Origin of the sequence: Streptomyces sp. H27-C3 (genome assembly GCF_030063415.1) — a bacterium.
Lineage (GTDB): Bacteria > Actinomycetota > Actinomycetes > Streptomycetales > Streptomycetaceae > Streptomyces.
Genome location: NZ_JASITA010000027.1, coordinates 1 through 111,933, shown reverse-complemented (window position 1 = coordinate 111,933; position 111,933 = coordinate 1). Strand labels below are relative to the sequence as shown.

113 protein-coding genes, 1 tRNA gene and 1 rRNA gene are annotated in these 111,933 nt (G+C 69.8%); 51 read left to right on the top strand and 64 right to left on the bottom strand.

The features are described from left to right. Positions 1-3: 3 nt before the first annotated feature. The 3 genes from rrf (at position 4) to QMK30_RS25175 (ending at position 1,083) form a co-directional block, all read left to right on the top strand. Positions 4-120 (top strand): 5S ribosomal RNA (rrf, locus tag QMK30_RS25185). A 98-nt stretch (positions 121-218) separates the two neighbouring features. Then, positions 219-899 (top strand): DegT/DnrJ/EryC1/StrS family aminotransferase, encoded by a 681-nt coding sequence (locus tag QMK30_RS25180; RefSeq protein WP_283520591.1) that lies wholly within the window; start codon positions 219-221, stop codon positions 897-899. 111 nt (positions 900-1,010) lie between these two features. Then, a tRNA-Thr gene (locus tag QMK30_RS25175) sits at positions 1,011-1,083 on the top strand. A gap of 62 nt (positions 1,084-1,145) precedes the next feature. Here QMK30_RS25175 and QMK30_RS25170 read toward each other — a convergent pair. Beyond that, on the bottom strand, positions 1,146-3,809 hold the full coding sequence (locus QMK30_RS25170) for a SpoIIE family protein phosphatase (RefSeq protein ID WP_283520590.1): 2,664 nt from the start codon (positions 3,807-3,809) through the stop codon (positions 1,146-1,148). A 276-nt stretch (positions 3,810-4,085) separates the two neighbouring features. Here QMK30_RS25170 and QMK30_RS25165 point away from each other — a divergent pair, with 276 nt between their 5' ends. The 10 genes from QMK30_RS25165 (at position 4,086) to QMK30_RS25120 (ending at position 18,918) form a co-directional block, all read left to right on the top strand. After that, a complete protein-coding gene (locus QMK30_RS25165) occupies positions 4,086-9,578 on the top strand; it encodes a HAMP domain-containing protein (protein ID WP_502963219.1) in 5,493 nt (1,830 codons plus the stop codon). 244 nt (positions 9,579-9,822) lie between these two features. Continuing rightward, positions 9,823-10,509: a response regulator gene (locus QMK30_RS25160; RefSeq protein WP_283520588.1), complete on the top strand. Its 687-nt coding sequence runs from the start codon at positions 9,823-9,825 to the stop codon at positions 10,507-10,509. Positions 10,510-10,746: 237 nt separating this feature from the next. Continuing rightward, on the top strand, positions 10,747-13,524 hold the full coding sequence (locus tag QMK30_RS25155; protein ID WP_283520587.1) for a DNA translocase FtsK: 2,778 nt from the start codon (positions 10,747-10,749) through the stop codon (positions 13,522-13,524). Between the two features lie 190 nt (positions 13,525-13,714). Beyond that, entirely contained in the window at positions 13,715-14,518 is an 804-nt protein-coding gene (locus tag QMK30_RS25150) for a helix-turn-helix domain-containing protein (RefSeq protein WP_283520586.1), read from the top strand. A 122-nt stretch (positions 14,519-14,640) separates the two neighbouring features. Then, positions 14,641-16,119 carry a 30S ribosomal protein S12 methylthiotransferase RimO gene (rimO, locus tag QMK30_RS25145; RefSeq protein ID WP_283520585.1) on the top strand — a complete coding sequence of 493 codons (1,479 nt, stop codon included), beginning with the start codon at positions 14,641-14,643 and terminating at the stop codon, positions 16,117-16,119. Next, positions 16,116-16,820 (top strand): CDP-diacylglycerol--glycerol-3-phosphate 3-phosphatidyltransferase, encoded by a 705-nt coding sequence (pgsA, locus tag QMK30_RS25140; protein ID WP_283520584.1) that lies wholly within the window; start codon positions 16,116-16,118, stop codon positions 16,818-16,820. Before rimO ends, pgsA begins: the two co-directional genes overlap by 4 nt. Continuing rightward, complete coding sequence (locus QMK30_RS25135) at positions 16,817-17,350, top strand: CinA family protein (protein WP_283520583.1); 534 nt, start codon at positions 16,817-16,819, stop codon at positions 17,348-17,350. The genes pgsA and QMK30_RS25135 overlap by 4 nt, the downstream gene beginning before the upstream one ends. Before the next feature lie 109 nt (positions 17,351-17,459). Beyond that, positions 17,460-17,837: a helix-turn-helix domain-containing protein gene (locus QMK30_RS25130; protein WP_283520582.1), complete on the top strand. Its 378-nt coding sequence runs from the start codon at positions 17,460-17,462 to the stop codon at positions 17,835-17,837. 207 nt (positions 17,838-18,044) lie between these two features. Further along, a complete protein-coding gene (locus tag QMK30_RS25125; protein ID WP_283520581.1) occupies positions 18,045-18,515 on the top strand; it encodes a Dps family protein in 471 nt (156 codons plus the stop codon). Positions 18,516-18,612: 97 nt separating this feature from the next. Next, positions 18,613-18,918: a hypothetical protein gene (locus tag QMK30_RS25120; protein WP_502963218.1), complete on the top strand. Its 306-nt coding sequence runs from the start codon at positions 18,613-18,615 to the stop codon at positions 18,916-18,918. Here the strand turns inward: QMK30_RS25120 and QMK30_RS25115 are convergent. From QMK30_RS25115 to QMK30_RS25105, 3 genes are all read right to left on the bottom strand, one after another. After that, positions 18,866-19,630, bottom strand: a complete 765-nt coding sequence (locus QMK30_RS25115; protein WP_283520580.1) for an SDR family NAD(P)-dependent oxidoreductase — start codon at positions 19,628-19,630, stop codon at positions 18,866-18,868. The genes QMK30_RS25120 and QMK30_RS25115 overlap by 53 nt on opposite strands. Positions 19,631-19,688: 58 nt before the next feature. Continuing rightward, on the bottom strand, positions 19,689-20,483 hold the full coding sequence (locus QMK30_RS25110) for an Fpg/Nei family DNA glycosylase (RefSeq protein ID WP_283520579.1): 795 nt from the start codon (positions 20,481-20,483) through the stop codon (positions 19,689-19,691). A 400-nt stretch (positions 20,484-20,883) separates the two neighbouring features. Next, entirely contained in the window at positions 20,884-25,518 is a 4,635-nt protein-coding gene (locus QMK30_RS25105) for an ATP-dependent helicase (protein WP_283520578.1), read from the bottom strand. Between the two features lie 88 nt (positions 25,519-25,606). On the opposite strand from QMK30_RS25105, the gene QMK30_RS25100 reads away from it, so the two are divergent. From QMK30_RS25100 to QMK30_RS25090, 3 genes are read left to right on the top strand one after another with little or no spacing between them, the layout of a single operon-like run. Beyond that, positions 25,607-26,458: an AraC family transcriptional regulator gene (locus QMK30_RS25100; RefSeq protein WP_283520577.1), complete on the top strand. Its 852-nt coding sequence runs from the start codon at positions 25,607-25,609 to the stop codon at positions 26,456-26,458. 24 nt (positions 26,459-26,482) lie between these two features. After that, positions 26,483-27,226, top strand: a complete 744-nt coding sequence (locus QMK30_RS25095; RefSeq protein ID WP_283520576.1) for an AzlC family ABC transporter permease — start codon at positions 26,483-26,485, stop codon at positions 27,224-27,226. Continuing rightward, complete coding sequence (locus tag QMK30_RS25090) at positions 27,223-27,531, top strand: AzlD domain-containing protein (RefSeq protein ID WP_283520575.1); 309 nt, start codon at positions 27,223-27,225, stop codon at positions 27,529-27,531. The genes QMK30_RS25095 and QMK30_RS25090 overlap by 4 nt, the downstream gene beginning before the upstream one ends. A gap of 51 nt (positions 27,532-27,582) precedes the next feature. Here QMK30_RS25090 and QMK30_RS25085 read toward each other — a convergent pair whose 3' ends face one another. Then, on the bottom strand, positions 27,583-28,536 hold the full coding sequence (locus tag QMK30_RS25085; protein WP_283520574.1) for a hypothetical protein: 954 nt from the start codon (positions 28,534-28,536) through the stop codon (positions 27,583-27,585). 79 nt (positions 28,537-28,615) lie between these two features. Here QMK30_RS25085 and QMK30_RS25080 point away from each other — a divergent pair, with 79 nt between their 5' ends. From QMK30_RS25080 to QMK30_RS25060, 5 genes are all read left to right on the top strand, one after another. Further along, positions 28,616-28,810, top strand: a complete 195-nt coding sequence (locus QMK30_RS25080; protein WP_283520573.1) for a DUF3046 domain-containing protein — start codon at positions 28,616-28,618, stop codon at positions 28,808-28,810. Between the two features lie 150 nt (positions 28,811-28,960). After that, positions 28,961-30,145 (top strand): AI-2E family transporter, encoded by a 1,185-nt coding sequence (locus QMK30_RS25075; RefSeq protein WP_283520599.1) that lies wholly within the window; start codon positions 28,961-28,963, stop codon positions 30,143-30,145. Between the two features lie 184 nt (positions 30,146-30,329). After that, positions 30,330-31,493 (top strand): recombinase RecA, encoded by a 1,164-nt coding sequence (recA, locus tag QMK30_RS25070; protein WP_349362112.1) that lies wholly within the window; start codon positions 30,330-30,332, stop codon positions 31,491-31,493. A gap of 3 nt (positions 31,494-31,496) precedes the next feature. After that, positions 31,497-32,090, top strand: coding sequence for a recombination regulator RecX (gene recX / locus QMK30_RS25065; protein ID WP_283520572.1), 594 nt, complete (start codon positions 31,497-31,499; stop codon positions 32,088-32,090). 315 nt (positions 32,091-32,405) lie between these two features. Then, complete coding sequence (locus QMK30_RS25060) at positions 32,406-33,677, top strand: ABC transporter permease (RefSeq protein ID WP_283520571.1); 1,272 nt, start codon at positions 32,406-32,408, stop codon at positions 33,675-33,677. A gap of 96 nt (positions 33,678-33,773) precedes the next feature. Here QMK30_RS25060 and QMK30_RS25055 read toward each other — a convergent pair whose 3' ends face one another. From QMK30_RS25055 to QMK30_RS25025, 8 genes are all read right to left on the bottom strand, one after another. Beyond that, entirely contained in the window at positions 33,774-34,181 is a 408-nt protein-coding gene (locus QMK30_RS25055) for a rhodanese-like domain-containing protein (RefSeq protein ID WP_283520570.1), read from the bottom strand. Next, entirely contained in the window at positions 34,172-34,753 is a 582-nt protein-coding gene (locus tag QMK30_RS25050; RefSeq protein ID WP_502963217.1) for a cupin domain-containing protein, read from the bottom strand. The genes QMK30_RS25055 and QMK30_RS25050 overlap by 10 nt, the downstream gene beginning before the upstream one ends. Positions 34,754-34,829: 76 nt before the next feature. After that, positions 34,830-34,901 (bottom strand): putative leader peptide, encoded by a 72-nt coding sequence (locus QMK30_RS38530; RefSeq protein WP_349362113.1) that lies wholly within the window; start codon positions 34,899-34,901, stop codon positions 34,830-34,832. A gap of 47 nt (positions 34,902-34,948) precedes the next feature. Further along, positions 34,949-36,577 (bottom strand): FAD-dependent monooxygenase, encoded by a 1,629-nt coding sequence (locus QMK30_RS25045; RefSeq protein ID WP_283520568.1) that lies wholly within the window; start codon positions 36,575-36,577, stop codon positions 34,949-34,951. A 143-nt stretch (positions 36,578-36,720) separates the two neighbouring features. Further along, positions 36,721-37,686: an amino acid ABC transporter permease gene (locus QMK30_RS25040; protein WP_283520567.1), complete on the bottom strand. Its 966-nt coding sequence runs from the start codon at positions 37,684-37,686 to the stop codon at positions 36,721-36,723. After that, a complete protein-coding gene (locus QMK30_RS25035) occupies positions 37,683-38,330 on the bottom strand; it encodes an amino acid ABC transporter permease (protein WP_283520566.1) in 648 nt (215 codons plus the stop codon). Before QMK30_RS25035 ends, QMK30_RS25040 begins: the two co-directional genes overlap by 4 nt. 104 nt (positions 38,331-38,434) lie before the next feature. After that, positions 38,435-39,349, bottom strand: a complete 915-nt coding sequence (locus QMK30_RS25030) for a glutamate ABC transporter substrate-binding protein (RefSeq protein ID WP_283520565.1) — start codon at positions 39,347-39,349, stop codon at positions 38,435-38,437. A gap of 32 nt (positions 39,350-39,381) precedes the next feature. Next, entirely contained in the window at positions 39,382-40,167 is a 786-nt protein-coding gene (locus QMK30_RS25025) for an amino acid ABC transporter ATP-binding protein (protein ID WP_283520564.1), read from the bottom strand. A 241-nt stretch (positions 40,168-40,408) separates the two neighbouring features. Here QMK30_RS25025 and QMK30_RS25020 point away from each other — a divergent pair, with 241 nt between their 5' ends. Further along, positions 40,409-41,113, top strand: coding sequence for a response regulator transcription factor (locus QMK30_RS25020; RefSeq protein WP_283520563.1), 705 nt, complete (start codon positions 40,409-40,411; stop codon positions 41,111-41,113). 6 nt (positions 41,114-41,119) lie between these two features. Then, positions 41,120-42,553 carry a sensor histidine kinase gene (locus QMK30_RS25015; RefSeq protein WP_283520562.1) on the top strand — a complete coding sequence of 478 codons (1,434 nt, stop codon included), beginning with the start codon at positions 41,120-41,122 and terminating at the stop codon, positions 42,551-42,553. Positions 42,554-42,560: 7 nt separating this feature from the next. On the opposite strand, the gene QMK30_RS25010 is transcribed toward QMK30_RS25015, so the two are convergent. Further along, on the bottom strand, positions 42,561-43,556 hold the full coding sequence (locus tag QMK30_RS25010; RefSeq protein ID WP_283520561.1) for a TAXI family TRAP transporter solute-binding subunit: 996 nt from the start codon (positions 43,554-43,556) through the stop codon (positions 42,561-42,563). A gap of 70 nt (positions 43,557-43,626) precedes the next feature. On the opposite strand from QMK30_RS25010, the gene miaB reads away from it, so the two are divergent. The 3 genes from miaB (at position 43,627) to QMK30_RS24995 (ending at position 46,265) form a co-directional block, all read left to right on the top strand. After that, positions 43,627-45,117: a tRNA (N6-isopentenyl adenosine(37)-C2)-methylthiotransferase MiaB gene (miaB, locus tag QMK30_RS25005; protein ID WP_283520560.1), complete on the top strand. Its 1,491-nt coding sequence runs from the start codon at positions 43,627-43,629 to the stop codon at positions 45,115-45,117. 59 nt (positions 45,118-45,176) lie between these two features. Then, complete coding sequence (locus tag QMK30_RS25000; protein ID WP_283520559.1) at positions 45,177-45,479, top strand: hypothetical protein; 303 nt, start codon at positions 45,177-45,179, stop codon at positions 45,477-45,479. A gap of 69 nt (positions 45,480-45,548) precedes the next feature. After that, positions 45,549-46,265: a class III extradiol dioxygenase subunit B-like domain-containing protein gene (locus QMK30_RS24995; RefSeq protein ID WP_283520558.1), complete on the top strand. Its 717-nt coding sequence runs from the start codon at positions 45,549-45,551 to the stop codon at positions 46,263-46,265. A 145-nt stretch (positions 46,266-46,410) separates the two neighbouring features. Here the strand turns inward: QMK30_RS24995 and QMK30_RS24990 are convergent, their stop codons facing one another. Next, positions 46,411-46,671 (bottom strand): antitoxin, encoded by a 261-nt coding sequence (locus QMK30_RS24990; protein ID WP_283520557.1) that lies wholly within the window; start codon positions 46,669-46,671, stop codon positions 46,411-46,413. Positions 46,672-46,695: 24 nt separating this feature from the next. Then, positions 46,696-46,953: a hypothetical protein gene (locus QMK30_RS24985; protein ID WP_283520556.1), complete on the bottom strand. Its 258-nt coding sequence runs from the start codon at positions 46,951-46,953 to the stop codon at positions 46,696-46,698. 182 nt (positions 46,954-47,135) lie between these two features. Here QMK30_RS24985 and miaA point away from each other — a divergent pair, with 182 nt between their 5' ends. The 4 genes from miaA (at position 47,136) to QMK30_RS24965 (ending at position 52,095) form a co-directional block, all read left to right on the top strand. Next, a complete protein-coding gene (miaA, locus tag QMK30_RS24980; protein WP_283520555.1) occupies positions 47,136-48,074 on the top strand; it encodes a tRNA (adenosine(37)-N6)-dimethylallyltransferase MiaA in 939 nt (312 codons plus the stop codon). A gap of 337 nt (positions 48,075-48,411) precedes the next feature. Continuing rightward, positions 48,412-49,287: a DUF5655 domain-containing protein gene (locus QMK30_RS24975; RefSeq protein WP_283520554.1), complete on the top strand. Its 876-nt coding sequence runs from the start codon at positions 48,412-48,414 to the stop codon at positions 49,285-49,287. A gap of 394 nt (positions 49,288-49,681) precedes the next feature. Beyond that, positions 49,682-51,142, top strand: a complete 1,461-nt coding sequence (locus tag QMK30_RS24970) for an HsdM family class I SAM-dependent methyltransferase (RefSeq protein ID WP_283520553.1) — start codon at positions 49,682-49,684, stop codon at positions 51,140-51,142. After that, a complete protein-coding gene (locus QMK30_RS24965; protein WP_283520552.1) occupies positions 51,139-52,095 on the top strand; it encodes a BsuBI/PstI family type II restriction endonuclease in 957 nt (318 codons plus the stop codon). The genes QMK30_RS24970 and QMK30_RS24965 overlap by 4 nt, the downstream gene beginning before the upstream one ends. Positions 52,096-52,204: 109 nt before the next feature. On the opposite strand, the gene QMK30_RS24960 is transcribed toward QMK30_RS24965, so the two are convergent. The 39 genes from QMK30_RS24960 to QMK30_RS24770 form a co-directional block, all read right to left on the bottom strand. Then, positions 52,205-53,575 (bottom strand): SPDY domain-containing protein, encoded by a 1,371-nt coding sequence (locus tag QMK30_RS24960; protein ID WP_283520551.1) that lies wholly within the window; start codon positions 53,573-53,575, stop codon positions 52,205-52,207. A 63-nt stretch (positions 53,576-53,638) separates the two neighbouring features. Next, on the bottom strand, positions 53,639-54,766 hold the full coding sequence (locus tag QMK30_RS24955) for a DnaB-like helicase N-terminal domain-containing protein (protein WP_283520550.1): 1,128 nt from the start codon (positions 54,764-54,766) through the stop codon (positions 53,639-53,641). Next, positions 54,766-56,037, bottom strand: coding sequence for a DNA cytosine methyltransferase (locus QMK30_RS24950; RefSeq protein ID WP_283520549.1), 1,272 nt, complete (start codon positions 56,035-56,037; stop codon positions 54,766-54,768). The genes QMK30_RS24955 and QMK30_RS24950 overlap by 1 nt, the downstream gene beginning before the upstream one ends. Beyond that, positions 56,034-56,897 carry an adenine nucleotide alpha hydrolase family protein gene (locus QMK30_RS24945; RefSeq protein WP_283520598.1) on the bottom strand — a complete coding sequence of 288 codons (864 nt, stop codon included), beginning with the start codon at positions 56,895-56,897 and terminating at the stop codon, positions 56,034-56,036. Before QMK30_RS24945 ends, QMK30_RS24950 begins: the two co-directional genes overlap by 4 nt. A gap of 348 nt (positions 56,898-57,245) precedes the next feature. Then, the gene (locus QMK30_RS24940; RefSeq protein ID WP_283520548.1) at positions 57,246-57,839 is read right to left on the bottom strand and encodes a hypothetical protein; all 594 of its coding nucleotides are present in this window, start codon (positions 57,837-57,839) and stop codon (positions 57,246-57,248) included. Positions 57,840-57,875: 36 nt separating this feature from the next. Next, complete coding sequence (locus QMK30_RS24935) at positions 57,876-59,663, bottom strand: type IV secretory system conjugative DNA transfer family protein (protein ID WP_283520547.1); 1,788 nt, start codon at positions 59,661-59,663, stop codon at positions 57,876-57,878. A 33-nt stretch (positions 59,664-59,696) separates the two neighbouring features. Beyond that, positions 59,697-60,467 carry an SPDY domain-containing protein gene (locus tag QMK30_RS24930; RefSeq protein ID WP_283520546.1) on the bottom strand — a complete coding sequence of 257 codons (771 nt, stop codon included), beginning with the start codon at positions 60,465-60,467 and terminating at the stop codon, positions 59,697-59,699. 2 nt (positions 60,468-60,469) lie between these two features. Next, a complete protein-coding gene (locus tag QMK30_RS24925) occupies positions 60,470-61,090 on the bottom strand; it encodes a hypothetical protein (RefSeq protein WP_283520545.1) in 621 nt (206 codons plus the stop codon). Next, entirely contained in the window at positions 61,062-61,886 is an 825-nt protein-coding gene (locus QMK30_RS24920; protein WP_283520544.1) for an SPDY domain-containing protein, read from the bottom strand. Before QMK30_RS24920 ends, QMK30_RS24925 begins: the two co-directional genes overlap by 29 nt. Further along, on the bottom strand, positions 61,877-62,233 hold the full coding sequence (locus tag QMK30_RS24915; RefSeq protein ID WP_283520543.1) for a hypothetical protein: 357 nt from the start codon (positions 62,231-62,233) through the stop codon (positions 61,877-61,879). The genes QMK30_RS24920 and QMK30_RS24915 overlap by 10 nt, the downstream gene beginning before the upstream one ends. Before the next feature lie 29 nt (positions 62,234-62,262). Beyond that, positions 62,263-63,066 (bottom strand): SPDY domain-containing protein, encoded by an 804-nt coding sequence (locus tag QMK30_RS24910; protein WP_283520542.1) that lies wholly within the window; start codon positions 63,064-63,066, stop codon positions 62,263-62,265. Further along, positions 63,063-63,452 (bottom strand): hypothetical protein, encoded by a 390-nt coding sequence (locus QMK30_RS24905; RefSeq protein ID WP_283520541.1) that lies wholly within the window; start codon positions 63,450-63,452, stop codon positions 63,063-63,065. The genes QMK30_RS24910 and QMK30_RS24905 overlap by 4 nt, the downstream gene beginning before the upstream one ends. 33 nt (positions 63,453-63,485) lie before the next feature. Then, a complete protein-coding gene (locus QMK30_RS24900) occupies positions 63,486-63,647 on the bottom strand; it encodes a hypothetical protein (protein WP_283520540.1) in 162 nt (53 codons plus the stop codon). 113 nt (positions 63,648-63,760) lie between these two features. Beyond that, complete coding sequence (locus QMK30_RS24895; RefSeq protein WP_283520539.1) at positions 63,761-64,168, bottom strand: hypothetical protein; 408 nt, start codon at positions 64,166-64,168, stop codon at positions 63,761-63,763. Positions 64,169-64,226: 58 nt separating this feature from the next. Next, entirely contained in the window at positions 64,227-64,985 is a 759-nt protein-coding gene (locus QMK30_RS24890) for a hypothetical protein (protein WP_283520538.1), read from the bottom strand. A gap of 23 nt (positions 64,986-65,008) precedes the next feature. Beyond that, complete coding sequence (locus QMK30_RS24885; protein ID WP_283520537.1) at positions 65,009-65,689, bottom strand: hypothetical protein; 681 nt, start codon at positions 65,687-65,689, stop codon at positions 65,009-65,011. Positions 65,690-65,702: 13 nt separating this feature from the next. After that, entirely contained in the window at positions 65,703-66,557 is an 855-nt protein-coding gene (locus QMK30_RS24880; RefSeq protein ID WP_283520536.1) for a relaxase/mobilization nuclease, read from the bottom strand. Further along, complete coding sequence (locus QMK30_RS24875; RefSeq protein WP_283520535.1) at positions 66,554-66,979, bottom strand: hypothetical protein; 426 nt, start codon at positions 66,977-66,979, stop codon at positions 66,554-66,556. Before QMK30_RS24875 ends, QMK30_RS24880 begins: the two co-directional genes overlap by 4 nt. Positions 66,980-67,079: 100 nt before the next feature. Continuing rightward, positions 67,080-67,577 carry a hypothetical protein gene (locus QMK30_RS24870; RefSeq protein WP_283520534.1) on the bottom strand — a complete coding sequence of 166 codons (498 nt, stop codon included), beginning with the start codon at positions 67,575-67,577 and terminating at the stop codon, positions 67,080-67,082. Positions 67,578-67,626: 49 nt separating this feature from the next. After that, the gene (locus QMK30_RS24865) at positions 67,627-68,898 is read right to left on the bottom strand and encodes an MFS transporter (protein ID WP_283520533.1); all 1,272 of its coding nucleotides are present in this window, start codon (positions 68,896-68,898) and stop codon (positions 67,627-67,629) included. Positions 68,899-68,925: 27 nt separating this feature from the next. Then, positions 68,926-70,023, bottom strand: coding sequence for a hypothetical protein (locus tag QMK30_RS24860; RefSeq protein WP_283520532.1), 1,098 nt, complete (start codon positions 70,021-70,023; stop codon positions 68,926-68,928). An 83-nt stretch (positions 70,024-70,106) separates the two neighbouring features. Then, positions 70,107-70,559 carry a hypothetical protein gene (locus QMK30_RS24855; protein WP_283520597.1) on the bottom strand — a complete coding sequence of 151 codons (453 nt, stop codon included), beginning with the start codon at positions 70,557-70,559 and terminating at the stop codon, positions 70,107-70,109. 24 nt (positions 70,560-70,583) lie between these two features. Then, on the bottom strand, positions 70,584-71,774 hold the full coding sequence (locus tag QMK30_RS24850) for a hypothetical protein (protein ID WP_283520531.1): 1,191 nt from the start codon (positions 71,772-71,774) through the stop codon (positions 70,584-70,586). A 16-nt stretch (positions 71,775-71,790) separates the two neighbouring features. Further along, complete coding sequence (locus tag QMK30_RS24845) at positions 71,791-72,585, bottom strand: glycosyltransferase (protein ID WP_283520596.1); 795 nt, start codon at positions 72,583-72,585, stop codon at positions 71,791-71,793. 47 nt (positions 72,586-72,632) lie between these two features. Then, on the bottom strand, positions 72,633-73,241 hold the full coding sequence (locus tag QMK30_RS24840) for a hypothetical protein (protein ID WP_502963221.1): 609 nt from the start codon (positions 73,239-73,241) through the stop codon (positions 72,633-72,635). Positions 73,242-73,259: 18 nt separating this feature from the next. Next, positions 73,260-74,006 (bottom strand): hypothetical protein, encoded by a 747-nt coding sequence (locus QMK30_RS24835; RefSeq protein WP_283520530.1) that lies wholly within the window; start codon positions 74,004-74,006, stop codon positions 73,260-73,262. A gap of 102 nt (positions 74,007-74,108) precedes the next feature. Continuing rightward, positions 74,109-75,107 (bottom strand): DUF8094 domain-containing protein, encoded by a 999-nt coding sequence (locus QMK30_RS24830; protein WP_502963220.1) that lies wholly within the window; start codon positions 75,105-75,107, stop codon positions 74,109-74,111. An 89-nt stretch (positions 75,108-75,196) separates the two neighbouring features. Then, a complete protein-coding gene (locus QMK30_RS24825) occupies positions 75,197-75,739 on the bottom strand; it encodes a hypothetical protein (RefSeq protein WP_283520528.1) in 543 nt (180 codons plus the stop codon). 51 nt (positions 75,740-75,790) lie between these two features. After that, positions 75,791-76,558: a hypothetical protein gene (locus tag QMK30_RS24820; RefSeq protein ID WP_283520527.1), complete on the bottom strand. Its 768-nt coding sequence runs from the start codon at positions 76,556-76,558 to the stop codon at positions 75,791-75,793. A 35-nt stretch (positions 76,559-76,593) separates the two neighbouring features. Continuing rightward, on the bottom strand, positions 76,594-77,547 hold the full coding sequence (locus QMK30_RS24815) for a hypothetical protein (RefSeq protein WP_502963216.1): 954 nt from the start codon (positions 77,545-77,547) through the stop codon (positions 76,594-76,596). Further along, complete coding sequence (locus QMK30_RS24810) at positions 77,537-77,713, bottom strand: hypothetical protein (protein ID WP_283520526.1); 177 nt, start codon at positions 77,711-77,713, stop codon at positions 77,537-77,539. Before QMK30_RS24810 ends, QMK30_RS24815 begins: the two co-directional genes overlap by 11 nt. Before the next feature lie 231 nt (positions 77,714-77,944). Continuing rightward, a complete protein-coding gene (locus QMK30_RS24805; protein ID WP_283520525.1) occupies positions 77,945-78,391 on the bottom strand; it encodes a hypothetical protein in 447 nt (148 codons plus the stop codon). 15 nt (positions 78,392-78,406) lie between these two features. Continuing rightward, positions 78,407-79,921, bottom strand: a complete 1,515-nt coding sequence (locus tag QMK30_RS24800) for a VirB4 family type IV secretion system protein (RefSeq protein ID WP_283520524.1) — start codon at positions 79,919-79,921, stop codon at positions 78,407-78,409. A gap of 28 nt (positions 79,922-79,949) precedes the next feature. Continuing rightward, positions 79,950-80,414 (bottom strand): DUF6238 family protein, encoded by a 465-nt coding sequence (locus QMK30_RS24795; protein ID WP_283520523.1) that lies wholly within the window; start codon positions 80,412-80,414, stop codon positions 79,950-79,952. 130 nt (positions 80,415-80,544) lie between these two features. Beyond that, positions 80,545-82,017 carry an SCO6880 family protein gene (locus QMK30_RS24790; RefSeq protein ID WP_283520522.1) on the bottom strand — a complete coding sequence of 491 codons (1,473 nt, stop codon included), beginning with the start codon at positions 82,015-82,017 and terminating at the stop codon, positions 80,545-80,547. An 81-nt stretch (positions 82,018-82,098) separates the two neighbouring features. Beyond that, on the bottom strand, positions 82,099-83,466 hold the full coding sequence (locus QMK30_RS24785; RefSeq protein WP_283520521.1) for an SCO6881 family protein: 1,368 nt from the start codon (positions 83,464-83,466) through the stop codon (positions 82,099-82,101). A gap of 32 nt (positions 83,467-83,498) precedes the next feature. Next, positions 83,499-84,185, bottom strand: a complete 687-nt coding sequence (locus QMK30_RS24780) for a hypothetical protein (protein WP_283520520.1) — start codon at positions 84,183-84,185, stop codon at positions 83,499-83,501. Next, positions 84,185-84,499: a DUF6112 family protein gene (locus QMK30_RS24775; RefSeq protein WP_283520519.1), complete on the bottom strand. Its 315-nt coding sequence runs from the start codon at positions 84,497-84,499 to the stop codon at positions 84,185-84,187. Before QMK30_RS24775 ends, QMK30_RS24780 begins: the two co-directional genes overlap by 1 nt. Positions 84,500-84,659: 160 nt before the next feature. After that, positions 84,660-85,793 carry a C40 family peptidase gene (locus QMK30_RS24770; RefSeq protein WP_283520518.1) on the bottom strand — a complete coding sequence of 378 codons (1,134 nt, stop codon included), beginning with the start codon at positions 85,791-85,793 and terminating at the stop codon, positions 84,660-84,662. Positions 85,794-86,304: 511 nt separating this feature from the next. Between QMK30_RS24770 and QMK30_RS24765 the strand changes: the two genes are divergently transcribed. The 13 genes from QMK30_RS24765 (at position 86,305) to QMK30_RS24705 (ending at position 94,747) form a co-directional block, all read left to right on the top strand. Further along, complete coding sequence (locus QMK30_RS24765) at positions 86,305-87,060, top strand: DNA-methyltransferase (protein ID WP_185298085.1); 756 nt, start codon at positions 86,305-86,307, stop codon at positions 87,058-87,060. 152 nt (positions 87,061-87,212) lie between these two features. Then, a complete protein-coding gene (locus QMK30_RS24760) occupies positions 87,213-87,872 on the top strand; it encodes a DUF4913 domain-containing protein (protein ID WP_502963215.1) in 660 nt (219 codons plus the stop codon). Continuing rightward, on the top strand, positions 87,869-88,354 hold the full coding sequence (locus tag QMK30_RS24755) for a hypothetical protein (RefSeq protein WP_283520517.1): 486 nt from the start codon (positions 87,869-87,871) through the stop codon (positions 88,352-88,354). The genes QMK30_RS24760 and QMK30_RS24755 overlap by 4 nt, the downstream gene beginning before the upstream one ends. Positions 88,355-88,373: 19 nt before the next feature. Next, positions 88,374-89,075: a hypothetical protein gene (locus QMK30_RS24750; RefSeq protein ID WP_283520516.1), complete on the top strand. Its 702-nt coding sequence runs from the start codon at positions 88,374-88,376 to the stop codon at positions 89,073-89,075. A gap of 24 nt (positions 89,076-89,099) precedes the next feature. Next, entirely contained in the window at positions 89,100-89,819 is a 720-nt protein-coding gene (locus QMK30_RS24745; protein WP_283520515.1) for a hypothetical protein, read from the top strand. A 147-nt stretch (positions 89,820-89,966) separates the two neighbouring features. Next, the gene (locus QMK30_RS24740) at positions 89,967-90,311 is read left to right on the top strand and encodes an SH3 domain-containing protein (RefSeq protein WP_502963214.1); all 345 of its coding nucleotides are present in this window, start codon (positions 89,967-89,969) and stop codon (positions 90,309-90,311) included. Between the two features lie 105 nt (positions 90,312-90,416). Then, positions 90,417-90,905, top strand: a complete 489-nt coding sequence (locus QMK30_RS24735; protein ID WP_185298080.1) for a hypothetical protein — start codon at positions 90,417-90,419, stop codon at positions 90,903-90,905. Then, on the top strand, positions 90,902-91,351 hold the full coding sequence (locus QMK30_RS24730; protein ID WP_283520514.1) for a hypothetical protein: 450 nt from the start codon (positions 90,902-90,904) through the stop codon (positions 91,349-91,351). The genes QMK30_RS24735 and QMK30_RS24730 overlap by 4 nt, the downstream gene beginning before the upstream one ends. A 10-nt stretch (positions 91,352-91,361) precedes the next feature. After that, positions 91,362-91,772, top strand: a complete 411-nt coding sequence (locus QMK30_RS24725) for a hypothetical protein (RefSeq protein WP_185298078.1) — start codon at positions 91,362-91,364, stop codon at positions 91,770-91,772. Positions 91,773-91,815: 43 nt separating this feature from the next. After that, positions 91,816-92,667, top strand: a complete 852-nt coding sequence (locus tag QMK30_RS24720) for a winged helix-turn-helix transcriptional regulator (protein ID WP_283520513.1) — start codon at positions 91,816-91,818, stop codon at positions 92,665-92,667. After that, positions 92,664-93,176 (top strand): regulator, encoded by a 513-nt coding sequence (locus tag QMK30_RS24715; protein ID WP_283520512.1) that lies wholly within the window; start codon positions 92,664-92,666, stop codon positions 93,174-93,176. Before QMK30_RS24720 ends, QMK30_RS24715 begins: the two co-directional genes overlap by 4 nt. Further along, positions 93,173-94,408, top strand: coding sequence for an MFS transporter (locus QMK30_RS24710; protein ID WP_283520511.1), 1,236 nt, complete (start codon positions 93,173-93,175; stop codon positions 94,406-94,408). Before QMK30_RS24715 ends, QMK30_RS24710 begins: the two co-directional genes overlap by 4 nt. Positions 94,409-94,444: 36 nt before the next feature. After that, positions 94,445-94,747, top strand: a complete 303-nt coding sequence (locus tag QMK30_RS24705) for a hypothetical protein (protein WP_185298074.1) — start codon at positions 94,445-94,447, stop codon at positions 94,745-94,747. 150 nt (positions 94,748-94,897) lie between these two features. On the opposite strand, the gene QMK30_RS24700 is transcribed toward QMK30_RS24705, so the two are convergent. The 5 genes from QMK30_RS24700 to QMK30_RS24680 all read right to left on the bottom strand — a co-directional run bounded on the left by QMK30_RS24700 (position 94,898) and on the right by QMK30_RS24680 (position 99,991). Further along, a complete protein-coding gene (locus QMK30_RS24700; RefSeq protein ID WP_283520510.1) occupies positions 94,898-95,605 on the bottom strand; it encodes a cation efflux transmembrane domain-containing protein in 708 nt (235 codons plus the stop codon). Further along, complete coding sequence (locus QMK30_RS24695) at positions 95,606-95,941, bottom strand: ArsR/SmtB family transcription factor (protein ID WP_283520509.1); 336 nt, start codon at positions 95,939-95,941, stop codon at positions 95,606-95,608. A gap of 78 nt (positions 95,942-96,019) precedes the next feature. Then, the gene (locus QMK30_RS24690; protein ID WP_283520508.1) at positions 96,020-98,521 is read right to left on the bottom strand and encodes a hypothetical protein; all 2,502 of its coding nucleotides are present in this window, start codon (positions 98,519-98,521) and stop codon (positions 96,020-96,022) included. 9 nt (positions 98,522-98,530) lie between these two features. Continuing rightward, entirely contained in the window at positions 98,531-98,875 is a 345-nt protein-coding gene (locus QMK30_RS24685; RefSeq protein ID WP_283520507.1) for a helix-turn-helix domain-containing protein, read from the bottom strand. Between the two features lie 9 nt (positions 98,876-98,884). Then, on the bottom strand, positions 98,885-99,991 hold the full coding sequence (locus QMK30_RS24680; protein ID WP_283520506.1) for a tyrosine-type recombinase/integrase: 1,107 nt from the start codon (positions 99,989-99,991) through the stop codon (positions 98,885-98,887). 104 nt (positions 99,992-100,095) lie between these two features. Here QMK30_RS24680 and QMK30_RS24675 point away from each other — a divergent pair, with 104 nt between their 5' ends. From QMK30_RS24675 to QMK30_RS24645, 7 genes are all read left to right on the top strand, one after another. Further along, on the top strand, positions 100,096-101,373 hold the full coding sequence (locus QMK30_RS24675; RefSeq protein WP_283520505.1) for an ATP-grasp domain-containing protein: 1,278 nt from the start codon (positions 100,096-100,098) through the stop codon (positions 101,371-101,373). Then, positions 101,370-102,242, top strand: a complete 873-nt coding sequence (locus QMK30_RS24670) for an SPDY domain-containing protein (protein WP_283520504.1) — start codon at positions 101,370-101,372, stop codon at positions 102,240-102,242. Before QMK30_RS24675 ends, QMK30_RS24670 begins: the two co-directional genes overlap by 4 nt. Before the next feature lie 30 nt (positions 102,243-102,272). Then, positions 102,273-102,761 carry a hypothetical protein gene (locus QMK30_RS24665; protein ID WP_283520503.1) on the top strand — a complete coding sequence of 163 codons (489 nt, stop codon included), beginning with the start codon at positions 102,273-102,275 and terminating at the stop codon, positions 102,759-102,761. A gap of 119 nt (positions 102,762-102,880) precedes the next feature. Beyond that, on the top strand, positions 102,881-103,978 hold the full coding sequence (locus tag QMK30_RS24660) for an MSCRAMM family protein (protein WP_283520502.1): 1,098 nt from the start codon (positions 102,881-102,883) through the stop codon (positions 103,976-103,978). A gap of 812 nt (positions 103,979-104,790) precedes the next feature. Next, entirely contained in the window at positions 104,791-105,144 is a 354-nt protein-coding gene (locus QMK30_RS24655; protein WP_283520501.1) for an SPDY domain-containing protein, read from the top strand. Positions 105,145-105,239: 95 nt separating this feature from the next. Next, positions 105,240-105,530, top strand: coding sequence for a hypothetical protein (locus QMK30_RS24650; RefSeq protein ID WP_283520500.1), 291 nt, complete (start codon positions 105,240-105,242; stop codon positions 105,528-105,530). Positions 105,531-105,547: 17 nt separating this feature from the next. Continuing rightward, entirely contained in the window at positions 105,548-106,369 is an 822-nt protein-coding gene (locus QMK30_RS24645; protein ID WP_283520499.1) for an SPDY domain-containing protein, read from the top strand. Between the two features lie 708 nt (positions 106,370-107,077). On the opposite strand, the gene QMK30_RS24640 is transcribed toward QMK30_RS24645, so the two are convergent. The 4 genes from QMK30_RS24640 to QMK30_RS24625 form a co-directional block, all read right to left on the bottom strand. Next, a complete protein-coding gene (locus QMK30_RS24640; protein ID WP_283520498.1) occupies positions 107,078-107,773 on the bottom strand; it encodes a hypothetical protein in 696 nt (231 codons plus the stop codon). A 77-nt stretch (positions 107,774-107,850) separates the two neighbouring features. Beyond that, on the bottom strand, positions 107,851-108,282 hold the full coding sequence (locus tag QMK30_RS24635; RefSeq protein ID WP_283520497.1) for a hypothetical protein: 432 nt from the start codon (positions 108,280-108,282) through the stop codon (positions 107,851-107,853). 95 nt (positions 108,283-108,377) lie between these two features. After that, a complete protein-coding gene (locus QMK30_RS24630) occupies positions 108,378-110,096 on the bottom strand; it encodes a relaxase/mobilization nuclease domain-containing protein (protein WP_283520496.1) in 1,719 nt (572 codons plus the stop codon). After that, entirely contained in the window at positions 110,093-110,629 is a 537-nt protein-coding gene (locus QMK30_RS24625) for a plasmid mobilization protein (protein ID WP_283520495.1), read from the bottom strand. The genes QMK30_RS24630 and QMK30_RS24625 overlap by 4 nt, the downstream gene beginning before the upstream one ends. A 729-nt stretch (positions 110,630-111,358) precedes the next feature. Here QMK30_RS24625 and QMK30_RS24620 point away from each other — a divergent pair. Further along, positions 111,359-111,933: reverse transcriptase N-terminal domain-containing protein (locus QMK30_RS24620; protein WP_283520494.1), on the top strand; the 575-nt coding region annotated here is incomplete at its 3' end.

Sequence of the window (111,933 nt, the reverse complement as noted above, 5' to 3'; positions counted from 1 at the left end):
TGTTTCGGTGGTCATAGCGTTAGGGAAACGCCCGGTTACATTTCGAACCCGGAAGCTAAGCCTTTCAGCGCCGATGGTACTGCAGGGGGGACCCTGTGGGAGAGTAGGACGCCGCCGAACAATTATTCAACGCTGGTCCCAGAACTTCGGTTCTGGGACCAGCGTTTTTTTATGCCCTGTCACTTGCTGTTCACGTTGTGCGACCACGATTCCGAGGTATGGGGACGATCGGAATGCTGAAGTCCGCGGGTGTCGGTGCCGGCGACGAGGTCATCGTGTCGGCTTATGGGAACGTCGAGGTGACAGAGGCGGTGCTCGCCGTGCGGGCACTGCCGGTGTTCGTGGACATCGACCCGGACAGCTACTGTCTGGATGCGGGGGCCGCTGCTGCCGCCGTGACGTCGCGCACAGCGGCTGTTGTGGTCGTACCTCGATTCGGCTGTCCGGCAGACCTGGGATGGCTTCAGGAGCTGGGGCGCCGGCATGGGCTCCTGGTGTCGGAGCGCCCCGATGCGCCCGGCGTCGAGGGGAGCGCGTTGGTACAACGGCGGGCCCAGGCCGCGTACTTCGACGAGCGGCTGACCGGAGTGCGGACTCCGGTGGCTCGCGCAGGGCACACGTATCAGCGGTACGTCGTGCGGGTCCCCGGCAATGGGCGGCCCGACCGTGACGCGTTCGCGCGTGCTGTGCGGCGCAAGGGTGTGGACTGCCAGGTGCCCGTGAAGACGCCCGTGCACCGGCTGCCGGGATTTCGGCAGGAGGTCTGTCTGCCCGAGACCGAACGCGCCGCGGACGAGACTCTGGCGCTGCCGGTCGGCGGCGGGCTCTCGCGGCGTGACCTCCAGCGCGTCGTGTCGGCGTGCAACGCGCTCGGGGGACTTCTTCAGCCCGCCTTCTGAGGGCTCTGCCCGGCATGGTGGCCGGGGCGGAGGGGGCGGTCCGGAGGAACGGGCGGTTTCGAAACGCGCGCAAACTCGGGTATGATCTATCCCGTTGCCACAGAGCAACAGGCCCCAATAGCTCAGTCGGTAGAGCGTCTCCATGGTAAGGAGAAGGTCTACGGTTCGATTCCGTATTGGGGCTCACAACGAAAGGCCCCCGCCTGTTGGCGGGGGCCTTTCGCGTACCCGTCGGCCCCGGGGGGCTTACTGGGCGTGCAGTTCGGGGACCCGCATGGCGAGGATGGCCATGTCGTCGGAGGCCGGTTCAGCGGCGAAGCGCTCGACGGCGCGCAGGATGCGGGCGGCCACCGCGCCGGCCGTCAGGCCCGTGCAGGTCGCCAGGACATCGGCCAGGCCGTCGTCGCCGAGCATGCGGGTGCCCTCACGGCGCTCGGTGACGCCGTCGGTGACGCACAGGAGCACGTCGCCGGGGTCCAGGGTGACAGTCTGCTCGTACAGCTCCAGGTCTTCCATGACGCCCAGCAGCGGCTGCGGTTCGGCGGCGGCCTCGACCGAGCCGTCCTGGCGCAGGCGCAGCGGCAGCGGGTGACCCGCGCAGACGATCTTGAGGATGGAGCTGCCGTCCTCCTGGGGCCACAACTCCCCGTACAGAAGCGTCAGGAAGCGGCTGCGGGCTCCCTCGTCGAGGATCGCCGCGTTGAGGCGCTCCAGGACGGCAGGACCGGAGAAGCCCTCGCGGGCGAGCAGGCGCAGTGCGTGGCGGGCGAGGCCGGTGACGGCTGCCGCCTCCGGGCCCGTACCGCAGACGTCGCCGATGGCGAAGCCGTACGCCCCGTCGCGGATCGGGAAGAGGTCGTAGAAGTCGCCGCCGACCTCATTGCCCTCGCCCGCCGCGCGGTAGATGACCTCGACCTCGACGTTCGGGACGTGCGGCAGTTCGGGCGGCAGCAGGCTGCGCTGGAGGGACTGGCTGATGGCCATGCGTTCGGAGTACAGGCGCGCGTTGTCGAGGGCGAGCGCGGCACGGCGGGAGAGGTCCTCGGCGAGCTCCAGGATCTCCTGGCGGAAGTGGTCGTCGGTGGGCTTGCCGAGGGTGAGCATGCCGATGACGCGGTTGCGGGCGACCAGTGGCAGGACGACGGTCTCGCCGCCGACCGCGGCCGCGGTGGCGAGCGTGGTGCCGATGCCCGAGCCGAGCTGTGGGGTGGAGCCCAGGCCGAGACTGCGCATGGACGTACGGAGCGCGGATTGGTGGGCCGCTTCGCTCGGGGCGGTCCAGATGCGGGCGCCCGGCGTCGGTACCGGATCCGGCGGGGCGATCTTGGACAGCAGGGCCTTGAGCCCGTCGATGCGTTCCTCGTCCTCGTGGAGCACATAGGAGAGATACGGCTCGGAGGACTGGTCGGCGATGGTGTAGACGGCGCACCAGGTGGCGAGCGTGGGCACCGTCATCTGGGCCATCAGCGCGAGGGTCTGGTCGCGGTCGAGGGTGCCTGCGAGGAGGTCGGAAGCCTCGACGAGGAACGAGAGCGAACCGCGGCGCAGTCGCTCCAGCTCGCCCAGTCGCGCGGACTCGACGGCCAGCGCGATGCGGTCGGCCGCGAACTGCAGGCGCAGCGCCTCCTCGTTGGAGTAGCGGCCGGCCGCCTCGGCGGCGACGCCGAGGGACCCGGTGAGGCGGCCCTCGACCTTGAGGGGGACGGTGACGACGGAGCGCATGCCGGTGCCGTTGAGGAGCGGTACGGCGCCGGGGACGGCCGTGAGGTCCTCGTGGACGGCGGGCATCCTGGCGGAGCCGTAGCGGCCGGTACCGGCCTCCACGGGGACGCGGGCGAAGCGCTGGCGGGCGGAGGGCAGGCCGGTGGTGGCCCGTACCTCCAGCTCCGTCTCGTCGTCGGTGGCGAGCAGCAGGAACGCGGAGTCGGCGTCGAGCATGTCGCGGGCGCGCTCCACGGTCCGCTGGAGCAGGCCGTCGAGGTCGTCGGGGGCGGGTGAGCCGATGAAGACCTCGAAGGGGTCCGCCGCACGGCTGTCCGTGAGCCCGCCGCCTGGGGTGTCCGTGGGGGTGCGCTGGGGGGACTGGATGACGGCGCGCTCCGCGTCGCGCACCAGCAGACAGACCGTGGACGGCTCGCCGTTCACGTCCCGGACCCGCAGATGGGACGCGTAGACGGCGATGACGCGGCCGTCGGAGCTGCGGATGCCGTAACTGCCCTCCCAGCGGGACAGCTGGAGGGCGTCGGCGATGCCGGTGGCGATGCCGGGGGTGTGCGGCCAGGCGGCGAAGTCGGTGAGCTGCTTGCCGGTGACCTGCTCGGCGTCGTAACCGAAGAGCTCGTCCGCGTCCTCGTTCCAGGCGCGGATGGCGCCGGCGCGGTCGATCTGGACGACGGCGACGCGCACCCGGCCGTCGGCGACCGGGAGCAGCTCGACGGGGAGCACGGGGCCGGCGGAGCGTATACCCACGGGGCGGTCTGGGAGGTCGAGTTGGAACCAGACCTGCTTGGTGCTGGGCGCGTACTCGACGCCCCAGCGGGAGGCGAGGGCGGCGCAGAGCAGGAGGCCGCGGCCGCCTTCGCGGTCGGGGCTGCCGAAGTGCTGGGGGGTCCCCTGGAGGGGCACCTCGCGCTCGGGGTAGCGGTCGGCCACCTCGACGCGTACGCCGTCTTCCGTACGCAGACAGAGCACGTCGGCGGTGGTGCCCGCGTGCACCACCGCGTTGGTGACCAGCTCGCTGGTCAGAACGACCGCGTCGTCCACGATGTCGGAATAGCCCCACCCCTGAAGGGTGTCCCGCACAAAAGCACGGGCGGTCGCGACCGACCGCCCGACAGGGTCGAAGCTGGCAGCGGCCCGCGCGGTGATCACAACACTCCTCGTTCGTGTCTCGACGCCCGGTTCTGCCATGGTCGGCCCGCCCCTCCGGTGCCCGGTGGTGGATCTCACGTCACCGCCCCCGCCGGGCGGACCGGGGCGGCTGGACAGCCGGATGCCAGGTTACTTACCTTCGCAGTCCGTGCGGATGCCGGTCACCAGTGTTTCCGCCCTCAAGGTGCGGGGAGGGTGTGCGAAGCTGCCGAACTGTTATGGCCGGGTTCGGCCAGGGTGAAACACTGGGAAAGCTTCGGGAGAAGCCCGGTGCGTAAGCCGGTGAGTACGGTCGACCCCTGCGGGAGGGACACGGTGGAGTCTGGCGCAGCCGCGCGGAGCACAACTACGCGCGCAAAAGGCGGACGGTCCCGGAGCAATGGGACAACCGAAGTGGACACAGCGGCCCTGAATAGGCTGCTGGCGGCACTGGTGACGATGAGAGACGGCAACTTCCGTAAGCGCCTGACGGTGTCGGGCGACGGGGTGATGTCCGAAATTGCGGCCGTTTTCAACGAGGTCGCCGACCGGAATTTGCATCTGACCGGTGAGATCGCCCGGGTGCGTCGCATGGTCGGGCGTGAGGGAAAACTGGCCGAACGGCTGGAAACAGGCGCCTGTGAAGGCTCTTGGGCCACCGCGATCGATGCCTCGAACGAGTTGGTCGACGATCTCGTACGACCGGTTTCCGAGGTCGGACGGGTGCTTTCGGCGGTCGCCGACGGCGATCTGGACCAGCGGATGGAACTGCGCTCGCAGGTCGCCGAGGGCTCCGGGCACCCGCTGCGCGGAGAGTTCCTGAAGGTCGGACGCACGGTCAACAATCTCGTCGACCAGCTCTCCGCTTTCACCGACGAGGTCACCCGAGTCGCCCTGGAAGTGGGTACCGAGGGCAAGCTGGGCGGTCAGGCCCAGGTCCGCGGAATGTCCGGTTCGTGGAAAGATCTCACGGATTCGGTCAACACCATGGCGTACCGGCTCACGGCTCAGGTGCGTGACATTGCTCTCGTCACAACGGCGGTCGCCAAGGGTGATCTGTCACGCAAGGTCACCGTGCATGTGGCCGGCGAGATGCTTCAGCTGAAGAACACCGTCAACACGATGGTCGACCAGCTCTCCTCCTTCTCGTCCGAGGTCACCCGCGTCGCACGCGAGGTCGGTACCGAGGGCGAACTGGGCGGGCAGGCCCAGGTGCCCGGTGTGGCCGGCGTGTGGAAGGACCTCACCGACTCCGTCAACCTCATGGCCGGAAACCTGACGGCGCAGGTGCGCGGGATCGCCGAGGTGACCACGGCGGTCGCCAACGGCGATCTCTCGCGGAAGGTGACGGTGAGCGCCCGGGGCGAGGTCGCCCAGCTCGCCGAGACCATGAACCAGATGACCGAGACGCTGCGTACGTTCGCGGACGAGGTCACACGAGTCGCGAGCGAGGTCGGCGGCGAGGGTCTGCTCGGCGGTCAGGCGCAGGTGCCGGGCGCGGCGGGGACCTGGAAGGACCTCACCGACTCGGTGAACACCGTCTTCCGCAACCTCACCACGCAGGTGCGGGACATCGCGCAGGTGACGACGGCGGTCGCCAACGGCGACATGTCGCAGAAGGTCACCGTCGATGTCGCGGGCGAGATGCTGGAGTTGAAGAACACTGTCAACACGATGGTGGACCAGCTCCAGTCCTTCGGCTCCGAGGTCACCAGGGTGGCGCGCGAGGTCGGTGTCGAGGGTCTGCTCGGCGGTCAGGCGCAGGTGGCGGGCGCGGCGGGGACCTGGAAGGACCTCACCGACTCGGTGAACACGGCCTTCCGCAACCTCACCGGTCAGGTGCGCAACATCGCGCAGGTGACGACGGCGGTCGCCAACGGCGATCTGTCGCAGAAGGTCACCGTGGATGTCTCCGGCGAGATGCTGGAACTGAAGAACACCGTGAACACGATGGTGGACCAGCTGTCTTCGTTCGCCGACCAGGTGACGCGCATGGCGCGTGACGTGGGAACGGAGGGCCGCCTCGGCGGCCAGGCCCGGGTGGACGGCGTCAGCGGCACCTGGAAGGAACTGACCGACTCCGTCAACTTCATGGCGGGGAATCTGACTTCGCAGGTGCGTCAGATCGCTCAGGTGACGACGGCGGTCGCCCGTGGTGACCTGTCGCAGAAGATCGACGTGGATGCGCGCGGCGAGATCCTGGAGCTCAAGAACACCATCAACACGATGGTCGATCAGCTGTCCTCGTTCGCCGACCAGGTGACGCGGGTGGCCCGGGGTGTGGGGACGGACGGCCGCCTCGGCGGTCAGGCGCAGGTGCCCGGCGTCGCCGGTGTGTGGCGTGATCTGACCGATTCGGTGAACGGCATGGCCGGGAATCTGACCGCTCAGGTCCGTAACATCGCGCAGGTCGCGACGGCGGTCGCCCGTGGTGACCTGTCGCAGAAGATCGACGTGGATGCGCGCGGCGAGATCCTGGAGCTCAAGAACACCCTCAATACGATGGTCGACCAGCTGTCGAACTTCGCGGAGCAGGTGACCCGGGTGGCCCGCGAGGTGGGCACCGAGGGCATGCTCGGCGGCCAGGCGGAGGTCCAGGGTGTCAGTGGCACCTGGAAGGATCTGACCCAGTCCGTCAACTTCATGGCGAACAACCTGACTTCGCAGGTGCGCAACATCGCCGAGGTGACGACGGCGGTCGCCAAGGGCGATCTGTCGAAGAAGATCACCGTTGATGCCAAGGGCGAGATCCTGGAGCTGGTGACGACCGTCAACACGATGGTCGACCAGCTGTCGTCGTTCGCCGACGAGGTGACCAGGGTCGCGCGCGAGGTGGGTACCGAGGGCATCCTCGGCGGCCAGGCACGGGTGCGTGGGGTCACCGGCATCTGGAAGGACCTCAGCGACAACGTCAACCTGATGGCGAACAACCTGACCTCTCAGGTGCGCAACATCTCGCAGGTCTCGGCGGCGGTCGCCAACGGAGACCTGACGAAGAAGGTGACGGTCGAGGCGCGCGGCGAGGTCGCGCAGCTCGCAGACACGGTCAACACCATGGTGACGACGCTGTCCTCGTTCGCCGACGAGGTCACCCGAGTGGCCCGCGAGGTGGGTACCGAGGGCGAACTCGGCGGCCAGGCGCGCGTTCCCGGCGTGTCCGGTACGTGGAAGGACCTCACCGAGTCGGTGAACTCGATGGCGTCCAACCTCACCGGCCAGGTGCGCCAGATCGCCATGGTCACCACCGCCATCGCCAAGGGCGACCTGACCAAGAAGATCGACATCGATGCGCGCGGCGAGATCCTGGAGCTGAAGACGACCATCAACACGATGGTCGACCAGCTGTCGTCGTTCGCCGAGCAGGTGACGCGAGTCGCCCGCGAGGTGGGTACGGACGGTCAGTTGGGCGGCCAGGCTCGGGTGCGTGACGTGGACGGCACCTGGCGCGACCTGACCGAGTCGGTGAACGAGATGGCGGGCAACCTGACCCGTCAGGTGCGCGCGATCGCCGCCGTGGCCACCGCGGTGACCCGCGGCGATCTCAATCTGAAGATCGACGTCGACGCGGCGGGCGAGATCCAGGTCCTGCAGGACAACATCAACACGATGATCGCCAACCTGCGCGACACCACCCTGGCCAACAAGGAACAGGACTGGCTCAAGGGCAACCTGGCGCGGATCTCCGGCCTGATGCAGGGCCGCCGCGACCTCGACGACGTGGCCTCGCTGATCATGAGCGAGCTCACCCCGGTCGTCTCGGCGCAGCACGGGGCGTTCTTCCTGGCGCTGAGCAGGCAGGTGGCCGCCGAGGTCGGCGCCGACGCGGACAGCGCGTACGAACTGCGCATGCGCGGCAGTTACGGCTACTCGTCGGGCTCCATGCCGACCTCCTTCAAGCCGGGCGAGACACTCATCGGCACCGCCGCCGAGGAGAAGCGGACCATCCTGGTGGACAACGTGCCGCCGGGCTATCTCAAGATCTCCTCCGGCCTCGGCGAGTCCCCGCCCGCGCATGTGATCGTGCTGCCGGTGCTCTTCGAGGGGAAGGTCCTCGGCGTGATCGAGCTGGCGTCCTTCCAGCCCTTCACCCAGATCCAGAAGGACTTCCTGAACCAGATCGCCGAGATGATCGCGACGAGCGTCAACACGATCAGCGTCAACTCGAAGACCGAAGTGCTGCTGGAGCAGTCCCAGGAGCTGACGGAGCAGTTGCGTGAGCGCTCGGAGGAGCTCGAGAGCCGGCAGCGGGCGCTCCAGGTGTCCAACGCCGAACTGGAGGACAAGGCCGAGCTGCTGGCGCAGCAGAACCGCGACATCGAGGTGAAGAACACCGAGATCGAAGAGGCCCGGCAGGTACTTGAGGAGCGCGCCGAGCAGCTCGCGGTGTCGATGCGCTACAAGTCCGAGTTCCTGGCGAACATGTCGCACGAGCTGCGGACGCCGCTCAACTCGCTGCTCATCCTGGCGAAGTTGCTCGCAGACAACGCCGAGGGGAATCTCTCCCCGAAGCAGGTGGAGTTCGCCGAAACGATCCACGGAGCCGGTTCCGACCTGCTTCAGCTGATCAACGACATCCTCGACCTGTCGAAGGTCGAGGCGGGCAAGATGGACGTCAGCCCGACCCGGATCGCGCTGGTCCAGCTCGTCGACTATGTCGAGGCGTCGTTCCGGCCGCTCACCGCGGAGAAGGGCCTGGACTTCTCCGTCCGTGTCTCTCCTGAGCTGCCCGCGACGCTGCACACCGACGAGCAGCGGCTGTTGCAGGTTCTGCGCAACCTGCTGGCCAACGCGGTGAAGTTCACCGACACGGGCGCCGTCGAGCTGGTCATCAGGCCGGCCAGCGCCGATGTGCCCAACGCGATCCGTGAGCAGCTCCTGGAGGCCGGCTCGCTGCGCGACGCGGACGCTGATCTCATCGCCTTCTCGGTGACCGACACCGGCATCGGTATCGCGGCGAGCAAGATGGGGGTGATCTTCGAGGCGTTCAAGCAGGCCGACGGGACGACCAGCAGGAAGTACGGCGGTACGGGTCTGGGGCTGTCCATCAGCCGGGAGATCGCTCGGCTGCTGGGTGGCGAGATCCACGCGTCCAGCGAGCCGGGCCGCGGCTCCACCTTCACGCTGTATCTGCCGCTGCACCCGAGTGAACTACCTCCGCAGGGCTACCCGCAGCTCGCGCCCGGTGGTCTGGAGCCGCTGCGCGGGAGCGCCACCGAGGACGGTTCGCTGGTGGAGGCCCTTCCGCCGGTCGACCCGGACTCCCGGTCCGGCTCCTCGCAGCCCGGTTCCCCAGGGCTGTTCAGGCGCCGCCGCAAGGCGCTGGGCGGCGCCGGGCGACTGCCCGCGCTGTCGGCGGGCAAGTCGGCGGCGGCGCCCGCGGAGCAGCCGTCACAGGAGCCCTGGGAGCTGATGAGCCAGTCGACGACGCCCGAGCCGCGTCGCGGCATCCAGTTCAACCATGAGAAAGTGCTGATCGTCGACGACGACATCCGCAATGTCTTCGCGCTCACCAGCGTGCTGGAGCAGCACGGCTTGTCCGTGCTGTACGCGGAGAACGGTCGTGAGGGCATCGAAGTCCTTGAACAGCACGACGATGTGACGGTCGTGCTGATGGATATCATGATGCCGGAGATGGACGGTTATGCGACGACCACGGCGATCCGTAGGATGCCTCAGTTCGCGGGCTTGCCGATCATCGCGCTGACCGCCAAGGCGATGAAGGGCGACCGGGAGAAGGCCATCGAGGCCGGTGCTTCCGACTACGTCACGAAGCCGGTCGATCCCGATCATTTGCTGTCGGTGATGGACCAGTGGATGCGTGGGGAGTGATCGTTGGTTGTATGAAAGCGAGCTGGTTGCTGACTGACTGTGGCCGGAGGCGTGTGAGGGCGCGATATTCGGGGAACCTTCTGGTCTCCCACCGCGTTTCTGCTACGTGCACGGTGACATAGCGGTGACTGGGTGTGGCGACAGGCGGGGTGCGGCTAGCATGACCGGCACAAGGATGGGTGACGCAAGAGAGTCGTCCCCTGGGGAGGCGCCCGGTGCGGTGCCGGGACGAGGAGGACGGGCCATGGTGCAGAAGGCCAAGATCCTCCTGGTCGATGACCGGCCGGAGAATCTGTTGGCGCTGGAGGCCATTCTCTCTGCGCTCGATCAGACACTGGTACGGGCATCGTCAGGGGAGGAAGCGCTCAAGGCGCTGTTGACGGACGACTTCGCGGTTATTCTGCTGGACGTTCAGATGCCGGGCATGGACGGTTTTGAAACCGCGGCCCACATCAAGCGGCGAGAGCGGACCCGGGACATCCCGATCATCTTTCTCACCGCCATCAACCACGGCCCGCACCACACCTTCCGGGGTTACGCGGCTGGCGCGGTGGACTACATCTCCAAGCCCTTCGACCCGTGGGTGCTGCGCGCCAAGGTCTCGGTGTTCGTCGAGCTGTATATGAAGAACTGCCAACTGCGGGAGCAGGCCGCGCTGCTGCGCCTTCAGCTGGAAGGCAGCAGCCAGGCGGGCGGCGCGGGCGACGTCAAGGAGCCTGCCGGTCTCCTGGCCGAACTCTCTGCGCGGCTCGCGGCCGTTGAGGAGCAGGCCGAAGCGCTCTCCAAGCAGCTCGACGACGACTCGGCCGACGCGGCCGCCGTCGCGACCGCGGCTCACCTGGAGCGCAAGCTGACGGGTCTGCGCCGGGCGCTCGACGCGCTCGAACCGGGCGCCGGCGGCAATGCGCCCCCGCTGTCCGCGCGGAACTGACGCACGGAAACGACAAGCAGGACCCACGCCCGGGATCGACACCGGGAATCGGCGGTCGGTGCCGGTGCGCAGGACTGATGCCCGGGACCGGGCAACCTGCCCCGGTGCACGCCCTGTCGCCCGCTTGAGGAAGTGTCAGCGCTGGCGTCAGTTCCGGGCCTCTCGTGGCACGACACGATCGGGTGAAGCAGTAGGCACACGTGTCCGCCGGGGTCCGCACAGGTAACCTCTAGCACCATGGCCTCACGTACGTCCGGCAAGGGCTCCCAGGGCACGGCGGGCACCGCGAAGCCTCGCGCCGGCCGTACAACTGGCGCCGCGAAGAAGGCAGCGCCCGCCAATAAGATCGCGCCCGCGAAAAAAGCGCCCGCGAGGAAGGCCCCCGCCAAGAAGGCGGTGGCCAGGCCCGCCCCCAAGGCCGCACCGTCCCCCACCGGGGGTGTGTACCGGCTGGTGTGCGCCGTCTGGCTGGGCATGGCGCACGGCGTGGGCGCGATGTTCCGCGGAATAGGGCGGGGCGCGAAGGGGCTCGACCCGGCGCACCGCAAGGACGGCCTGGCGCTGCTGCTGCTCGGTCTCGCGCTGATCGTCGCGGCGGGAACCTGGTCCCAGCTCCGCGGCCCGGTCGGCGACCTCGTCGAGATGCTGGTGACCGGCGCCTTCGGCCGGCTCGACCTCCTGGTGCCGATACTGCTGGGCGTCATCGGCGTGAGGGTGATCCTCTATCCCGAGAAGCCCGAGGCCAACGGCCGGATCGTGATCGGGCTCTCCGCGCTTGTCGTCGGCGTGCTCGGTCAGGTCCACATCGCGTGCGGCTCACCGGGCCGCGCCGACGGCACCGAGGCGATGCAGGACGCGGGCGGGCTGATCGGCTGGGCCGCCTCCATGCCGCTGATCTTCACCATGGGCGAGGTCCTCGCAGTACCGCTGCTTCTGCTGCTCACTCTTTTTGGGCTGCTGGTCGTCACCGCGACGCCGGTCAACGCGATCCCGCAGCGGCTGCGGCTCCTCGGCGTAAAGCTCCGGATCATAGAGCCGCTGCCGGGCGAGGACGAGACCGAGGACGACGAGCGCTATGACGAGCAGTGGCGCGAGGCGCTTCCCGAGAGCCCGCGCCGTCGGTCCGCGCGCCGGAGTGAAGCGCCCGAGGTGTACGACGCGGAGCAGGCCGAGGAGGAGGCGCTCACGCGCCGCCGCCGGCCCCGCAGAGCCTCCGTGCAGTCCGCTTCCGCGCGACCCATGGACGCCGTGGACGTGGCGGCGGCCGCCGCTGCGGCGCTCGACGGCGCCGTGCTGAACGGGCTGCCGCCCTCGCCGCTGGTGGCGGATCTGACGCAAGGGGTGTCCACCGAGCGCCCCGCCGCCGTGCCCGGCGCGCGGGAATCGGCGGGAGAGCCCGAGGCGACACCCACGCCCGCACCCGCGGCCGACGCAGGCCCGCCCGCCCGTCCGCAGGTGGCGGACCGGACGAAGGCGCGTCCCGACGAGTCCCAGTCCCAGCCGCTGCCGCCCCGGGCCGAGCAGCTCCGGCTGGCCGGTGACATCGCCTACTCCCTGCCCTCGCTCGACCTGCTGGAGCGCGGCGGGCCCGGCAAGACGCGCAGCGCCGCCAACGACATCGTCGTCGCCTCACTGACCACCGTCTTCACGGAGTTCAAGGTAGACGCCGCAGTCACCGGATTCACCCGGGGGCCGACGGTGACGCGGTACGAGGTGGAGCTCGGCCCGGCCGTGAAGGTCGAGCGCATCACGGCGCTGGCCAAGAACATCGCGTACGCCGTCGCCAGTCCCGACGTACGCATCATCAGTCCCATCCCCGGCAAGTCCGCCGTCGGTATCGAGATCCCCAACACCGACCGCGAGATGGTCAAGCTCGGCGACGTGCTGCGGCTGGCGGACGCGGCCGAGGACGACCATCCGATGCTGGTCGCGCTCGGCAAGGACGTCGAGGGCGGCTATGTGATGGCCAACCTCGCGAAGATGCCGCACGTGCTGGTCGCGGGTGCCACCGGCTCCGGAAAGTCGTCCTGCATCAACTGCCTGATCACCTCGGTGATGGTCCGGGCGACCCCGGAGGACGTCCGGATGGTGCTGGTCGACCCCAAGCGGGTCGAGCTCACCGCGTACGAGGGCATCCCGCACCTGATCACCCCGATCATCACCAACCCCAAGCGTGCGGCCGAGGCGCTCCAGTGGGTCGTGCGGGAGATGGACCTGCGCTACGACGACCTCGCGGCGTACGGCTACCGGCACATCGACGACTTCAATCAGGCCGTGCGGAACGGGAAGATCAAGTCGCCCGAGGGCAGTGAGCGGGAGCTGACGCCGTATCCGTATCTGCTGGTGATCGTCGACGAGCTCGCGGACCTCATGATGGTCGCGCCGCGCGATGTGGAGGATTCCATCGTCCGCATCACCCAGTTGGCCCGAGCCGCCGGCATCCACTTGGTGCTCGCCACGCAGCGCCCGTCCGTGGACGTCGTCACGGGCCTGATCAAGGCCAATGTGCCCTCCCGGCTCGCCTTCGCGACCTCGTCGCTGGCGGACAGCCGGGTCATCCTCGACCAGCCGGGCGCCGAGAAGCTGATCGGCAAGGGCGACGGTCTTTTCCTGCCGATGGGTGCGAACAAGCCGACCCGTATGCAGGGCGCGTTCGTGACCGAGGACGAGGTCGCGCTGATCGTTCAGCACTGCAAGGACCAGATGGCTCCGGTCTTCCGGGAAGACGTCGTGGTCGGGACCGCGAAGAAGAAGGAAATTGACGAGGACATCGGCGATGACCTGGACCTTCTGTGCCAGGCGGTCGAGCTTGTCGTCTCCACGCAGTTCGGCTCGACTTCGATGCTTCAGCGAAAACTGCGTGTCGGTTTCGCGAAGGCGGGCAGGCTCATGGACCTGATGGAGTCACGGAACATCGTCGGCCCCAGCGAGGGGTCGAAGGCGCGCGATGTCAACCTGAAACCGGACGAACTGGATGGCATGCTCGCCGAGATCCGGGGCGAGTCTCACCCGTAAGAGATCGCCGAGCAACCGTTTCTCTTGTTCGTACGTCAAGTTGAGGGGAGGGGAGCGGCAAATGGTCCCGCCATCGGGCTGTCAGACGATTCTGATGGCGTACAAAGACCGCCCTCCCGGTTGCCCCTCTCTTTCATACCCCCCCTAGACTGAACATCCAGCAGGTGGCTCACGCTCGAAAGGCGCCCCCGTGTCTATCGGCAACTCTCCCGAAGACGACCGGCCTTCGATCGGTCGTGCCATCCAGCAGGCTCGTATCGCCGCAGGTCTGACGGTCGACGAGGTCAGTTCGTCGACCCGCGTCCGCATTCCGATCGTGCACGCGATCGAGCAGGACGACTTCAGCCGCTGCGGCGGCGATGTGTACGCGCGCGGACACATCCGCACGCTGGCGCGGGCCGTCGACCTGGACCCGGCAGAACTGATCGCTCAGTACGACGACGCCCACGGCGGGCGCCCCTCGCCGACGCCCGCGGCACCGATGTTCGAAGCGGAACGGATCCGTCCCGAGCGGCGTCGCCCCAACTGGACCGCGGCCATGGTCGCCGCGATCGTCGCGGTGGTGGGCTTCGTCGGCTTCACGCTCTTCAGCGGTGGAGACGAGGGCAACGGCCCGGCGAATGTGGCCGAGGGGTCCACGTCCGGCACCAAGCCGACCACCAAGCCCAGCCCCAGCAAGCCTGCCGACCCCAAGCCCAACCCTTCGGACAGTGCCATCGCTGCGGCCCCGCAGGACAAGGTCACGGTCAAGCTGACCGCGAAGGACGGCAAGAGCTGGATCTCCGCGAAGGACCACAACGGACGGCTGCTCTTCGACGGGCTGCTGCTCCAGGGCCAGTCCAAGACCTTCACGGACAAGGAAAAGATCGACCTCGTCCTGGGTGACGCCGGAGCGATGGACCTCTTCGTGAACGGCAAGGACGTCAAGGACGAATTCCAGCCCGGACAGGTCGAGCGGCTGACCTACACGAAGGGCGACCCGGAGGTCGGCTGACCCGCCGGCCAGGGGCCTGTGCCCGGTACCGCACCGGGTGCGGAGCCGGGCGTGGGCCGGGTCGTGGGCCCTGCCAGCCCTCGCGGCGGGGGCGCGCGTCGGGACAAAGTAGGCTGGAGCCCATGTCCGAACGCCGCACCGTCGCCCTTGTCACTCTTGGCTGCGCCCGTAACGAGGTGGACTCGGAGGAGCTGGCAGGCCGCTTGGCAGCGGACGGCTGGCAACTTGTCGAGAACGCCTCGGACGCGGATGTCGCCGTCGTCAACACCTGCGGATTCGTCGAGGCCGCCAAGAAGGACTCCGTCGACGCCCTGCTGGAAGCCAATGATCTGAAGGGTCATGGCAAGACCCAGGCCGTCGTCGCCGTCGGCTGCATGGCCGAGCGGTACGGCAAGGAGCTCGCGGAATCGCTGCCTGAGGCCGACGCCGTGTTGGGCTTCGACGACTACGCCGACATCTCCGACCGCCTTCAGACCATTCTCAACGGAGGCGTGCACGCCTCCCACACCCCGCGAGACCGGCGCAAGCTGCTGCCCATCAGCCCCGCCGACCGGCAGGGCGCAGCCGATGTGGCGCTGCCCGGACACGCGCAGGACACGCCGCCCGAGGACCTTCCGGAGGGTGTCGCACCGGCCTCCGGTCCGCGGGCGCCGCTGCGGATCCGGCTCGGCAAGAGCCCCGTCGCCTCCGTGAAGCTCGCCTCCGGCTGTGACCGTCGCTGCTCCTTCTGCGCCATCCCCTCGTTCCGCGGCTCATTCATCTCCCGGCGCCCCTCCGACGTACTGGGAGAGACGCGCTGGCTGGCCGAGCAGGGCGTGAAGGAGGTCATGCTGGTCTCCGAGAACAACACGTCGTACGGCAAGGACCTCGGCGACATCCGGCTCCTGGAGACGCTGCTGCCGGAGCTGGCGGAGGTCGACGGCATCGAGCGCGTGCGGGTGAGCTACCTGCAGCCCGCCGAGATGCGGCCCGGACTGATCGACGTCCTGACCTCTACGCCCAAGATCGCGCCGTACTTCGACCTGTCCTTCCAGCACTCGTCGGCCGGTGTGCTGCGCTCGATGCGGCGCTTCGGCGACACCGACAGCTTCCTGCAGCTGCTGGAGACAATCCGCGCCAAGGCGCCGCAGGCGGGCGTGCGGTCCAACTTCATCGTTGGCTTCCCCGGCGAGAGCGAGGCAGACCTGGCGGAGCTGGAGCGCTTCCTGACGGGCGCACGGCTCGACGCGATCGGCGTCTTCGGGTACTCCGACGAGGACGGCACCGAGGCGGTCACGTACGACAAGAAGCTCGACGCCGATGTCATCGCGGAGCGGCTGGCGCACATCTCTCGGCTCGCCGAGGAGCTGACCTCGCAGCGGGCCGAGGAGCGGCTCGGTGAGACGCTCGAGGTGCTCGTCGAGTCGGTGGGCTCCGACGAGGACGACGAGGCCGCGGTGGGCCGGGCGGCGCACCAGGCGCCCGAGACGGACGGCCAAGTGATCTTCACGACAGGCCAGGGGCTGACCGTCGGTCGTATGGTCGAGGCAAAGGTGGTCGGCACCGAGGGCGTGGACCTGGTGGCCGAACCGCTCGGATGTCATGAGGAGGCGGGCAGATGACCGGAGTCCCGGCGTCCGCGGCGGGTGGGACCGCCAGGTCCGCGTCCGGCGCCGGCAAGCTGGGCGCTGTGGCCGTCGATCAGGCCAGCTTGTGGAACATCGCCAATATTCTGACCATGGTGCGGCTGCTGCTTGTGCCCGGGTTTGTCTTGTTGCTTTTCCACCATGGTGGCTATGACCCGGCCTGGCGGTCGTTCGCGTGGGCGGCCTTCGCCGTCGCCATGATCACGGATCTGTTCGACGGTCATCTGGCTCGTAGGTACAACCTCGTCACCGACTTCGGGAAGATCGCCGACCCGATCGCCGACAAGGCGATCATGGGCGCGGCGCTGATCTGTCTGTCGGCTCTCGGGGATCTGCCGTGGTGGGTGACCGCGGTGATTCTCTTCCGGGAGATCGGCATCACCCTGATGCGCTTCTGGGTGATCAGGCACGCCGTGATTCCGGCCAGCCGCGGCGGCAAGATGAAGACGCTGATCCAGGGCATCGCGGTCGGGATGTATGTGCTGGCGCTGACCGGCCCGCTCGCCTCGCTCCGGTTCTGGGTGATGGCGGCGGCGGTCGTGCTGACCGTGGTGACCGGCCTCGACTATGTGCGGCAAGCGGTGCTGCTGCGCCGGGCCGGCCTCGCGGCGGAGCGGGCGGCCGTACGGGCCGCCGTGGAGTCCGCGGGTTCGTCCTCGTCGGAGCCGACCCGGTGACCGAAGTCCGGCGGGCGGCAGTCGGCGTGCCGGCGCAGGTGCTTGAGCTGTTGGCGGAGCGCGGTGAGACGCTCGCCGTCGCCGAATCGCTGACCGGAGGCATGGTGGCCGCCGAGCTGACCGACGTGCCCGGGGCCTCACGGGTCTTCCGTGGATCTGTGACGGCGTACGCGACCGAGCTGAAGCGGGACGTTCTGGGCGTCGATGGAGCGCTTCTGGCGCAGCGCGGGGCCGTGGACCCTGAGGTCGCGCGGCAGATGGCGGCAGGCGTGCGGCGGGTGCTCGGGGCCAACTGGGGGATCGCGACGACGGGTGTCGCGGGGCCCGACGAGCAGGACGGGCAGGCCGTCGGCACGGTGTTCGTGGCGGTCGAGGGGCCCGGCGGAACCGGGAAAGTCGCCGCGTTGCGGTTGAACGGGGACCGAGCGGTAATCCGTATGGAGAGTGTACGGAGCGTGCTGACCCTGCTCTCCGGCGAACTGATCGAGAACGCGCGGGCACAGGATACGGAACAGAACGGGGGGAATTGATGTTTGCAGCCCTGAGTGAACACGACATCGCTCCCCGCACGGCCGCGGCGCGAGGCGGTACGGTGGGGCGTGAAGGATGCGGTTACGCGGTCCGAGGAGGGAGCCACCGATGATTCTGCTCCGTCGCCTGCTTGGTGACGTGCTGCGTCGGCAGCGCCAGCGCCAGGGCCGTACTCTGCGCGAAGTCTCCTCTTCCGCCCGAGTCTCGCTCGGCTATCTTTCCGAGGTGGAGAGGGGGCAGAAGGAGGCTTCCTCTGAGCTGCTCTCTGCGATTTGCGACGCGCTTGATGTACGGATGTCCGAGCTCATGCGTGAAGTGAGCGATGAACTGTCGCTCGCTGAACTGGCGGCGTCGGCAGCGGCGAGCGAGCCGGTGCCGGTGCGTACGATGTTCAATTCTGTTTCCGTGGCTTCGGTGGCCGGTGTGCCGTCGAAGCGGGTGACGATCAAGGCACCTGCGGAAGCGGTGGACGTGGTTGCCGCCTGACTCCGGTGTGAGTCCGGCCTGAGTTCGTGGCGCAGCCCCGGTTGGTCCTGAGGGACCGGCCGGGGTTCTTTCATGTCCCCACTCATGCGCGCTCTGGTTCGGACGCCCTGGTCCGGGCCGGTTTCCTCGCACCCAAGCGTGACCCTTTTGGGGTATATATGCCATGGTGGTGTGAAGTGTGGAAATCGGTTCCTGAGGAGGAAGCGGATGTCTGTAGTGAAGAGCACCCTGCCCGAGGCTGACCTCAAGGTGGTCGGCGAGGCGCTCCAGGGTGCGCTTGTGGACCTGGTCGATCTCTCCCTGGTGGCCAAGCAGGTCCACTGGAACGTGGTCGGACCGCGCTTTCGCTCCGTACATCTGCAGCTGGACGACGTGGTCGTCACGGCGCGGCAGCACTCCGACACGGTGGCCGAGCGATCCTCCGCGATCGGCGTCAATCCTGACGGGCGCTCCACGACGGTTTCGGAAGCGACCGCGATCCGTGAGGTGCCGGCCGGGTGGGTCAAGGACGTCGACGCCGTACGGATTCTTGTGGACGCGCTCGGCGTGGTGATCGGCCGGATGCGCGAGCGGATCACGGCCACCGGTGACCCGGACCCGATCACTCAGGATCTCCTCATCGGGCTGACCGCGGAGCTCGAGAAGCACGCGTGGATGTTCCAGGCAGAGAGCGCGTAGGGCGCGTGGCGGGGGTGCGCGCGCCGGATGTGCTTCCGGTGCGCCCTCCCGCCGGGTGATCGCACCCGGTTAGCGTCGGCCGCCGGAGGAGGCAGCCATGGCATGGCGTGACTTCTGGGGGCGTGGGGGATCTGAGAGGCGCGAGGGGTGTGTGTGGCGTGGGTCGGCGGTTCGGCGCGGGCCGTTGCTCGTCCTGGCGCTGCTGCTGGGCGCGCTGTGGTGGTGGGCCGTGCTCCGGCTGGCGCTGCTGCCGGAGCGGACCGGGGCCATTGAGGATGCGGTGGCCGCCGGCGGCTGGGGGCTGAGCCTGCTGCCGGTGCATGTGATTTCCGCGGCCTCGGCCGGGGTGACTACCAGGGCATCACGACGCCGCCGTTCGGGCGCAGGATCTGACCCGTCGTGAAGCCGGACGCGTCGGACGCGAGGTGCAGGATCGCGTGCGCGACATCCTCGGGCGCGCCCACGCGGCCGAGCGGGGACGCGCGGACCATCATGGACTCAATCCGGTGCTGGAGTTCCGCGTTGTGGCGTTCCGTCATGGGGGTGCGGATCCAGCCCGGGGCGACGGCGTTGACGCGGATGCCATGAGGGCCCAGTTCGGTGGCGAGTGTCTTGGTGAGCTGGATCACGGCGGCCTTCGCCGCGCTGTAGCAGAGCAGGCCGACGCTCGCGGAATCCACGGCGCCCGAGGCCATGGTGATGATGCTGCCCGCGGTCTTGGTGGCGATCATGGCGCGGGCCGCTTCCTGGCAGGCGTACAGAACGCCCTTGAAATTGACCGCCAGCACCCGGTCCAGATCCTCGTCGAGGGTCTCCAGCACCGTGCTGCTGTGCATGATTCCGGCGACGGCCGCGAGGATGTCCAGGCGTCCGGCCCGGGAGACCGCCTCGGCCAGCTGGGCGCGGTCCGTGACGTCGAGAGGGTGGGCATGCGCGGCGCCGCCCGCCTTGGTGATCAGGGCGGTGGTCTCGCGCAGTCCGTCCTCGTCGCGGTCCGCGCAGTGGACGGTCGCGCCGGCCTCCGCGATGAGCAGGGCGCCGGCGCGGCCTATACCGCTCGCGGCGCCGGTGACGAGTGCGGTGCGGCCGGTGAGGTCGTACGCCTTGAGGGGCATGCGGGGACGGTACGACCGAGTCTGATGGGTCGTCAACTGTGCTGTTCGGGCAAGGGGGTTACGGGGTCGGGCCCGATTGGCAGCGGGGGCACCAGTAGGTGGGGCGGGCGCGGCTGCCGTCGCCCTGCTCGGCGAGGCGCACGGAGGTGCCGCAGCGCAGGCAGGGGCGGCCCTCGCGGCCGTACACGTAGAGGGGTGGGGTGAGGGTGCGCAGGGTGGTGCGGCGTCGGCCCGGGTGGTCACGGTTCGCTTCGAGGAGGAGCTTGGCGGCGGCGACGAGGCGCTCGGGGGCGGGGAGTTCGCCGATGGGCAGCCAGGGGGTCACCCGGGCGATGAAGCAGAGTTCCGACTTGTAGACATTGCCGATGCCCGCGAGATTCCGCTGGTCCAGCAGCGCCTCGCCGAGGGGACGATCGGGGGCGGTGAGGAGACGCCGCAGGGCTTCGGCGGCGTTCCAGTCGGGACCCAGGAGATCGGGGCCGAGGTGGCCGACGGCCTGTTCCTCGTCCTGGGTACGGAGGAGCTCCAGGACGGGCAGGCGATAGCCGACGGCCGTGTGGTCGGCGGTGCCGAGGATGGCGCGGATCTGGTGGGCCGGGCCGCCGCGCCAGCGCTCGCCCGGAGCGTAGATCTTCCAGGCGCCGTCCATGCGGAGGTGCGAGTGCAGGGTCAGGTCGCCCTCGACGCGGGCGAGGAGGTGCTTGCCGCGCGGGGTGACGTCCAGCACGGTGCGGCCGGTCAGGTCGGCGGTGGCGAACCTGGGGACCCGGAGGTCGGAGCGGGTGAGGGTGTGGCCGGCGAGGGCGGAGTGCAGGCGGTGGGCGGCCTGCCAGACGGTGTCTCCTTCGGGCATGGGGTCCATCATGCGCGGGGTAGGGCGCGGGGCGCCTCCGGTGGGAGGGGAGCAGTGGTGGGGTGTCGGTGCGGGAGGAGCGGAGGGGGGTGGGGCGGGCGTGGGCTCTGTGGGGACGGTGGGGTGTGGGGCGGGCGTGGGCTCTGTGGGGACGGTGGGGTGTGAGGCCGGCGTGGGCTCTGTGGGGGCGAAGGGGCGGAGATGTGTGGGGCGTGGGCTTGGTGGGGCCGGTGCGGGTGTGGGTGGACGTGGTGGGGGCGCTGGGGGGGGGAAGCGGCGGACGTGGGCTTGGTGGGGGCGAACGGGCGGAGCGGTGTGGGGTGGCGTTGCGGTGTGTTGGGCGCGGCTGGGCTTTGTGGGGGTGCTCTCGCGGAAGTCCGGGTGTCGGCGCGGGTGGTGGTCAGGCGCGGAGGCGGAGGCCTCTGGGGGTGGCGTGGAAGCCCGCCGCTTCCAGGGTTTGGCCCAGGGGCGAGGTCAGGGCGGGGGAGCCGTTGGTGCGCTCCACCGTGATGGTGCCCAGGGCGCCACCACGGGCCGCCGTCGCGAGAGCTTCCGCCGCCGAGGCGAGGCGCGGGTCCGGGGCCGAGGGATCGTCCGGGGTGGCGGGCCAGGCCAGCAGGGTCTTGCCGCCGCGCTCCATGTAGAGGGTCAGTTCACCGTCGACGAGGACGACCAGGGATCCCGCTTTGCGGCCGGGCCTGTGGCCCGCTCCGGCGGGGGGCTCGGGCCAGGGCAGGGCCGCGCCGTACGCATTGGCCGGGTCGGCCGCGGCGAGGAGCACCGCGCGACCGGTGTGCTCCGCGTCCCCGCGGTCGCGGGCGGTGGCCGCCGCCCGCAGGCGGTCGACCGCGCCGTCCATCGAGAACTGGGCGGCGCCCAGTCCCTCCACGACATAACCGCGCCGCGCCTGCCCGCTGTCCTCGAAGGCTGCGAGGATCCGGTACGTCGCGGAGAAGCCGCCCTCGACTCCTTCGGCGGCGACCGCGCCCCGCGTGACCACGCCGTGTCGGTCCAGCAGGGTGCGAGCCAGGGCGTGCGCGCGGTGGGTGGGGTCCGGCTCTTTGGCCGGGAGCAGTGACCAGCGGCCGGACGCGGTGGGCGGGCCGGTGCGCGACGCGGTGCGGGCGGAGGCCGTCAGCGTGCCGTAGCGCCCGCGCGGCACGGTGCGTTTCGCCCGGTGCGCGGTGGAGCCGGCGGTGCGCCCGGAGCCGAGGAGGGAGCGCAGCGGCGCGAGGGTGTCGTTGGTGAGCCGGCCCGACCAGGCCAGGTCCCAGACGGCGTCGGCCAGTTGGGGATCGGTGCAGTCGGGATGGGTGGTGGCGCGGATCTGGTCGGCGATCTGGCGGAAGAACAGACCGTAGCCGCCGGAGAGTGTCGTGAGAACGGATTCGTGGAGCGCGGTCAGCTCAAGAGGGTGGGGCTGGGGGAGGAGCAGGGGGGCCGCGTCGGCGAGATAGAGGGAGATCCAGCCGTCCTTGCCCGGCAGGGCTCCCGACCCGGCCCACAGGACCTCACCGGTGGTGGTCAGCTCGTCGAGCATCGCGGGCGTGTAGCCCGCGACGCGGGACGGCAGAACCAGCTTTTCGAGCGCGGAGGCGGGGACCGGGGCGCCCTGCAGCTGCTCGACGGCGCGCACCAGCCCGTCGATGCCCCGCAGGCTGCTGCTCCCCAGGTGCTGCCACTGCGGGAGGAACGTCGCGAGCGCCGAGGGCGGGACCGGCTCCAGCTCGTGGCGCAGCGCGGCCAGGGAACGGCGCCGCAGCCGCCGCAGCACTGTGGTGTCGCACCACTCCTGGCCGATCCCGGCGGGGTGGAACTCGCCCTGTACGACCCGGTTGTTCGCGGCGAGACGCTGCAGGGTGCCGTCCGTGACCGCGGGCCCCAGGCCGAACCTGGCCGCCGCGGCGGCGGACGTGAAGGGCCCATGGGTGCGGGCGTAGCGGGACAGGAGGTCGCCGAGGGGGTCCTTGACCGGCTCGGTGAAGGCCTCAGGTACGCCGACGGGCAGCGCGGTGCCGAGCGCGTCGCGCAGGCGGCCCGCGTCCTCGATGGCCGCCCAGTGGTCCGCCCCGGCGATCCGGACGCGGATCGACCGGCGTGCGGATGACAGCTCGTCGGCCCACCGGGGCTCGGCGCCGCGCGCGACGAGCTCGGTGTCCGTCAGGGGCCCCAGCACGCGCAGCAGGTCCGCGACGCCCTCCATGTCCTTGATCCGGCGGTCCTCGGTGAGCCACTGGAGCTCCTGCTCCAGCTCGGTCAGGACCTCGGCGTCGAGCAGCTCCCGCAGCTCCGCCTGGCCGAGAAGCTCGGAGAGAAGCTTGGAGTCGAGAGAGAGCGCGGCGGCCCGGCGCTCGGCGAGGGGCGAGTCGCCCTCGTACAGGAACTGGGCGACGTATCCGAAGAGGAGGGAGCGGGCGAAGGGGGACGGCTCGGTGGTGGTGACCTCGACGAGCCTGACCCGCCGGGATTCGATGTCACCCATCAGCTCGGTCAGGCCGGGAACGTCGAAGACGTCCTGGAGGCATTCGCGCACGGCTTCGAGGACGATCGGGAACGAACCGAACTCCGATGCGACCTGGAGCAGTTGGGACGCACGTTGACGCTGTTGCCACAGAGGTGTGCGCTTGCCGGGGCTGCGGCGGGGCAACAGCAGCGCGCGGGCGGCGCACTCGCGGAAACGGGCGGCGAACAGCGCGGAGCCGCCGACCTGGTCGGTGACGATCTGGGTGACCTCGCCCTTGTCGAAGGCGATGTCGGATGCGCCCACCGGGGCCTGTTCGCTGTCGAACTCCGCGCGCTGGCGCGTCGGTTCCTCGTCGAGCAGGTCGAAGCCCATCAGGTCCGCGTCGGGCAGGCGCAGCACGATGCCGTCGTCGGCATGCATGACCTGGGCATCCATGCCGTACCGCTCGGCCAGGCGGGAGCCGAGCGCCAGCGCCCAGGGGGCGTGCACCTGGGCGCCGAAGGGGGAGTGGATGACGACGCGCCAGTCGCCCAGCTCGTCGCGGAACCGCTCGACGACGATGGTGCGGTCGTCCGGAACGTGCCCCGCTGCCCGTCGCTGCTCGTCCAGGTAGGAGAGCACATTGTCGGTGGCCCAGACGTCGAGCCCGGCGGCCGTCAGGCGCTCCCTGGCGGCCTCCGGGGTGACCGAGCCGATCTCACGGAGGAACGCGCCGAGCGCGCGGCCCAGTTCGAGGGGGCGGCCCAGCTGGTCGCCTTTCCAGAACGGCAGCCGGCCCGGCACACCGGGCGCGGGAGAGACCAGCACCCGGTCGCGGGTGATGTCCTCGATGCGCCAGGACGTGGTGCCCAGGGTGAAGACGTCACCGACCCGGGACTCGTAGACCATTTCCTCGTCGAGCTCACCGACGCGGCCGCCTCCCTTCTTCGGGTCCGCTCCCGCGAGAAAGACGCCGAAGAGGCCGCGGTCGGGGATGGTGCCGCCGGAGGTGACGGCGAGGCGCTGCGCACCGGGGCGGCCCGTGACCGTACCGGCGATGCGGTCCCACACGACGCGGGGGCGCAGCTCCGCGAAGGCGTCGGACGGGTAGCGCCCCGCGAGCATGTCCAGGACGGCCGTGAAGGCGGAATCGGGGAGCGAGGCGAAGGGGGCCGCGCGGCGGAAGAGGGCCAGCAGGTCGTCGGCCTGCCAGGTGTCGAGGGCGACCATGGCGACGAGCTGCTGCGCGAGGACGTCCAGAGGGTTGCCCGGGATGCGCAGGGCTTCGATGGAGCCGCTGCGCATGCGCTCGGCGACGACGGCCGACTGCACCAGGTCGCCCCGGTACTTGGGGAAGACAACGCCCGTGGAGACCGCGCCGACCTGGTGGCCCGCGCGGCCGACGCGCTGCAGACCCGAGGCGACGGACGGTGGTGACTCGACCTGGACGACAAGATCGACCGCGCCCATGTCGATGCCCAGCTCCAGGCTGGAGGTGGCGACGACCGCGGGCAGCCGGCCGGCCTTGAGGTCCTCCTCGACGAGAGCGCGCTGCTCCTTGGAGACCGAGCCGTGGTGCGCGCGGGCGAGTAGCGGCGGTGCGCCCTTGGCGGCGCCCGACTCGGCCATGATCTCGGCGGGGGAGTGCGCGTCGGGCATGGGCTCGCCGGTGGCGCGCTCGTACGCGATTTCGTTGAGCCGGTTGCACAGTCGCTCCGCGAGGCGCCGTGAGTTGGCGAAGACGATCGTGGAGCGGTGCGCTTGGACGAGATCGGCGATGCGCTCCTCCACATGGGGCCAGATCGACGGCTTGTCACCCGCGTCGTCCTCCTTGGCCGGGGCGCCGCCCAGCTCGCCCAGGTCCTCGACGGGCACGACCACCGACAGGTCGAACTTCTTGCCCGACGGCGGCTGGACGATCTCCACCTTGCGCTGCGGCGAGAGGAAGCGGGCCACCTCGTCGACCGGCCGGACCGTCGCCGACAGGCCGATCCGGCGGGCCGGCCTCGGCAGCAGTTCGTCCAGCCGCTCCAGGGACACGGCGAGATGCGCGCCGCGCTTGGTGCCCGCGACGGCGTGCACCTCGTCGAGGATCACTGTCTCGATGCCGGACAGGGCGTCACGGGCGGCGGAGGTGAGCATGAGGAACAGCGACTCGGGTGTGGTGATGAGGATGTCCGGCGGTTTGGTGGCCAGGGACCGCCGCTCGGCGGGCGGGGTGTCGCCGGAGCGGATGCCGACACGGATCTCGGGCTCCGGCAGACCATGACGCAGCGACTCCTGGCGGATGCCTGTGAGCGGGCTGCGCAGATTGCGCTCGACGTCGACCGCGAGGGCCTTGAGCGGCGATACGTACAGCACCCGGCAGCGCTTTTTCGGATCGGCGGGCGGGGGTGTGGACGCCAGGTCGTCGAGGGCGGCGAGGAAGGCGGCCAGGGTCTTGCCGGAGCCGGTCGGGGCCACGACCAGGACGTCGGAGCCCTCGGAGATGGCCCGCCAGGCGCCCTCCTGCGCCGCGGTGGGCGCGTTGAAGGCGCCCGCGAACCAGCCGCGGGTCGCGGGGGAGAAGGAGTCGAGCGCGGTCCTGACCATGTCCCCATCGTGCACTGGGCCACTGACATCGGGCGTCCGGAACATGGACGCGCAGGTCAGCGACGCGCGGACGGCGCAGAATGGACCCATGGCAACGGCGGCGGACGGGAAGGACGAGTGGGCGCGGCACTGGCAGTACCCGGGAGTGCCGGGCCTGGACCTGCTGCGGGCCCGCTATGTCCGCCATTCCTTCTCGCGGCACAGCCATGAGGGGTTCGTCTTCGGCGCGGTGTTCCGCGGGATCGAGGACGTGGTCATGCCGCACGGCACGATCCGGGCCCGCCCCGGCACCGTCGTCATGATCAACCCGGAAGTTCCGCACTCCGCCCATGCCGGGGTGCCTGAAGGCTGGTCGTACGCCACGCTATATCCGTCGGCGCAGGTGGTCGCCGACATCGCCGAAGAGACGACCTTGCTGCGGGGGACGGCTGTTTTCGCCGAGACGATCGTCGAGGACCCGGATACCGCGCGGCTCATCCACGCGGTGCACCAGGCGGCGGAGGAGGGCAACGCGCTCGCCGCCGACAGCTTGCTGCGCATAGCCGTGGCCCGGCTGCTGCGGCGGCACGGCCAGGCCCTGCCCGCCCGCGCGCCCGTCGCGGCCGGCGCCCACACCGCGGCCCTCGCCAAGGGCCTCCTGGAGGAGCGCATGGCCGAGCCGCCGTCCCTGGAACAGCTGGCGGGTGAGCTGGGCACCGGCCCCTTCGCGCTGCTGCGCGCCTTCAAGTCCGCCTACGGGATGCCGCCGCACACCTGGCTCACCAACGCGCGCGTGCGCAGCGCCCGCCGCCTCCTGGAGGCCGGGACGGCGCCCGCCGACGCGGCCGTCGCCGTCGGATTCACCGACCAACCGCACCTGAACAGGCACTTCACCCGGATCGTCGGAGTGCCGCCGGGCGCTTACCGGCGGGAGCGCGCAAGAACGTACAAGACCACGTAGGCCACCGCACGTAACGTCCGGGGCGTGGCAGAACAGACAGCACTCCCAGCACAACCGATACGCACCGACCCAGAGCCCAAGCCCGACAGCGCCGTCGTCCGCGACGCGCTGGGTGTCGGCGTCGCCGTCGGCCTCTCCGGCTTCGCGTTCGGCGTGACCTCGGCGGGCTCCGGCCTCACCCTCCTGCAGACCTGCGCGCTCAGCCTGCTGGTCTTCACCGGCGCCTCACAGTTCGCACTCGTCGGCGCGCTCGCGGCGGGTGGCAACCCCTTTACCGCGGCGGCGGGCGCCTTCTTCCTCGGCGTACGCAACGCCTTCTACGGGCTGCGGCTGTCCCAGCTCCTCGCACTCCCACGGTTCGTGCGCCCCTTCGCCGCCCACTGGGTGATCGACGAGACGACGGCCGTCACCCTCGCGCAGCCCACGCGTCGCAGCGCCCGGCTCGGGTTCACCGTCACCGGGTTGACCCTCTACGTGCTGTGGAACCTCACCACCCTCGCCGGCGCGCTGGGCGCGGAGGCCATCGGGGACACCGACGCGTGGGGTCTGGACGCCGCGAGTCCCGCCGTCTTCCTCGCTCTGCTCGCACCCATGCTGCGTACCGGGATGGAACGGGCCGTCGCCGCTCTGGCGGTCGTCTTGGCGCTCGGTCTCCTGCCGGTGCTGCCCGCGGGGGTGCCGGTGCTCGCCGCCGCGCTCGCCGCGCCGGTGGTTCTCATGGTCCAGGGCCGCAGAGCCCGCGACACGGCCAAGGAGGAGGGGCGATGAGCGTCTGGATCGCGATCGGCGCCACCGCCGTCGGCTGCTACCTCGTGAAACTGCTGGGGCTGCTGGTGCCAGCCGGGGCACTGGAGCGACCACTCGTGAAGCGCCTGGCCGCTCTGCTGCCGGTGGCCCTGCTGGCGGCGCTCACCGCCCAGCAGACCTTCAGCACCGGCCAGTACCTGATGCTGGACGCCAGGGGAGCGGGGCTCGCCGCGGCGGCGCTCGCACTGGCCCTGCGCGCCCCCTTCCTCGTGGTGGTCGGGGCGGCCGTGGCCGTCACCGCGGGCGTGCGCGCGTTGGGCGGATGACGGGGTAGGGCGCGCCTGCCCACGCGCTGCCCGGGCGGGCCGAGGCCCGGGTCAGGCCTCGGCCGATGCGCCACCGCCCCCGGCGCGGTCCCCGTCGATGACCCGCCCGTAGGCCCGCAGCGTCAGCAGCGCGTCGATGGTCAGCATCGGCCGGCACTCCAGAGCGGTCCCCGGAGCCCACTGCCGCCAGCGGATCGGCCAGCCCCCGTCCTCCTGCTGCTGGGCCGCGAGGAAGTCGAGCGAGCGACTCGTCTCCTCGTCGGTGAACCAGCCACGCGCCAGCGAACCGGGCACAGTGGCGAAGTCGTACGGGAAATGGTGCTCACCCGGCGCGTACCCCGGCGAGAGGGGCGGCTCGTCGGCCCGCTCCGGGTCCAGCACCACGAGCCGGTGCTCGCGCACCAGGCGGCCGAGCCGGTCCGCCGCCGCCTCGGCCCGCGCCCGGTCGGGCACGCCGTCCAGGAAGGCGACCGCCGCCCGGATCTCGTACGGGTGGGAACCGCGCAGCGCGTCGATGGCGGCCCAGCAGAAGTCGGTCGCCCTGAAGAGCCACGCGTGCCACACCTCGTTGCGGTGCAGCAGCCCCACCACGGGGCCGGTCGCCAGTAGTTCGCTCGGCGGGTCGTCGACGATGGGGGTGAAGGGCGCGGCGGGATAGCCGCGCAGCGAGGGGTGGACGGCGGGCAGCGCCCCGTCCTTGGTCGAGACGTCGGACAGATAGCGGCACATCCGCTCCACCCGCAGGCCCTCGCAGCGGCCGATGGAGTCGAGGACGGACAGCGCGTGCGCGGTGTGCAGCGGTTGGCTGACGGGCCCCCGCAGATCGGGTTCGAGCGCGTGTCCATAGCCGCCGTCCTCACCCTGGTACGCGGCGAGCGCCGCTTCGACCGCATCGCTGCCGCCGCCCAGGAAGTGGTAGGCGAACCGCCGCTGCTCGAGCACCCGGGCCGTCAGCCAGATGAAGTGCTCGCCGCGCGAGAGAAGGGATGCTCCGGATCCAGCCATGCAACGACCGTAGGGCCCAAAACGCTCACGGCAAGGTGTACGGACAGGGCTGCACTCTCAGGGGCGCGATACTTGTTTCATGCGGTTGACGATTTTCTGGGATCGGATGGCGGACCACTTCGGCGAGGCGTACGCCGACTCCTTCGCCCGTGACCATGTGATGACCGAGCTCGGGGGCCGTACGGTGCACGAGGCACTCGCCGCGGGGTGGGACGCGAAGGCCGTCTGGCGCGTCGTCTGTTCCGCGATGGACGTCCCTGCGGACAAGCGCTGACGCCAGGGCGGGCGGCCGGACCGTACGGGCATGGGCGAGACTGATCCGGTGGCACCCACTGACGAGTCCGCCGAGAATTCCGTCCAGAACGAAGAGTCACCGACCGCGTCGTCGCCCACAGCCTCCGCGGCGGCCCAGGCTTCGGTCCGTATGCCCCGTTGGCTGCCCCGCGCGATGGTTCTCGCACTCGCGCTCTATGCCTGTTTCCAACTGGGCGACTGGGCGTTCCACCAGCTCATCGGGCTGCTGACCAACATCCTGATCGCTTTTTTCCTGGCGCTTGCGATCGAGCCGGCAGTCGGTCGCATGGCCGCGCGCGGCATGCGGCGGGGCCTCGCCACCTTCCTGGTTTTCCTGGGCGTCGTGATCGCGGCGGTCGGCTTCGTCGTGCTGCTCGGTTCGATGCTGGCCGGGCAGATCATCGAGATGGTCGAGGACTTCCCCAAGTACCTCGACTCGGTGATCAACTGGATCAACCAGACCTTCCACACGGAGCTTTCGCGGGTCGAGGTCCAGGACAGTCTGCTGCGCTCCGACTGGCTGCAGAGGTACGTCCAGAACAGTGCGAGCGGCGTTCTCGACGTGTCGGCGACCGTCCTGGGCGGGCTGTTCAGACTGCTGACGATCTTTCTGTTCTCGTTCTACTTCGCGGCCGACGGACCGCGGCTGCGGCGCGCCCTGTGCTCGGTCCTGCCGCCGGCCCGGCAGGCCGAGGTGCTGCGCGCCTGGGAGATCGCGGTCGACAAGACGGGCGGCTATCTCTACTCGCGTGGCCTGATGGCGCTCATCTCCGGCTTCGCGCACTACATCCTGCTGGTGATCCTGGATGTGCCGTACGCGCCCGCGCTCGCCGTGTGGGTGGGGCTGGTCTCGCAGTTCATCCCGACGATCGGCACGTATCTGGCGGGCGCCCTGCCGATGCTCATCGCCTTCACGGTCAACCCCTGGTACGCGCTGTGGGTGCTCATCTTCGTCGTGATCTACCAGCAGTTCGAGAACTACGTGCTCCAGCCGAAGCTGACCGCGAAGACGGTGGACATCCACCCGGCTGTGGCCTTCGGGTCGGTTGTCGCCGGGACGGCGCTGATGGGCGCGGTCGGTGCGCTGATCGCGATTCCGGCGGTCGCGACACTGCAGGCCTTCCTGGGCGCGTACGTGAAGCGGTACGACGTGACGGACGACCCGCGGGTGCACGGCAGGCATCCACGCCGACGGGGTCTCTCTGGCCTCGTACGGCTGCGGCGGACCCTGCGCCACGAGCCGCGGCCAACGTCCCGGACGCCCGGAACGTCGGGGACACCCGGGACGCCGCTGTCCGGGGACGACGACTCCTGAGACTCGGACGGGGTGGGTGTGGTGCGCTTGACACCGAAATCGAACATCCATTCTCATGGAGTTCTGGCCCGGTTTCTCTCCTTGAGTTATCCACAGGCCAGGACGGCGTCGGGACGCATTGTCAGTGGCAGGGGTTAGCGTCTTGGATGTGAAGCGATCGACTCAAGCAAATCGGGTGGAACCCATGGCAGCAGGCACCGACCGCGAGAAGGCGCTCGACGCCGCGCTCGCCCAGATTGAACGGCAATTCGGCAAGGGCGCCGTCATGCGCCTCGGCGACCGGCCGAACGAACCCATCGAAGTGATCCACACCGGATCGACCGCACTGGACGTCGCACTCGGCGTCGGCGGGCTCCCGCGCGGCCGTGTGGTGGAGGTGTACGGACCGGAATCCTCCGGTAAGACGACACTGACGCTGCACGCCGTGGCCAACGCGCAGAAGGCCGGCGGCACCGTCGCCTTCGTGGATGCCGAGCACGCGCTCGACCCCGAATACGCCAAGGCACTCGGCGTCGACACGGACAACCTGATCCTTTCCCAGCCGGACACCGGCGAGCAGGCGCTCGAAATCGTGGACATGCTGGTCCGCTCCGGCGCCATCGACCTCATCGTCATCGACTCCGTGGCGGCCCTGGTGCCGCGTGCGGAGATCGAGGGCGAGATGGGCGACTCGCACGTCGGTCTCCAGGCCCGGCTGATGAGCCAGGCGCTCCGAAAGATCACTGGCGCATTGCACCAGTCCCAGACCACCGCGATCTTCATCAACCAGCTCCGCGAGAAGATCGGTGTGATGTTCGGCTCCCCGGAGACCACGACCGGTGGCCGGGCGCTGAAGTTCTACGCCTCGGTGCGACTCGACATCCGGCGGATCGAGACGCTGAAGGACGGCACCGACGCGGTCGGCAACCGCACCCGCGTCAAGGTCGTCAAGAACAAGTGCGCGCCGCCCTTCAAGCAGGCCGAGTTCGACATCCTCTACGGCCAGGGCATCAGCCGCGAGGGCGGCCTGATCGACATGGGCGTGGAGAACGGCTTCGTTCGCAAGGCCGGCGCCTGGTACACGTACGAGGGCGACCAGCTCGGCCAGGGCAAGGAGAACGCCCGCAACTTCCTGAAGGACAACCCCGATCTCGCCGATGAGATCGAGAAGAAGATCAAGGACAAGCTGGGTGTCGGCGTCAAGAAGCCGGTGACTCCGGCTGTCGAGCCCCCAGCGGACGCGGCGGTCGGCGGCGCGGCCGCGGGTACGGCAGTGGCCGCGGATGCGGTGACGGCCGACGCTGCGAAGTCGGTACCGGCTCCGGTGAGCAAGGCCAAGACGGCCAAGACCGCGGCGGCCAAGAGCTAAGCCATGACCCGGAGAATGGACTGGCCGGGGAGTACGGACGCAGAGGACAGCGGCAGCTCCGCCCCGTCGAGGGCCGGGGAGCGCCTGCCGCCTCAGGATCCCGGTGAGCAGGCGCGTGCGATCTGCCTGCGCCTGCTCACCGGGAATCCGCGTACACGCAAACAGTTGGCGGACGCGCTCCAGAAGCGGGACGTCCCCGAAGAGATTTCGGACGAGGTGCTGTCCCGCTTCGAAGAGGTCGGGCTCATCAACGACGCGGCCTTCGCGGACGCCTGGGTGGAGTCCCGCCACCACGGCCGGGGTCTGGCCCGGCGGGCGCTCGTGCGGGAGTTGCGGACCAAAGGAGTGGACGCGGCCCTGATCGACGAGGCCGTGGGCCAGCTCGACTCCGATCAGGAGGAGGAGCGGGCCCGCGAGCTCGTCGCCCGCAAGCTCCGCTCCACCCGCGGCCTGGAGCGCGACCGCCGAATGCGCCGTCTCGTGGGCATGCTCGCCCGCAAGGGGTACTCGGAGGGCATGGCCCTGCGGGTGGTCAGGCGCGCGTTGGAAGAAGAGGGCGAGGACGACACGGAGGGCGTGGAGTACGACCCGCTCTGAGCGACGCGTGGGCGTGCGTTCGGCCGTGCGGCCTGCTCTGAGCGACGCGGGGGGCGTTTGGTACGGCCTGCTCCGAGCAGAGCTGAGCGGAGGCCGGGTGGACTCGGACCGCCTTCGAGCGGCCCCGGCTTCGGACCTTGTCTCCCGGCCCCGGCCGGCCCGCGGCCACGGCTTCGGACTGGCCCAGGGCCGCCCGGTCGGACTACGGTATCGGCTCAACTGGCTTGCCCGCACTGGTTGGTGGGGTTAACCCCCGGGTAAATGTGCAGGTCGGACCCAGTGCACAGCTACTTGTGCACAGGCAATTGTGTACGTATGGCAAAGTACCCCGGTGGTACCGAGATCGCGGAGCTGGCCGCCCTCAAGGCGCTGGCGCAGCCGCGGCGACAGCAGATTCTTCGGCACCTGTCCCTCCACGGCCCGGCCACTTCGGCGATCCTTGCCCGAGCCCTCGGCCTGAACACCGGCGCCTGCGGCTCCCTCCTGGAGACCGGCCTTCGCGGCGCGATCGCCACCGAGCGTTACGCCGCGGCCCCTCTCGTGGTCTCCGCCGACCAGAACGTGCACAAGACCACCGTCAAGCACAAAGGCAACGGCAAGACCAAGACCAAGACCAAGACCAAGCCGATGGCGGAGCGAGCCTGGCTGCCCGCGCAGACCGTGGGGCGCGTCCGCGCCGTCGAAGGTGTACGCGCCGCCGTTCCCGAGCTCACCTTCCCCGCGCATCCCGTGGCCCCGGACGGCCGTTTCCTCCCGGCCGCCGACGGCCGGACCTTCTACGGCTATGCCTGGGCCTCCGCTGCCCTGACCCCATTCACCCTCACCCGCGGCGACTCCCCCAAGGCCCCCACCGACCTGGTCGTCGATCGTGGCCTCGCCGCCCGCGCCGATCTCGCCCCCGGCGACCGGCTCACTGTCCAGTCCACCCGGTCCCCGCGTACGTACCGAATCACCGGCATCGCGGCGCCCACGCCCGACGCGGGCCGCAGTGGTGATCTGCGCCGCCAGACGTCCCTCTTCTTCTCCACCGCGGAAGCCGAGCGGCTGGCCGCCCACCCCGGCCAGGTCACCGCCATCGGTGTGCTCCTCGAAACGGGCACGGACATCGGACGGCTGAAGAAGGACATCGCCCAGGCCGTCTCCGTCCTCGATCCCACTGGCGTCGACCGTCTCCAGGCCGAGCAGCAGCGCGGCAACGCCGAGGTGAACTACCTGGCCATGCGGCTGGTCCTGGCGTTCACCGCCATCACCGTCGTGAACGCCCTCGCCATGTCGGTCTCCGAACGCATCCGTGAGTTCGCGATGCTGAGGCTGGCCGGCGCCACCCGCCGTCAGATCCTGCGAATGGTTCGCGTCGAAGCCCTGACGGTCCTGCTCATCGCTGCCTCCCTCGGCACGGGCATGGCGCTCGCGGTGCTGACGGCGCTCAGTGTCGGCATGACGGGCAACGCGGCCCCTGCGGTACAGCCCTTGGTGTACGCCACCGTGGTCTGTGCCGCCGGGCTGCTCGTCCTGGTGGCGACGCCGCTGCCGGGCCGGGCGGCTCTGAAGGCCCGCCCGGCGGAGGGGGCCACGGCCAAGCAGTAGCCACCTCCCGGGCGGGTCCGGCCCACGCGCCAACAGCCCCGCACATCGGTAGGGGGGCCTTCCGCGAGGGCGTTCCTTACCGCCCCTACGTCGTCCTTACGGCCTCACCGGCGGTGTCACCGGCAGCCCCGCCGCCCGCCATGCCTGGAAGCCGCCGTCGAGGTCCGTTGCCCGGTGCAGCCCCAGCTGCCGCAAGGAGACGCCCGCGAGGCTGGACGCGTATCCCTCGTTGCAGATCACCACGACCCGCAGATCATGGTCGGTGGCCTCCGCGGCCCGGTGGCTGCCCTGCGGGTCGAGCCGCCACTCCAGCTCGTTGCGCTCGATGACCAGCGCCCCGGGAATCAGCCCGTCCCGCTCGCGCAGTTCGGCGTACCGGATGTCCACGAGCAGGGCGCCCGCCGAGGCTGCCTCGAAGGCCTCCTGAGGGCCTACGCGGTCGAGCCCCTCGCGGACGCGCCTCAGAAGTTCGTCGATGCCGACCGGCTTCCCGTTCACTGCCACTCCTTCGGACGCTCGACGTGCTCCAGGCGCAGCACCGCGCCGGTGCGGCTGTAGCGCCGCATCATCGGCAGCGGCGGGTAGTAGGCGTGCACGGAGATCGCGTGTTCGCCCGGGGACTCGTTCAGCACCTGGTGGACATGGTGGGCACCGAAGGCGCGCCCCTGGCCGGCTGTCAGCTGCCGCTCACGGTCGACGCCGTCGGCCAGTTCGAGGGTCTTCCAGCCCTCGGTGGGCAGGCGCGCCGCGAGTGACTCCTCGCGCAGTGAGCCTCCCGCGGCGGCGAAGGCTCCGTGCGAGCCGCCGTGGTCGTGCCAGCCGGTACCGCTGCCGGGCGGCCATCCGATGAGCCATGCCTCACTCCCGGAGGGCCCGTCGAGGCGTACCCAGGTGCGCCCCCCGGGGTCGAGCGGAAGGGAGGCCACGAGCGAGGCGTCGGCAGCGGTACGACGTACGAATTCGAGCAGTTCCGCAGAGGAGGGACCCGCGGAGGAAGAACCCGAAGCGCGGTCGGCAGGGGTGGTGGCGGCTGCGGCGCGCTCGGGCACAGCAGAAAGAGGTGCGGGGAGAGACACAAGGACCGTCCTGAGAAGTTCGCGTGGACGCGCGGCCATGAGCAGAGCACGGCACGGCGCGAGGAACGAGGGCGAATCAGCAGGACGGCTGACACACGCAGCCCGCATAGCGGACGAGGTCCATATGGACTCTCCGCCACAGGCGCACATTGGTGTCGGTCACGCTTCGGAGTACACCATGTGCGCCTGTGAGGGTCAATTGATGTCCGCAGTCCGGTCGGTCCGGCCGGTACTGTCGGCGTGGGGAGGGGCGCCCGCCGTGAACGGCGCGCCTCCGCGCGCCGCGTCCGCCGCCGCGTGCAGCTCGGCTGGCCGCACCCCGTTGAGCGCGGTGACCAGGTGCCCGTCGGGCCGTACGAGCAGCACAGTGTGCGCGGACGCCCCCGGGTAGCTCTCGACGACCAGCAGCTCGGCCGTCACGGGCAGGGCCGTCACCGCGGCGGCCAGTCGTGGCATCACCCCTGCGCTCATCCAGTGCCGCCGGTCCCATACGCCGGTGCCCGGTGCGACCAGCGTCACCAGCAGCCGCCCGCGCCCCAGCCGGTCCCGCAGCCTTACGGTCGTGCCGTCCGTCGCCGTCGCCCTGACATCCGCGATCGGTCCGCCCAGCGGCGTACCGACGAGCGTCTGCGCCTCGGCGTGCGGGGGTGCGAGGGGGGAGCGCGTGTACTCGGGTGGCGCCCCCAGCGCGCCGCGCCCCAGATGTCCGTCCGTCAGCATCTGATCGTGCCCGCGTGCGGTGCCCGGCAGGTACGTGCGCAGGCCGCCGCCACTGCGCAGTATCGGCAGCGCCTGGTCGGCGGCGCGCAGCCGGGCGGCGACGGCGGTGCGCCGCTCCGCCTGGTAACTGTCGAGCAGCGTCTCCGACGCCCCCAGGTGCCAGGCCTGTGCCAGCTTCCAGGCCAGGTTGTCGATGTCCCGCAGGCCCTCGTCGATGCCCTGGGTGCCCAGCGCGCCGAGCAGATGGGCCGCGTCTCCGGCGAGGAAGGCCCTGTCCACGCGCCAGCGGCGGGCCAGCCGGTGGTGGAGGGTGTATACACCGGTGTCGATCAGGTCGTACGGAGGTGTCTCGCCGCACCAGCCGGCCAAGGTGTCCCGCACCCGTGTCACCAGGGCCTCGGGTGTCACCAGCTCACCGCGCGCCGGCAGCAGCCAGTCCAGCCGCCACAGGTCGCCGGGCAGCGGCCGGGCGGTCACTTCCTCGCCGCCCGTGCGCCACGGCGGCAGCCTGTGGAGTAACGCTTCGCCGGGCCAGGGCAGCTCGGTGCGCAGCGCGGCCACGGCGTGCCGCTCCACCGCTGTACGCCCCGGGAAGCGGATGTCGAGGAGCTTGCGCACCGTCGACCGGGCGCCGTCGCAGCCGACCAGGAAACTGCCGCGCCACCAGGTGGAGCCGGGTTCCCGGGTGTGCGCGGTGATGCCGTCGGCGTCCTGCTCGACGGTGTCGAGACGACTGTGCGTGACGATCCGTACGAGCTCCTGTTCGTCGGCGGCGTCCCGCAGACCGTTGGTGAGCGCGTGCTGCGGCAGATGCAGCGGAGCGGGCGGGTCGCCGTCCTCGCCGAGGGAGAGATACCTGATGTCCTGCTTGCGCCGCATGGACCGCCAGCCGGCCCAGAGGGCCCCCTCGTCACGGACGGCGGCGCAACCGAGCCGCTCCACCAGCTCGGCGGTGTCCGGCCGCAGGACGGCTGTACGGGCCGTACGCACTTCTTCTTTGCCGGAGCCCTCGTCGAGTACGACGGAGGGGACGCCCTGGGCGGCGAGCGCCAGGGACAGTGCCAGTCCGACGGGACCGGCACCAACGACGATCACCGGGTCCACGGCGCGTCCCCTCCGGTCCGTACGGACTTGCGGGAAGTGGCAGTTTGAACCCGGTGCACGATCACAGAACGTATGCAACCCACTGCGAGTGCTTGCGTCAAGTGATGTAAGGCAGCGGCGCGGGGCCGCTGCCTTACGTATCGTCAGTTCTTCTTGTCGGCAGGCCCGTCGGGATCGGCGGCCCCGCCCTTGGCGTGCGGCCCGAGCGGACCCCCGGATGCGTCGAGCACACCGGGCGCCTCCAGTGGCTCGGCCGCCGCGGCCGGCGTGATGCCGGTCTTGGCCCGGCGGCCGCGCTTCTCCAGCCAAGTGGCCAGTGAGGACAGTGCAAGGCACATCGCGACGTAGATGGTGCCGACGACGATGACCACGGGAACGTACGGGCTCTCGTCGTTGACGATGATGTTGTTGGCCAACCTGCGGGCCGCGAACAGCAGCTCCGCGTACGTGATGATGTAGCCGAGCGAGGTGTCCTTGAGGGTCACCACCAGCTGGCTGATGATCGTCGGCAGCATGGAGCGCACTGCCTGCGGTATCAGCAGCATCGTCATGACCTGCGACTTGCGCAGACCCAGTGCGTATGCGGCCTCGACCTGTCCCTTGGGCACGGCGTTGATACCGGCCCTGAGAACTTCGGCCTGGACGCACGCGTTGTAGACGCTGAGTCCGATGACCAGGGCCCAGTAGGCCGAACTCTCGCCGATGAACCCCAGGTTGCTCTTGTAGGTCAGGAAGAGAACCCACAGCGCGTAGATGGTGATCAGCAGCGGGACGGCCCGGAACAGCTCGATGAACCCGGTGGCCACCGCGCTCACCGCCCGGTGGTCGGAGAGCCGCGCCACGGCCAGCAGGACACCGAGCACCAGCGACAGCACCGCTGCCACCGCGAAGACCTGCACGGTGGACAGGATGCCTTCGGCGATCCTCGTCCGGACGCCGGTGTTGTTGAAGATGTTCCACATCTCGGGCGCGAGGTAGCCCCGGTCGGCGAGCCGGAAGATCGCGAAGGCGATCAGTCCGACCACCAGGAGGGACCCGACCGCGCTGTAGATGCGGTTACGTACCCGGGCTTTGGGACCCGGGGCGTCATACAGGACGCTCGAACTCATCGTGCGACCTCCAGGCGCCGCTCGAGCAGCCGGAAGAGACCGCTGATGGTGAAGGTGATGATCAGGTAGGCGAGAGCCACCCAGAGGAAGATCGGGGCGATGGCGAAGCCCTGGTCGCTCAGCATCTTCTGCACACCGAAGAGCTCGGTGACACTGAACGCTCCCGCGATCGCCGAGTTCTTGGTGAGCGCGATGAAGATGCTGCTCAGCGGCGCGACCACGGTGCGGGTCGCCTGGGGCAGGATGATCATGCGCAAGGTCTGGAAGAACGTCATGCCCAGCGACCTGGCCGCCTCGGCCTGGCCGAGCGACACGGTGCTGACGCCGGACCTGACGGCCTCACAGACGAAGGCGGACGTGTAGCAGCTGAGCGCGAGCAGGCCCTTGACCCACGGGTTCATGCCGGTACCGAAAACGGCCGGCACCACGAACCAGACGACGAGGAACAGCAGCGTCAGCGGAGTGTTACGGAAGAGCGTGACCCAGGCGGTGCCGAAGAACCTCAAGGGCGGTACGGGAGAAACACGGAAACCGGCCATGACAACGCCCAGTACCATCGCGAACAGCGCACTGGCGGCGGTCAGCAGAACGGTTCCTATGAAGCCGTCACGGAACTCCGGCAAGTGGTCTAGCAATACATTCACGGGGAAGTCCTCGTGGGCGGCAGCGGACGGGCAGGGGGCACCACGCCCCGTACGCTCCCCTCAAGCGCGTACGGGGCCCGGTAGGTCGCCGGAAGGCGGCGCTGTCAGTAGCGCTCGAGCGCCGGCGGCTCGGAGAACGCCGAGCCCGAGAGACCGAGCGTCGCGTCGTACGCCTTCTTGTAGTTGCCGTTCTTCAGGTGCGCCTCAAGCGAGTTGTTGACCGCGTCGCGGAGCGCCTTGTCGTCCTTGCTCATGCCGATGCCGTAGGGCTCCTCGGTGAACGGCTTGCCGACCACCTTGAGCTTCGTCGGGCGCTGGGCGGCGTAGCCCTTGAGGATCGCGTCGTCGGTCGTGACCGCGTCGACCTCGTTGTTGATGAGCTGCTGCACGCACTCGGAGTACTTCGACAGCTCGACGGTCTTCGCGCCGTACTTCGGCTTCTTGATCTCCTGGAGGGGAGTGGAGCCGACGATGGAGCAGACCTTCTTGCCCTTGAGGTCCTCGGAGCTGTTGATCGAGGTCTCGTCCTTGCGGACCAGGAGATCGGCGCCCGCCATGAAGTACGGACCGGCGAAGCCGACCTGCTTCTTGCGCTCGTCGTTGATCGTGTACGTACCGACGTAGAGGTCCACGTCGCCCTTGGAGATGGTCGTCTCACGGACACCGGAGTCGACCGTCTTGAAGGTGATCTGGTCGGGCGAGAAGCCGAGGTCGGCGGCGACCATCTTGGCGATCTCGACGTCGAAGCCGGAGCGCTTGCCGTCCGTGTCCTCGAAGCCGAGGAAGGGCTGGTCGTTCTTGGCGCCGATGGTGATCTTGCCGGCCGCCTTGGCCTTCTTCAGGACCGGGGAGTCGATCTTGACGTCCTTGGCGACGGTGTACGTCGGAAGCTTGGGGGCTTCCTTGCCACCGGCCGGGTCCTTGGGCGTGTCGCCCGCGGTCCCGGACTCGCCACCACAGGCGGTGGCGGTCAGCGCGAGCACAGCAATGGCGACAGCGGCCGATTTGCGGAGCCTCATCGTGAACATCCTTATGTCGTGGTCGTTGGTCGTCAGTGGTGAAGGATCTTCGACAGGAAGTCCTTGGCCCGGTCGCTGCGCGGGTTGCTGAAGAACTGGTCGGGCGTGGCCTCTTCGACGATCTTGCCGTCGGACATGAAGACGACCCGGTTGGCGGCCGACCGCGCGAAGCCCATCTCGTGCGTGACGACCACCATCGTCATCCCGTCGCGAGCCAGCTGTTGCATGACCTCCAGCACCTCGTTGATCATCTCGGGGTCGAGCGCCGAAGTGGGCTCGTCGAAGAGCATGACCTTGGGGTCCATCGCCAGTGCCCGCGCGATCGCGACGCGTTGTTGCTGGCCCCCGGAGAGCTGCGCCGGGTACTTGTCCGCCTGGGAACCCACACCCACCCGGTCGAGCAGGGTGCGTGCCTGGTCCTCCGCGGCCTTCTTGTCCATCTTGCGGACCTTGATCTGGCCCAGCGTGACGTTCTCCAGCACCGTCTTGTGTGCGAAGAGATTGAAAGACTGGAAGACCATGCCGACATCGGCACGCAGGCGGGCGAGCTCCTTGCCCTCCTGGGGCAGGGCCTTGCCGTCGATGGTGATCGTGCCCGAGTCGATCGTCTCCAGGCGGTTGACGGTGCGGCACAGCGTGGACTTGCCGGACCCAGAGGGTCCGATGACGACCACGACCTCGCCACGGGCGACGGTCAGATCGATGTCCTGGAGCACATGCAGCGCGCCGAAGTGCTTGTTGACGTTGCTCAGCACGACCAGGTCGTCGGCTGCTGGTGCAGCGTCTTCGGCGGCCTTGGTCACTGAAACTCCGCTCATCGGCTTCTTGCTCCGTCCTCCTCGGTTGGGAGGACCCTAGTCACCCGCTGCGACCAGCGTCATTACATCTGAGCGGAAATTGAGCATTACGATCCGGCTTCGACAGGACAAAACAGGATGAGGTCGGGGGATACCGGGTCCATAACGGAACATGTGCGTAACGGGAAGTGCCTTGACTGAAGTGTGACGCATCGGCGTGGATGCAGCGAGACCAAAACGACCGATTCTCCGGAGGGGGGCCATGAGACTGCTGCTCGTCGAGGACGACGCCCACGTCGCTGGGGCCCTCGCCGCCATCCTCGCCCGACACGGATTCGAGGTCGTCCACGCCCGCAGCGGCGAGGAGGCCCTCCAGGCACTGCTGCCGGCAGGCAAGGAGCCCTTCGGGGTCGTGCTGCTCGATCTCGGGCTGCCCGACCAGGACGGCTACGAGGTGTGCGGCAAGATCCGCAAGCGCACCGCCACCCCGGTGATCATGGTGACCGCGCGGGCCGACGTACGCTCCCGGATCCACGGCCTCAACCTCGGCGCCGACGACTACGTCGTCAAGCCGTACGACACCGGTGAGCTGCTCGCCCGTATCCACGCCGTCAGCCGGCGCACGACGAGCGGCGACGCGCCCCCCGTGGGCGCCGACAGCGCCCTCGCGCTCGGCCCCGTACGGATCGAACTGCCCACCCGCCGGGTCACCGTCGACGGAACGGACGTACAGCTGACCCGCAAGGAGTTCGACCTGCTCGCGCTCCTCGCCCAGCGCCCCGGCGTTGTCTTCCGGCGTGAGCAGATCATCAGCGAGGTGTGGCGCACGAGCTGGGAGGGAACGGGCCGCACACTGGAGGTTCATGTGGCGTCGCTGCGCTCCAAGCTGCGGATGCCCGCCCTCATCGAGACGGTGCGTGGAGTCGGCTACCGGCTCGTCGTGCCGCCCGCGCTGCAAGGACCGTAGTTCCACGTGCGTACCCGCCTCCTCCCGCTGCTCATCGTGCTCCTCGCGGGCATCCTCCTCGCGCTCGGCTTCCCGCTCGCGGTGAGCGTGGCCGCGGCGCAGCAGCAGCGGGTGGTCGTCGACCGGATCGACGACACGGCGCGGTTCGCGGCGCTCGCCCAGTTCGTCACCGAACGCAAGAAGACCGAACGCGACACGAGCGGCGAGGACGAGCGGCGCAGGACCCTGGAGACCGAACTCGCCAGTTACAGCGGGGTGTACGGGATCAAGGCAGGGGTCTTCTACCGGGAGGGCGAGGACATGGCCAGCGCCCCCGCGGACTGGGCCGTCCCCAAGTCGGGTGAGGGCCGAGACGCCTTCCAGGAGGCGCTGTACAAGCGCCGCAGCCACGATCCACAGCAGGTCTGGCCCTGGCAGAACGGGCGGCTGGTCGTCGCGTCGCCGGTGGTGCGGGACGGTGACGTGGTCGCCGTGGTGGTCACCGATTCACCGACCGGACAGATGCGTTCGCAGATCCTCCAGGGCTGGCTGCTGATCGCGGCCGGCGAGTGCGCGGCGATGCTCGTCGCGCTCGGCGCCGCCGTCCGGCTCACCGGCTGGGTGCTCCGGCCCGTACGCGTCCTGGACGCGGCCACCCACGACATCGCGACCGGGCTGATGAACTCCCGGGTTGCGGCGGGGGGCGGCCCGCCGGAACTCAGGCGGCTGGCCCGCTCGTTCAACGAGATGGCGGACAACGTCGAGGACGTGCTGGAGCAGCAGCGGGCCTTCGTGGCCGACGCCTCCCACCAGCTGCGCAATCCGCTGGCCGCCCTCCTGCTGCGCATCGAGCTGCTCGCCCTTGAGCTTCCCGAGGACAACGAGGAGATCGCCTCCGTCCGTACGGAGGGCAAGCGTTTCGCCCAGGTACTCGACGACCTGCTGGGCCTGGCGCTGGCCGAGCACGCCTCCGCCGACCTGCGGTTGATCGACCTCGGCGCGCTGACCGCCGAGCGGGTCGCCGCCTGGCGGCCCCTCGCGGACGACAAGGGGGTGAGCCTCCTCCAGCGGGGCTCCACCGCCGTCACCGCCTGGGGCGACTCCGTCGCGCTCTCCAGCGTCCTGGACGCGCTGCTCGACAACGCCCTGAAGTTCACGCCCGAGGGCGAGGCGGTCCAGGTCACCGTCACGTCGAACGGCGAGCACTGCACGGTCGACGTCGCCGACGAAGGCCCCGGCCTCAATGGGGACGAGCTGTCCCGCATCGGAGACCGCTTCTGGCGCAGCAACCGCCACCAGAACATCAAGGGCTCCGGTCTCGGCCTGTCCATTTCGCGGGCCCTGCTGACGGCCGGCGGCGGCGGGCTCACGTACGCCCAGAACGCCCCTCACGGCCTGCGCGTGACCATCACGGTCCCGCGCACGTCCCCCACGTCCCTGCCGGAACGGTCCGCGCGGTGACCGGGTGCTACGGCTTGACCGAGCGGTAGTAGCGCTGCGCCCCTTCGTGCAGCGGCAGCGGGTCCGTATAGATCGCGGAACGCAGATCCACCAGCTGCGCCGCGTGCACCTGATTGCCGATCCGGTCGCGGCTCCCTATCACCGTGCGGGTCAGGCCCTCGGTCAGTGACGCGTCCATCAGCTCCGTGGTCACCAGCAGGTTCGCGACCGCCACCGTCGGCACGGCCTCCCCGTCCTGGGCATTGCGATACGCGTCGGCAGGCATCACGGCCGACCGGTAGTGGCGGGTGCTGCCGCCCGCCGCGTGCAGCTTGTCGACCAGCTCGCCCAGCGGGACGAGCCGGATCTCGAACCGCTTCGACAGGTCCCTGACCGCGCTGGTGGGCAGGCCGCCCGACCAGAAGAAGGCGTCGATGTCACCGTCCTCAAGCAGCCCCGGCATGGTGTCGATACCGGCGGACACCGGGGTGATGTCCAAGTGGGGATCGAGCCCGGCGGCCGTCAACAGCTGGTTCGACACCAGGCGCACGCCCGAGCCGTCCTGCCCCACGGCGACCCGCTTGTCGCGCAGGTCGGCGGCGGAGCGCACCTTGGAGCCCTTGGGCACGACGAGCTGTACGTAGTCGTCGTACAGCCGCGCACAGCTGCGCAGCAGCTCCGCGCCCGGCATCCCGTCCTGCAGATACTTCGCGACGGCGTCCGCGGTGGCGATGGTGAAGTCGGCCTCACCACTGGCCACCCGCGCCAGGTTCTGCTGCGAGCCCTCGCTGGTCCGCAGCCGCATGTCCACGTCCGGCAGATCGTGTGCCAGGGCCGTGTCCAGGAGCTCGCCGTAGCGCTGGTAGACCCCGGTCGTGACGCCCGTGCTGAAGGTGATCCTCCCGCGCGGCTCGGACTCCCCGATCGGCAGGAGCCACCACATCAGCAGCCCGAACACCACAAGCGCGGCGGCGGAGCCCTGAAGGGCGCGGCGGCGGCTGATACGGGGGAGGGCCTGGAGCATGCGCGCGATCCTGCCAGTTCAGTGCCCTGGAGGACCAGGGGGTACGAGGCCCCGTACCCTGGTGAGCGAGATGAGCGAGAAGACATATGAGGTGCGCACTTACGGGTGCCAGATGAACGTCCACGACTCCGAGCGGCTTTCCGGCCTGCTGGAGGGCGCGGGCTATGTCCGCGCGCCCGAGGGCACGGCGGAGTTCGACGCCGATGTCGTCGTCTTCAACACCTGCGCGGTCCGTGAGAACGCCGACAACAAGCTGTACGGCAACCTCGGCAGGCTCGCGCCGATGAAGACGAAGCGGCCCGGCATGCAGATCGCCGTCGGCGGCTGTCTGGCGCAGAAGGACCGCGACACCATCGTCAAGAAGGCGCCCTGGGTCGATGTCGTCTTCGGTACGCACAACATCGGCAAGCTGCCGGTGCTGCTGGAGCGCGCCCGTATCCAGGAAGAGGCGCAGGTCGAGATCGCGGAGTCGCTGGAGGCTTTCCCCTCCACGCTGCCGACGCGGCGCGAGAGCGCGTACGCCGCCTGGGTCTCCATCTCCGTCGGGTGCAACAACACCTGCACCTTCTGCATCGTCCCCGCGCTGCGCGGCAAGGAGAAGGACCGCAGGACCGGCGACATCCTCGCCGAGATCGACGCACTGGTCGCCGAGGGCGTCTCCGAGATCACCCTGCTCGGACAGAACGTGAACGCGTACGGCTCCGACATCGGCGACCGCGAGGCGTTCAGCAAGCTGCTGCGCGCCTGTGGGCGCATCGAGGGGCTTGAGCGGGTCCGTTTCACCTCGCCGCACCCCCGCGACTTCACGGACGACGTGATCGCGGCGATGGCCGAGACGCCGAACGTGATGCCGCAGCTGCACATGCCGTTGCAGTCGGGCTCGGACACGGTCCTCAAGGCGATGCGCCGCTCGTACCGGCAGGACCGCTTCCTGGGGATCATCGACAAGGTGCGCGCCGCCATGCCGCACGCCGCCATCTCCACCGACATCATCGTGGGCTTCCCCGGCGAGACCGAGGCGGACTTCGAGCAGACCATGCACGTGGCGCGCGAGGCACGCTTCGCGCAGGCCTACACCTTCCAGTACTCCAAGCGCCCCGGAACCCCGGCCGCCACCATGGAGGGCCAGGTCCCCAAGGAGGTCGTCCAGGAGCGCTACATGCGGCTGGTCGCCCTCCAGGAGGAGATCTCCTGGGAGGAGAACAAGAAGCAGGTCGGCCGGACCCTGGACGTCATGGTCGCCGAGGGCGAGGGCCGCAAGGACGGTGCCACGCACCGCCTCTCCGGCCGTGCCCCCGACAACCGTCTGGTGCACTTCACCAAGCCCGACGGCGAGGTGCGCCCCGGTGATGTCGCCACGGTCGAGATCACCTACGCGGCGCCGCACCACCTGCTGGCCGAGGGCGAGACCAAGGGCGTACGGCGCACCCGCGCCGGCGACGCCTGGGAGAAGCGCAACACGCTCGCCGCCGCCAAGCCGGTCGGCGTGATGCTTGGACTGCCGTCCGTCGGAGCGCCCGAGCCGCTGCCCGCGGTCACGGGCGGCTGCGGCAGCAACTGACCATCGCGGCGGGGTCGTAGCGGGTCACGACGGAGCAGCACACATCACGGGGGAGCGGCATGGCGCGCTGGGGACTGCTGTTGGACAACCCGGCGTGGCACGGCGAGTACAAACCGATGGAACTGCTCGCCACCGTGGACGGCACACGGGAGAGCGCCGAGGCGCAGCTGCGGGAGCTGGTGCGGCTGTACCGGCCGAGCAATCCGACGAAGCCCAAGCGCACCCGGATCTACCGGACGGTGGACGGCTGGGCGCTGATCTGCGACGGGGCACTCGGCCAGTCCTTCCCGTACCGCTTCATGGTGTGCGAGCTGGAGTGGGACTCGGGGCCGGCCGACGAGCCCAAGACCCTCTGGCAGTAGCGCCGCGGCAGTCGGTGGTTGTCGGCGGTCGCCGCCGCCGGTTCGATCAGCTGGATTAGGCTGCCGGACATGCTTGTCGCCGCCGCTGTATGCCCCTGTCCGCCGCTTCTCGTGCCCGAGGTCGCCGCGGGCGCCGCCCCGGAACTCGACGCCGCACGGGCCGCCTGTAGCGACGCCCTGGGGGTAGTGGCGGCCTCGCGCCCCGACCTGCTCGTCGTGGTCGGGCCCGCCGGGCAGGACGGCACAGGAAGCCACCCGCAGGGCGCGGGCGGCGGCTTCGGCGGCTTCGGCGTGGATCTGGAGGTGCGGCTCGGCCCGGCGGGCGACGACGGCGCCCGGGAGCGCGAGCTTCCGCCGTCCCTCGCGGTGGCCGCCTGGCTCCTCGACCGCACGGACTGGGCCGCCGCCCCGGTCCGCGGGCTCGGCGTCGGGGAGCGGCTGGCCGGTGAGCGGTGCGCCCGGGCGGGCCGGGAGCTCGCCTCGGAGGCAGGGCGGGTCGCGCTGCTGGTGATGGGTGACGGCAGTGCCTGCCGGACGCTCAAGGCCCCCGGCTACTTGGACGGGCGGGCCGTGCACTTCGACGCGGCGGCGGCCCGTGCGTTGGGCGCGGCCGACACGACCGCTCTGCTGGCGCTGGACGAGCAGTCGGCGTACGAACTCAAGGTGGCGGGCCGGGCGCCCTGGCAGGTCCTCGCGGGCGCCGCGCAAGGTGCGGGGCTGGGCGGCGCGCTGCTGTACGAGGAGGCTCCGTACGGCGTGGGGTATTTCGTCGCCGCCTGGTCGTAGGGCGGGCAGGGGCGGCGAGGGCGGACACGGGGACGGCCGTCGAGCGCGTGCGCTCCACGGCCGTCCACCGTTGATCAGCCGGACCGACCCGCCGGACCGCTGTCCGCGGCCCGGTCCGTCAATCCGCCATCGTTGCGTCAGCCCGTCAGGAAGAAGTCGGGGGCTTGGTGCCTCCGGCGGGCGGTGGGGGGCCGTCGTCCTTGTGGGCGATGCGGTCCAGGGCGTCCTTGGCCTTGCCCGTGCCCGACTGGATCTGGCTGCTGTACTTGCCCTTGGTCTTGCTGTCGACCGCCTTGGCGGCCTTGCTCAGGCCCTGTTCGATCTTGCCCTCGTGCTGTTGCGCGAGGCCGGAGACCTTGTCCTTCGCAGGAGCAAGCTTGGCCTTCAACGAATCCAGGAAGCCCATGGATCACCTTCGCTCTTCGGGGGACTACTTACGAGCGCTCTCGCCGGCCCCATTGTCCGCCGCTTCCTCCACCGACTGCTGCTTGGGGATCTCCACGCTCTCGGCGGCGGTGGCCGGCTCGGCGGGCTCGGAAGCCTCCGCGGTCCTCTCGGCCGCGACTTCCTTGCTCTGCGCTTCGGCTTCCTCCGCGGGATTGGCCGTCAGAGTGGCGGCCTGCGCCTCCTCGGCTGCGCCTTCGACGGCATCCTTGGACTTACGGCGAAATCGTGCAAAAACGCCCATGTCTACTCCATACGTTACTCGTGTGGGCGAAATTCCGCGCCGCCCGGAGCGTCTCATTGCGTCGCCCGGGGGAACCGGTCCGGAAACCGGCGGTCGGAACCTCGCAACAGGCAACGACCCCGCCCGCGCGTCGTCACGTAGCTCGTTCGGGGATGTGTCCACGGGTTTGCGAGACTGGGGCAGTGAGTACTGCAGCTACTGCCCCGCGGGTCATCGCCGTTGTCGGCCCCACAGCGGCCGGAAAATCCGATCTGGGTGTCGCCCTGGCCCAGCATTTCGACGGCGAGGTCGTCAACGCGGACTCCATGCAGCTCTATCGGGGGATGGACATCGGCACCGCCAAGCTGACGCCCGAAGAGCGTGACGGAGTCCCGCACCAGCTCCTCGACATCTGGGACGTCATCGAGGCGGCGAGTGTCGCCGAGTACCAGCGGCTCGCCCGTGTGCACATCGACCGGCTGCTCGCCGAGGGCCGTACACCCGTCCTGGTCGGCGGCTCGGGCCTGTACGTACGCGGGGCGATCGACGCTCTGGACTTCCCCGGCACCGACCCCGCCGTGCGGGCCCGCCTGGAGGAAGAGGTGACGCTGCGCGGCCCGGGTGCGCTGCACGCGCGCCTCGCCGCCGCCGACCCCGCCGCCGGGCGCGCGATCCTGCCGAGCAACGGCCGCCGCATCGTCCGCGCCCTCGAAGTGATCGAAATCACCGGCCGGCCCTACACGGCCAATCTCCCCGGCCACGAGTCGGTGTACGACACCGTCCAGATCGGCGTCGATGTCGCCCGCCCCGAGCTCGACGCACGCATCGCCGCACGCGTGGACCGCATGTGGGAGGCGGGGCTTGTGGAGGAGGTGCGCACGCTGGAGGCGCGCGGCCTGCGGGAGGGGCGAACGGCGGCACGCGCACTCGGGTACCAGCAGGTGCTCGCGGTGCTGGCGGGGGAGTGCACCGAGGAGGAGGCGCGCACCGAGACCGTGCGCGCCACCAAACGCTTCGCGCGCCGCCAGGACTCCTGGTTCCGCCGGGACCCCCGGGTCCACTGGCTGAGCGGCGCCGACGAGCACCGCGCGGAACTCCCGCACCAGGCGCTGACGTTGGTCGAACGAGCGGTCACAGCCTGATCACGTGACCAACGTTGGGTAGCGTAGCAGGGAGTGCCCTTTGAGCTGCATCGCAGCAGGTCAGAGTGGGTTTTTTGGGTTGCGAGGCTTCATCAGGCTTCGACACTCAGGGACACTCTTTGCGGGTATTAATGCTGACCTAATGCTGACTTGGCTGATGGGTAGTCAGTTTCATGGGTTGGCTGTGGTCGCGGTGCCGGAGCGGGTTGTGGCTGCCGCGACGGGCAAGCTGCTGCGATGCCCGGGGGCATCGCAATGAGTCAGCCTGTTGATTCCTTCGGAAATATTTGTGCCCTTGGGGGCGTTCTCCTGCGGCATCCATACCGAGGAGGGGAAGGTGTCGGGCCTGAAGCTGTTCAACACAAGAAGCGGCGTGACCGAGGTCACGCCGCGTCTTGCTGACGTCGAGGCGGATGTACAGGGCCTCGTTGAGGCGCACATGGAGACGCTGCTGGGCGTCCGGTTCTTGGCAAGCGAGTACAGCACCGGGCCGGTTCACGGCGGTCGGATCGACTCGCTCGGTCTTGACGAGAACGGGTCGCCGGTCATCGTGGAGTACAAACGTGCGACTGACGCAGGAGTGATCCACCAGGGCTTGTTCTACCTGTCGTGGCTGATGGACCACCGGCGCGAGTTCGAGCACCTGGTCCGCGACCGGCTCGGGGTGACGGCTGCGGCCCAGGTGCTCTGGAGCGGACCGCGGTTGATCTGTATCGCCGGCGACTTCACGCGCTATGACGTGCACGCGGTCCGTGAGCACCGGCGCAGCATCGACCTGGTGCGCTACCGCCTTTTCGGCAGTGAGCTGCTGGGCCTTGAGACCGTGGCATCCGTCAGCGGCCGGACACCGACAGCTCGCCGGGCGCAACGGCAGACGCTCGTCGGTGGCCGGAATGAGCCGATGGATGAGCTGGTGCGGGCGGTTGACGAGGCGCTGCTGGGCCTGGGGAACGGCGTGAACCGCATCCAGCGCAAGCAGTACCGGGCGTATCAGCGTCTGCGGAACTTCGCCTGCGTCTGCCCGCCTCAGCGGAGCAAACTCCTCGTCTACCTCAAGGCCGACCCGAAAGAGGTCGACCTCGTTCCCGGGTTCACCCGGAACGTGACGGGACTCGGCCACCACGGCACGGGCGACCTGGAGGTGCAGTTGCGCACCCCGAGGGACGTGGAGCGTGCCGAGGATCTGTTCCGGGCGAGCTACGCAGCGGCGTGAGCGGTTGGCGGGCATCTGGCCATGAGCGTGTGTGCTCGGTCTGCGCTGGGTGCGGGTGGTGCCTCTCGACGTACGGGCAGGTCGTGGCGGTGGACTACCAATGATGCGCGGGATCGCCGGTTTGGCTAACCGGCGATCCCGCGCTATGTTGCGCGCCGATCCCATGCGCGCACGTTGCACTGAGCGCCATTGACCGCCCCGGCCGGACTCGCGTGGGCCGCCCTTGGGGAAACGCCTCAGTGGGTGTCGCGCACCAGCAGGCCCGCCTAGACGCGACGCGGGAGCGGCTGCTTGAGTGATCGCGTCAAGAGCTCTACGAGGTCATGTCGTTAGGACCTTTTGGATGTAACTCCACCAAAAACCTCACGAGGGTGCTCCGTGAGAGGATCGCGACGTGAAACTGATCGAGAATACCGAGGTACGTCGGGTGGAGGCGCTCAGTGTCCTTGACCCTCGGACCCAGGCGGCCCTGGGGCAGTTCTTTACCCCTGCACCAGCCGCCGGCCTGATCGCCTCGATGCCTCGCCTAGACGCGCTGAGCAATTCCGTGCGCGTCCTGGACCCCGGCGCCGGGGTCGGCTCGCTGACCGCTTCGCTGGTGACCCGACTGCACGAAGAGCGCCCTGATCTGGACGTTCACGTCGTTGCTGTGGAGACCGACCCGCAGGTCATGCCCTACCTGTTGGCCACGCTCGAGGAATGTAGGGAAACCTACGGCACCACGTTCGACCTCGTGCAGGGTGACTACCTCACCGACGATGACGCACTCGTCGAGGGGCCGTTCGACCTCGTCGTTGCCAACCCACCCTATGGAAAGCTCGCCGCAGGCAGCCTGCACCGTACGCACATTGCGCACCTCCTGGTCGATGCCAGCAACATCTACACGGCCTTCTGGGCCAGGGCCTTGGCCACCCTTGCCCCCGGCGGCCAGATCTCGATCATCGTGCCGCGTTCCTGGGCCAATGGCACCTACCACCGCGCCTTTCGTCAGTGGATGCTCGACCGCACCAGCCTCGACCTCCTACACGTCTTCGAGAGCCGCAACACCGTCTTCGCCGACACCGGCGTCCTCCAGGAAAACGTCATCGTGGTTGGCACACGGGGCGAGCAGCAGCCAGAGGTCGTCCTGTCGGCGTCGATCGCGCACGATGACGCCCCGCTGCACCGCGCCGTCCCGTTCGACGTTGTGGTCCTGCCCGGGGACCGCGAGCGGTTCGTCCGCTTCGATGACTCTGCTGTTGTGCCGCCGGCCGTTTCGTTCACCTTGGCCGACCTGGGCTTGGGCGTCAGCACGGGCAAGGTCGTCGACTTCCGCAACCGCGAGCACTTGACCGAGGACCTCAGTACCGATGGTGTCGTGCCGATGGTCTACCAGGCCAACGTGCGCGCTGGAGGGATCGAGTGGCCACAGCGTCCCGCTAAAAAGCCGCAGGGCTTCTCTCCCAGCACCGAGACCGCCCGCAAGTTGCTCCTGCCCGAAGGGCACTACGTCGTCATCAAGCGCTTCTCCGCGAAAGAGGAGAAGCGGCGCGTGGTCGCGGGTGTCTGGAAGCACGACGGCCCGGTTGCCCTGGACAACAAGACCAACTACTTGCACGAGAAGAAGGGACCTATCGACCCGCAACTTGCGCATGGACTGATGCTCTGGCTGAACTCCTCGACGCTCGACGCGATCTTCCGTACCTTCTCCGGGCACACCCAGGTCAACGCCGGGGACGTCAAGACGCTCCCCTTCCCCTCCCGTGACGACCTGGTGCGCCTGGCGCAGAGCGCGCCGGAGTGGCTCCCGGAGCAGTCGAAGCTCGACGCCCTCGTGGCTGACTTGTTTCCCGCTGTCGTAGGCTCCGCAGAGTGACCAGTACTTTACGAGCATCCGTCGAAAACGCCAGCGCCCTTCTGCAAGCCTTCCGCTTCGACAAGGTCCGCTGCAATAGCAGGTCCGCCCTGACAGCCCTCGTGCTGCTTGGCCTGAAGCCCGGTGAGCAGTGGGACACGGCGACCAACCCGCGTCTCGGCGTCACGGAAATCATCGGCGCCATCGCGGATAATTGGGACAAAGGGTATGCCCCCAACTCGCGCGAGAGCGTCCGCAAGCAGACGCTCCACCAGTTCGTCGACGCGGGTTTCGTTGAGCACAACTCCGATGCTCCCGAAGGGCGCCCGGTCAACTCCTCCCTGAACAATTATCGGATCGCTCCGGCTGCTCTGTCCGTAGTGCGTCTCTTCGGTGCTGGGGGGTTCCAAGACGCCCTTGACGCCTGGATGGCAGGGGCTCCCACCCAGCAGGCTGCTTACGAGGCGGTCCGCGAGATGCAGAAGATCCCGGTCAGGCTGCCTGACGGTTCTGTTTTCCGTCTCTCTCCTGGTGGCCAGAACCCCCTGATCCAGGAGATGGTCGAGGAGTTTTGTCCTCGTTTCGCGCCGGGCGGACAGCTGCTCTACCTGGGAGACGCCAAGGATCACCGCTCCGACCTCCGCCGAGACGACGTCTTCGCACGTCTTGGACTGACCTTCGACGAGCACGGCAAGAACCCAGACCTTGTGGTCTACGACGAACAGCGCGGTTGGCTCTTCCTGATGGAAGCCGTCACTTCTCACGGACCGATCGACTCCGGACGGCGTCAGCACCTGAAGTACCTCTTCGCGACGGACAAGGCCGGGCTGGTGTTCGTGAATTGCTTCCCGGACCGCGCCACGATGCGCAAGTGGCTGGCCGACCTCGCATGGGAGACCGAAGCCTGGGTGGCTGACGCGCCTGACCACCTGATCCACCTGAACGGCTCACGGTTCCTCGGCCCCTATGAGTAAGCCTTTTCAGCTCGCGCTCTGATTCGGTGAACCCAAGGTCGCGGTCGTGACCAGCCCGGCGATCCCGAGGACAACCCGGCGATCAGTGGTACCTCCGAGGGCCCAGCGCTCAGCGTGTACGGGTGACTGATGGACCGGCCTTGGGCGCTGGGATGGTCAGCGGCGAGGTGGCGAGGGGTGCTCTGCGTTCGAGGCCGATGGCCTGCGCCTGGCGGGTGCCGGTTCCATGGGCGAGGTTCTCGGAGAGGCCAGCCAACAGCGAGCTGGGCGTGTGCGGGGACGCGTGGAGGGTCCAGGTGGGGCGGTCGGGGTTCGTTCCGCCCCAGATGATCCAGGTAGCGAGGGCCAGCTCCGGATGATGCCGGGCGGCGAAGGCATCGAACTGGACTCCCGCGTCCCCGCCGGGGGTTGTCCAGCGCATCCAGCGCCCGTCCACGGTGTGGTTCCACCCGGCGTCGGTCAGGGGCTGCGTGGCGGCCGTGACGGCCTTTTCGTCCACCGGGGTGCCGAGGGCGGTGTCCCAGTCGCCGCCGGCGAGGTGATCCAGCAGTTCCTGCAGCACGGGGGCGGGGGTGGCGCCGGTGGTGGTGAGGGCCCACATGCGGTCGGAGACCGGTGTCTCGTAGGCCGCCACGGTCCACGCGGTGTCGTGGGCGGTGGCTTCGTGGACAAGTTCGATGCGCAGGGTCTGGTCATCGTGGATGGCGTGGGTGGTCCCGTCGGACCAGGTCCTCCACTTCGACCAGTCGCCGTGCGCGTCGAGGAAGGCGTCCAGGACGGCATCGTGGTCGCCGGCGTCGGCGGCATACACCGGGACGGTCTCTGGCTTTGGACGCGGTGGTTCGGCCTCGATGGCGGGTGTGCCGAGCTGGGTCTGGGCTTTGACGGCGGCGCGTTCGGTATCGGTCATGGGGGCCGGGCCGGGGCGCATGGTGTCGCCGTGGATCTTCTCGAAGGCAAGAAGGGCCTGGGCAGGAGAGTCGAAGGTGTCGGCGATCTGCCGCAGGTGGTTCTCGCCGTGGAGGTAGACGCTTTTCCCGCCGCTGAGGTAGGTGCCGACCGCGACGGTGGTGTGGCCGTCCTCGGCGTGGGCGTGGATGAGGAGGTGGCCGTGGCGGATGTCGTCATGGATCTTCTGGGCTTCGGCTGAGACCTCGCGGATCTCGCCGCGGGTGCACCAGGGCATCGGGTAGTTGGCCCAGGTCCACTCCTCGTCGATCGCCTCCCGCAGTGTGGGGGTGATCTCGGTGTTGATCCCCTCGGCGTTCAGGGCGTCGGCGGCCTGTTGTGCCCAGTACGGCTCTTCGCTGTCGATGCGGGCCAGGACGAGGATGTTCTCGCCGACTGGGGTCCAGCCGTCGGCCTCCAACGCCAGGTGGGCGATGTGGGCCTGGGCGCCGGTCAGGGCGGCGGTCACGGCACTGGAGTGGGTGGGGTGGCTGTCGAGGCGGACATGTGCGTCGAGGGCAGGTGTCGTCACGAAGGATGGCTCTCTTCTGCCGACCGCCGGACCACAGTGGGTTCGGCGATCGGCGGGTGGGGGCTAGCGGGAACTGCGCGAGGCGGGCGGGGCTGTGGTCCGTGGCGGGCCGGCCCGGGGCGCGGCCGTGGCCTTCGCCGCCCTGGTGCGTGCGGGACGGCCTGCCGGTGCGGGTGAGGACGTGGCGTGCTGCCAACGGGTGCGTACGGCGGACAGGTCGGCGAGGGCGCGGCGGCTGCCGACGACGAGCTGGTACGGCGTGGTGGCCGGGTCGTCGGTGAACGCCTCGATGCGCCGGCCGACGTGCCGGATTGTCGTGAGGAGCGAGCGCTGCAGGACGCGCTCGGCCCAGTGCTCCGAGGAGCCGACCGGTCCGGCGAGGAGTTCCAGCAGCTCTTGCGGCTCGGCCCCCGGGCCGAGCAGGCCACGATGCCGTGCCTCCCACAGGACCGTCACCGGATCGACGGGTGCGTGGCGCCGGGTCAGGGTGATCAGGCTCTGCCACAGCCCGGCGTGCAGGGGCTGCGTGAAGTCGCCGGGAATGAGCCATCGCATCTGCTCGACGTCGCTGGGATGCGCGGTCGCGGTCGCGAGCAGCAGCCGCTCCTCGTCGACCGCGTCCTCGTCGTGGGCTGTAACCGGCTCAGGAGTGGAGGTGCGGGGCAGGGATCCGGCGTGCGGGGGGAACCGGGCGGAGATGTCGTCCACCACGAGAGCGAGGGCATCGGCCTCGGCGAGCGTCGTGGCCACGCGCTGCGGGAATGTGGTGTCCCCGGCAGTATGTGCGAGGCGCTGGGCAGCGGCGGCCAGACGGCGCCGGGAGTGCTCTGCCTCGATCATCCGCGCGTACGCGGGCGCGTGCCGGGGCCAGGGGCAGATCTGGATCAGACTGTGCAGGTACGGCGCGGTCAGTCCGCGCGCCTGCTCACGGGCGGAGTTGAGCACGGCGACGAGCCACTTCGTGCTCTTGGCGTGCTCGGCCGGATCAGGGGCCGGCAGGGAGCGGATCGCGGCGAACAGGGCGCCGTGGGCGGCGGTGGAGAACGCGTCCGGTCCGATCCCGGTCACGTCGCGGAGGTACTGCGGGTCGAGCAGGAGAGCACCGAGGAGAGCCTGCTCGACATGGAACACCGGATGCGGCGGCGGGATTGAGTCGAGGTCGCCCTCGTCGGGTGCGGGGGTTCGGGGCATCAGGCGGCCAAGGTGAAGTCGTCGGGGTCGAGAGGAATGTTCAGGTGCGGGGCTAGCAGATGGGCCGCGAGCAGCGGGGGTACGGCGTTGCCGATCTGCGAAAACTGCTGGCCCTTGTTGCCCGCCCAGGGGTAATCGGCCGGGAAGGTCTGCAGGGCGCCGGCCTCGCGGGCGGTGATGCGGATCGGCTCCGGAACGGGCGACGACGCCGCGTCTTCCTGCTGGGCGGTGGGTGGTTCGGCGATCCAGGTGCATTCATTGGCGCGGTGCCCGAAGAACAGCGTCCCCGCCGGCTCCTCGATCGAGCGGATGGTGGCGTTGGCCTGGTTGTTGCTGCGCAGCGACCAGGACCAACGGTGCGCCTCGGCAGTGAACGTCGGCGCCGGAGCGCTCGCCGCACGGTTCTCGCGAGTTCCGTGCCGGGCCGCCCAGCCCGCGCCTTCACGGCGGGACTTCAGAACGATCCCGTCCGGCCGCGGCGTCCAGGTGCCTCGATCACGGGCATCCGACAGCGTCTTGCGGGACCCGGAGGGGAAGGGTTCGGGTCCGCCGCCGGGCCCGCCGCCGGCGCAGACGGTGGGCACGGGCCGGTCGGTTGCACCCCATCCCAGGGCCTCGGCCATGCTGACCCAGCGTGCGCGGCCCGGACCGAACAGCGACTCGGGCTCGCTGACTTGGGCGTGTGTCGGGGTGGGCGGCTGGGCGGTCCGCACCCGGGAAGCGAGCAGGATCGCCCGCCTGCGGGTCTGCGGGACACCGTAGTCGGCCGCGTTCAGAATGCCGCACCAGGTGGAGAAGCCCCAGGACCGTAGGACGGCCGCGTACTGCTTCCACAGGGGCAGAACGTCGGGGACCTCTTCCATGGCGACCCACTCGGGTTCGCCGACGGCGTTCAGGGCGTGGAGGTAACGCATGGGCTCTGCCGCGAGCAGGGAGCGCTCGTCGCGGCAGGCGGCGAGGAGGCGCTCGCGGATGTCGCGGCCGGCGGCGAGGTTCTCGACGGCCTCGTGCACGAGCGGCTGGTCCACCAGGCCGAGGCGCTTGCCGGCCATGCTCCATGCCTGGCACGGAGGGGACGCGATCAGCCCGCGGGTCCGGCCGATGAAGGGCCACGCCGGATACATCGCCACGTCGGTCCGGAGCGTCAACTGTCCTGCGGCCACACGGGTCTTGCAGGCCCACTCGTCCCACTCCAGGCCGACGTCCCGCACACCGAGCACTCCCAGTGCTCTGCTCCAACCACCAGGACCTGCGAAGAGATCAAGTATCAAGTGGCCAGCCCGAAGTCGTCCTGCGCCAGTGCGTCCGCATCTCCGCGGCACGCCCAGGGCGAGCAGCCGTCCACGACACCGTTCTCCAGCTCGTCCTCGTCGGCCTCCCCGCTCTGGAGGGCGGCCCGCTCGGCGGCAGTGACATGGTCGATCGGCGCCTGGCTCAGGGGGACACGGGAGCGGTGCAGGAACGCCTCGCCGAGCAGCCGGTTGCCCGTTGCGTTGGCACGGGCGTTTCCTTGACGGATGGCGGCGTCGAATGCGACCACGTCCACCCACTCAGACGGTGACGTATCCCTGATGTGTCTCCACTGGGCGTTGCCGTGGAAGGGGCATCCAAGGCAACTCGATTTTGGCGTTTCTGCCAGCCCGATCGAAGTCAGATAACGAATGCAGTCCGCTCGGCTCCAGCCCAGGTCCAGCAGGGGATGGCGGTTGCGCATGTACTTGACGTCGGCATCCTTGGCCCGGTGGAATTCATCGGTAGAGATGCCGACCCACTGCTCGACGAATACCCCCTTCGGGATGCGTGAAGGATAGGGGTAGTCAAGCAGTTGGCGAACCTTCTGCTTGATAGGCTTTATTTTATATTCGCCAGTGCATTGCCTACGTGTCATCCCAGGTCGGCCATCCTTGTTGAGGATGTAGAGCGGCATGGAGGCGAATCGGTGATCGGGGTCGAGGGCATCCGCTCGAATGTTTCCGGAGGAGACGCGCAGAATGGGGATGCCTGCCGGTTTGGCTATCTCCCTTTCCAGCCGGTCGAGATGGGAATAGACGGCTTTCGGTTCCCATCCGGTGTCGGCGAAAATGGCGTAGTCGACCTTGGGGAGGATTCCTTCGGCTGACAGGGCGAGCATGGCGCTTGACTGAATTCCCGCACCCAGTGATATGGCGCGGAACTGCGGGGTGGAGGAGGAGGGGATGGTGGTTCCTTGCATGATCGGATGAACCCGGCGGGGGGAGCCGGGAGGCAACAGCCGGGATTCCCGGGCGGCGTCGAAGGGCGGGGTGCGGGGGCAGCAGGTCCGGCCGACGGCGACCGCGGGCAGGACCGCCGTCGGCCGCGTGGTGGTGGGAGCGAGGGAGGGTGCCGATCAGAGCGCGGCTGTCGCGAGGCGGTCAGGCACATGTCTCCGTGGTGCTGGTCGGGTGCAGGGCGCGGGCGAACGAGGGTGCAACGCCCCGGAGCGCTGAGCCGGTCGCGGTCAGCGTGTCCTCGGCGCGGCTCCGCGCATCGCGGGCAGGGGCGGGATGTCGACCACTGCGGGTACTGCCGTGGCTGAGGCGCTGGGAGTTCCGAGCTCCGCGAGGGCGTGCTTGATGAGCTGCTGGTCCTCTTGCTGGGCGGCGGCGGAGAGCGTTCGCCGGGAGAGCTGTTGTGCCAGCCCGACGTACACCTGGGACGCGAAGCCCATCTTCGCGGCGGCCTCAGCCAGGACAGTGCGGCTCGCCTCGGGTGTCTCGTCGGCGTCCTCGTAGAGCAGCGTCTCGGTGCGAGCGTGGATGGCGCGGGCGCACAGGGCTCCGGCGTGCGACACCTGGGCGGAGGCTTCAGCGAGTTTGGCGAGGTTCCAGTGCCCGTCCTTCATGGCCGCGTACTGGCTGGTGGACAGGACTTCCAGTTGCTGGGTACAGCGTGTTGCCAACTCCTGTGCACCGACGGCGATCGGTGCCAGTTCACGGACCGGCTTGGAGATGTCGCCGGCCCGGACTTGTTCGACGTCTGCCCGCAGGGACCGCAGGGCGAGGTGTGTCTGGCTGAGCAGGCGGGTCTGCGCGGCGAGGTCGATGAACTGCAACAAGAACTCCTGGGAAGTAGACGGGCAAGAGAGGGCCTACGAGGCGGTGCCGTAGTCGTCCTGCTGGGGAGCGTGCTTGGCGATGGCGCGTGCGGTGATGGCCTTGGACGCGTGGGCGGAGGCGGCGGAGAGCTCGTCGGCGCCGGGCTCCTGGTACCACGGGCGGAGGTCGAGCATCGCGGCCCGCATGCCGGTGGCGAAGCACAGGGCGGTGCCCTTGGACAGGGCGCGGATCGCGTCGGCGGGCAGGATCCGCTCCTGCCGCATGCTCACCGAGGTCGACTTGCCGGACTCGGAGTGGGAGGTGGAGGTGGTTTCCACGTCGTGGTCTCCGATCAGCCGGGACAGTTTGTCGGCGAAATCGGGGTCGTCGATGCCGGCCCCGATGACCTTCACCGTCGAGGCGGACCACATGGCGTCCATGCCCGCGTCACCCCAGACTTTCTGGCCCTGGCGGTAGCTCTGGAGGATCGTGATGGGGATGATCCCGCGGCTGCCGAGGTGGGAGTACAGGTCCGGCAGGTCGCTGATTTTGCAGACGTTGGCGGCCTCGTCGAGGATCGCCAGCATCGGCGGGTCGAGACGTCCGCCGGCGCGCTCGGCCTGGGCGGTCGCCGCGCGCATGACCGAGTCCGCGCAGGCGGCGATCAATGCCGAGGCTCCGCCGCCGCCGTCCTTGCTCAGCAGGAACAGCGTGTCGGTGGAGGTGACGAACTGCGCGGGCCGGAACTCGGGGATGTCCTTCTGCGGCGTCACCCATGCCGCGATCTCGGTGTTGAGCAGGGCGGCGGCGTACTGGCGGGCGGTCTCGTAGATGCCGTCCCGTGTCTCGGGAGGTCCTTCGACGGTTCCCTTGAGCTGGGCGGCGACTGCGGCGAAATCATGGTCGCGGAGGATGTCGAGCGGGGTGCGGTCGGCGGGGAAGGCGAGCCACTGCATGATGTCGGTGATCGGCCGCTCGTCGAGGGCTGCGGCCAGTAGGAGCTGGGACAGGATGTTGCTGCCGGCCTTGGACCAGAAGTCGCCCTGCGCGCTCGCATCCACGCTCGCGGCGAGGAAGTGACCGGCCAACCGGCCTGCGCCGTCGAGGGTTTTCGCGCTGGCGAGGGGGTTCCACCACATTTCGCGGGCAGCGTGCGCGATCTGCTGCGGGTCCATGGTCCACACCCGTCCCACCTGAGCGCGGGCGTCGTAGGCGGTGGTGAAGGCATCCCCGGCGGCCTTGTTCGACGTCAGAAGGACCGGGCCGGGGGCGGCGAGCATGGAGGGGATGGCGAGCGAAGTGGTCTTGCCGGACCGGGGGGCCATGATCGCGACGGCGACGTCCTCGAAGCCCATCCGCACCTCGTGGCGGCTGCCTTGGAGGTTGCCGAGCAGGATGCCGGTGTCCTTCGCTTCGATGTGCTTGGCGTCCTTGAGGCTCGGGCGCAGGGAACGGGCCTTGGTGGTGATCGCCTTGGCCATCAGCGGCTGGATGTCCCGGGCCTTGGCCATGTCGGTGATCTTCTTCCGGCCGCCGCTGCGGTTCTTGTGCCGGGACCACAGGACTCCGGCCGCTGCACCGAGGGCCAGGAGGAGGAGCACGGGGACGATACGGGTGCTGATGAGCAGGGACGTTTCCCCTGCCTGGGGCCATAGGCGTTCGGGGTGGAGCAGGGCGTTGGTCGGCTGGTACGGCGCCCAGGTGATGCCGGTCAGGTAGGCGGTGACATTGCCGGACAGCCAGGCGAGGTGGGACAGGGGGACGACGACGGCGAGCACTCCGAACAGGAGACGCAGGACGAGGTCGTAGCCGTCGGTGGAGCTGTTGGAGGAGGGGGGCAAAGGGCTACGCGCTTCCGGGTGGGGACGGCAGGGTCAGCGGTTGCGGCCGTTCGTGGCAGGCGGCGGTCGCAGGGGGTTCGGACTCGCCGGAGGGCTGGCGCGGCGGCCGGCCAGGGAGCGGACACGCTCTTCCAGAGCCGTGGCGACCTGCACGGCGGGCACCTCGCGGCGGGTGCGGGCGATGAGGTGGGGGTCGCGGGTCGCCAGGCTGCGCAGGCTGTCGGTGCGCGGCACGGGGCTCGGGTCGGCGAGCGCAGCGGTGAACGCGGCGACGAGGTGCGCAGGCGTGTGTTCGCCGAAGCGGGCCTGCCACACCTGCTTGTGCAGCCCGAGCGTGACGGTGACGAACCACGCTCCTGGAGCCTTCGGCGTGCCCAGGCGCTCGACGTACGCCGTCTTGTCGGGCGACACGAGGCCGCTCTCTCCGTACGGTGACCAGCCGACTTTCTGGAGCGTCTCGTACGGGTCAGCAGCCGCCGCCGGAGCCGGGTCGGTGAGGGCGTCGGTGAACGCGGCGATGATCTCGACGGGAGTGCGGGCGCCGAAGCTCGCGTACCAGGCGGGCCGGTCCGGCTCCGGGGCGTGCTGGAGGGTCCACCACTGGCCGTCGGGGTCGGGCTCCAGGCGCAGGAGCGCCTTCTGGTCAGGGCTGGAAAGCAGCACGCGCGGCATCAGGGGGTCGTGGCCGTAGCTCCAGCCGCAGGCGCGGTGGAGCGGGACGGTGACCCAGGCGGGGTCCCCGCCCCCGGCCAGGTGACGCGGGGCGATGAACTCGACCTCGACACTCTCGGCGGCCGGGGGCACGCTCACTTCCTCACCGGGGCGGCCCTGCCGGTTACGGGGGCCGTGGTCGGTGGCGGAGCCAGACGCGAGGGGGCTTTCAGGGCTGCGGAGTTGATCTCTCGCAATGCCTGGCCGTGGGTGGCCCAGTCGTCGAGGTAGCTCCATGACTCGGCGTGGTGCTCGGCGAGAGCGTCGTCGAAGACCGGGCTGCCGGGCTGGGCGTTGGCGGGGAGCGTGTCGAGGGTCGTCGTCCACTGTTCCTGCAGCCCTTCTAGCCGTTCGAGCGCAGCGTGCAGGACGCCCAACTGGTGGACCCAGCGGCTCTGTACGGTGTTCGCGGGCAGATGGGCCAGCTGCGCTTCTGCGGTACCCAGCAGGAGGCGGGCGCTGGTGCGCAGTGGCTCGAACGCCGTGTGGGTGTCGGCGTCGCGCTGGCTGGCTCGCAGCCCGTAGGCGTGGTCGTCGTGCGGCCAGCCGTCGAGGTCGGTGTGTTCGTCGGAGTAGACGTCCCAGGCGTCCAAGGTCTGCTTGCTGTCGCTCAGGTAGCTGTCGAGGTGGCGGAGGAACTCGCGGTGCGCGGTGTGATCGGCGGAGATGGTCAGGGTCCTGTCGGGTTCAGCGGCGGACGGTCGGACGGACGGCACCGGTCGGCGCCGGGGTCGTCGCGGGTTTCGTTGCCTGCCGGCGGGCTGCGCGTGCGTGTGAGCGGAGCGAATCGATGCGGGTGGTGTGCGCGTCGACCGTCTGCTGCGGAGTGAGCGGGCTGGGCACTTGCACGGCGCTGTAGTGAGCGGTGCGGTCGTACATGGCGCGCTGGAGCGGTGCGGGGTCGGTGAGTGCGCTGACGAACGCGGTCACGAGGTGCTCGGGCGTGCTGGCGTCGAAATGCGCGTGCCAGATCCGCGGGCCCATGGGGGTTCCGTATCCCGGCTCGCACGTCTCAACGTGCCAGTACGCCGGGGCGTGGCCGTCCCGGTGGGAACGCTGCTCTGCGTGGCACATCCCGTCCGGCGATACCGCCGCGTTGTCCGGCCCGACCTGCCAGCCCGCAGCCCTGAGCACCGTGAGGGGTTCCGGATGCGAGGCGGGTACCGGGGAGATGAGCGCGTCGGTCAGGCCGGCGAGGAATTCGGCGGGGAGGAGTTCGCCGAACTCGGCGTGCCAGCCGCGCTCGGTGTCGGTGTGCTCGGCCTGCAGCCACCACCATGCGGAGGTGGTGGACTGCGGGTCGAATTTGAGGTGGTGGCGGAGATCAGGGCTGCGCAGGACGATCTCGGCACTCAGTGGGTCGGAGACGGCCTTCCATCCGGCGGCGGCCAGGCCGTGGGTGACGTGACGGGCGTCTCCGGAGCCGGCGAGGTGGCGCGGGCTGGTGTCGAACGGGATCTGCCAGGCGTGCTTGTCGGCGAAGGCGGCGAGCTGCCGTTCGCTCACCGGCACCAGCAGCACTCCGGCTCGTTGGCGGGAGCCTTTCCGACCAGGCTGCGCAGGTCGTCCAGGGCGTAGTGGAGGGTGTGCTGGTCGGACTGCTCCCACGCCGCGTCGCGCAACTCCGCTACCAGGAAGTCGACTTCCAGGGTGCGGGGGGTGTCGGGGTGCTCCTGCACGGTGCGGGCGAGGGCACGCAGGATGTCGGCGAGCTGCATGGGTATGCCCGTGTGCTCATCCAGCAGGGGCTCGGCCAGGGCGAGCGCCTCTTCGGGGTGGGGATTGCCGAGCAGGTAGTCGGTGAGGCGGGAGAGGGGCTCGGTTGCGGTGCGGATGGTGTCCGGGGTGAGTGCGGGCATGGGTCTCCTCGATGGTGCGGGGCGAAAGGTCACCGGCGGGTTCGGGCGCCATCGGCGGTGGCGTGGGGGCGGGCCGTGGTGCGGGGCCGGCTGCCTCGGGTGGTGTTGCGTGCCCAGGTGGCGGCGCGGGCGGCGGTGATCCGGGCCTGCTGCCAGGCGCTGAGCTGGGAGGGCAGCACAGAGACGGATGTGGTGCGGATCTGTGTGCTCTGCGGGACGCGGCCGAGCGGGCGCATTACGGGCTCGGGGCTGGCGAGCGCGGTCGAGAAGGCTTGCACGAGGTGCATCGGCGTACTGGGTGCGAACTGGGCGGTCCAGCCGTTTCCTTGGCCGTCCTTCGCCCCGGCCCACCAACTCGACTCGCTGCCGGGGCTCTGGTGGTACTGCACCCAGGCGTTGCCGTCGGGACTGGTCGCGGTGACATGGTCGGGGTGGGGGTGGTCGCTCCAGTTCTGGTCCTGTAGCGGCGCCCAGACGTTGGGGGCGTGCGCGGAGCGGGGCTGGGTGAGGGCGTCGGTGAGACCGGCGACGATCTCCACAGGCGTCTGCCGGCCGAGGACGGCCCACCACTCGTCCTGGTGGCCGCTCGCCGCGCCGTGGATCGTCCACCCGCCGGGCAGGACGTAGGGGTCGTAGGCGATGCGGACGGTGCGGTCCGGGCTTTCCATGGCCAGGGGGCCGCCCGTTTTCGACTTGTCCCGCCAGCCGGAGGCGCGCAGGAATTCGGAGACGTGGCGCACGTCGCCGCCGCCCGCGAGGGAGCGGGGCTCGATGAGGTAGTGCTGCTGGGCCTGTTCGCCTGCTCCCCAGCCCTGCCACTGCTTGTTCTTCACCGGCTCCGCCGCACAGCCATGGCGGATGCCACCGGTTTCGGCGGCGCGGTGCTGGCCGGTGCCGGGGGTTTCGCGAACTGCCGCAGCGCGTCGGTGTGATCGCTGAGGTCTGTGCCGACGTCGTGCAACTCGTTGGCGGCGCGGCCCATGGCGAGCCAGACCTCGGGCGGGAGAGCGCCGCGGTGGACGTTGTCCCGGGCGAACCGCGACCCGGTTTCCATCAGCTCCGTCACCCCGGTGAGGACGCCGTTGTCGGGGTCGAGGAGTTTGCCGAGGATCTGTGCGGCTATCTGGGGCGAGGCTTGGGCGAGGTGGTCATCCAGCGTCCTGAGCAGGCCGGTGATGTCCTCGGCGAGGCGTACGGGGTAGGACGACAGGTCGGTCATGTGCCTCCTGGGTGGATGGGCTCGGGCGGGCTGCTAGTCGTGGTGGCGGATGCGATGGCTTTCGACGAGAAGGAACAGGTCGCGGCGCCGGGCTTCGTCGAGCGCGGCCTCAGGGCGACCGCCGGCCAGTGGGTTGGTCCGGTCGTGGCTGCTGACGGTGACGGCGCGCAGGTAGCGCCGGAACAGGGCGGTCACGAGGCGGGGCTTGAGGCGGGGCGTGATGGGCGGGGGTGCTACAGGTTTCTCCGATGGGTCGGGCGGTGCTGGCCGGGTGGTACCGGCGGGGAGCCGGTACCACCCGGCCAGGTTCACGGGGTGCGGCGGGACGGTGCGGGGTGCGAGGGCGACGCGGCTGGTGCCGGGTGCTGCGCCGCAGGATTGGGTTTCCCGGTGCGGATCTCGCGCACGGCCTGCTGGTAGGCGGGCTCGTCGAAGACTTCGCCGGCGCAGCTGACCTCGTAGCCAGCCAGGAGGAGGGCGGGGATCGCGCGAGTGGCCAGGCGTCTCTGCTCGTCGACGCCGAGGTGCTCGGGCGCAACGTGCCAGATGTAGACGGGCCCGGCGGTACGGACCTCTTGGCGTTCCAGGCCGAGTTGTTCGAGCAGGTCGTGGAGCTTGGCCGGGGCGCCGGTGGGAGTGTCTGCGTGGATGGTCGTGGTCAGGGCCTTGACGTAGATCTCGACGTCGGTGCCGTACTCGTCGGCCAGATTGGCCATGGAAGGTTCTCCAGTTCAGCCGCGGCGGGGCGCGGGGGCAGCTGCTGCTTCCTCGGCTTCAGCGAACCCTGTGGGCCGGGACACGCGTGGCAGCAGGTGCCGGCGGTACGGCGGCCGGAGTGGCGGCGGGTGCGGTCCGGCCGGAGAGGTGCTGGAGGCCGGTGCCGATACCGTGAGCTTCGAGCTGCGGGCCGATCTGGCGCAGAGCGCGTGCCTGCGCTGTGGTGTCGTCACCGCTCAGGCGGTGGATTCCGGTCTGCGGGTCCTGGACGAAGCCGCCTGCCACCAGGACGGCGGCGGCTGTATCTCCGACGGGCGCGGCGGCGACGCTGCCGTCCTGCTGCCAGGTCAGTACGACCCTCTCCGGCTGGGACGGCTGGGTGCCTCCGATGGTGTTGTGGCGGACCTGGGCGAGCGCCGTGTCGTAGCGGGCGAGGAGGTCGCCCGCTACGGTCTCGGCGCTCAGGAACGGGTCGTCCGTCAGCGCGATGCCATTGGGCTCGCGCACTCCGCGGTATGCCTCGTCAGGGAGAGCGCGGGGGGCGACGGCGGCGATGAGGAAGCCGTCGCCTTCGTCGTGCCCGTCGAGGACGGCGAGCTGGGCTCCGTCCGGGCGGCTCAGGAGGGCTGCCTGCTGGAGCGGGAATTCGGCGAGCGACTCGGCGACGAGGTCCAGGTCCCAGACCCGTTCGGTCAGTTCGACGAGGTCGTCCTTGTCCTGGGGCGAGTGGTAGGAGCTGGTCCAGGCGCCGGGGAGTTCACCGGCGAGGACGTCGGCGTACGAGGCGAGGCGCTCGGAGTTTTCGTAATCGTGCATGGTGTCCTTGGGCGAGGTGGGGGTCAGCGGCGCAGTCCGGCGGCCACCGGTGGTGGCGGGGCGGGGACCGTGCGCGGCGGAGGCGGGCAGGCGCATACGGCTGAGCGCTCGCGTTCGGCGGTGCAGGTGCTGCGGCCGGGGTGCGGGGCGTGCCGGTCGGCCAGCGCGTTGCGTGTGTCGCAGAGATCGGTGCGGATGGAGCGCAGGCGCTCGTCGGCGAGGTAGCGCAGCCGCCTGGCGATGTGCGGGTCGGTCGCTTCGCCGAGGTCGTCATGGAACTCGGCGGTTGCAGCTAGGACTTCTCCCAGGGCGGTGAGGATGCCGTTGTGGGCGGCGGTCAGCTCGGTGAGAGCGTCGGCCACTTCCTGGGTCGTGGTGGCTGCGCGGATGCGCTCGGCGAGGTGGGCGACAGTGGCGCCCAGTGGCAGGTATCTGGGCGGGCGGGCTTGGGTGTCGAAGGCGGTGTCGCAGTCGACGTGGTACCCGGCGGATCGAAGCCGTGCGACGGCGCCGGTGGCGAGGCGGGACTCCTCGTCCTCGGCGAGACCGGTGGGGGCGCGGTGGTAGGTCTCGTGGACGCGGACGACGGAGACGAAACCGGTGCGCTGCAAGATGCTGTGCGCCTCCGGGTCTCCACCGCGGGCGAGGACCTCGTCGGAGTGCGGATCTCGGCGGATGTCCAGGAAGCGGTCGGCAAGGGGCAAAGAGACGTTTCTCCTACGGCGATCGATGTGCTGGGTGCCGGGCTGCGGCGGGCGGTGCGGCAGCTACACGGGGACGGGCTGCGGCACTCAGGTGCGCTGCCGCGGTGTCCAGGTCTTGCTGGACGGAGTGCAGCCGGTGGGCGATGAGCTCCAGGCGATGCGCTGTGGCGGCACCGGCCGCGTCGGGCTGTCGTGCGATCCGGTGAGCGGTGTGCTCGACGAGTCCGCGCACCGTGGCCAGCGGCCCGGACTGCTCGTCGGCGAGCTGCGACAGGATGGTCGCGAGCTGGGTGGACGCCACGGGGACGAGCCGGTCGGCGTTCTGTGGCCGAGAAGTTGGTACGGGGATAAGACGCAGGTCCTGCTCGATGCGGCGGGATTCCTCCGAGAGGCGCCGCAGGGCATCGCCGCGCTGGGGGGCCCACGCGCCGTCCAGGCGGATTAGGTTGGCGAGCAGATCGAGGCGGCCGGGCTGGGCCTGGAGGGCGATCCACCGGCAGCCCTTCTCGTCACCGGGGACCTCGATGCCGGCGGCGCGGGCGAGCCGGTGGGCGATCTCGGCCCACTCGGGGCCGGTCATCACACGGTCGTCGGGATGGAGCCGGACACTGAGGTGGAAGACGGCGTGCCGGTCATCCTGCGGGCTGGCGGCGAACGGGTGGTCCAGATAGGGGTCTTCGAGGTGTTCGGCCCACTCGACGGACGTCCAGAGCTTCTGCTCGTCGTCCAGGGTGTAGTAGTCGAGCCCCGGCCAGTGTGCGACGACAGTGTGCTCGGTGAGCCCCTCGTCCGGCGACACCGGGCGTCCCAGCGCCTCGGCGAGCGGATCGTGCGGAGAGTGGGCCCGTTCGTGGAGCCGGGGAATCACCGGCCGCCCCGGACGTCGGCGATGTGTACCAGTTGGTTCAGGGCGGTGGTGGTGTACCAGCCGCAGTCGATCAGCGTGTTGTCCCCGGTGTGCTTCGGCAGGAGGCGGTCCTCCATGGCGCGCAGGTGGATCAGGCAGTCCGGGCAGCGGCGGGAGAGGTGCACGAGGTAGCGGGGGTGGGCGGTGATGTACGACTGGGCGCCGCCGGTCGAATCCCGCAGCCGCCATCCGTTCTCGTCGGTCGGGGTGTGCCAGGACGGGGCGATAACGCGCAAGGCGTCCCCCCACAGTTCTCCCCCGGCGACCCCCTTCAGGACGACGACCGTGTCGCCGGCCCGGAAGTGGGCGTGGGTGATGTCCCGGTCAGGGGTGAGCGGGTCCGGTGTCGGAGCGAACACCGGAGTGGGTGGGGTCAGGGACATGCGGTTCCTTCCACGCGAGGCGTGCGGCGGTGGGAGGAACAATGGTCCGGAAGATCGCCGGTTTGGCTAACCGGCGTTTCCCGGCTATGTTCCGCCTCCTTCACCGGAACGGGTTCTCCGTCCCACGGCCTTCTTCGCCCGCTGCGTCGAGGAGTTCGAGCAGGTCAGCGCCCTCCGCATCCCGCTGGTCAATCCACCACCCAGCACGGGTGATCGAGCGTGCCTTCTCCTCCAGCTCCGCCCAGTCCGCCTCGTCCCAAGACCCCTCGACGACCAGCGCGGCGTGCGCGGAGACCATCAGCTGATGACGGGACCGCTGACCCCAGTCCAAGGCCCGCTCCGGGCCCTCCAGATGCGGCATGTCGAACTTCGTCGCCCACTCGACGGCAGCCTGCTGCTCCTCGGCCCGCTTCGCGGCGAGCCACTCTTCCTTGGACTCGGTGTCGGCTTCGCGCGCCGACCTCCAGCATTCGCTACAGTCCTTGGCCGCGAGCCAGCGGGCGAAACCGGCCCGCTTGTCGGCGGGACGCTTCGAAAGGTCATGGACGACCTGGTGGGAGCACGAGTGCTCGACGGTCCACTGCGTACGGACAGCCATAAAGAAATCTCCTCAAGTAGGTTGTATTAGAAGGGTGTTGGCTTGCTGCTCAGGAGGCTTTGTGTCGGCCTGAGAGCGGGCGCCGGTGTCGGCCGCGCCGGGCGAAGTGCCCGGCGGGGGCGAGGTGCGGGCGGGCACCGAGCAGGACCGTGAGTGCGAAGGCCGCGCCGGCGGCAGGGAGTGCGGCGCCGGCGAGCGCGTGCTCGGCGAGGCGTCCGGCGAGGGCGGTGCCCGCGGACTGCCCGACACCGATCGAAAGGATCAGCCACGCGTACGCCTCGCTGGTGCGGCCCGCAGGAGCGAGCGCGTCGGTGGACTGGTAGGCGCAGGCCACCACCACGGTGAGCAACGCGCCGGGCACGACGACCGCGACGGTGGCCGCGGACGGGCCCAGCAGCGCGAGGAGCGGGAGCCACCCGGCCAGGAACACGGCTCCTGCCGTGACCAGACGGCCGGTGGTGGAGCTGGCCCAGGAGCGGCGGCCGTAGACGAGACCGCCCAGGAAACTCCCGGTCGAGAACGCGGCGGGGATGATGCCGGACAGCATGTCCTGCCCGTGCCGCTCGGCCATGGCGATGGCCCACACATTCATGCCTCCGATCGCGAACCCGACCCCGGTGAGGGAGATGAACAGCAGCACCAGGCCGGGACTGGTCAGCCTGCGTACCCGGCCGGCGTCCCCGCTCGCGGGCCGTGCGGGGCGCCAGCGCCGGGAAGGCGGCGCGAAGACGACAGCGGCAGTGCCCACCAGGCCGAGGACGGTGGTGACATCCAGCGCGAGGGACGGCCCGTACGCGGAGGCGAGCGCGACGACGAGCAGCGGGCCGACGATGTACAGCACGCCCTGCGTGCCGGTGTCGAGGGCGAGCGCGGCGTGCCGAAGCCGGGGGTTGGGCAGCACGCTCGGCCACAGGGCCCGGAGACCGGCCTCCAACGGTGGCGTGGTCAGACCGGCGGCGACGACGATCGCCGTGGCGAGGGCCGGCCCACCGTGCGGGCCGGCCAGGGGCAGGGCCACCAGGAGTGCGGAGTTGAGCAGGGCGGCGGGGAGGTGCACGGCGCTTTGGCCGTGGCGGTCCATCAGGCGTCCCTTGACCGGCTGTGCCACCGAGGAGGCCAGCCCGTACAGCGCGCTGAGCAGTCCGCCGAAGGCGATGCTGCCTCCGGTCGCGGTGACCCACAAAACGATGGCGACGGGGGCCATTCCGTTGGGGAGGCGGCCGGTGAGGGTGCCGCCGAGCAGGCGGGCGACGTACGGGCTGCCCAGCACCGCGCCATAGGTGATGCGCGGCGTGGGGGCCGGTGGTGCGGTCAGGGACAACGGGGGCTTTCTCTCGGGGAATGGCGCCTAGCGGTGGCGGACGGTCGCGGCGGCTCGGGGCGGCGGGGCGGGCGGTGTGGTGTCCACGGCGGGACGCGGGCGGGCCCGTGGCACGGGGACGCGGTGCGGCGGCAGGACGGCGACGGTCGCGCCGAGGTCCTCGGCGGCCTCGTGCACTTCGGTGGTGAGGAAGTCGATCTGCCGGCCGAGTGCGGCAAGGCGGGCGGCGATCTGCCGGCCTTGCACGGTCTCCAGTGCGGAGCTGAACTGGCCTGCGGTTTCCAAGAGTTCCTTGAGGCGGACCATCGGGCCCGCGTCGTATCCGTGCTGGGTGGCGGTGAGTAGCGCGTTGGATGCGTCACCGGCGGCCTGGGCTTCGGCGACGTCCCGGATGAGTTCCTGCAGGGACACCTCAGGGACGGGCTCCGGGCGGTTGAACCGCGAGACGTCCGCCCGCAGTACGCCGGGCGGGACAGCGGCGGGCAGCGCCTGCCCGGCCTCGTATTCGTGGGCGTAGTGCCCGATCACCTGCCAGCCCGGTGCGTCCGGGTCGCCTCGCAGAGCGACCACCGTCGAGTCGTCGTCTTCGACCAGGTAGGCGAGGGTGATCGGCTGGCCGTCAGCCGCGAACCACGACTCGATCAGATCCAGTTCGCCTCGCCTCTGCGCGACCCGGGCCCTCTCGGTCCACATCTGCTGGTCGTCGCCGGTCAGCGGGGTCTGGGGCTGCTGGTGCTGGTCGGCGAGGTTGGCGGCGATGGCGCTGTGGTCCGCCCAGGCGGTGAGGTGCGGCCACAGGGCCGTGTGCTGCGCATGTTCGGCTGCCGAGCCGGGGGCGGCGGGCCGATCCAGGGCGCGGCGGATCTCGGCGGTGGATGCGGCGAGGCCGTCGAGTACGGTGCGCCACCCGGTGGTGTGGCGGGCAGGCGGCAGCTCGTCGAGAGCACGGTGGGCGGCATCCAGCAGTGCGTCGGCGTACGGGGCGAGATGTGTGGTGTACGCCTCGACGGCTGCCTGGTAGCGCTGGGCACGGGCGGCTGCCGCAGCGCTGGCATGAACGGTGCGCCCGTAGCGGTCCCGTGTCGTGTCGAGCGCGGTCTCGGCCTTCAGGTCGATGACGGCCATCCGCAGTCGGAAGTCACGCGCTCGGCCAGCAAGGCTGGATGCCGACGGGACGGGGCTTGCGGGGGCCGCCTCGCTTCCGGGCGTCACCGGGACCGCCCGGCACCCGAGGCCGTCAGGTGGACGGTCGGCGCGTAGGAGGGCTTCGGCGGGATCGGCCGGGCCGAAGGCGGCGAGGTGGTGGGCGGCGTACCGCGCTGCGTCGTCCGGCCGGCAGCAGCTTGGGCGAGGCGGCTGCGGCGCTCCAAAAGCCCATTCGGCAGAGCCGGACGCGGCGGGCCGGGCGAGACTGCGGGATCAAGGACGATGTCGGCGTGCACTGCATATCCCCGACGACGAAGGTCAGTTACGGCCTGGCGTGTGCGACGGTGGCCATCGCGCTCGGGTTCACTGAGCCGGTACAGCCCGGGTGTGGTGGGGACGGGCTCGAACTGCTCGCGGGTCAGGAACCATTCGGCCAGGTGCTGGGGCAACTCTGGGGAGGCGGCGGCGACGAAGCCCAGGTCGGGGTGGGTACCGAAGCGGAATTGGTCAGACAGGGGAAGTCCTCTTCTCTACGGCATTTACAGGTGTGCGTTCGCCGCTGGCCGGGACGCAGGGGGCTGGGCCGGGCGGGTGGTGAGCAGACGGGGGCTGGGCGCGGACAGGGCCACCTGCCCGCCGGGGACGGCGGCGCGGGCCTGGCGCTCGAACGCCTCGCTGTCCGCGAGCCAGGTCTCGATCGCGGGTAGGACGGCGGCGCCGAGCGTGCTGCGCACCTGACTCCACTCGTGGGCCGGCAGGACCGCGGGGATGGAGTACAGCTCCGCGCGCAGGCCATTGAAATCCGCCCACGCGTCCTGGCTGCCGGCGAGTGCGTCGCGCAGCCGGGCCATCGCGGCAGCGTCCTGGGGCCAAGGACTCGCGGTGGGCCGACACCGGCTGAGCAGGAGCGGGGCGTGCTGCAGGACGTCACGGAAGGAGAGCCAGGCGTGGTCGGCGAATGCACGCTCCATCTCCGGCAGCAGCCGCGAGTTGGCGAGCGGCACGCCGTCGCTGATCCGGCCGGACTCCTTGACCGCCTGCAGCGTCTCGTGCTCCGGACGGATCCGGTCCAGTGCGGTCATGACGGTGTCGAGCCGCCGGTGGTGCAGGGCCCTGCGGTAGGCGGGCAGGAAGGTGTGGGCGACAGCGCGAGCGGCGAGGTCCGTCGCAGCGGGCAGCGCGATGCTGCGCGGAGCGTTCGGCTCGTCCCAGTTGTCGTCGTAGTCCTCGGTGGCGAAGGCGCCCACCAGGTAGCCGCTGGCGTGCCCGGGACGGTCGATCAGCAGCAGCTCGGTGCCGGCGTGGTTGTTCAGCACGACAGCGCACGGAATGTGGTCGTCGAGCATTGCCTGGAGGAGGTCTCCGCTGTCCCACAGCGAGCCGACGATGTCCTCCTGCCAGTGCTTGCGGGGATAGATCTCCACCTTGGCGCTCCAGGTGCCGGGCAGTCGGGCGGCGATCTCCTGGCCGGTGTCGCCGAGGTAGGGGCGGCTGCTGGTGGTGATGCTCGCGCCGTGTTCGTGCGCGCGGTGCACCAGAGTGCTGGCGGTGTCGCGGGCTGCCTGTGCCTCGCTCAGCGGGGCGGCGAAGGCGCCGCCGGGCAGGCGGCTGAACCCGGCTTCCTGCAGGGCGTCACGGGCCTGGAGGAACTCCTCGCCGGCAGCGATGGCGACGAGGCTGTGGGTGTGGCTGGTCGAGAGGATGATTTCCGCGGTGGGCGGGTTGGTCATGTGGGTAGTCCCGAGGTCAGAGGCGCGCGCGAGCGGGCGGCCCTGCGGCAAGTTCCGGCGGCCGGACACTGAGCGCGGGCGTCGGCTGGTGGTCGCGGAGGAGCGAGCGCAGGCTGCGGCCGTACTGCCAGGCGTGTTCGCGGGCCGCCGTCTCCAGCAGGTCGTATCCGGGCTGGGCCGTGAGCTGGCCTGCGTGCTTTCGGTATCTGTACACGGGGGTGGGCAGCAGGATCCCGGGTGCGAGATTCGATATGCCGACAGCCGTGCAGTAGTCCTCGCCCTGGACGAGGCCGCCCATTGGGGCGGCGCGTACGAGGTCGGTGCGGGCGAGGATCGTGGTCGGCCCGATTGGGATGGTGTCCGCCGGGGACTTCCAGTACGTCCATACGTCGCCGGCCTCGTGCCGGCCTGGCGGCGTGGGGCACCGCCAAAGTCGGCTCGTACCGTCGGAGTACCGGTCCTCACTCCATCCGGCACACCAGCCAACCCCCGCCGATTCCAGGGTGTTCAGCCGCACGGACATGGCGTCGTCGGTGAACTCATCGTCGTCGTCAGCCCAGTTGCAGTACGGGGTGCGGACCAGTGGGAGGGCGAGGTTTCGGGCGCATGCGGCGCCGACCGGGCGAGGCAGGACGAGGGTGCGGACGCGAGAGTCCAGTGCGAGCGGGGCGGGCAGGCGGTCGGGAGAGACCCCGTCGAGCGAGATGATCGCCTCCCAGGGCACGGACTGCCGGGTGAGGCTGGCGTGCATGGCGCTCAGGTAGCCGAGCCGGTCCTCCCGCAGGCGGCTGGCGATGATGACGGTGATCAGGGGCGTGGCGTGCGGGGGCAGAGGAGTCTCCGGAGACGAAGGGGCGACTAGCGGTGCGCGGCGGTGCGCTGAGGGCTGGCCGTCGCGGGGACCGCGACAGGTGCGTTCTGGGGCGCCGCGCTGCGGACGGCCTGGATGACCGGTGCGGGCTCGAGGGAGGACCAGTGCTCCGGGTCGTCGCTGAAGACGGTGCGAGGGTCGGTGGACCAGTCCACGAGCGGGCCGAGGTCTTCGTGGAGCAGGCTGACCACTTCGATGCCTTCCCTGTGCAGGATGTAGCCCCACTGCATGTCCTGGGCGTCAGCGGTGTATTCGGTGACCGTCATGCGCACCGGTGGGGCCCCGTTCGGGGTGATCAGGTTCAGCGTGCGGCTGGGCCACTGCTCACCGCCGGTCAGCGCGGCTATGAGCGCGGGCGGGGCGTCGTCGAGGAGATCGGTTCCCAGCTGGTCCCAGCCGATGGCGACATTGTCGACAAGGTGGCAGGACATGGCCTCTAGGTCGCGCCCGAACTTGTGCTGGTACGCGGTCAGGAGCAAGGGGAGATGGTGGCTGGGTACTCCGTCGAGGCGGACTTGGATACCGCTGTAGTGCAGGGGGTGGGTGGGGCGGGCGATGAAGGATCGAGTGGACAGAGAGGTCTCCACAGTCGGGATGTTGGCGTTCGGAGTCGGTCAGCGCGATGCACGGCGCGTGCGGGCCGGAGTGAGCGGAGGCGGGCCGGCCGGAGCGGAGGAAGAGAAGCCCTGCGTTCCGCTGGCGGAGGCAGCGTTGTTGTCGCCTTCCGGAAACGTGGGGCTGAAACCGATGTCGGCCAGCCGCTGCGCGGCCTGGCGGGTTCGGGGAATGCTGTCCTCGACGGTCTCGGGCAGGTAGCACTCGCCGGACGCGGGGTCGAGGAGGAAGCCTTCTCTCCCCAGGAGTTCGTACAGGGCGCGCGCGTAGACCGTGGTCACGCGGGGCCTGCCGTCGGTGCCGAGGGTGATGTCGACGGGCAGGTGCGGTCCGGCGCCAGCTCTGCTCTGCGCCATCATCGACGCGACGCGGTAGTCGAACAGCTGACGGCGGCGGACCAGAGCGGCGGCGCGCACCGGATCGGCGGGAACCGTGACGGCCTTCGGGACGGCGACCCCGACAGTGTGGTCGTGGCTGGTCCCTGCGGGGAGCATCGGCGCCACGACGAACTGGTCTCTTCGGGAGGGGTGTTCAGCGACGTACAGCTGGATTCCGCTGGCCGAAGTGAGGACCGACCGGTGGGCCGGGGAGCTGCGGTGCGCGGTGTAGGCGAGGGGGCCGGAGTCCCAGATGTGGTCGCTGGCCGGGTCTTCTGCCAGTGACGTGGGGTGGGCGTCGGCCTGCCAGCGGCCGGGCAGCCGGGCGCCGACGGCCTGGACGAATGCGGTGAGGTCGTGGTGGGGCAAGGGCATCTCCGTGGGCTGCCGTCCGGGGCCCGGACCAGCGGGCGGGGCCCCGGACGGTTGGGGGAAGCCGGGCCCGATTCGGCCCTGGGGTGAGGGGATGGCCTACGCGCGGTCCGACCATCCGGAAGCGACCGGCGGGCCGGAGGCGTCGGTGCGCGCGCAGCTGTAGCCGATCAGCCGGGACGGGGCGGCCTTCGCGGGGACGGTGGCGGCGTCGTTGCACACGAACGTGTACTGGATGGAGCTGCGCGGCACGCCGTGGAGCCAGGCCCGGTCGTCCTTGCCGGGGTTGATCTGGAGGCCGGAGTGCGCGACGGCGTCGGTCTGGGTGTGCGTGTGGGAGAAGAGGATCAGGGCGCCGCCGTCGCTCGTTTTGAGCGCGTAGGCGTCCTTGTAGCGGTTGGCGGCACCGGCGAAGACGGTGGTGCCCTGGTCTCCGTACCGGGTGCCGGTCTTGTCGTGGACCTCGATCTGCTGCTTGCTCGCCACGGTCGGCTCGAAGACCTTCGTGCCGGTATTCATGCCGCCGGTGGCGAAGTTGTCGAGGACCGCGGACCGCAGAAGGTCAGCGCCGGCTGCCAGCTGTTTGTTGCCGTTGGCGGCGACGGCCGTTGCGTAGCCGTCCTGGTCGAGGGCGACGTCGGGCAGCTTCTTGCTTTCAGGGTCGACGACGGAGACCAGCTCCCAGCGCTTGTGCTGGGGTCGTTCGGCGAACACGGCCAGGCGCGAGGGTGCCTTGCCCTTCTGGTCCGAGAGTGCGGCAGCGAACCAGCGGTCCTGTCCCGGGGTCAGCCGCGGGATGTACAGCTTGGCGCTCGCGGTGTCGTAGGACCACGGCTTGTACGGCTTGCGGTCAGCCTTGGGCAGGCCCTCGGTCTCGGTGTAGTCCGAGACGGACATCGCGTACAGCGGGCCGTCCTCGGCAGTGTCGAGCAGGGCGCGGTCGCGTGTGGCGTTGGCCTCGTTGTTGATCTTTGCGTAGTGGGTGATGACGTCCCGGGCCTGGGTGGTACTGAGGGCGGGCGTCGGGTTCGGCGCGGTGCGGGCGCTGGTGGCCTTCTCGTTGCCCTGGCTGTCGCTGTCGTTGGCGCAGCTGGTCAGAGCCAGGGCGAGAGCGACGGCGGAGCCGAGCAGCGGCAGGGTGCGACGGGCAGTACGGATGGGGGCTCCAGAGTTCTTCAGGTCGGTGATCAGTGAGTGCGGGGGGTGGCCGTCGGCGTGGCGGGCCGTGGGGCTACAAGTCCAGAGGACGGAGCTTGGGCGCTGCGGGGGGTGCGCGGCGGGGTGAGCCGTTCGGCGTCGGCGTAGAGCTGGCGGCCCGCCTCGTGGAGGTGACGGCGGGCGCTGTCGAGCCGGTCGTCGAGTGCGGTGCGCAGGGAACGCTCGGTTTTGGCGCGTTCCGAAGAGCGGGGCAGGCGGGCAACCTGGTGCAGGCCGCCGGCGTGGGCGACGGCTTCACCGAGGTCGGCGAGGGCTCGTCCCACCGTGCCCATGACGCGCGTCAGTGCGGTGACCCGGCGCTGAGTTGCCTCGTCCGTCTGTGCTGGGCGGCCGGTCGTCTCACGGTCGGCGTACGCGGCGGCGGTCGCGATGTGGATGAACAGTCCGGCGATCTCGCGGGCGCTTTCGTCCAGTTCGTCGAGGTTGTCGCGGGGGAACTGCGATATGCCGGTGAGCGGCATCTCGTCGGCCGCCCGGTGGAGGCGCTCGGCCACGCCGCGCAGCTGGCTCATGGCGTCGTATTCGGAAAGCAGGGGAACTCCGTGGGGCACGTGCGGTCTGGATCAACGGTGGTGCGCGCGGGCGGTCTGCGGTGGCGCAGGCGGAAGCCCGGGGCTGGTACGGGGTGCGCAGTGGCGGAGGTTCACGCCGATGCCCTTGGCGGTGAGCTGTTGGGCCACGGCCTGGACGCGGAGTGCGTGCACGCTCTCGCCGAGTTCGGCGGACAGGAGGAACGCTGCCTGGTGCGGGTGGTAATTGAAGCCGGCGTCGTACAGCGTCGTACGGGCATCAGGCGGCACGCTTTGGTACGGAGCGCCCAGGGCTCCGTCGTCGTACATCGTCAGGGTGAGGACCTGGGCGACCTGTGGCGGGGCGGGGCGGTGCGGGGGTTCGGGTTGGTCCACCGCGTAGCGGAACAGCACATGCAGAGCCTGCTCGTATCGGGGCAGTACCCGGCGGATGACGTCAGCGGCGGCACGCGCGGGGTCGTTGGCGACGGCGATGCCGTGGGGTTCCTCGACCTCGTCGAAATGATGGGGCTTGAGGTCATCGTCGTCGGGTTCGAGCGGGGCGACGACGAACTGTCGCGGAAACCGGGGCCTGTCGCTGACGTAGAGCCGCTGGTTCTCGGGGCCATGCAGAACGGCGTCGTGCGCGAGAACGTACGTGCTGACGACGTAGCCGACGTGGCCGGAATCCCAGAGCTGGTTGGTGGTGGGGAACTGATCCTTGTACTCCGCGTGGCGCTGGTACGTGCTGGTCCAGGCGCCGGGCAGGCGCTCAGCGAGGCCGGCGGCGAAGGCGGAGAGGTCGGTGCGTCGCGTGGGCATGGGCTCCTGGGGGGCGACGAGGCTGGGATGCGGCATCAGCGTGTGTGCCGTGGACGGGCGGGAGGAAGGGCGAGAAGCGGCAGGGCTGGCGCGTGGGTCGAGAGTGCTGCTGGCCGGTGGGGCTGCGGGGGTGCGGTAAGGGAGCGCATCCGTTCCTCGGCCACGTGCAGCACCTCCCCGAGGTTCCTGATCTCGGCAGCGGCGTCCGCGAAGTCGTACGACAGATCGAAGCCGTCCTCCTCCTCAGCTTCCTTTGCCTTCTCCCCGGCTGCTTCGAAGAATTCACCGAGCCGCTCCAGCAGGCCGTCCGTCGGGTCCAGGATCTGGTGCAGCAGCTCGGCGGCCTCCACATGCGAGTCGGTTCCGTTGAGCCGGTCGGTGAGAGCGAGGAGAGCGTCGCCGTAGAGGTAGGCGCCGCGTTGCTCCTTCCCGGCCGCACCGTGCTGGGCTTGGTGAGCGCCGCGCTGCTTGGCTGCCGACACGAGCGGGTCTCCGGCCGACGAGGGAGGAACGGCGAGCAGCCCGAGCTGGATGAGCCGCTGGTCGACGGCCTCGATCAGGTGCGAGGCACTGCCACCGTGGCGTGCTTCGGGCCGCTCCGGGGCGCTGGGATCGGTGGAGGGGACCGAGTCGTAGATCAACTCGAACAGCTCATGGCGCTCGGTGTGCTGGCGGGTCACGATCCACCCCTCCGGGTCCCCCGGCAGACGGTCCGAAGGAGGCTCCTGCGGCGGGCTGATGATCAGGTAGCTGTCGTCGGGGAGCGACACGCGGACGATGTAGGCGCTGAGGCCGAACTCGATGTCGCACTCCAGCCCGCGCTGCCGCAAGGGTGTGGTGAGGTGCGCGTGACGCTGCCACAGCACCTGCCACCGAGAGGTGTGCACATCGCGGTGGTCGGGGAGCGGAGCGAGCGGAGAAGCATCACCCGGCATGTCGCGCGTACCAGCGCGGACGGCGTACGGGGTGCCCTGACGGTCAGCGGGCACGGTTGCTCCCATGCGGGGCACGCGTACGTCGCAGGGACGGTATCCGGCGTGCAGGCTGCGGCGGTTGCTGCGGCGGTGGTAGCGGGGAGAAGTCGAATTCGTACTCGTCGTACGTGTCGATCAGGCCGTGTTCCATCTGCGCTTCGCGGCCGGCGACCTGATCCATCAGGTCATCGTGTTCGGCTTGGCACTGCTGGTACTCGGCCCAGTCTGCGTCGCTGTAATGGGCGGGGCGGTTCAGGGTGCTCCTTGGCTGTATGGCGCCGGCATCGGCACTAGCGCGGGCTATCGGTGGCGCGTGCTCGGCCTTGGCGGCGGAGGCGTTACTGCTTCCTGGAGGGTGTACGTCGGGAAGAAGCGGTGGAGGTCGAGGTGGGCGTGGAGTTCCTTGACCGCGTCACGGAGCGATTCCGACGACCGCCGCAGAGGCACGGGCTGTGGCGTGGTGCACGGCCATGCGGTTTTCCAGGAACTGATTGTCGCGGGACTGGGGTAGGGCCAGAGCGGCTTCTGCAGTGTCGGCAAAGTGCGGGGCTGCGTAGCTCGACATGGTGGCGGCCGTCGCGAGGTGGGTGAGGACGGTGCTGCCTGCTCGATTCGTGCTGTGCGGGGTCCGGGCGAACTCGCCGACCATTTGGACAACGCCGTGGGCGAGGGACTGTGCGATTTCGGAGTGCTGGATCAGGTCGGCGTATGAGGCCGAGGCGGGCACGTGACCGGTGTCGTCCAGCAGGTGCCACTGTTCGGAGGAGCCAGCGAGTTTGGCCCTCATCTCGTCGAGTGCTCCGATAAGTTGGAGGGTGTCGTCGCGAGGTATCAGTTCGCGCTGGATATCGGGATTCATGAGCCCCTTTGCTTTTCAATGCATGCGGGCGTCGGTGTCGAAGAGCGCCAGCTCGTGGCTGTGCAGGAGGTGCTGCACGATGAAAGATCGTCCGGCGACTTTCCAGAGCCCGCGGCCCCGGTTGAGGTGCGCGATGGCGTCCATCTCCACGGACGTCAGGCCGAGCAGCGAGGCCGCAGCGTGAAGTTGGTCGGTTTCCTGGCGGTAGATGATGCGGGTGCTGCAGTCGGCGAGGAGGCCCTCGGCGAGCGCGCGGCCTTGCGAACCGGCGTCGCCTGCGGTGAGCAGGTCGGACAGCCGGTGGATGACCATGAGGTTGGCGATGCCGAGGCCGCGGCTCAGCTTCCACTGGGCCTGCATGCGTTGCAGGAGGCCGGCGTGGCGCATCAGGCGCCATGCCTCGTCGTACACGATCCAGCGCCGCCCGCCGTTGGGGTCGGTGAGGGCGGATTCCATCCAGGCGGAGGCGCAGGTCATCGCCAGGACGAGCGCGGTGTCGTCGCCGGAGCCGCCGAGTCGGGACAGGTCGATGGTGAGCATCGGCGCGTTGGGATCGAAGGCCACGGTGGAGGGGGCGTCGAACATGCCGGCCAAGTCACCGTGAATCAGACGCCGCATGGCGTGGGCCAGGTCTCGGGCTGCGTCACCGAGTCGTCCTGACATCATCCCGGCGGCCTCGTCGAGCGCGACGGGGTTGTTGAGGGTGGCGGCGACGTCCCCGAGGAGCGGGGTGCGGCCGGTGTCGGTGGCATGGGTGACGACGGTGTCGAGGGCGATGTCCAGGGCGGTGTGTTCCATGGGCAGCAGGTCCCGGCCGAGGACGGTCCGGGCGAGGGAGCCGAGGAGGAGGAGGCGCCGCTTGCGAATCTCGCCGACCCAGTCGGCCTCGGCGATGCTCTCCGGGCGTGGGGCCGCGTGCAGGGGGTTGAGCCTGCCGGGGAGCCCGGGGCCGAGGGCAACGGACGTGCCCCCCAACGCGTTGGCCACGGGCGTCCACTCGCCCTTGGGGTCGCACGGCACGTAGACGCGGTAGCCGAAGGCGACCGAACGCAATGCGAAGCTCTTTGCCAGGGCGCTCTTGCCCTGGCCGATCACGCCGGCCAGCAAAATGTTGGGGTTGGTGAAACCTTCGATTTTGCCGTACAGGGCGAACGGGTCGAAGACGAACGATGCCTCGGCGTGGACGTCTCGGCCGATGTAGATGCCTTCGGCGCCGAGGCCCCCTTCGGCGAGGAAGGGGTAGGCGCCGGCGGCCACGGCGGTCGTCATGCGGTGGGCGGGCAGCTTCAGCCGGTTCTTGCGGGCCGAGGCGGGTCCTGGGCGTCCGCTCGGGGGGTAGAGCGCGGCGGGAGTCTTGTTCTCGGCGGGAGTGCCGTTTGCCGGATGAGTGCTTGCTTCGGCACGGGCCTTGGCGGTGGCTTCGGAGAGTTGGCGGCGGGCCTCTTTGCGGCTGGCCCGGTCCGTTCCGTGGGGGGTGAACAGGGGGCTGGCGCTGGCGCGGCGGGCTCGACGGGCGGGCCGGTGGTTCATCAGGGGCCCTCGATTCTGCGGGTGGTGCTCATCGCACGCAGGCCGTGGTGTGCGAGCGGAGATCGGTGGGAGTGGTCTTGTGCCGGATGACGTGTCCGGCAGTGAGGTGGCGCTGGCAGATAGTCAGCACGGGTGGTCCCTCGGGGAGCCGTTCCGGATGGCATTCGTTCGTCTGGGTACTCTCTGGCGCCGTGTGGCTGGGCAGTAGGTGGAATGCGGAGTGGATCTCGGTGGTGGCCTGCCAGAGGCGCGTGTGCGCGGTGGTGAGGTGCCGGCCTGCGGCGGGGTGCGGCGGCCGGGCGGTCTCGGCGAGCCGGTCGAGGAGCTGGTGCAGGGCGGTGAGGTGGGCGTGGAGTACGTCGAGATGCACACGGTCGACTGGCTTGGCCGGGGCGGCGCCCGGTTGCACCAGGGCGCGGGTGTGGTGGCGGACTCCGGCGCTCGCTGCCCGGAGATAGGGATGCGCGTCGTTCGGACGCGTGGGAGAGGTCAAAGGTGGCGGTCCTTCCTGCCGGGAGACAGGGGCTGTGGCGGTTCGCCGCAGTGCGATCGAATGGCGGCGGGCTTGGCCAAGACCTCATCCACCAGGTGCGGAGCGGCACCGGTGGTGAGCTGTGCCCCGGTCACAGCGCGGTCCGGGCGAGGGGCAGTGCGGTGAGCGCGAAGGCGTCGGGCTGCTGGTAGTTGAGCCGTCGCAGGTCGACTCCCGAGGTGACGGCGTGGGTCTCGATCTGTGCGCAGGCGGCGTCGAGGAGGGCATCGGTCTCGGCGGTGACGGTGACCAGGCCGGTCAGGGCGACGTCGGCGTGTCCGGCGATGAGCTGACGCTCTCGTGTCTTGACGTCGGCGTACTCGACGGAGTCCTCTTCGCTGTCGACCTGTCCCTTGCGGGCGCGCTCGTTCGCGTCGGCGATGATCGCAGCCTTCTTCCGCTGGACGTCCCGCAGTGCGGACTCGAGCCCCTGGGGCACGTATATAAGGGACAGGCTGCGCCGTACTCCGGCCGTGAACATGATCCCGTGAAGGAAGCCCGCTCCCATCTCGGTCCTCGGCCAGTTCTCCACCCAGTACGTGGCGTGGCGGGCGGAGTCGGTGGCGAGGCGGTCGTACTCCTCGAACTGGACGACGGGGCCGGCGGCGGCGGGGTCCGCCTCGGCGCGGCCGGTCTCCGACCACTGCTGGAGTGCGGCGAGGGCCTTGGGGTCGTAGGCGGTGCGCACGACGGCGGCGATCTCCCGCGAGCTTAGCCACCCCGCCACCATCAGTCCGGAGTTCCGGGCGGCCTGGGCGATGGACGCGGTGGTCTGCTCCATGACGGTGAACGCGCCAGGCAACCCGCCGCCTGCCTGCGAGATCAGGCGCCTGGCGGCCTTCAGGTCGAGGGAGATGGCGAGGTAGGTCTCGTGCGGCGCGGCGGCGGGGCCGGCCGAGGCGACCAGCTCGGAGTAGATCTGTCCGGCGACCGGGGCCTGGGGCTGACCGCTCTGGGCCCAGTGGCGAGTGAGGGTGTCTCCGCTGTCGGGGACGGTGCGCTCCAGTACCTGGACGGTGGCGATGTGCCCGGTGCGGGCGATGCCTGCCAGTGCGCGTCCCCAGCTGTTGACGTTGTGGTTCTGAGTGGCGGGGTCGAGCAGGACGAAGGCGCGGCTGGTGACGCGGGCGATGGCGGTCAGGGTCTGGCGGTGCGGGTCGTGCACGGCCGCGGCCCCGTTGGCTGAGTCGCCGGGCGTGACGACCTTGAGGGAGGCCGCGGTGCCGGGCAGGTGAAGGACGCCGTCCTGGCGGGGCCGGGTGACGGGCCTGGCGAGCCAGAGCGTCTGGCCGGTGCGCCGGCGCTGAACGTAGCGGGCCACGATCGGCGCCCAGTCGATGAGCGAGCGGCCGTGCCGGCGGATGGCGACGAGTGCACCTGCCGCTGCACACAGCGGGGACAGGGCGACGGCGCCGAGCAGGCCGGTGGAGACCACCGTCATCAGTAGCAGCGCCAACATGCAGGAAACGAGGATGAGTTGGGGAAGGGAGAGGCCGAGGAGGATGCCGCGGCGGGACCGGTGCGGGAATTTCACGGTGACCGGGGCGGCGGAGAGGTCAGTCAAGTAGCAGGTCCTGGGGGCTCTGGTAGGGCCCGGGGGCGGGAGGCGCGGAGTGCGTCCCGCCCCCAGGAAGCGGACAGAGGATCAGACGCCGGTCGGCGGCGGCGGTGGAGCCGCTCCGCCGGTGGTGGCGTTCTGTGCGCCGGGGGACGGTGGTGCGCCCTGGGGTGGCGGGGTCGTGGTCGGCGGGGCGGTCTGCCACCCGCCTTCCTGGCCGGACGCGGTGCTCGCTCCGGAGCCGCCGGGTCCGGAGCTGCCGCCCACCTGGCCGCTGGTGTCGTCGGAGGCGCTCGTCGGCGGGGGCTGGACTGCCTTCTCCACACCGGACTTGATGGCGTCTCCGCCGGGCGAGACGCCCGTGCCGCCGCCGAGTGAACCTTCCTTGCCGCCACCCCCGTCCGTCGGGTTGGAGGCGATGTCGCCGGGGAAGCCGCCTCCGCCGTCGGGGCCCTGCGGAGCGGCGCCCGCTCCGGCTGCCGCGCCGCCGGTTCCGGCGGTGGCGGCTGCCGAGGCTGCCTTGCGGGCGGCCTTCTCGGCGTGCTGCTTGGCGATCTGGGCTCCGGCTCCGCCGGCGCGGTGGATGGACTCGCCGTCGGTACCGTCGGCAGCCCAGTGCACGAATTTGAAGACGGCGTAGGGGCAGAGCAGCACCAGGACCATAATCACGATGCCGGACATGACGTCGGCCAGTGCGCCGATGCCGTCCTTGGCCTCGGTCTTGCCCATGGCGGCGATGCCGAGCACGAAGATCACGGTCATCAGGAGCTTGGAGACCACGAGCGTGGCGGTGGCCTCGATCCAGCCCTTGCGCCAACGGCGTGCGACCTCCCAGCCGCCGCCTGCTGAGGCGAAGATCGCCAAGGTGACCATGACGAGGATGCCGACCTTGCGGACCATCATCACGCACCAGTAGAGGATGGCCCCGGCGGCGGCACCGAGACCGGTGACCACCGGGAGGAGCCAGCCCAGCCCGGACAGGCTGGCGATCTGGTTGACCTTCACGATGCGGCGCACGGCCGACTCGATGTTCAGGTGCGCGGTTTTGAAGAGTCCGTTGGAGATGGCATCGACCACCTCGATGGCGACGGTGGTCAGGGCTATGGCACAGAAGGCAAACAAAACACCCGATATGGTGCCGGTCAGTGCCTGGGTGAGGGCCTGTCCGTCACGTTTGATGGCTGCTCTGACGAGCTGTGCGCAGAATGTCGCGACGAGAAGGACCAGGCCCAGCGGCAGCAGCATCTCGTAGTTGTCGCGGAACCAGCCGGCGTTCAGGTCGACTTTGGTCGTGGCGTTGACCGCCTTGGCTGCCAAGTCGGCAGCCGCAGCGGCAAGTTCGCCGGCTGACTTCGCGAGCCAGTCGCCGATGGCCTTGCCGGGGTCGGAGGCGAAGTCGACGGCGTCACCGACGGAGCACAGTTTGTCTGCCAGGGGGAAGTCACAGAAACCCACGGGGAGTCCTCCTTTCTTGGGTCAGGCGCGGGTCACTGGGTGACGTTCGGAGCGATGGCGGCCAGGGAGCAGTCGTGGTCGGGGCGGCACTGGACGGCGAGGGTCACGGCGCGCTCTTCGGCGCCGCCGCCGCCCTTCTTCCAGGCGATCTGCTGCTTGCCGTTGACGGTGACGACGTAGATGTATGCCTGCGTGATCGCGGACGGGTCGTCCGCCAGGGCCGCCTTGAACGCGGAGGGGAAGTGGCCCTCGGTGACGGTCGCGGTGGCGTGCTGGTCCTGGTCGGCCATGCGAGACCAGAGCACCGGGTCGGGGACCTGGCCGGAGACCGAGGTCCAGTCGGCGTACGTGGTCTCCTCGGTCATCCACGCACGCATGCCGGCGAGTTGCTGGTCACGACTGGTGTTGCGGCTGTCGTAGGACCACAGCATCTGGGCCGCGGCCTTGGCGTACTCGACGGGCTCGGCGATCGGCGGGGGCTTGGGCACGGACCCCGATCCGGCGGCGGGCTTCGGGGCGGCCTCGGAGGAGGAAGGGCTGCTCGCCGGAGACGGGGCGGCGTGGTCCTGGCCCTGCTGGTTGCTCCCGGTCATCCAGGCGACGCTGGCAGCGATGACGAGCAGGACGGTAACGACCAGCACCACGATCGCGATGCGCTTGTTGGGCGACCAGCCAACGCCGTAGGAGGACAGGGAGACGGAGGGGAATCGTTTCTTCATCAGTGGACCTGCGAGCCGAGCGCCGAGAAGAACGTGACAATTCCGTTCGCGGCGCCCAGGCCGAGGGCGGCGCCGGCGGCGACGACGGCGCCCTTCTTGCCGTTGGCTTCGGCCTGGTGGCCGCCGGTGTGGTGACCCCAGGCCCACACGCCGAGGGAGACGACGAGGGCACCGACGACGGCGATGATCCCGAACATATTGATGCTGTTGACGACGTTCTTCAGGACGGCGAGGCCGGGCAGGCCGCCGCCCTGGGGCTTGATGCCGGGGTCGTAGGCGAGCTGGATAACGCGGTCTGCGAGGGGAAAGGGCATGGGTGTGGCGGGGCTCCTTGCATACGCAGGCCAGGCGAGGGGCCGGCGGGGAAGGGAAGAAGAGAAAGGGGGGAAGTGGCGCTCGGGGCGCGGGAGATGGCCGCGGCACAGGCCCGCCCGGAGTGCTGTCCGGGCGGGGCGGTGCTCGGGAGAAGCAGCGTCAGAGGACGCGGCGGGCGGCGAGAATGTCCCAGTCCTTGATCGGGGTGATCCGGACCGGCTTCGATGTGCGCGGCGCCTCGATGACGAGGCCCTCGCCCATGTACATGCCGACATGTTCGGGACGGCTCGCGGTGCCGCGGCTGAAGATCAGGTCACCGGGCTGGAGCTTGCTGGGCGAGACCGGCTTGCCCTCGTTGACCTGCGTGTACGTGGTGCGGGTGAGGGTGACGCCGGTGTGGGCGTATGCCTGCTGCATCAGCGAGCTGCAGTCGCAGCGGCCCATCGGGTCGGGGCCGTGCGAGTCGGTGCAGTTGCCGCCCCACTGGTACTGCGTGCCGAGCTGATGCATTGCCCAGTCCAGGGCTTTGCGGGCCTTGGGGTCGGCGTCCTTGGGGATCTTGTATCCCTTCGGGACGCTCCCCTCGGGGATCCGGCCGAAGCCGGAGCCGTCCTTGGACGGAGCGCAGCCGGTGGTACTGGCCGCCGGCTCCTTGACCTTGTCCGGCGCCTTGTCGACCTTGTCCTTGCCTGCGCCCGGGAAGGTGGCGGCGATGGCCTTCTGCAGCGCGGTCGACAGGCCCTCCCACTGCGCGTACGCGTCCGGGAGGCCGGATTTCTGGACGGCCTGTGCCGCCTGGGTGACGGTCATCTGCTGCCAGCCGCTCACCTTGAGCAGGTGCTTGTAGAACTGCTCGGAGGCGTGGACCGGGTCGCGGATCTGCTGGGCCGTGCCCCAGCCCTGGGAGGGGCGCTGCTGGAACAAGCCCAGCGAGTCCCGGTCTCCGTAGTTGAGGTTGCGCAGCCGCGATTCCTGCATCGCGGTAGCGAGCGCGATGATCTGGCCCTTCTTGGGCACGTCAAGGCTGATGCCGCTGGCCACGATCGTCTGCGCGTTGGGGACTTGCTCGGCCGGCAGGTCCAGGCCCTTGATCTTGACGTCCTTGCCGGACGCCCCGTCGAGGATCTTGGAAACCTGCTTGGCGACCTCGCCGGAATCGATGTCGGTCAGGCAGCCGCTGGAGAACGCTGCGGTCTGCACGGCATCGGCGGAGGAGGCCACCATCATGGCCGTTCCGGCGAGCAGGAGTGGGGAGAGGAAGACGACGCCGATGCCGGCGGCGAGCGCCTTCAACCGGCGCGGACCGCTCGCGTGTCAGCGATTACGGGCATGGGTGGGTAGAGAGACGTCATGGACGTGTCCTTCGGGGTGCGGTGTCCGGCGTGCCGCGTACGCAGGGCGTGGTGGAAGGGCGCGGCAGCCGGTGGTGGGCGATCGAGGGAGGCCGGTGCGGGCGAGTTGCCGCTCGCCGCGCATGGCCGGGCCGAGAGCTAGGTGTGCCGGGGCAGGGGAAACCTCCGAGAGGCATGGTGGGAAGTAGCCAGCGGCGGTGTGCGCCGGGCGGTTCAAAAACAGTAGGCCCGAATTGGCGGTTGACCAAAAAGTAGGCGCGAGGGATCGGAAACCGCACCCTCCGCCCACACTTCTTGGTCGTCGGCGATTTCACCTCTACAGTTTTTGGACTCCCCCTCGCTCTCCCCGATCTGTGGCCCGGGCATCTCTATGCCCCATTCCGGCCTGCGGGGACTCGCCTGCGAGACGGGCTTTCCCTTCCGTGTTTCCACGCCTGAACTGGGGTTCCTCTTTGCCTTTTTCCCTGCACCAGGGCGACGCTCTCAGCGTCCTTGCCGGCCTGCCGGACAACTGCGTCGACTCCGTCATCACCGACCCGCCGTACAACTCCGGCGGTCGGACTGCGAAGGAGCGCACGAGCCGCTCCGCGAAGCAGAAGTACACCTCCGCCGATGCACAGCACTCCCTGCCCGACTTCACCGGCGAGAACATGGACCAGCGCTCGTACACGCTCTGGCTGACCCAGATCATGACCGAAGCGCACCGCATGACGAAGACCGGCGGCACAGCGCTGCTGTTCACCGACTGGCGCCAACTCCCCGCTACGACAGATGCCTTCCAGGCTGCCGGGTGGCTGTGGCTGGGCGTCCTGACCTGGCACAAGCCGCAGGCCAGGCCGCAGAAGGGCAAGTTCCGCCAGGACTGCGAGTACATCGTCTGGGGTGCCAAGGGCAAGATCGACGCCGCTAAGAATCCGGTCTATCTGCCCGGTCTCTACAGCGCCTCGCAGCCGTCGGGGTCCAAGCGCCAGCACATCACCCAGAAGCCTGTCTCCGTGATGCAGCAGCTGGTGCAGATCGCCCCGCCGGGTGGCACGGTGCTGGACTTCTGCGCCGGCTCCGGATCCACAGGCGTCGCCGCCCTGCTGGAAGGCCGCGACTTTATCGGGGTGGAGAAGACCGAGCACTACGCGTCGATCGCGGCCGACCGGCTCACCGAGACGATCCGCGAAACCCTCACCCGGGACGACATGGTGCTCACCACCTGACGCTACAACCGCACTTCTCGACTGCGGATTTGGTCATCGCTCTCTGGCTCAGAGCGACGGCCCGCCACTCATTTATTGCGGCTCGACGAGCGATCCACTCGTCGTGACTTCTGCATCCCCATTTCCATGCCTTCTAGGAGGCCATTCTCCTCATGCCTGAACCCGTAGAGCCCTCGCCCGAGGGGGAGCTGGAGCCAGTCCGAGTTCTGGATCCCGACTCGGAAGGGGTAGAGGCCACGGTCCGGCGGCTGATGGACCGGCAGGCCCAGCACGAGCAGCAGCTCGACCGTCTGGCGTCGGCGCCGGACCCCGGCAGCCCGTCGCCGTTCGCGGCGTTCGGGATGCCGGGCTTCGGCGGACCGCCCTCGGCCGCGCCACCGGAGCCCCGCCCGATCATGGAGCTGGACGGCGAGGAACGCGAGGACGAGCTTGACGCTTTGTCCGACTGGGTCGACGACTTCCTCCTGCCGGTCTACGGGGCGGAGGTCACCACCGCGGCACCCTGGTGCCTGCAGTGGCAGGAGCACGACGACGTCGTGGCCTGGCTGCATGCCCTGTGGCTGGCTTACCAGCAGCACAAAGACCCGGAGGCCGGCCTGTCAGGGCTGTTCGTGTGGCACCGCGACTTCCTCACCCACGCCGTCGCCGCGATCCGTTCACCGGGCGGGCCGCTGTCGGCCTGCATGACCTCCCCGGACCGTGCCGCCCACCGGCTCCTTCCCGGCCCGCCGCCGTCGGCGCGCACCGAGAAGGCGACAGCCGACGCGTGGGCGCCTGCCGAGCCCGCGGAGCCGGACGAGCCGACGTCATGACCGGCGGGCATCAGCAGCTGGCCTTCGGCCTGAGCTTCGACCCCCGAGCCCTGACCGACCTCCTCCAGGCACCCGGCGACATCCGCGATCTCACACTCTCCTATCTGCAGGAAGTCGTGAACGCGGAGCGCTTCGGGCCTCGGCTCACGGGCGACCTGGAGGGCTACCGCAAGATCGTCGTGGACTCCCGGAAGGACTGGCGCGTTGTCTACGGACTCCGCTCGGCCCCCGAGGGCTCCCCGCAACGGCGAGAGATCCACGTCGTCGCGGTCCGGCCCCGTGCCGGCAACGACATCTACGACGAGGTCGGCCGCCGCCTGGGCATGGCCCGCCGGCCGCTGAGCGCCCGCACCCACGCGGCACGCTCCCGCCCCCCGCAGCTCACCCCCCGCAGCGCCGCGCCGAGGCCCAGCCCGCCGCCCTCCGCGATGCCGGGCCTTCCCCGCCCCGCGCACCACCCCTCGCCCGGTCACACCCGCTGATCGCACGGAGCCCCCGCCTATGCCCCCAGACCCCCTGCCGGCAGCAGCCCGGCGCTCCGTAACGCAACTCGACCACCGCATCGAAGTCGTCACCGGCCAGGACGTCGACACCCTCTGGGCCTACCGCGACCGCGGCATCCTCGACGAGCCGCACGCCGACCTGGTCGACCGGCACCGGGAGCTGGCCAAGGCCGAGACAGGGGTGATCTTCCACCGCACCCTCCTTCACCGCCTGGCCAGCGGCGACTTTCCCGTCGACGGCGCACTGTTCGAGCGCATCGACCGCACCGTGGACCAGCTGGAGGAGGCTGCCGACGTGCGCGACTTGGCCGCACGGCAGGTGCTGGCCGCGTTGGAGCCGATCCAGGTCACGGCCCAGCAATCCCAGCCGAAGGGCCCGGAGCGACTGTCGGTCGCCGACCAGGCGGCGCTGCTGTCGATCGCGGGCGGTGCCAAAGTGCACGCGCACCTGATCACCGGGCGGATGTCCGTCCCCACCGCCTCCGGTACCAGGGTCGCCTACGCCCATCTAGAGCGGCTCGAAGCCGCCGGCCTGGTCTCCCGGGATCCCGAGCGCTCCGTGATGGCCGGGCAGCCGGTCGCCCTGACCGACGCGGGCCGCACCGCCCTGGCCAGCAGCCGCAGGCACCGGCCCGCCGCTGCACCGGCGCCACCAAGGCCCGGCACCTGGCCCGCTGCCCCCACTCGGCCCCGCCGCTGAACCCCGTCGCCCACGAGGAGATCTATGCCCCTACCCGAACTCGACGTCCGGCTCGATGACTTCGAGCCTGCGGACCATCAGGTGGAGGAAGCGTTCCTGCACGCGGTCTCCCTCAACCAGGACATGCTCCTCCCGCTGGCTGAGCACCACAGTCCTTCCGGGGGGAACAGCTTCTACGTCCTGCACGACAGCTCGGTCACCTGGGGGATTCCCGGAGAGCCGCAGATCGCCGCTCTCCACCTCCAACGAGACTTGGTTGCCCGGACTTTCCGCTTCGAGTACGCCCCGCTGCCCCTGCCGTCGATGGCGCAGTCCTTGCTCATCAACCGCGGTTGCCCGCCCGACGCCATCGACCTCAACCCCGACCTGGGCCCCCCGCCGGCCGATGAGGCCACGCGGGCCCTGGAGCGCCGGCTCATGGGGGACGGAGACCACTTCGCGTGCGGGTACTCCTACACCAGCGACAGCCAAGACGACATGGTCACCATCGCGGCCCTGCGCGCCCTGGATGGGCGGGCTTCTTCCCCGTTCCGCGTCGTGATCGAAGAAGTCGATTCCGAGGCGTGGACGCACACCCTGCGCGAGGGCGGTTTCGCCACGGCCGAAGAGGCCGTCCAGTGGTGTCAGGAGCGGATCAGCGGCACGGCCGGGCCCCTGCCACCGGTCCGCCCGGGAGTGTCATCTACCCGTCCCGCTGCCCTGCCGAAGTCTCCCGCTCCGCGCCCTCCCGGCCGCTCGCACTGAGCCGCAAAGCCGACAGGCGCGCCGCAACATAGCCGACGATCGCCGGTTAGCCAAACCGGCGAATCTCCGGACTCTTAATCCAGCCGCCGGAACAACACGCGGCGCCTTTCCACACCATCCCTATGCCTGCACGGAGGTTCCTTCCGCATGCGCTCAACCCGAATTGCCATATCCGCCGCGATGCTCGGAGCACTCGCTCTGCCAATGCTCTCCGCCACCGCCGCCAGCGCGGCCCCCGTCGCCTCCGCCGTCCGTGCGAGCAGCTGTTCGTCCCTCCCGCCGCTCCCGTACGAGGTCCACGCCAAGGCCGTGACCATCCGGTCCAAGGCCACCACGAAGTCCACGGCGGTCGGGGTGCTCTACAAGAGCCACCGTTTCAGCGTCGCCAAGAAGAGCGGGAACTGGCTCTACATCACGGACAAGACCACCGGCGTAAAGGGCTGGGTCTCCGGCACTTACGTCTTCCGCGACGTCCGAATGTGCCTCGACTGACAGCTGGAGCAACGCAACCCGCTGATTGCCCAGCTGAGTTGACTGATCGCCCGGCGCTTCCCCTGAACTCTCAGGTGTCTGCGCCACCCGGAAAGGAGTTCACCCTTGCCCGATGACATATACGACGGCTTTGAGGATGTCGTGGGCGTGCTCACCGAGCAGATCGAAGCGCACTTCGAGATGGGCATGGATCAGCTGAAGGCCGCCGTCGCCGTCGCGCCGACCGCTCATCCCGACGCCACCGATGTCGTCAAATGGCACGGGCTTCTCGTCGGTTCGCAGACCGCGCTCGACCGCGCGGAGAACGACCTGCTCGGGGCGCTGCAGTCGCAGCCCAGCGAGGTCGACGACCCCACGATGGGCCTCGCCCACCGCGTCAACGCAGCCGTCACCGCGCGCGACGGCCGGGCCATGGTCGTGCGGTGGCTTCTCGACCCGGCCGCTCCGGGGAAGCAGGGCCTCGCCGCTGAACGCCTCGCCCGTCTCAGCCGCGGGACTCGCAAGGGCCCGGCGGTGCAGACCAGCCCTCCGCAGCGTCCGGCGGTCGCACCTGCACCCGCGCCCGTCCTGCGGGCGGGGAGGGGCGCGCTGTGAGCGTCCGCTTCAAATCCAGCACCCTTGACGACCAGATCGAAGGGTCCTTCGCAGCCCCGGTCGCCGAGCTGTACGCGACGGCGTTCGGCCCCAGTGCGACGCCCGCGCTGACCCGTGTGCTGGAGCTGCGGTCGTTCCTCGTCCTGGCCGAGGAACAGGTCGCCCGTGTCCGTGACCGCGTGCACGAAGCGATGGCGCCAGGGCGCGACATGAACGAGCTGTCAGCGGACGACCTGCGGATGGACTCGCAGTGGCTGGAGGCGTCGCTCGATGCCCGCGACGGCTACCGCGCCGCGCTCGGCGAGCTGTTGCGGACGATGCCACCGCCCGACCAGCAGCCCCGCCCCGTCCGCCTGACGCAGGCGACGGTCGCCACCACCCCGCCGCCGTCCGTCGCCGCCCCGGCACCGCAGCGTGCCGGGGCGGCCCGGTCCCGCCGACCGTGAAAGCCCCCGCTTGCCCCACCTCACGTCCACAGAGATAGCCGGACGGATCGCGGACCTGTACGGCTCACCGCTCGACGACCTCGCAGCCCACGCCCAGGACCAGCCGCCCGGCATGCTCTCCGCCCTGCTCGGCATGCACGACGGCCTCGCCCTCGCCGAGCGCAGCATCGACTTCCACCGCGACCGCCTCGCCCAACTCGTCCACCCCGAGCGGCAGATCGGACGCCACGAGGTCTCCCACCTTCTCGACGGCACCCGCCGGATCGCCGAAGCCGTCGCTGTCCGGGACATCCAGGCCCAATCGGCCTCCGCCGTTCTCCAGAGCCTGGCCCGCGTCACCGCGCCAGCTCCGCCCCCGGTACCCGCGCCAGCCGTTCCCGCCCCACCCGCTCCGGCCGTGAGCACTGCACGGAGCCGCTGAGCCCCGCGGGTAACCCCCTTACACGCATCCAGGAGTTCCTCCCTTGGCCATCACCGGTCTGCCCCCCGACACCGACGCTGACATCGCCCGGGTCACCGAGGCACTCGCCATGATCACCCCGCGCTGGAACGTGCGGATCCTGCTGGCCCTCTCCGGCCCCCCACAGCGCTACAGCGAGATCGCGGTCAAAGTCTCCTGGCTGCAGAGCGGCCAGCTCCACCCCAAGATCAAGTCGCTCTGCGACGCCGGCCTCGTGCAGCGCACCGAACACACCTCTCGGCACGTCACCTACGGCCACACAGAGCGCGGCGCAGCCCTCCTGCCGGTACTGCCGATGATCGTCACCTGGGCCGAGGCGCACCTGGAGAAGGCGGATCACCCGCTGCCCGCGATCGAGCAGATCGAGGACAGCCTCACCCTGCTCACCCGGCGGCACGCCGCCGCCCTCCTGTGGGTGCTGAAATCCCGCGAGCAGGTCAGCGGCCGGGCACTGGCCAACATCGTCATGCCCAGCAGCGACTGGACCAACGTGTACCCGCCGCTGCGCCAGCTCGTCGCTGACGGCCTGGTCGACACCGACGGCATGGGGCAGCCCTACCGCCTGTCGGTCGCAGGCCACGGTCTGGGTCCCCTCTTCGGGGCTCTGTCCGCGTGGTCGGCCGGGCGACCCCTGGCAGGGGCCGCCCAACACCCCGTCTGGGGAAGCCCGGAGGCAACGGCCGGTCCGCGGACGTGGGTCAGCAACCAATCGAGGCTCCCGGCTCCCGCCCCGTCGCCGCCGCCTGTCCGGACTGGGCAGAACCCCCGCCTGACATGGCAGAACCCGGATCTGTTCTCGCACACCGCGGCGGCCCGCCCGAAGGCAGCACTCCCGGCGGGAGGCCCGCGCCGATGAACGCCTCCTTCACCCCCGCCGAACTCCGCAACGCCTTCACGCTGTTGTCCTCGACGGCCCTGATCCGTCTGATCAGCGAAATCGACGACAACGGGCCGATACCGCCGCGCAGGCTGGCCGGCACACTCCATGACCTCTCCGCGCACCGCCTCCGCCGGGCCACCGACGCGGCCCGCGCCCACGCTCTCGTCCGGGTCGGACCCGGGGTCGGCCTGGAACTCACCACGTCCGGCGCGGAACTGGCCGACATCTACGACGCCATGGCCCGGTGGGCACGGCGCCACGCCTACCCGACCCCTATCTGCGACTTCACCACCCGCCTCCAGCACACCCTCGCTCTCCTGGCGCCCATGCTCGGGGCCGACCCGGCCGAAGGCTCCCAGCGCCGGGCGGGCGAGAGCCCGCCCGAGCCCGACGCGGACCTTGGCCTCGCGCGCGCTCTGCTCGCCCAGTGGCTGAACGTCAACCCGCAGGTCACCCTGCTCCCTGAGCCCGAGCACGTCGCGTGAGCGGTGGCACCACCCCCCGGCACGCCCTCCACACCGCAGGACTGCTGCGCGGGATCTATCTGCCCCGCACGGTCGATGCCCTCGCGTTCGCCATGTCCACCTACGGCATCCCGCTCCTGGTCCTGGCCACGACGGGCTCCGCCGCACTGACGGGCCTGGCGTTCGCCCTGGAGTGGATACCCAGACTGGCCGCTTTCGGCTGGGCCGGAGCCATCGTTGACCGGCGAGGCGCGTCGGTCGTCTTCTTCCTCGCCTCCCTCGGCCGCGCAGTGGTCCTCGCCGCCGGTGCGATCACCCTCTATCTCCACCCGTCCGGCACGGTGGCCAGTGCGACGGTGATGGTGCTCGCCGCCAGCACCGGCGTTCTCACCGAGTTCTCGTACATCGCGGCCGAGACGGCAGGCGCCGCCGCCGGCCGCCGAGCCGGGGGGCGAGCCCACCGTGTCCAGGCCGTCCTGCTCGGCATCGATCAGACCGCCACCCTGACGGGCCCGGCGGTAGCGGGCCTCCTGCTGCTCGCCGGCCCTCCCCAGATGCTCGCCGTGATCACCGTGTTCTCCCTGCTCGCCGCAGTACTCGCGCTGCGCACACCACCCTCACCGGTCGCCCCGGCCCGCGCCCCGAAGGACCACACGAGCGCGGGGCTGCACACCGGCTGGCGCACCATCCGCTCCCTGCCGGCCCTCGGCTGGCTGGTAACCGGCCTGACCCTCTCCAACTTGGCCACCGGCTTCCTCCAGGCCGCCGGCCCCGTGATCGTCGTCAACCACTACGGGCAGTCCACCACCGCCGTCGGCCTCATCTGGTCCGCCGCCGCAGCAGCCACGCTCCTGAGCGTCACCATCTGCCGGTTCGCGATCGACCGCCTGGGCCTGTGGCCGGTCGGCGCCACCTGCGCCGCCGTCGCCTCACTCGCCTGCCTCGCCGCAGCCCAGGCGCCCGACTACCTCTCCTACCTGATCCTGGTCGCGATCCTGATGGCCGCAGAGGGCGGCATGACAGTGGTCCTGCGCACGCTGCGCTCCCGCCTGATTCCCCCGGACCGGTTCGGTAGCACCCTCTCCGCCACCATCCTCATCCTCCTGCTGCCCTTCCCCGTCGCCGGCGTACTCACAGCGCTCACCCCGCCCGACGCGCTGGGCCACGTCATCACCGCTTGCGCCGCCCTGCAGGCCCTCGGCCTGTTCCTCGCCTTCGCCCGCCTGCGCACCGATCCCGCCCTGCGCTCCTGACCCGCTGCTCTTCCCCAGCTTGTGGAGAACTTCCCCATGTCCTTTGCCTGTTCCGGAGCGACCCGTGCGCGCAGCCGCACCATCACCGATCAGTTCCACGCCTTCCACGCCCAACACCCGCACGTATACCGCGCGCTGGAGCGTATGACCGCCCGCCAGCTCGCCACCGGCGCCACCCGCGTCGGCCTCAAGAACCTCTTCGAGGACCTGCGCCGAGAGCTCCCGTACGGCGTGGCCGGGCTGAACAACAACTTCACCGCCCTCTACGCCCGGCAGCTGGTCGCCGCACACCCCAAGTGGGCCAGCGCGTTCGAGCTACGGCGCCGCCGCGCCGACTGACAGCTCTTCCCCCCGTCCTGCTGTCCACCGATTCGGAGAACCTCTTCTTGTCCGCACGTATTGGTAAGCCCGGCTATCCGAAGTTGCGGAATGCCTCTGTGCTGCCGAGCAGCGGAGCCAACCATGTTTGATGGTGGTGCGTCGTATGACTCAGCAGCAGTCGCAGCCCGCAGCACAACCACACTGGTCCGCCTCGGACTTGACGGCGATGGGTCCCATCGGAGTCGGTGCGCAGCACCCCTTGCCCTGCCAGGCGTCTCGCCCTTCCTTCGCGGCGATGACGGCGATGACGAGGGCGGCGATGGGGTCGGCCCAGGACCAGCCGAAAGCGAGGTTGGTGAGGAGACCGACGAGGAGCACGGCGGAGAGATAGGTGCACAGCAGGGTCTGCTTGGAGTCGGCCACGGCCGACGCCGAGCCCAGTTCGCGTCCGGCCTTGCGCTGGGCGGCGGACAGGAACGGCATGATGGCCAGCGAGAGCGCGGCCAAGACGATGCCGGGGATGGAGTGGTCGGCTTCGCCGGTGCCGGTCAGGGCTCGTACGGAGTCGACGGTGACGTACAGGGCGAGCGCGAAGAAGGACACCGCGATGATCCGCAGCGTGGTCTTCTCCCGAGCTTCGCGGGCGGCGTGGTCGGTGGCGGAGAACTGCCACGCGACGGCGGTGGCCGAGGAGACCTCGATGACGGAGTCCAGGCCGAAGCCGATCAGTGCGGTCGAGGAAGCGATCGTGCCCGCGGTGATCGCGACGGTCGCCTCGATCACGTTGTAGGCGATGGTCGCCGCGACCAGGAGCCGTATTCGGCGGGTGAGCGCGTCGCGTCGGGCGGGGCCGGGGCCGAGGGATATCGCGGTCATTCAGCAGCAGCCCTTCTCGCCGGTCTCCGTGCAGGTGCGGTCGGCGGCGACGGCCACGACGGCGGTGCGCAGGTCGTCCAGGGCGTGGCCCAGGCGGTCGTCGGCGAGTTCGTAGCGGGTGCGCCGGCCGTCGGGGACGGTGACGACCAGACCGCAGTCGCGCAGGCAGGCCAGGTGGTTCGACAGCCTGGTGCGCGAGATGTTCAGGGCGTCGGCGAGGTCGGCCGGGTAGGCCGGGGCTTCGCGCAGCGCGAGCAGGATGCGGCAGCGGATGGGGTCGGCGAGGGCGCGTCCGAACCGCGTCAGGACTTCGATGTCGGTAGCAAGTGTCAGCACTCCCCGAGAGTACAGAGAATCCTGAATTCAGGGAATCGTGGATTCTCAAGTGGGGGTGGGCGTCAGGCTGCGGGTCGGTCAGCGGCGGCTGAGGTCGGCGGCGTAGTCGGGGCTGAATCCCCGGCTCTCGCGGTGCCATTGGTCGGCGGTGTTCTGGTGGAAGCCGAGCAGTCGGCTGACGACGACGGCGGGCAGTTCGGCGGCGATGTCCATCAGGGCGGTATGGCGGGCGGCGCGGGGGCGGATGCCGATCTGCTTGAGCCGATTGCTCAGGTGGGCGGCGGCCATCGGCCGTCCGGCGTGGCCGCCGGGAAGCAGCCACGACGGCTCGTCGGCCAGTCGCACGGCGCTGTGGCCGCGGCGGCGGCGCACCAGTCGGCGCACGAGTTCGTCCAGGGGTGCGGGCATGTCGGCGGGGACCTTGCCGAGCAGTACGGAGACCTTCTCCCCGGTGTCTGTGACGTGCTCGCAGGTCAGCTGAATGATGCGGCTGGGCGGCTGCGCGAACAGCAGCACCAGCAGGCCGGCGGCGCGGTCGACATCACCGAGTCCTTCGTCGCGGGCGAGACGGCGCACCAGGTCCCAGCGCAGGTCCTGGGCGATGACCTCGGCGCTGAACGCCGAAATGGGGAAGGGGACATGCAGCGGCGGCGCCAGAGCGCGGCGGGCCGCCCACATCATGAACGAACGGATCAGGGTGCGGTTGGCGGAGCCTTCGGCGAGCCAGGCGTCGATGTGGTCCTGGGTGCAGGAGGAGAGATCACGGCCCTGGTGGGCGAGCCAGGACAGCAGCCGCACGTTGGCGGAGACCTCGTGCCGCACCCCCTCTGCCTGTCCTTGGGTGACGGGTTTCCCCTGGCGCCGCAGCCGGTGAAGGTGATGCCAGGTGACGAAGCTGCGCAGGGCGTTGCGTTCCTCAGCAGAGCTGAGGCGTGCGTACGCCCGGCCGAGCCAGAGCTCCAGTTCGGCAAGGTGCTCGTCACGCCGCGGCAGAGCGCCGCCCGCGACCAGGACGGCGCGCAGATGCCGGACGACCTTCACGGGCTGGCAGCCGTCGAGTACCTCGTGGCTGACGGGGCCGGTGTCCTGGGCGAACTGGTGCAGGATGTGCCGGGCGGAACCAAGGCGCAGCCAGGCGAGCAGGGCGTGCGGGGTGACCTGGAGCAAGGCCGCGTAGACGGGCTCCAGTTCCGGGCGCACGGCTTCCTCCGCGCTCGGGGGATCGGTGAGCGCGAGCGAGAGCTGACGTCGCGCGGCACAGGCCGGACACAGCCCGTAGTGGAAGAGCTTTTCGACGACGCCGCACCCGGAGCAGGGCCGACGGACACGCTCATGGCGGTTCCAGCAGGTGTCACACAGCGGCTCGCCCTCGCCGGTCCGGCCCACGACGCGCCGGGATCGACTGCATTGCGAGCACGGGATGCGGGGCACGCCGCACCGCCCGCACAGCGGTTCTCCGGCCTCGGTGCGGTACTCGGCGCGGCGCAGCAGCCCGCACCGGCTGCATTCCTTGGGCGGCCTCGCCTTGATCTGGCACGGCCCGCACACCGGGGTGGCGCTCTGGGCGAAGTGGCACGGCCGGGTGGTGTTGCAGAGCGAGCAGGCGGCGGTCGGCAGTTGGAAACAGTGCGAGCACAGTGGGCCGTCGGCGGTGCGCTGGACCGCACGCCGCAGTTCACCGCACCGGACGCAGATGCGCTGGTGAAAAGGGGTGGTCCGGCAGCAGTTCGCACACAGCGGCAGGCCGTCGGGGGTGCGGGTGGCCACCGGGGAGCTGCGTGCGCACTGCGAACAGGGCTGGGCCCGGACCTTCTTCCAGCAGGTGCGGCAGCAGCGCAGCCCGTCGCGTCCCATGTCGAGCGTGGTGGTGCGGTGGCAGAACGGGCAGGGCGGGTCGACGAGATGGTCGGCGCCGCGCGCGATCAGTGCCTGGATGAGCCGCAGCCCCCGGGCCGGTCCGTGGGCGCCGTCGCCGGTGAGCAGCCGGGGATGGTCTTCGAGGGCCCACAGCAGTCGCAGCCGGCCGGTCTTGCTCCGCTCCACCGAACAGACCGCCTGCTCGACCACGTCCGGGGGCAGTTGGGCAGTGGCGGTCACGAGCCCGACCAGGTCGGCCAGGACGTCGCGGCCGTCGTCGGGCGGATGCGCACTGCACCGGGGACGCCCGTCGCGGTCGCGGCCGGAGTAGTTGCGGCTGCCGCAGAGTGCGCACGGATTGGCCACCGCGATCACCCGGGCCAGGCAGGAAGCACAGATCCGCGTCTGGTCATGTCTGATCTTCAGCGGTCTGCGTGCTCCGCACCGCGTACAGCGGGGGAGCTGCACGTGGATCGCCCCGTTCTCCCGCAGGGCGCGCAGCAGACGGCCGAGCGAGGTGGGCCCTTCGGGCCTTCCCGACGTGAGGAGTTCGGGTCCCGCCTCAAGGAAGCGGGCCACCTCACGGCGGGCGGGACGGCGCTGGAGCGTCGCGAGCAGCACCTTCTTCACCAGCACGGCGTCGAGCTGCGGCTCGACGGCCCGCACGGCCTCGATGATGACCTGCTCGGGCTCGACGGCGAAGCGCGGCTCCTTCTCGGACACGAGCGTCTCCTATTCGGGCACGATACGGGCCCGCTTGGGCCGGAAGCCCCCGACTCCCGAAGGGCCTTCACCCGCCGGGGTGCTGTGGCCGGAGGCGGCCTTCTTCCGGCCGGCACCGGAGACGGCGACGGGCTCGATGAGGTCGTCCATCGCGCAGCCGAGGATGTCGAGCAGGGCCATCAACGTCTTCAGGCTCAGCCGCTCGGGGCGCTCGGTCACCAGCCGGTACGTCTGGCTGGCGGACAGCTCGATGCCCCGCTCGGCCAGCAGCGGGACGAGATCGGTGGTCTGGAAGTGCCCGCGGGTGGCCATCACCTCGCGCAGACGCCACCGGTAGTCCAGCTTCGCCGTCATGTCCGCTCCCTACTGCCCGATGTCCAGCGCCCGGTCCAAGACCTTGCGCATCATGGTGTTCATGAAGTCTCCGCTGACCCCGGTGTAGAGCGCCGTGGTCGACGCGAACCGGTGCCCGACCTGATTCTGATCGAAGGTCGCATCGGCCCCGTCCTCGATCTGGTGGGTGACGTGGCTGTGCCGCAGGCAGTGCGGCACCAGCTCCTTGTCCATCCCCAGGGCGTCGCGGTAGGTCGCGAACCGCTCCTCGATCTCCCGGGGTTGCAGTCTGCCGCCCCGTTCGGTCAGCCACAGCGCGGGCTTGCGGGCCGCGTCGGCATACCGGGGACGCACATTGGTGACGTAGTCCTGGACGGAGTCGACCGCCCACGGCATCACGCTCAGCACCATCCGGCGCCGGGGCGGCGAACCCCTCGACCGTTTGCCGTAGCGCACATGCAGCGAGCCGAAACGGCCCAACTCCGGTGCCTTCGGGTTGCGGTAGAAGTCGGGCACGTCCAGGCGGGAGGTCTCCGTCGCCCGCAGACCCCACCCGTAGATCGTCTTGAAGACCGTGGCATCCCGGTACGCGGCGAGCGCGCCCTTGCGGCCCAGCCGGACAGCCCGGTCGACCTGCTCGTCGGCGTAGTCGAAGAACGCCTGGCACTCCTCGCGGGTCATCGGCCGGCGGTCCGGATCGCCCTCGTAGTCCGTCAGGTGCGCGACGGTGTTCCACTCGTGGCAGATCTGCACCGGGTGCGTACCGAAGCGCAGTTCGCACTCGTCGGGCCACTGGTAGTGCGGCGAGGTGATGTAGTCGCAGAACAGCCGCAGCACGCCCTGATAGGTACGGATCGTCGACTCGGCGCGATGCAGTTCCGCGATCAGGTAGGTCATCCACTCGTCGCAGTCCGCCGCCGCCCACTGCCACGGATAGGCGTTCGTGTACGCGCCAAACCGCCGGATCAGGCGCTGGCGGTCGTGGACGGTCTTCGGCTGAAGCCGCCGTCCTCCGCGTTGCTGGCGACCCCAGCCCTCCAACATCGCCTCGAACACCGCGTCTTCGGGATGCAGCAGCGAGACGCCGTCCAGCAGCACCAGACGCGCCGACCCCTCACTCAAGCCCGTCGTCGACACGCACCCCTCCAACCGTTGAGTGCGTGATTCTTGCATCAGATGCATGCCTGCCCACAAAGAAGCAGGTCAACAACCCTCCAATTGATAGAAAGGACCCTGGCCTAATGCCGCAGGTCCCCAGCTCCCCGTCCAACGAATCGTGCATCAAGCGCAATTCCCCGGGTTCCCCCCTCGTCCTCGTCGTTTCTCCTGGCGATGAGACGTATCGCTCGTACTGTCTTGAGCAGGTCGCCGCCGCCTACGACGTCGTCCTGCTCACCGGCACCGAGCCCTCGTGGGAAAGGCCGTACATCGTCGACCATGCCGTCGTCGATCTCTATGACGACACCGCCCTGCTGGCGGCCGGCCGGGCCTTGGCGGCACGTCACGAACTCGCCGGTGCCGTCACTTGGGACGAGTGGCACCTCGTCCCCGCCGCCCGTCTTGCCCGCGGACTCGGCCTGCCGGCGAACCCTGTGGAGGTGATGCGGGCCTGCCGCAACAAGGCCACCGCCCGCAGCCTGTTCGCCCGCCACGGGGTGCCGTCGGCCGCGTCAATGAAGGCCCAGACGCTGTTGGAGGCCGGACTGGCGACGATGACCATCGGCTATCCCGCCGTCATCAAGCCCACCGCGTTCGCTGGAAGCATCGGCGTGATCCGCATCGACCAGCCCGAGGAACTGCCCGCCGCCTTCGCGTTCGCCTCAGGGGCGAGCCAGAGCCGCGAGGACACCGCCGTCCTGGTCGAGGAGTACCTCGACGGGCCGGAGGTCTCCGTCGAATGCGTTACCCACCGTGGCGTAACCACTGCCGTCGCGGTGACCCGTAAAAGTCTCGGGCCCGCACCGTACTTCGACGAGACCGGGCACACCGTCGATGCTCGCGATCCGCTCCTCGCCCAGGTCGCTCCGGTCGCCGCTGCCGCGGTCAAGGCCCTGGGAATCACCGACGGCGTGCAGCACGTCGAGATGCGCATGGTCGACGGCCAGCCCCGGCTGATCGAGGTGAACGCACGTCTGGGCGGCGACATGATCGGCCACCTCGTCCGCCTTGCCACCGGCATCGACCTTCCCCGGGCCGCCGCCGCCCTCGCCTGCGGGCACAACCCGGACATCACCCCCAGCCGTCAGCAGGCTGCGGGAATCCGCATGCTCTACCCGGCGGCCTCCGGCACCCTCACGGAACGGCAGATCAACCAGCCGTTCGCCGCCCACACCCCTTGGCTGCGGCAGGTCCAGTGGATCCGCAAGGTCGGCGACCCGCTCCTACTGCCGCCCGAGGGCGACCTGTTCACTGCCAGGGCCGGGTTCTACATCGTCACCGGCCGCGACACTACCGAGGTCAACGACCGGCTCGACACGGCCGCCGACGAGATCACCGTCACCACGCAGGTCGACCGATGACCCCGGAGAGCGATCCGCGCTTCGCCATCGACGGGGATGTCTTCGTCTCCCCGCGCTATCTCGCCTCTACGACCGGGATTGGCGACCCCGCCCTCGCTCCGCTCCTGGGCCTCGGCTGGGACCTCCAGCACGACGACCTCGGCAACGCCTACGTGACCGCCCCCGACCGGCGCGTGCGCCTGGGTTACCTCCCCGAAGGTGAGGACGACGGGCTATGGCGCATCAACGCCTACAAGGACGCGTTCGGCCCGCCGGCCTGGGGCGTCTGCTTCAACGACCGAACCCCCACCGAATTCGTGCAAGCCTTCACCACCGCACTCGCGGGAGCCTATGAACAGGGGCCGGACGCCTACCTCGCCCGGCCGGACGCCCGGACCGACGAGCACGACCCCGCCCGAGCCGTGGGCCCACTCTTCCAGCAGGGCTGGGAGATAGAGCGTCGCCGTCAGGGCATCTTCGCGGTTCAGTCGCCGGACCGGTTGGCCGGAATGGAGGTCACCACCGGCGACCTCGATCCAGAAGCCGAGCTGACCACACGCGACGCCCGCTGGCACCTGTGGGCCGGCAAGTCCATCGACCGGCCCGCCTGGTACGCCACCGCCAGTACCGATACCCCAGTCGCCCTGCTGGCCGCCGTCACCCAGTGCGTATCCGACCCGGCACCGCTTCCCCGGTGGCGACAGGACACCTACAGCTACATCAAGGGCATGGCCCACCTCACGCCCATCCTGCCTTCAGAGCCGTCGGCCCCCACCCCACTCGACCTCCAACGGGCCGCCTCATCACGCCGTCCGGCCGCCCTCCCGGCTCCCAGCGTCCCGCGCTGGAGCACCACCAGCCGCCCGGCCCTGCCCGGCCCGCGCCGATAACCCCAGCACGACCCCGACCGGAGAGACCTCTTGTCCCTGCAGGCCCCCGAGTTCTTCGCCGAACTGTGCCTCCCCTTCACCGACCACGCCGTCGTGGGCAACACCTACTACGCCACCCCAGCCCCGGGCGCACCCCTGCGTCTGCGGATCGGCTTTACCGGAACGATCCACGCGGACACCTACGGCGGCCTGCGCCTGGCGATCATCCACGCGGACCGCGGAGAGATCGACGCCGTGGCCCTCAGCTTCGTGGACCACGGCACCTTCCACCGCCGAGACGAAGCCCAGCGCACCATGGTGCGCACCAAGCAGTACGGCACGTTCGACACGTACCACCGCCCCGGCAAGCCGCCGTGGGAGGGCGCCGTCACCACCGGGCTGCGCGACGCCATCGAGCAGTACAGCGCCGTCTGGTTCCCCGGTGCCTGGCCCGCGTCAGCGTCGGGCCGCCCTGCGGGCCGCGCAGCCCGTACGGTTCCCGCCCCGCCCGCCACTCTCAGTGGTGGCCGCGCGCGCTGATCCTCAGCTCCAACCCACTGCCCAGCGTTCCGCGCAGGCCCGCCCCGCCGCCACCAGCCCCGGCTGCCGGCCGTGCTCGATGACTTCTCCACCCCACCTAATCAAGGAGCCCTTTCCCTGTGCATGCTCGTATCGTCCGCGGCGCCGTCCGATCGGCTGCCCTTGCCGCCGCGGTGACCGGCACCCTCACCTGGGCGCCAACCGCATTCGCCCAGCCGTCCGAGCCGACACCCTCCGCCTCCACCTCTCCCACCGAGACCCCCGCTCCGGATGCAGGCAGCATCGCGATTACCAAGAAGGACACCGCCGGGGACGTTCTGTCGGGCGCGGCGTTCCTCCTCCTCGATGCCACCGGTCAAGAAACCGGGCGCGGAAAGACCGACGCACAGGGGAAACTGACCTTCCCCGACCTCACTCCCGGCATCTACCGGTTGAAGGAAACATCTTCCGGAAGCCCGCTCCACGAGGTCGTCGCCGACCAAGACGTCATCGTCACCCCAGGCGCGACGGCGCGGCTGACGATCACCGACCCGTTCAAAGCCGCCAAGGTCCTCCTCCAGGCCAAGGACGACAAGACGGGAAAGCTCTTGCCCGGCTCCACCGTGAACATCGGAACGGGCAGCGACACGCTGCTCACCCTCACTACCGGGTCGCAGGGGACGGCCACGGGTGAGCTGCCCGTGAGCAGCCGAAAGACTGAGTTCTGGGTCAAGCAGGTCAAGGCTCCCCAGGGCTACGACCTCTACAAGCCCGCGAAGACCTTCAGCGCGGGCCCCGGTGCCCCGGTCACCGTGACCGTCACCAATGGCAAGACCGCAACCACCCCGAAGCCCGACCCGTCCGAGAAGCCGACAGGCAAGCCCACGCCGAAGCCCGACGACCCCTCCGAGAAGCCGACAGGCAAGCCCACGCCGAAGCCCGACGACCCCTCCGAGAAGCCGACAGGCAAGCCGACCGACAGCCCCTCTGGCGGAGGGCAGCCCACCCCTGCCGATTCCGCTTCACCGGACGCCGACGACTCGACTGTCCCGGCGGCAGCCCCGACGGCTGGGACGACACCGAAGGCCCCGGCCGGCTCCCTGGCCCATACCGGCGCCGACGCAACCCCGTGGATCCTCGGCGGTGGCGGAGTCCTCGTCGCCGCGGGCAGCGGCGCCGTGATCGCCGCCCGCCGCCGCAAGACAGCCGAGCCCCCGCAGGACAACGACGCCAGCTAATCCACGATTCACCCCTCGCCCAGCAGGCCCCCGGGAAACTCCCGGGGGCCTGCTGCGTGTACCGGCGTACGCAGACCTTCCCAGCGGGCTAGGTGACGCCGCCGGCTCGTGCCTGGGATCGCGGACGGTGGACGCGCAGTCCTCAACGGTGACGGTGCGACTGGGCACAAACTCCGAAATACCCTCTTATCGGCAGAAGTGAGCCGAGTGGAAATGCGGCGACATTGTGAAGGTGTCCACCGGGAAATTCCAGCGAGTGCGGCAAGAGAGGCCAGTCGCAACACGCCTGATCAGCGGATTCCCGGGCTTGACCCTTATAGCTTTACGTCGTGACGCACACGTGAGTAAATTAGCGAATTCCAGGCATCTTGTAATCTTCGGCGCATGGGAATTGAAACGCAGATTGCAGCCGCTCTAACCCCCTTCTCTGCCGTGGTGACGGTGCTGCTTTTCGTAGCCATGTGCCACCCAGAACCGCAAATCCGGGCACGGGCCGAACGGCTGTTGGCGGTGATCTTCCGAGCTCAGTAGCTAGAAGCAGGGCGCAGGCATGCACCAGGGCAGGGCCGGTGGCGGCAATCAGGAACGGCGCACGGAATGGCCCCTCTTGGCGGGCAACGTAGTACGGGCTCTCGCATGGAGCCGTTCGTCGACGCTGGACGCGGGGTCTGGATTCCTCAGGCTCAGGGCGCCCTAATTGCCGTTCGCCGGAGGCAGACAGGAAAGATCGCGGAAAGACTGGCCAAGGCGGGCGAGAGCATGTCAACGTAGACGACCTTGCAAGAAATACCTGGTCAGAGAGGTGATCGCCCGTGACCGTAGCGCCTGCCAGCCCGGGATTTGCCACCACCACCAAAGCCCTGCGCCTGCGTGAGCGGGAGCTTGGTTCGGGCCAGCCCGCCCTTGTCCTGGACCAGTTCTCTGCCGAAGACTTCCACCTGATCGTGGATGACCGTGCGGACGTGCACGTCAGTAGCCGGGACGGCCGTTTCTATCTCGGCTGGTTTCCGCACGGTCGTCCCGGCACCGACGGCGAGGGATGGAAAGTCGCCGTCACCGGAACTTCCAAGGTGCGCGGGTATCACCTGTCTTTCGACACCAGCACGCCGGCCGGAGTCGTCGCAGCTGCTGTGGCGCACGGGTTGGAGACCTCCCGACGCGTCTAACGCGAAAGACCCGAGTGGAAGTTCGGCGTTTCTCCGACTGCCGGTGAAACGCCAGTTCCACCGCTCACCGCTTTCCCCACAGAAGGAGGCTGCCCGTGACGCACACGGAAATGACCGTCGGCGATCTCATCGACCTTTTGACCGCCTGTGACCGCGATCTGCCGGTGCGCCTCGCGATGAACCCGTTCTTCCCGATGGCCCACCAGGTGGAGCAGATCGTGCAGTCCGTAGACGAGACCGGTCAGCCTGTCGTGTACCTCGCCGAAGGGCGAGACACAGGCGCGCAACTCGGTCATCTGCCGCCCGAGGTCGCCGTCGCCCTGACCTGGCACGGCCCAGTCCAGGCAGCCCCGCGCCGCGCCCGTCGTGCGGTCGGCGGCAAGTAGAGACCCGTACCTAGCCTTTGGAGGCGCCCCTGTACTCCGACTTCCCCCTCGACCCGTCCGCCCCGACCAGCGCCCAGTCCGCGTACTGGGTCGGTCCCCGGCACCTGGCCGGTGACGACGGACGCCTCTACGACGCCGTCGCCGACACGCTCGCCGGCCTCGGCTGGACGAGCCTGACGATCGTCCGCGGGCGAAGCGAGCCGGACGAGGCACCGGAGGACCGACAGGTCCTGCGCAGCACCGTCCTGCACATCAGCCCCGACACGCTCCGCTGGGCCCAGTGGGTTCTGGCGGACGAGCCGTTCCACCTGGGGGAACTGCCGATCGCCTGGCAGGTCTCCGCTCGCGCGGACACGAGCAGCCCGCTCGCCGCGTGGTCGGCGTACTTCACCTCCGACGTCCCCGGGGAAGTCCTGGTCGACTTCCTCGTCGCGCTCGACGCCCGCGACCAGCCCGCCGTCCCACTCGCCGGCCCCGAGCTGGTCCTCGACGCCGTCACCGCGCACGGCTGGCTCCGGGACATCGACCAGCCCACCGGCGGAGCGACGGATCCCACGTTCAGCTCGCACCTCAGCCTCGGCGAGGTACCGCCCCTCATCCAGGACGCCAACCCGCGCGCCCTGACCAGCCAGGCGGACGAGGCGGGCCTGGCCGGATGGCAGGCATGGGCCGAGCCCGTGCTCGGCACGCCCTGCCTGTGGGCGGTGTCCTTCGGCGCCAGCGTGCCCCACGACCTCGTCGCGGCGTTCGCCACTTCCCTCAGCTCGACCGCGCCGGTCCTGCGCCGAGTGCTTCCCGAGAGCACCAGGGAACGACTCCTGCGTGCACCCGCGAGTTAGCGGTCCGCGCTCCCTTCCATCCGACGTACGAAACCCGGTCTTCCCGAATGGGGAGGCCGGGTTTCTGGCTTTTCCCTCCAGGGCACGTGCGGGCCGTGGAATTCGGAGGAGGGTTCGGAGCCGGTGCCCGCCCGGGGTACAGATTTCGGCGCAGAGCGAGAAGCTCGCTAACCTCTGGCTGCATGGAAATCCCGGAGCCCACCGGGCCGCCGTACATCGACCCGGACCACGACGACGTGACGAGGCCCGTCTGCGGGTTCTGCCCGTCCACGGTGTACCCGCGAGCGCAGTTCGTGATCTACAGCAGGCCGTCTTGGGAGTGCCCAGTCAACCCGGTGGACGGGCGACGCTATACCCGCGACGACGTAGCGGTTCCGGCGTGCGTACATCCGGACAAGATCGGCCTGGGCCCGGACAGAGTCGCCCCACCTCCGCAACCCGAACAGGTGGAATTGCAGCCTTCGGATGTTCCGTCTCGCAGAGGCTGGTGGAAGGTGTCTTGGTGGTCCCGATGAGCTGGTATCCGATGGGGCCCAACTACGGATTCGACTCGCCAAGGGTGAGGGTGCCGCACTGTACGCGCCGAAGGAACTCGACGAGCCCGGCCGCGAGGTCTGGGCCCTGCCCGGATACTCCAGTGGCGCACCGCGTCGCACACGACTGCTGCCCCCGACCGGTGGTCGGGGGCAGCATCATGTCGGATGCGGATCAGCTGGTTGCTGCCGCCTTGGTGAGGGCCTTGCCGAGGTGGCGGTCGACGAGGGCCGGGGAGCCGGAAACGACAAGCAGCACGCTGCCGTCACGGATCGCGGTTTGCTTCACCACGGTGTCCTGCCCACCGGCGGAGAAAGTCAGGAGCTGGCTCCACTGCTCGTCGCCAAGCTGGGGTGCGGTCACCTTCTGCGAGGCCACGTTGATCGTGGTGCTGCCCGAGATGACCTGGTAGGTGGGGCACCCGGTCATGGCGTCGAAGATCTGGCCGATGCCGTCGGACAGCTTGTCGGCGGTGTTGCTGTAGAGCTCCTCGGACATCTCCGAGTTGCTGCCGCCGGGGTAGGTGAAGGTGGCCTTCGCCTGGCGGGGAAAGTCGAGCGAGCCGCCGGTCGCTGCGTCGCTGCCCAGCTCGTTGAGGGCGGGGCACCCGACGACGGTGACGTCGTCGTGCTGAGAGGGACGCTCCGGCTTGCGCAGGTAGCCGGAGCCGAGGTCGCTCTCGTCCACCAGCCGCTTCTCCAGCGCGGCCGACTCCAGCGGAGCGGTGCTCTGGCCGGTGCCGGCCGGCTTCCCGGTACGAGCGGAGGAGGCGGTGCTGGGCTCGGCCTTGGTGGTTTCGGCGGAGCAGGCCGGGAGGGCAAGGACGGTGATGGCGGTGAGGGAGAGGGCGGAGGCGACGCGAACGCGCATAGTGGACTGACCCCTTGGCGCTAGGTGACGGGTGGTCAGTGCGGGCGCGTGGGCCCGGTGGGTCGTAGGGGTGGGGGTCAGTGGCCGAGGTGGCGCAGGCAATCCTCGAAAGTTGCGTGCGTCGCGTCCGCGGGGCCGGTGTGCCGGTTGTACCAGGCGGTGTCGAGGCGCGTCTCTTGCTGCTGGTGGCCTGCCCGGCAGCGCAGCCAGATCTGGTCATGGGTGGAGAGGATGAGCCAGTCTCGGTACGCGCCGCACTCGGCACAGGCGACCATCTCGCCGTCAAGGACGAGCGGCTGCTTCCAGGAGGTCATCCGGCCGTCGAGCTGGTCATGGCTCGGCACGCGCAGATCCGACGGAAGGAAGTCGTCCACCACGGGGGCCGACTCTGCCGGCTCCGCCGCAGTCAATGCTCGTTCGATCTCCGGCGGCACCTGGCCCTCCAGCCGCGCCGACAGCTCGAAGAACCGGCGCTGCGCCTCGCTGGGTTCCGCGGCCCGGCGTCGCATTCGGTGAAACACTCCGGCGTCCTCCCTATCCTCGTCCTGCACGCATCATGATCGTGCCCTAACTCCCCGACCACTTCAATTCACAAAGTCCACAGTCACGGGCCGGTGCGCTGAGACCCGGGCCGCCCCGGTGTCCGCTGCCCTACAGGCCGCGGCGATTGGGCTGTGCCCGGACGACGGTTGACCTTGTCACCGGAGTCAGCGGGCAGGCCCGCGGTTCGGCGAAGCCGCCACACCAGGACGTCGCTGATGGACTCTGCCGTGCCGAGCTCTCGTCGCTCCGCTGCATCGGTGAGCAGGGCGGCCGGATCGTGGCCGGCCGCCTTGACGTCGGCGAGGGTGGCGGCGAGTGCGTGCCAGCCGGGCTCGGCGAGGATCTGCTCAGCCAGCTCCGGAAGCGACTGGCGTAGCAGCACCGTCTGCCGCTGGAGCAGCGGCCGGTTCAGGTTCTTGCCGCGCCGGTTGAGGACTCCGATGGGCTGGGCAGCGGCGGCCTGGTAGGCGGAGCGCAGGTGCTCGGCGGCCTGGCGGGCGGCATCGGCCTGCTGTGCGTGTCCCTTCTTCGCGTGCCAGAGCATGGTGGCGGTGATGAGGAAGAACAGCATGTCGATAGCCATGGCGGTGGTCGCGCCGTCCTCGCCCCGGCCAAGGGCGGGCCCGCCGTTCACAAGGTCGCGGGCAACCTGCCGCAGGGCTCGATCGGTCCCGCGTTCGGCCCGGACGTGGGAGCGGGAAGCGCGTTCGAACGCAGAGGCAGCGGCACGCAGTTCCTGGCGGGTGTGGGCGGCGGAGGTCTTCGCGAGCGCGTCCAGGACCTCCCCGGTCGCCGCAATGTACGCGGCGGTGACCGCGTCCTCGCCGCGCTCGACGATCAGCACCGCGGCCCAGGCGACCGAAGCGGTCCGCCGACGTGCGGCAGACGGACTGCCCGGTGCCGCACGGTCGAGACCATCTGCCGACGGAGCTTGGACGGGGTCATCGGCGGACCAGCGCTCCCGTATCCGGGGCAGGGAGAGATCCGGGGCGAGGCGCGCGCCGGGGTAGAACACAGGCTCGCCGTCCTTGTTGCGGTCGTCGGGCAGGGCCACCTTGTAGCCGAGCAGGTCTCCGGAGGGAGCGCGGCGCTTGCGGATCAGCAGGCCCTCGGCGGCCAGCCGGTTAAAGAACTCTTCCTCGTTCGTCACGCCGGCGACCGCGCGGCGTACGGTCTCGCGCAACTCCTCACGAGCTGTGCGCTCGCGGCCCTGGCGTCGGGCCTTGTGGCGCTCGGCGCTGGTGGGGTGTTGGGCTGCGGTGCCGTCACCGGTATTGAGCTGCTTGAGTCCGTATTTCGCTTCGATCAGGCGTGCTTCGGCCTGTGAGCGCTTGGCGTCGTTGTTCAGTCGGGGTTTGCGGCCGTCCTCGCGTACGAGGGTGGCGATGATGTGGATGTGGTCGTCGGCGTGGCGTACAGCAGCCCAGCGGCAACCGGAGTCGTCGCTGGCCGGCGCGATGCCGGTGGCGGCGACCATGCGCCGGGCGATCTCGCCCCACTGCTCGTCGGAAAGGACCGGATCGTCGGGGGCGGCGCGAACCGAAAGATGCCACACGTGCTTGTCCGGACGGCGGGCCTCTGCCACCGCTTGCACGGGCTGATCCAGGAGCTGCTGGAGCTGTTCAAGCGTGGCCTGCGGGTCACGACCGGGATCGGGCGCGAAGGTGTCCCAGGCCGCCACGAGGTGCGGGTCGACATGGTCTTCGTGGGTGCTCGTTTCGTACAGGTACTTGAGCAGGCCGATCGTGCGCGCGCCGCGTTGGTGGACGCGGGGGATCATCCGGCTCGCGTTTCGGTGTCGAGGTACATCTGCGTGAAGGTGTCCACGCGCCGTGCTGCACGGTGTACGGATTCAAGGACCGTCGTGGCGTAGGGGACATCGGCACCGGAGTTGATCGCCTTGGCCACTTGATTGAGGTTGTTACCGATCTGGTTGAGGTTGCGGCGCAGCGCGAACAGCTCGTCAATCACTTCACGTTCGCCGGCGACTTCGGCCGCGGTTCGGGTGAGATCGCGGGCTGCTCGCAAGGCGGCATGGGCGAGGAAGCCAGAGGGAGTCATCGCGCAGGCACTCGCGGCAGCGAGGAGGTCTGCCTTCTCAGCGTTGTTGAAGCGGCTGGCGATGAGGTGCTCGCGCTTCTGATCGGCAACTTTTCGCGCTCGGTTTCGACGCGATGGCTGGGGCGGCTGGGGCGGCTCATTGTGCGCGCAGTGCGGGTTGTGGCAGGGGTGTGTCCCCTCCTCGGGATGCGAACCGCCCTCGGTCGCATCCCGACGGACCTGCGCCCCCCGGTGCTGGACCGCTCCCGCCACCCCCGGGGCGGGAGGCCCGTTAGTAATACTCCCAACGGGAGTATTACTAACGGGATAACTTGCTGTGCGACGTGAGGTCGCATTTTCCGAAGTGAGGTGGATTTCGTGGAGAGGTTCTGACAAAGGAATTTCCTCCGAATCAGTGTCTGGATTCGTCCCCGCGCTCACATGCGTCGCTGGCAACGGCGGGGTGTGAAGCTGAGCGTTCACGCCCAAGAGCCCTCGGCCATCGAGGGCCACAGGCAAGGGGAAGGCTGGACGGGCGAACACGTGTGAACTCCTGGTTGATGCCTCGTGATATCGAACCCTGGGATGGTTGGTCTTCGCAGGGAAGGGCCCGGTGCTGCAAGGCACCAGCGGCTTCCGGTGCAAGCAACACCGGAAGTAGGACACCGACGGCCCCGGGGTATAGGGAGCGCCCACCCCAGCCGCACCTTCGAAATGCGGAACACGGAAACCCTGACGGGGTCCGGAAGTACCCGGTAAGCCAACCGCAAGGAAGGCCCAACTCCTCGGCAGGAACAGGATGGTCCAAGAAGCGAACGCCGGTCGGCCGAAAGGTCAGGGAAAACCGGGTGGTGGTCCTCTCCGCCCACCGCCCGCCATAACCCGCCGGATACGGGCCTTGGTGGCCCGACCCGAAAGGGTGCCCACGTGGACCAGGTGAGCCTTTGAAGCCCTACGCAAAGGCGCCGAAACCAAGGGACAAGTTAGATGCCGGAGGCGTGCATGAGCAGAACAGGGGCGTGGACCGCCCGCACGCCCGAGGTAAACGGACCCGAAGGCTCTTCGCCCACACAAGCCTGGAACAGCGTTGACTGGGCCGCGTGTGAGCGGAATGTACGGCGGCTGAGGCAGCGGATCTTCAAGGCATCGAGGGAAGGGGACCTCAAAAGGGTCCGGAACTTGCAGAAGCTCATGCTGCGAAGCCGCAGCAACACGCTGGTCAGCGTGCGGCGGGTGACCCAGCAGAGCAGGGGTCGCAAGACCGCTGGTATCGACGGAGAACGCGCCCTCACACCGGCGGCGCGAGCCAAACTGGCAGCTCAAAGCCACCAGTTGGCCACTCCGTGGAAAGTTCAGCCGGTCAAGCGCGTGTACATCCCCAAGGCGAACGGTAAGCAGCGCCCGCTCGGCATTCCGATGGTGGTTTCATACTGCGCCTCCTGCTGTGACAATTTGGGATTTTGGAGTGTGCGGCCTTGTCTGAGCGGCGAGTTGATGGCAGATGGCCTCGTTTTCCCTGGTCCAGGGGATGCTGAGTCGGCCGCCTTTGTCTCGGTGGACGTTCAGGCGGCTGCGGG

What these genes read in the sequence shown, in the direction of transcription:
- QMK30_RS25180 (WP_283520591.1), top strand. Translation starts at nt 219, where the DNA reads ATGGGGACGATCGGAATGCTGAAGTCCGCGGGTGTCGGTGCCGGCGAC.
- QMK30_RS25170 (WP_283520590.1), bottom strand. Translation starts at nt 3,809, where the DNA reads ATGGCAGAACCGGGCGTCGAGACACGAACGAGGAGTGTTGTGATCACC.
- QMK30_RS25160 (WP_283520588.1), top strand. Translation starts at nt 9,823, where the DNA reads ATGGTGCAGAAGGCCAAGATCCTCCTGGTCGATGACCGGCCGGAGAAT.
- QMK30_RS25155 (WP_283520587.1), top strand. Translation starts at nt 10,747, where the DNA reads ATGGCCTCACGTACGTCCGGCAAGGGCTCCCAGGGCACGGCGGGCACC.
- rimO (WP_283520585.1), top strand. Translation starts at nt 14,641, where the DNA reads ATGTCCGAACGCCGCACCGTCGCCCTTGTCACTCTTGGCTGCGCCCGT.
- pgsA (WP_283520584.1), top strand. Translation starts at nt 16,116, where the DNA reads ATGACCGGAGTCCCGGCGTCCGCGGCGGGTGGGACCGCCAGGTCCGCG.
- QMK30_RS25130 (WP_283520582.1), top strand. Translation starts at nt 17,460, where the DNA reads ATGATTCTGCTCCGTCGCCTGCTTGGTGACGTGCTGCGTCGGCAGCGC.
- QMK30_RS25125 (WP_283520581.1), top strand. Translation starts at nt 18,045, where the DNA reads ATGTCTGTAGTGAAGAGCACCCTGCCCGAGGCTGACCTCAAGGTGGTC.
- QMK30_RS25120 (WP_502963218.1), top strand. Translation starts at nt 18,613, where the DNA reads ATGGCATGGCGTGACTTCTGGGGGCGTGGGGGATCTGAGAGGCGCGAG.
- QMK30_RS25115 (WP_283520580.1), bottom strand. Translation starts at nt 19,630, where the DNA reads ATGCCCCTCAAGGCGTACGACCTCACCGGCCGCACCGCACTCGTCACC.
- QMK30_RS25110 (WP_283520579.1), bottom strand. Translation starts at nt 20,483, where the DNA reads ATGCCCGAAGGAGACACCGTCTGGCAGGCCGCCCACCGCCTGCACTCC.
- QMK30_RS25105 (WP_283520578.1), bottom strand. Translation starts at nt 25,518, where the DNA reads ATGGTCAGGACCGCGCTCGACTCCTTCTCCCCCGCGACCCGCGGCTGG.
- QMK30_RS25100 (WP_283520577.1), top strand. Translation starts at nt 25,607, where the DNA reads ATGGCAACGGCGGCGGACGGGAAGGACGAGTGGGCGCGGCACTGGCAG.
- QMK30_RS25090 (WP_283520575.1), top strand. Translation starts at nt 27,223, where the DNA reads ATGAGCGTCTGGATCGCGATCGGCGCCACCGCCGTCGGCTGCTACCTC.
- QMK30_RS25085 (WP_283520574.1), bottom strand. Translation starts at nt 28,536, where the DNA reads ATGGCTGGATCCGGAGCATCCCTTCTCTCGCGCGGCGAGCACTTCATC.
- QMK30_RS25080 (WP_283520573.1), top strand. Translation starts at nt 28,616, where the DNA reads ATGCGGTTGACGATTTTCTGGGATCGGATGGCGGACCACTTCGGCGAG.
- QMK30_RS25075 (WP_283520599.1), top strand. Translation starts at nt 28,961, where the DNA reads ATGCCCCGTTGGCTGCCCCGCGCGATGGTTCTCGCACTCGCGCTCTAT.
- recA (WP_349362112.1), top strand. Translation starts at nt 30,330, where the DNA reads ATGGCAGCAGGCACCGACCGCGAGAAGGCGCTCGACGCCGCGCTCGCC.
- recX (WP_283520572.1), top strand. Translation starts at nt 31,497, where the DNA reads ATGACCCGGAGAATGGACTGGCCGGGGAGTACGGACGCAGAGGACAGC.
- QMK30_RS25060 (WP_283520571.1), top strand. Translation starts at nt 32,406, where the DNA reads ATGGCAAAGTACCCCGGTGGTACCGAGATCGCGGAGCTGGCCGCCCTC.
- QMK30_RS25040 (WP_283520567.1), bottom strand. Translation starts at nt 37,686, where the DNA reads ATGAGTTCGAGCGTCCTGTATGACGCCCCGGGTCCCAAAGCCCGGGTA.
- QMK30_RS25030 (WP_283520565.1), bottom strand. Translation starts at nt 39,349, where the DNA reads ATGAGGCTCCGCAAATCGGCCGCTGTCGCCATTGCTGTGCTCGCGCTG.
- QMK30_RS25025 (WP_283520564.1), bottom strand. Translation starts at nt 40,167, where the DNA reads ATGAGCGGAGTTTCAGTGACCAAGGCCGCCGAAGACGCTGCACCAGCA.
- QMK30_RS25020 (WP_283520563.1), top strand. Translation starts at nt 40,409, where the DNA reads ATGAGACTGCTGCTCGTCGAGGACGACGCCCACGTCGCTGGGGCCCTC.
- QMK30_RS25010 (WP_283520561.1), bottom strand. Translation starts at nt 43,556, where the DNA reads ATGCTCCAGGCCCTCCCCCGTATCAGCCGCCGCCGCGCCCTTCAGGGC.
- miaB (WP_283520560.1), top strand. Translation starts at nt 43,627, where the DNA reads ATGAGCGAGAAGACATATGAGGTGCGCACTTACGGGTGCCAGATGAAC.
- QMK30_RS25000 (WP_283520559.1), top strand. Translation starts at nt 45,177, where the DNA reads ATGGCGCGCTGGGGACTGCTGTTGGACAACCCGGCGTGGCACGGCGAG.
- QMK30_RS24995 (WP_283520558.1), top strand. Translation starts at nt 45,549, where the DNA reads ATGCTTGTCGCCGCCGCTGTATGCCCCTGTCCGCCGCTTCTCGTGCCC.
- QMK30_RS24990 (WP_283520557.1), bottom strand. Translation starts at nt 46,671, where the DNA reads ATGGGCTTCCTGGATTCGTTGAAGGCCAAGCTTGCTCCTGCGAAGGAC.
- QMK30_RS24985 (WP_283520556.1), bottom strand. Translation starts at nt 46,953, where the DNA reads ATGGGCGTTTTTGCACGATTTCGCCGTAAGTCCAAGGATGCCGTCGAA.
- QMK30_RS24955 (WP_283520550.1), bottom strand. Translation starts at nt 54,766, where the DNA reads ATGCCCCGAACCCCCGCACCCGACGAGGGCGACCTCGACTCAATCCCG.
- QMK30_RS24945 (WP_283520598.1), bottom strand. Translation starts at nt 56,897, where the DNA reads ATGCTCGCCCTGTCAGCCGAAGGAATCCTCCCCAAGGTCGACTACGCC.
- QMK30_RS24915 (WP_283520543.1), bottom strand. Translation starts at nt 62,233, where the DNA reads ATGCCCGCACTCACCCCGGACACCATCCGCACCGCAACCGAGCCCCTC.
- QMK30_RS24905 (WP_283520541.1), bottom strand. Translation starts at nt 63,452, where the DNA reads ATGACCGACCTGTCGTCCTACCCCGTACGCCTCGCCGAGGACATCACC.
- QMK30_RS24895 (WP_283520539.1), bottom strand. Translation starts at nt 64,168, where the DNA reads ATGGCCAATCTGGCCGACGAGTACGGCACCGACGTCGAGATCTACGTC.
- QMK30_RS24890 (WP_283520538.1), bottom strand. Translation starts at nt 64,985, where the DNA reads ATGCACGATTACGAAAACTCCGAGCGCCTCGCCTCGTACGCCGACGTC.
- QMK30_RS24875 (WP_283520535.1), bottom strand. Translation starts at nt 66,979, where the DNA reads ATGTCCCTGACCCCACCCACTCCGGTGTTCGCTCCGACACCGGACCCG.
- QMK30_RS24870 (WP_283520534.1), bottom strand. Translation starts at nt 67,577, where the DNA reads ATGGCTGTCCGTACGCAGTGGACCGTCGAGCACTCGTGCTCCCACCAG.
- QMK30_RS24860 (WP_283520532.1), bottom strand. Translation starts at nt 70,023, where the DNA reads ATGGCCGTCATCGACCTGAAGGCCGAGACCGCGCTCGACACGACACGG.
- QMK30_RS24850 (WP_283520531.1), bottom strand. Translation starts at nt 71,774, where the DNA reads ATGACCAACCCGCCCACCGCGGAAATCATCCTCTCGACCAGCCACACC.
- QMK30_RS24825 (WP_283520528.1), bottom strand. Translation starts at nt 75,739, where the DNA reads ATGAGCCAGCTGCGCGGCGTGGCCGAGCGCCTCCACCGGGCGGCCGAC.
- QMK30_RS24820 (WP_283520527.1), bottom strand. Translation starts at nt 76,558, where the DNA reads ATGCCCACGCGACGCACCGACCTCTCCGCCTTCGCCGCCGGCCTCGCT.
- QMK30_RS24810 (WP_283520526.1), bottom strand. Translation starts at nt 77,713, where the DNA reads ATGGATCAGGTCGCCGGCCGCGAAGCGCAGATGGAACACGGCCTGATC.
- QMK30_RS24805 (WP_283520525.1), bottom strand. Translation starts at nt 78,391, where the DNA reads ATGAATCCCGATATCCAGCGCGAACTGATACCTCGCGACGACACCCTC.
- QMK30_RS24800 (WP_283520524.1), bottom strand. Translation starts at nt 79,921, where the DNA reads ATGAACCACCGGCCCGCCCGTCGAGCCCGCCGCGCCAGCGCCAGCCCC.
- QMK30_RS24780 (WP_283520520.1), bottom strand. Translation starts at nt 84,185, where the DNA reads ATGAAGAAACGATTCCCCTCCGTCTCCCTGTCCTCCTACGGCGTTGGC.
- QMK30_RS24775 (WP_283520519.1), bottom strand. Translation starts at nt 84,499, where the DNA reads ATGCCCTTTCCCCTCGCAGACCGCGTTATCCAGCTCGCCTACGACCCC.
- QMK30_RS24760 (WP_502963215.1), top strand. Translation starts at nt 87,213, where the DNA reads ATGCCTGAACCCGTAGAGCCCTCGCCCGAGGGGGAGCTGGAGCCAGTC.
- QMK30_RS24755 (WP_283520517.1), top strand. Translation starts at nt 87,869, where the DNA reads ATGACCGGCGGGCATCAGCAGCTGGCCTTCGGCCTGAGCTTCGACCCC.
- QMK30_RS24750 (WP_283520516.1), top strand. Translation starts at nt 88,374, where the DNA reads ATGCCCCCAGACCCCCTGCCGGCAGCAGCCCGGCGCTCCGTAACGCAA.
- QMK30_RS24745 (WP_283520515.1), top strand. Translation starts at nt 89,100, where the DNA reads ATGCCCCTACCCGAACTCGACGTCCGGCTCGATGACTTCGAGCCTGCG.
- QMK30_RS24740 (WP_502963214.1), top strand. Translation starts at nt 89,967, where the DNA reads ATGCGCTCAACCCGAATTGCCATATCCGCCGCGATGCTCGGAGCACTC.
- QMK30_RS24715 (WP_283520512.1), top strand. Translation starts at nt 92,664, where the DNA reads ATGAACGCCTCCTTCACCCCCGCCGAACTCCGCAACGCCTTCACGCTG.
- QMK30_RS24705 (WP_185298074.1), top strand. Translation starts at nt 94,445, where the DNA reads ATGTCCTTTGCCTGTTCCGGAGCGACCCGTGCGCGCAGCCGCACCATC.
- QMK30_RS24700 (WP_283520510.1), bottom strand. Translation starts at nt 95,605, where the DNA reads ATGACCGCGATATCCCTCGGCCCCGGCCCCGCCCGACGCGACGCGCTC.
- QMK30_RS24685 (WP_283520507.1), bottom strand. Translation starts at nt 98,875, where the DNA reads ATGACGGCGAAGCTGGACTACCGGTGGCGTCTGCGCGAGGTGATGGCC.
- QMK30_RS24675 (WP_283520505.1), top strand. Translation starts at nt 100,096, where the DNA reads ATGCCGCAGGTCCCCAGCTCCCCGTCCAACGAATCGTGCATCAAGCGC.
- QMK30_RS24670 (WP_283520504.1), top strand. Translation starts at nt 101,370, where the DNA reads ATGACCCCGGAGAGCGATCCGCGCTTCGCCATCGACGGGGATGTCTTC.
- QMK30_RS24640 (WP_283520498.1), bottom strand. Translation starts at nt 107,773, where the DNA reads ATGCGCGTTCGCGTCGCCTCCGCCCTCTCCCTCACCGCCATCACCGTC.
- QMK30_RS24635 (WP_283520497.1), bottom strand. Translation starts at nt 108,282, where the DNA reads ATGCGACGCCGGGCCGCGGAACCCAGCGAGGCGCAGCGCCGGTTCTTC.
- QMK30_RS24630 (WP_283520496.1), bottom strand. Translation starts at nt 110,096, where the DNA reads ATGATCCCCCGCGTCCACCAACGCGGCGCGCGCACGATCGGCCTGCTC.